The following is a 93,424-nucleotide window of genomic DNA, read 5'->3' on the forward strand; positions in this document are numbered from 1 at the left end:
GAGCCCATGCAGCGCAGTTTACCACTTGAAAGTAGCGGTTTGATTAGGTTCGATGCATCCATTACCCCGCCCGATGCTGCACCGGCGCCAATGATGGTATGAATTTCATCAATAAATAAAATTGAACCTGGTTTAGCCTGTAACTCTTTAAGTAGCGATTTGAAACGTTTTTCGAAGTCGCCACGGTATTTAGTACCCGCTAATAACGCGCCCATGTCGAGTGAGTAGACCACTGCATCGGCAATCACTTCAGGTACTTCTTTGTTTACAATACGATAAGCTAGGCCTTCAGCTATGGCTGTTTTACCCACCCCTGCTTCACCAACCAATAGCGGGTTATTTTTCTTACGACGACATAACACTTGTACTGTGCGTTCAACTTCGTTGTCGCGGCCCACTAATGGGTCAATATTGCCATCAATGGCCTGTTGATTCAGGTTGGTCGTGAAGTTTTCAAGCTTAGTTGGCTCTTCACCTTGCACTTCTTGCACTTCTTCATGAATGTCATCGTGATCTTCACCGCCAATGTCGTCATCTGTTTTAGAAATACCATGCGAAATAAAGTTAACAATATCCAAACGATTAACATCTGATTTTTTAAGTAAATAAACTGCTTGGCTCTCTTGTTCAGAAAAAATTGCCACTAGCACATTCACGCCAGTAACTTCGTTTTTGCCTGATGACTGCACGTGAAATACAGCGCGCTGTAATACACGCTGAAAACCTAACGTCGGTTGTGTTTCTCTGTCTTCCTCAAGATCAGGAATAACCGGTGTTGTTTCGTCAATAAAATCTGATAATTCGACTTTTAATGCGCCCATATCTACGCCGCAGGCGTTAAGCGCTTCCCCAGCAGAAGGGTTATCGAGCAGTGCAAGTAAAAGATGCTCGACGGTCATAAATTCATGACGACGTGTTCTCGCTTCGCGAAACGCCGCATTTAAGGTTAGTTCTAAGTCTTTGTTTAGCATTGGCAACCCCTTACTGAGATAATATTTATATACCGTTGTGACGGGCTAATTAGTTCACCCTACCTTGGTATTTATTCCTGCTCACAACTACATAGCAGTGGATGCTCGTTGTCTCGTGCGTAACGATTAACTTGTTCAGCTTTGGTATGAGCTACATCGGCGCTGTAAACACCGCATATCGCTTTACCATTATGATGAACTTGAAGCATCACATCTGTTGCTCTATCGCTATCCATATTAAAAAACGTCATTAGTACTTCTATCACAAAGTCCATAGGCGTGTAATCATCATTATTTAAAATGACCTTATATTTTCGCGGTGGTTGCAATTTTTGCTTTTCACTATCGCGAACCGTTTCAATAACACCAGAATCTTTCATGCCACTCATAATTAAATATAGTCTTGTCTTTAGAACTCAAGCAAACTTGAATAAAAAAATAAATAAATTGTTAAAAAATAGTCTAAAACACTTGACTGACTGGCTAAATAAACTACAGTCAAATATAGATTGATTAATCATTAGTCAGTCTAGCAAATTACACGGTTTAGAATAACTAAATTAGTCAACTTATAGAAGGATGTAGAAGTATGGCTTGTGGAAAAGTCAAATGGTTCAACAATGCCAAAGGTTTTGGCTTCATCGTAGAAGACGGCAGCGAGACTGATATCTTCGCTCATTACTCAACGATTGTAATGGACGGTTATAAAACACTTAAAGCTGGTCAAGATGTAACATTCGAATTGCAACAAGGTCCAAAAGGGTTGCACGCAACGAATATTGCGCCTAACGATGAAATCTCTTAGGTAAAACCTATTCGAGTATCAAGCGAGCGACCTTGTTAAGTTCCTCGCTTACTCTTCCACTAAAATTTATCCTTACACTTACCTTGAAATTCCATTTGTTTACCCCAATTGATTAATTGTTATTAGCCCTTTAGAGCCAAGCTTGTTACACTCTTGTTGCTTAAATTTAGCTTTTTCGTCATTTTGACGTAAGGCTTTTGGCTAATTTCATGATTTGCTTATTTGAGCTATAAGAATTTTACAGTCTGTCAGCTGTGGTTATTTTAATACTTTGTATTGAGTGGCAACAGCTAACAGACTGCTTGCTGTTGTTTTATCAAGGTACCTAAAGCTTGGTAATTCAAAGCTATCTATTGCATTGTTGAATATGGCTAATTAAGGGTTACTGTTAGCAGTCATTACCAAACATTACGCCAACTATCTAGGAATGATGATGACATCAAAAATTATCTATACTAAAACAGATGAAGCGCCAGCTCTTGCGACGTATTCATTGTTACCAATCATCCAAGCGTATACAAACGCTGCTGGTGTTGAAGTTGAAACTCGCGATATTTCATTAGCGGGTCGTGTAATTGCAAACTTCCCTGAGTACTTAACTGAAGATCAACGTATTGATGATGCACTTGCAGAATTAGGTGAAATGGCTAAAACACCTGAAGCTAACATTATCAAACTACCCAATATCAGTGCTTCTATCCCTCAGCTACGTGCAGTAATCAAAGAGTTACAAGAAAAAGGTTACGCACTACCTGACTACCCTTCAGAGCCAAAAACTGATGAAGAAAAGAAAGTTAAAGCAACTTACGACAAAATCAAAGGTTCTGCTGTAAACCCTGTACTTCGTGAAGGTAACTCTGACCGTCGTGCTCCTGGTTCAGTAAAAGAATATGCGCGTAACAATCCACACTCAATGGGCGCATGGAGCAAAGATTCAAAGTCTTACGTTGCTAGCATGGAAGACGGTGACTTCTTCGGTTCAGAGCAATCAGTCACTGTTGAACAAGCAACTGACGTACGTATCGAGCATGTTGCTGAAAATGGTGATATCACAGTTCTTAAAGCAAGCACACCATTACTAGCAGGTGAAGTAATTGACGCTTCGCGAATGAGTGCTGCTAAGCTTCAAGCTTTCCTTGCAAAAGAAATTCAAGCAGCAAAAGACAAAGGCGTGTTGTTCTCATTACATATGAAAGCAACGATGATGAAAGTGTCTGACCCAATCATCTTCGGTCACGCTGTAAAAGTTTTCTTCAAAGACGTTTTCACAAAACACGCTGATCTTTTCAAAGAGCTAGATGTTGACGTAAACAACGGCTTTGGTGATGTATTCTCAAAAATCGAAAGCCTAGATGCAGCTAAAAAAGCTGAAATCGAAGCGGATATCCAAGCGGTATACGACAACAACCCTGCTATTGCAATGGTTGATTCTGACCGTGGTATCACGAACCTTCACGTACCAAGTGATGTGATCATCGATGCATCAATGCCTGCTGCAATCCGTTCTAGCGGCCAAATGTGGAATAGCGAAGGTAAATTACAAGACACTAGCTTTGTCATTCCAGATCGTTGTTACTCAGGTGTTTACCAAGCAACTATCGATTTCTGTAAAGAAAACGGTGCATTCGATCCAACTACTATGGGTAGCGTACCTAACGTTGGTCTTATGGCTCAAAAAGCTGAAGAGTACGGTTCACATGACAAAACGTTCGAAGTAGCAGCAGCTGGTACAATCCGTGTTGTAGACACAGCTGGTACAACTTTACTTGAGCATGCTGTTGAGCAAGGCGATATCTGGCGTATGTGTCAGGTTAAAGATGCACCAATTCAAGATTGGGTTAAACTTGCTGTTAACCGTGCTCGCGCAACGAGCACGCCAGCAGTTTTCTGGTTAGACGAAAACCGTGCTCACGATGCTGAGTTAATCAAAAAAGTAAACGCGTATCTGCCAAACCACGATACTGATGGTCTTGAAATCCACATTTTAGCACCTGTTGAAGCAACTAAATTCTCTTTAGAGCGCATCAAAGAAGGTAAAGACACTATTTCAGTAACTGGTAACGTACTACGTGACTACCTAACTGACTTATTCCCAATCCTTGAGCTTGGTACAAGTGCTAAAATGCTTTCAATCGTACCACTTATGAATGGTGGTGGTTTATTCGAAACAGGTGCCGGTGGTTCTGCGCCTAAGCACGTTCAACAATTCGAAAAAGAAAACCACTTACGTTGGGATTCATTAGGTGAATTCTTAGCACTAGCAGCTTCTTTAGAGCACTTAGCAGTTAATGCTGGTAATAAGAAAGCACAAGTTCTTGCTGATACGCTTGATAAAGCGACAGGTACTTTCCTAGCGGAAAACAAATCACCTTCACGTAAAGTCAAAGAGATTGATAACCGTGGTTCGCACTTCTTCCTTTCATTATTCTGGGCACAAGAACTTGCTGCACAAAATGATGACGCGGAATTAAAAGCACAGTTCACGCAAATTGCTGCTGATCTTGAGTCTCAAAAAGATCAAATCGTTGCTGAATTAAACGATGCACAAGGTCCTGCTATGAGTGTTGGTGGTTACTTCCAACCAAATGATGAGTTAGCATTCAAAGCGATGCGCCCAAGCTCTACATTTAATGATATATTAGCAAAGTTAGTTTAATCTCAAACTAAGCTTACGAAAAAGGGTTATCAATTTGATAACCCTTTTTATTGGACTCTGATCGCGAGCCATTTAGTGAGGTTAATTAGAAAAAACATTACATAAATAAGTGCTCTTTTGCTGAAATAATAGCTTGTTCTATGGCTGTATTTTTAACAGGTTTAGAAACAAACAAGTCCATACCAGCTCGCTTACATGCAGCCTTATCATCGGCTGAAGTATTAGCTGTCAAAGCAACTATGTAAGTTTTATGTACCGGGCAAATTAGTTCTTCTCTTAAAATACTAGTTGCTTCAATACCATCCATTTCAGGCATTACACAATCCATAAATATTAGATTGTAGTTATTTTGTTTGCACTTATTTATCGCATCAATACCATCGCATGCATAATCGGCAGTTAAACCTAACTTTTCTAAATGGGCTTTTAGAACAAAACGATTAATTTGATTATCATCAACAACAAGTATCGACAATGGCAAGGTTGAAAAGTCAATATTTGCGGCAGTAATAAGGTCAGACGTCTGAGCTACTCCCCTTTTCAAAGTTAATTGAATATCAAAACAACTTCCTTTGCCGTATTCGCTAGTAACTTTAATAGAGCCGCCCATGTAGTCAATAAGTTCCTTAACTATTGCAAGGCCAAGCCCTGTACCACCTTTTTTACGCTCTTTGTTTACTTCTTGTGTAAAGGGAGAGAATAGTGACTTCATAAAAGATTCTGACATGCCGACACCACTATCACTTACCCGCAGATTTAGAAGCACATCATCACCTTGTTGCTGTGCGACAGCGCGCAATTTAATATCACCTTGCTCAGTAAATTTTAATGCGTTGCTTAACAAGTTAGACACTATTTGGGTGATCCGCGTGTTATCACAGTAAGTCCAGCACTTATCACTGATATCAATATCAACTTCAAAATTTAAGTTCTTTTCTTGGTATAGCGGTAAATATAACGAAGCAAGGTCAACAAAAATTGTCTTTAACAAGAAATGACATGGCTCTAGTTTCAGCTCTCCATGGTTAATTTTCGAAAAATCGAGAACTTCATTAATAATATTAAGCAATATATCGGCGCTACGAAGCGCAACTTTCAACTTCTCTTCACGCTTTTGCTCAGATTTCTCATAAAGCAAAGTCGTCAACATGCCAGTTATACCATTCAACGGAGTACGTAATTCATGACTTATTTTTGCAAGTAAAATACTACGATCTTCTAAGGTGCGTTCTGCGTCAGCCTTTTGCTTTTTAAGTTCTTCTCGCAATAATACCGATTTAGTAATATCTTGAAATGTACCTATTAATCTTACGCACTTTCCGTTTTTGAATTCAGGTTCACCAAAAGTGGATACCCATATAGGTTTACCTTTCGCTGTGATCAATTCAATTTCGATATTCCACTGTTTTCCATCTTCAATAGCTTCTTTCACAGCAAGCTCAATGGCATCCCTACTTGGCCCTTTTTTGTAATATTCTATGGCATTATCAAGTAAGGGAGTAAAATCTTCTGGTACCTCATGGATCGCTTTTGTTTGTTTACTCCAATAAAGGCGATTTGATGCAAGATCTAACTCCCATGAACCAATCTTCGCAACTTTCTCAACTTGAGCAAGCATAGAGTTCTTTTTTATTAATTTTTTTGATGCTGAATTTCGTGCAAACTCATTTCCAAGCCATTGCGCAAAAAGCTCAACATAATCATGGGCATCATCATTAAAAGGCAGTGAAGGTTGCGGTGCAGAAAAGTTAAGAGTACCAAAGACTTTATTACCTACAAAAATAGGTGCGCCAATATAAGATTCAAGTTTGAAATTCAGATAACAAGGATGCTCTGCAATAGTACTTTTAGAGGCTTGATGAAAAGATATCGCTTTATTCGCTGTGAGCGTATGGGTGCAATACGTACCCGATAGTTCAAACTGAGTACCAACAGCAATTGCATCATCTGGAGCAATTACGTGTATGACCGTGTAAACATTATTTTCTACACGACTGATTATCGCAAAATCAAGATTAAATACATCTAGACCAAATTTTAGTAACTCAGTTATTTTCTCTGAGAAGTCAGTATTTTGATCAGAAACGATGTTGTGAAATTGGCGCAGAAAGTTCAACCTAGCTCCCTAGTTACACGAATTTTATTTTGCTTTAATAAGCATACCAAGAATTTCAAATAACAACAGTAGTAATCATAATTTATGACTGTATTTAAATTATTTATAATGACTTGCTCCTATTAAAAAAGCCCCTTTAAAAGGGGCTTTTTTCGCTATTTTAATCTCTGTATAGTCGCCTTCTATAAACAAAAGGTAACAAAGCAATGAGAAATACAAAAACGCCACCGCTACTAGATTCAGCTTTATCACTATTGCTAGTAGTAGGTACATTTTTAACTGTAACATCTATCGATTGTTCTGTAGTTCCTTCCCCATCCGAAACTGCTACTTTGAATTTGAGCAATGAATCCTCTGAAACAGCTGGAGATTTGAATTTTAACGTTGCCGAATTCGATTGAAGAATATCAGCTTGAAGACCTTGCGTTTGTGTCCAATTGTAAGTTAACGACTGTGATTCCTTATCTATCGCAGAAACGGTAATTACACCGTCTGCATTCTCATTAACTGTATAACTACTAGCAAGTTCAATAGTTGGCAATTGGTTTACATGCACGAATAGAACAGATTGTTCATGAACAAATTCCTCATAACCATCGTTAATGGTTAAAGAAATTGTCCCTTGCTTTGACTCTATTAGCTCTGACACTTTTAAGATTGCTATACTTTCATTTTGGTTTTCGATAGTAACTTCTGGTATTGAAATAGACCAGTGATACGTTAGCTCATCTGCGTCGCTATCTGACGTGCCTGAAGCATCTAAAACGAAAGTATGCAGCTCTTCTATCGTTTCAGGAATAATAAGAGACAATGTCGGTGCGTTATTAAGACTTTCTTGGGCAAGTTTTGCGACAACTTCAACAAAACCATTTTTCTCGCCGTCTAAGTCAAATTCACTACCATCTTCAATCCTAATCACTGAACAATTACTGCACTCAGCACTAAACTCGCTGCTTGCAATTATCTCTACCGATTTCCAACCACTCAACGTTAGTACGCGTGCTTGTAGCTCATCGCTCAATAAAGCGTTTTCAAGCATTGGTAAAGCAAGGTCTACTGATTCTGTGCGCTGAGCGAGCTCAACATTGATGTTTATCATGTCACTCTTCAATTGGAAATGAGGATCTTCAACCCTCATCTCGGTGAAGGCATCAAGCAACATCTCTTCAGAGACATTCATATTTTCTATGAAGTGCTCACTGTGAGTGCGAATAACGTCACCTGCTCTGATGATATGGAAAACATTGTTCGTATATACATAAGAGTCAGATGCGAGTACCCCTTTCGAGGTGTTTGCTGAATTATCTAAGAAATCAACAATCCCATCGCCATCACTGTCGCCTATCCACTCTACAATATCAGGGATATTATCACCATCGGTGTCGACGCTTTCATCATCAAAGTTAACATTATTAATTAATGGCACGGTCTCAGTTTTAGTCAGAACCGACTCTCCATTTTGTAAAATGTCATACTGTAAGGTAATGTCTCCTTGCCAAGTATCTTCAATACCAAAATAGCCACTCCAAATTGATGTGTCATACATATACACGTCAACTTCATTGATGACTTGTTCACCAGATAATAATGTTACTTTTAGCTCTAAACTTTCATAATTTGAAAAGCCATATACTTGAATAGAAAGGTCGGCGCTATTCCCTTTGACCAAACTTGCCATTTTCTTACCATTTTGTTTATAAGTGGCACTGATAGTACGTGGAGCATCTTCATCTAAATGAATTATTTCAGATTTACTAAACTCACCTGTATAACCGCCGTCGTATACTTCAAGCTCAATTGAATCAACTGACGAGTCAAGCGTATTTCCTAATACTACATTCTTGATCCCTTCGATACTGTAGTCACTAAAATAGTGGCTATAATTGCCAGCAGTTAAATTCAAGCCCAAGTAGCCATTTAACGGCTTACCTCTTACATTAAGCGCAACTACAGGCAGAACATTTCGATAAGCATAGGTATAAGGCTGAATATCAATACGAGGATTTATATGTAGGTTTATTGTGCCTGAGGCTGTATTACCTGCATTATCGCTTGCCGTAATATCTAAAGAGTAACGCCCTGATTCAAATTCTATATCTAGCCCTGATCCGACAGTTATTTCTTTGATGCCTGATACCCTATCAAAAACAATAAATTGCTCTAGCAAGGTTTCAAACAATTGTTCTTCAGTAAATTCGCCGTTCATAGCGACGACATCGTTTCGGATGGTTGGAGCCGTCGTATCAGTAACAAAGAATGTTTGCACAGCTCTTGCGCTATTCCCTGCAATATCTTCAGCGACCCAAGTTACTTGATTCTCGCCATATACTAGCGTTCTAGATAAAGGGTATACCTCAACTGCTGCTCTATTGTTATCAGTAACCTCAGGATAAAGACTTCTAGGAATAGATGTGTTTTCATAGACACCTTCAATTGTCACAGCTGTCAAATCAGAGAAAACAGGTGGTAAATTTTCTCCTAAATTTGGATCATCTGGATGACTATCCTCACTATCAACCACACCATCTGAATCAGTATCTTCAGCTGTTGGGTTTGACCCTATTTCAAATTCAGTTAAGTTAGTCAAACCATCTCTGTCTAAATCTTGACTTGCATCGAATGAGTCAAGGACATTTAAGCCAAATTGATACTCCCAGAAATCTGGAATGCCGTCATTGTCGCTATCTAAACGAGTGTCAACCTCTGAAACCCACATAACTCTATCAATAAAGAATGGGTCATAGCGGTAAAAATCAGCATCAACTAGATTAAATTTAATGACGTTGAAGCCATCAGTGACAGGTATTAGTAAACGAGACTCATTGTATTGAACGTGAATGTTTTCGTTGTTTAGTTGAACATTAAAGCGGTCATATTTGTTAACTCTATAGTCAATTGTGATAAAACCCTGCTCAAACAAGCCAGCAATAGCAAAACCTGCATTTACTTCTGTATAATTTTCGCCATCAAACTTAGGATTGAAAGAAAGGCTATTCACTCCGTTAGAAGACCAAGTATCACTTGAAATCCAGTCAACATTATTTGCTGCTAACACCGTAAAGCGGTTAGGTAATCCTGCACTTTCAAAGCTTTCGAAAAGGTTATTAATTGCTGAAGGCGTTGAAGCGTATTCTGAAGGCGAGCTTTGTGCATAATACTCTTGTACGTCTGTATAACCATCTTCATCCAAATCAGCACCAGTAACATTTGCATTAATCGGTGAGGTCATAAGTACATTTACTTCGTAACCGTCAGGAAGTTCATCTCCATCACTATCCGAATGCCTAGGATCTGTTCCAATACCATACTCTTGCAGAGCTGTTAATGCGTCATTATCGTAGTCAGAAGATGCATCATTAGAATCAGTTAAATTAAGCCCATTTTCAACTTCCCAAAAATCTGGCAACCCATCACTATCTGTATCAGCATCGCTCGTTTTAGCAATAAACTTAAAATTATCTAGCCAAACAGCATCCTCTCCAGTAGATATTGATCCATCTTTTGAATATGAAAACTCAATAACGTTAACACCTTCGGGGATTTTAACAATTACCGACCCTTCTTTAGTCCCAGCGATCCACTCAATATCACTGTTTGAGCCATTTATTTTCATTATAAAAGAGTCGCAACATTCTTCAGACTCTATTTTATAGTCAAATACAAGGTATGCTTCAGCGAAGACGCCTGTAGCACTGAATGAGCTCATTTGACCATCTGAGATTTTACCGGAGCGGATGCTTTGCGAACCATCGGTAGCAAAACTATTATCAATGTACCAATCTGCATTGTTCTCTGATGAATGGTTAAACCATTGAGGTAGTCTAGAATCTTCAAATGAACTAGTTAGATTCAATTGCTCTGGAAATGACTCTGCATCCTGCGGATCAGTTTGTAACTGAAACTCGGTAAAGTTGCTAAATCCATCATTATCACTATCAAGCATGGCATCAGTAGAGTCTGTTAAATTTAGACCATGTTCATATTCCCAGCCGTCTGGAATTTGGTCTCCATCTGTATCAAGGTTATTGGGGTCTCCCTGATGTAAAAACTCATTTAGATTACTCAAACCGTCATTATCATTATCTAGTAATGCATCATCTGAATTTGAAGGATCTAAGCCGTGCACAACTTCCCAAGAGTCAGGTATTGAATCACCATCATTATCAGCAAACTCATTACTGATATAAATGTTATCAATGAAGACAGTATCTAAACCTGATGATACAGAACCATCTTTAATATATGCGAATTTAAGTGTATTTAAGCCTGCAGGAATGACCTGCTCGAAAGAGCGCCAATCGGTAATACCAGAATCAATAACAATTAATTGCTCGTTTAGGTATACATACAAATGGTCAAAACCTGCTTCTGTAGAAAGTTTATAAATGAAACTTAAATACTTAGTCTGGTCTGTTACAAAGCTGTATTCAAAACTAGTTGCTTTACTATCGTCAATATCATTATTAGCCAAAGAGAAGCTATAGCTTTCATCTATTTGTGACGTTACCCATGGCGTAGAAGGGTCTGTAAAATTAAAACTTTCAGGAACAAGATTATCGTTAAAGTTGAAAGAGATTGTTGCAGGAATTGAAGGCGTAGAATCAGCATCCGTTGGGTCTGAACCTAATAAAAATTCAATTAGGTTAGTGAAGCTATCTTGATCTAAGTCACTTTGTGCATCTGCACTGTCTAGTGGATCTAACGAAAAATTGACTTCCCAACCATCTGTCATTTTGTCGTTATCAGAATCTGGATTAGTTAAGCTCGTTTGATATTCATGATGTTCTTGATAGTCTGTTAGGCCATCGTCATCTGTATCAGAATTATTTGGCAACGAATTTAATCTGTATTCTTCTAGGTTGCTCAATCCATCTTCATCAAGATCACCTGAGGCATCTGTAGGGTCTGATGAGTCGAGTGAATATAACAGCTCCCAGTTGTCATCCATTTCATCGTTATCATTATCAATGAATTGGATGTTATTACATACAACGCCTACCGTATTGAATGCATCAACAACATCATTTGCTGCATAACCTAAATCTATGGCGCTGTTTATTGCACCACATGCTCCATCGATAAAGTCCGTTGAATTAACCCAATAATTTTGGTTTGCGTAAAGCATAATTTGAAAAGCTTTTCGCGGATCCCACTCAGGCTTATTTGCAAGTAAATAAAATGCTCTGTTAAATACACCACTACTGTAATGGACATCAATGCCAGAATAAAACTCTGATGCATGGTCTATTGAAATACCATCATTTGACGGTGTTTCAAAATAACGCAATGCAGTTCTATTTTTTGTGATGTCGGCACCCGACAACCAATCTGTAGTGCCTCTGACAAAGTATTCAGCAGTTTCACCAGCCATGTCTGAAAAAGATTCATTTATCCCGCCTGATTGGTCAAAATAAAATAAATTAGAATTTTGTTCTGTTACACCATGACTTACCTCGTGAGATACAATATCCAAAGATACTAGTGGGTAAAAGCTATCAGCACCATCACCAAAACTCATCGCAGAGCCATTCCAGGTGGCGTTTTCCCATCCATCTCCTTGGTGAACACGCAGTAATAATTTAAAGGTCAGGGGCGCCGTGTTGTACCATTGCTCATACATATCAAACACTGAGGTACCAAATGCATGCGCATCGTTTAAAGGCGAATAGGCACCATTGACCTCTTTGTGAGTATTTCGATCACACGGGAATGAAAACGCAGATGATGGCTCACTGCCTGACTCCATCGAAACAGTTTTCACTTTATCATTCTCTAAAAAGCATGTTTCTCCTACTTGAGAAACTGCAAAGGCAGGATAATCTTCGCCATATTCATAACGGCCAACTTTCTCATTCCCCCCAGGACCCATCGCCTGTGTGTGCTTAATATTATTCCACGCTTTATACACTTCATAAGTATTTTCATTGATGATAGCTGAAGGCTTTGACTCATGTTCGGCATTTAAAATTTCAAGTTCAATTAAATATGCGTAATGAGCTTTATCATCCTTAACATAAATATAACGTTCTGATTTTATAAGCTTATATGGCAAGTCTAATGACAATTTAGCAGCTTCAAGTACTGCGTTAACTGCAGTATCTAAATCAAATTGATTGTTCGCTCTTAATTGTAATTGCGCATCATTGATGCCGGTCGCAAAAAAGCCACTCATGTGCTGTGACTTCTCTTGAACACGAATTTGCTGACCCCAAATAGGAATACCAGAGTAATACTGCTGCAGAATTTTATTTGATGAGCTTTTTCTTAACACACTATTAGAGTGTTGGTGAGTAGAAGTAATTTCTTCAAAATAAGAGCCTTTTATTTGGCTTCTTTGAAGAGTCTGATTCATTAACAACAGGTTTTGAAGTTGAGGCTTGTTAGATGGACTTACCCTTTCGACTGTTGCAGCTTGAAGAGAGTATGCAGTGAACATACTAAAAACTGCAGCACCTGCAATTAATCCCTTATGCATAATAGTTCCTTAAATACATTTTTTACTTATTATCGGGACCAAAATACCAAAAATAAACACAATTTGCACCAACTTGTTAAGCTCACATTAATGAATTAGCTAAAATTTCGAATCCATATATCAAAACTTAAACTGGTAAAATACTCAACCTCAGTCAATACTTTATCATTACAGGTTAGTAATTTTAGGCTGTCGCTATATCAATGTCACTGAGAATTAAAATCATCTTTTTGCTGTCTACCATTTTTTTAGTGGTGGTAGCCAATACCTTCATTATCTATGTATTAGATAAACAAGGTCAGGCTAAGCTTGAGGCAGTGATCCATACTCATGATGTGCTCGATGAATCAGAAAAGCTCTACAATCAAATAACGAACGCAGAAACCGGGCAACGTGGTTATTTATTAACGCAAGATCTGAACTATTTAGAACCCTACTACGCGGCACTTGAACAAGTTAAACAACATTTTTTAGCCATCAATAGACTAACGCTAAGTAACCCCGAACAACAAAATACACTTGCAGTAATAGATGAGCTAGTCGACAAAAAGTTAGCGGAGTTAGCGTTAACTGTCACACTTGTAATGCAAAACACGCCATATGCAATCGAAGAAGCAAAAGCGATTGTTTTGACGAATGAGGGGAAACAGTATATGGACCAAATCCGCAAGCATATTTTACTGTTTCAAAATATTGAACGTGCCAAGCTAGAACAGCAAAATGCTGACTACCAAAGAAACAGACTATTTATAACTCGGTTTGTTACTTTGCAAATACCACTAATAGTGACCTTGTTAGTTTTTTGTGCTTTTTACATTAATTCAAGGCTTTTTAAACCTCTTAAGTTGTTAATTCAAAACACTGAACAACTAGAAAAAGGCGAAAGACCTAAAATGTTGACGATTAATTACAACGATGAAATTGGCTTTGTGTTAAAACGTTTTGCACGCATGAGTGACATTGTTTATAAACGAACGAGCAAGTTAAATTTTCAAGCTAGTCATGATCACCTTACAGGTGTTTTGAATAGAACAGAACTAAAGCCTGCATTAAAGCAAGCCATTTCTACTTGCTCTAAAGACAGTAAGCTGGCCGTTATATTTATAGATATCAATAAATTCAAAAAACTGAATGATGAGTATGGTCATTTAATTGGTGACCAAATTCTCATTGAAACCGCAAAACGAATTACGTCATCTGTTAGAGCTGATGATGATGTATATCGTTATGGAGGAGATGAGTTTGTCATAATTACACATAATATTGCCAAATACAGATACGTTAATGCGATGATCACTCATTTATTAGCACGTTTTGACAATCCTTTTGTACTCGAACAGCTGACATTAAATATTTCATTAAGTATTGGAGTAGCCCTTGCTCCTGATCACAGCCTAAATCATCAACATCTACTTAAACTCGCTGACCAAGCAATGTATCACGCTAAGCATGAGTCAAAGAATAGTTATCACATACACAACAATCGCGGCTAGAAGACTAATCTAAATTACTGCTTTATACGTATAAATTTGCAAAAAGCCCCATCACTATGTATAAAAAATACACACAGATTTTAATTAAGGTAGCACTATGCATATTTTATTAACAGGTGGAACAGGCCTCATTGGTAGACATTTGTGCCCTTTCTTACTTAATCACCACAAGGTTACTGTGCTAACACGCAATCCGATACAAGCTGCTGTGATACTAACTCATCAGGTACACACAGTTAAGTCGTTAGATGAAGTCAATTTTGAAGAGATTGATGCTGTCATTAATCTTGCAGGAGAGCCAATCGTCAATAAACGTTGGAGTGAATCGCAAAAGCGCACTTTACTTAATAGCCGGATTAATCTTACCCAACAAATCTCAAAAGCGATTAGCCGCAGTGAGTCCCCTCCTCACACATTCATTTCTGGCAGTGCCATTGGTTTTTATGGCCGTCAAGAAAACCAGCCAATCGATGAAAGCTTTAATGATATATACCCTGAATTTAGCCATGTCCTTTGTCGTGATTGGGAGCATGCCGCTACGAAAGCGCACGGTGATCAAACTCGCGTTTGCTTGCTGCGTACAGGCATCGTTTTAGCAAAACAAGGGGGAGCTTTAGGTAAAATGTTGCCAGCTTTCAAGTTTGGTTTTGGTGGCCCTTTAGGTCATGGTCGTCAAGGGATGTCGTGGATCCATATTGACGACATGATCCAACTCATTCTTTTTGTGCTTTCACATCAAGAAATTCAAGGACCAATTAATGCCACCGCGCCAAACCCCGTTGATAATAATGAATTTAGTCAAACACTTGCGAATGTAATTTCGCGTCCTGCCATGTTGCGTATGCCTAGTTGGGTTCTCAAATTGATGATGGGAGAGATGTCAGATCTTCTACTTCATGGTCAATTTGTGCTTCCCAATAAATTACTTAATCACAATTTCCGCTTCCATTACCCAACATTGAAGCCCGCATTAGAAAGTCTGAAATTATAGTTACAATGTACTAGTTGATAAGATTCAACTAATACATAATAATTAACCTGATTTTAGTCGAGTGATTATCCAGGGAAAATCATGATGCATTTACCCACCATAATCAGCATTTCAATTTTATTGAATGTGATTATTGGGGCGTTTCTACTGTCTTTATATTTCTTGAGACAACAAGCAAGCTATTTATATTGGGGTAGTTCGTGTTTACTTTTCGTATTTGCGCAGATCACCGCATCTCTGCGTGTTTTTATCGACTTCCCCTTAATTACCCATTACTTGGCTGATTTACTCATTATTTCAGCGCCTTTAGCTGCAATTTTAGGGATCCATGCGTTCAGTCAGTCAGATAAAAAATATCATAAAGCCTGTGCATTTGTAGTGATTCTATCCATGCTGATATTGCTGCCAGTGCATGACTCCCCGTTAAACCAAATAATCACCACGGCCATTATCGCCATATGCTTTAGCTACGCTGCTTTTGCCCTCAGAAAACTACAGGTTGAGCGCATCATGCATCTTGCTTTACTAAAACTATGCTTTGTAATTCATGCTTTGATTATGCTTTTACAGTTTTCGCTTTTAGTTTCGGATTATCAAGACATTATTGATACTGATTTAACTCACATTCTCGCGGTCATTCTGATAAGCCATATTATAATTACCACTCTAACCGCCATGATCTGGCCATTAATGATGTTTTTAGAATCAGAGCAAGTACTAAACGATCTAGCAAATCGAGATCCACTCACTGGATTATTAAACCGTAGATCATTTATAACAATTAGTAACAGCTACTTAGAACAAGCTAATCATAACCTGACTGAGCTCTGCGCTTTGATGATTGATATCGACTTCTTTAAAAAAGTAAATGACCAATATGGTCACGAAACAGGAGATGAAGCACTCAAATGGGTTGCAAAAAAGATTAAAAGCCAACTACGTGAACACGATTTAGTGGCCAGAATCGGTGGTGAAGAATTTGCAGTCATATTACCTAGCACCACTCAAACTCAAGGCGAAAGCCTATCTGAACGAATTCGTTTAGCGATACACAACGATCGTTTCTTTTATCAAAACCAAGCTCTAAAGCTTACGATCAGTGTCGGTATTATTACACATAAATCGGGCACCAATAATGTCAATGAATTGCTCGCAGAAGCCGATAAAGGTTTGTACAAAGCCAAGTCAAATGGCCGAAATCAAGTTGTAACTATGGCATTTTAAATGCGGTAGTTAGAATCTTTAATTTAAGCTTTCATTGAGTAGGTTTAGCTCATTAGTGACCCACTGTTTATTTAAGCATTGTTCTAAATTCAATTGAGCAAATTTTAAAAAGCTACGCGCCGCATGAGATAAATGGCGATCGGTCCGTACCACAAAATACCAATGACTAGCTAAATTGACATCTTTTACATCTAACATACAAAAACTTGTATCATGGGGTGGCAATACATGGCGAGAAACAACACCTAGCCCCATTCCTGAACCAACCGCAACCCGAATAGCTTCGTTACTTGCCATTTGTACTGTGTTGCTTAATACAAAGCCTCTGCTTTGCAGTTCACTTTCAAACAGCATTCGTGTGGCAGAACCAGGCTCTCGAAGCAAAAAACGTTCAGATACTAAGTCTTGTAATGTGACCTGAGTCTGACTCGCGAGCGCATGGTTGGTTGGTGCAATAAACACTAATGGGTTTTGTAAAAACCGTCCTGCTTTTGCATGTTCTAATGAAGGTGGATGACTAAAGACATAAATATCGTCTTCGCCTCTTTCAAAACGGGCTAGCACTTCAGCCCGGTTACCTATTTCAAGTGGCAACTCAACATGCGGATGTAAATTACTATACGGGCCGAGTAACTTAGGCAAAATATATTGTGCGGTGTTAACCATGGCTATTTTACAGCGCCCGCGCTCTCCACCTCTAAGCTCAGCTAAGTAATCTTGATAATCATCAAAATGACCAAACACCTGCTGACATGTTTGAAACAATGCAAAACCCGCTTCAGTAACATGAATTCGCTGCTGATTAACCATCACTAATGGCTCATTGACTGTTTCTTGCAGGCGCTTAATTTGCTGCGATACCGTTGGTTGCGTTAAATATAATTGCCTTGCTGTTTCACTAATTGAGCGTGTTTTTACAACGCACATGAATACCTCGAGTAAACGAAAAGAAATATGCCTTAAATCCATAAAATCAAACCCATAGATAAAAACCTATAGGATATTATCATTTATTTTATTATTTACTATGTGATTTTTTATCTAGAATAGCGGCGCTTTTTAATCAAGAGGAGAACAAAGTGCCTGATATTGTTGTAATGTTTTTTGTTTTAGGACTCACTGCCGGATTACTTCGCTCTGACCTAAAAATTCCGCAAGCGACCTATGAAACTCTTAGCCTATTGTTAATGCTCACCATTGGCTTAAAAGGAGGTATGGTGCTGCATGGCAATTTGCATTGGCAACTTCTACCAGAAATGGGCGCTGTATTACTACTTGGTGGCTTAATACCACTGATGCTGTTTCCTATTTTAAACAAACTGCTAAACCTCTCTGTTGCTAATAGCGCAAGTATTGCTGCCCATTACGGTTCAGTAAGCGCAGGTACATTTGCAGTTGCTTTAGCTTATGCCGAATCAAACTCACTTAATGTAGGTGCTGAAGTCACACTTTATTTAGTAATGCTTGAGTTACCTGCGATTATTGTTGGATTGTTACTGTATCGCCGCCTTGGTAATGGTTCTGGACAAAACCTTTCTCTAAAAGCACTTTGGCATGAAACACTCACTAACAAAAGTGTCATTCTGCTAGTTGGTGGTGTAATTATTGGCATGATGTACGGCACACAACAAGGGAGCCAAGTAACGAGTCTATTAACGAACAGCTTTAAAGTTGTGCTGGCACTATTCCTTCTTGAAATGGGTTTAATGGCTGCACAAACTCTGCGCCCTATTCCATGGCACCAATGGCGATTAGCATTATTTGCTCTTATAACACCAAATTTATTAGGTGCAATCGGAGTCTGCGTTGGTACTGCATTACAACTAGAGTTAGGCTCTGTGGTAATACTAGCAAGCCTAGTTGCAAGTGCCTCTTACATAGCAGCCCCTGCCGCGATTAAAGCAGCCATACCCGATGCAGACATTGGTTTAGCCATGTTATGTTCTTTGGGCATTACCTTTCCTTTCAATGTATTAGTAGGAATTGGCTTATATCATCAAATAGCATTATTTATGGGCTAAAAAACGGTCACACCTTAACTTTATTAATGAGATCTTCTGAAAAGTCGTTTAATATAAACAAAAAAGCAGCGCAAGGACATGCTATGTTTAATCAAACGCTCAGCGCCGAGCAACAGCATGTGAGTGATATTTTTAAGCGCATATGTACGCTTTGTAAGGTGCAAAACTATGCTGAATTAGAAAGGCACTTATCGTTAACATCAGGTTTTTGCGAGCAAAGTATTGAAGTTGCTGCAGTGCCTTATGAACTAATTGATAACGTGGCTAAAGCTTCTGAAGTTAGCTTTGATTCACTACTTAATGGTAGCGAACAAACCACAGTGACACTTGATGGGGCGTTACTACAAGCAGTAAGTAACGGTATTATTAAGAGTATAAAAAAGCTTTCTATGGCAGGGCTAATTAAAGGTGATAACCACACTCATGAAGCCCTTAGTCAGCTTGCAGATATTCAGCTAAAACAAATAAAAAATGAGCTCAAAATACAAAGCCAGGTTAAATAACCTGGCTTTTTACTAATTCTTACCTTTGTACATTTTATCGTAGATATCGGATATATTATTTTGTTTATCGTAGTAGCGCTGCAGCTCCCCAAGCGATAACTCTTTTATTTCATTACTATCAAGCCCAACAGGCTCTGCTAACTTAAAGTCTGCAGCTTGCGGTGAATTACCCATTAAGGTGGCAATTTCACTCTTTAACTGTTCAGCTTTATTAAATAGTTTAATTGCTTTGCTGATATCTGTTTCATGCTCAGCTTGTAACGTGCACCAAACTACCTCAACTGATTTAGATCTGATTTGATCTTCAAAGATATTTTTACGCGCAATCAACCATGTACTTGCAACAAGCAAGATGGCTAAAACGACAATGGCTATGTAAATTAGTTCAAGCATTACGATCCCTCGGTAAACTAAATGTTACTATACACCCAAACTTGGTTCGCAATACATCAGGAAAAAGCATTATAAATGAAGTTATAGGACTGAAAAACATCATAAATTAATGTTAACTTTTTGTTCCAAAAGGCCAGCTTGGACTAAGTAATAGTTTTAATTTGGTTTTCAAAAGACCTGGAAACAACATTACAACAGCAAGGACAATACTAATGTAGAGCACAATAAAACTATACATGTAGTGTATGTAGGCGTGTTCAGCTTGTATGTCTAACACAACAAACTTAAACCAAAGAATAAAGTGAGCTATAGAAAGGACAACTGTTAGCTTGATAACACAAAAGAATAGCAAGCCAAATTTATAGCTAAATTTTGTATGTATTAGATAAAGAATGTAAATACTAATTAAATTAATTAGGCAAGCTACAAAATAAATATTCTGCGTATTGCCAATACTTTGATTTTCGGCAATGAAAATCAATACATACTCCATCAATAAAGATGTTACTGCATATTTTACTACAACTGTCGCAATTGATAGAAAATCACTAAATAGTTCTTTATTCCCGATAGCTCGAAACAAAGATGTAGCAAAAGCTAAAACATACATAGCTGCAATAATTGCTTGCATTGAAATCACTTGATGATTTTCTGTAGCAACCATTAACTCTCTATATAAATTTTGAATAGATTCAAACATTTCTTACCCTTACACGAAGCTATAAGGGTAAGATGTAATTAAGAAAAAGACCAGCCAAATTGACCTTTGATTTTTAATTTTCTTTCTTTTTCTCTCTTACAATTACAATTCCACCTGTTCCATTAAGTTGTTGTTCTTCTTTTTTCTTTTCGCGAATAATAACAATCCCACCAGTACCTTGAAGTTTTGTTGTATCAAAGCTAGGAGCTGGTGCTGCGTCGAATGCTAAAGTAGATAGTAATAAAGCTGATAAAGTCATTTTTTTGTTCCTTCATTGTTAAAGATAGCTTTCGTTAGCAAATACCGAGCCACTACAATAAAAATTTAGGTAAAAACTAACGACTAGACCCTATATAAGCATAAAACCTAGCCGTTAGGCTATTTTTTATACCGCACAGGTATATAAAACGACCACTAAACAGCATCAACACCTTTAACTCTATAAACTAACAAGTCTCTATGCCATAATTCTGTCAATTCAAAAATAAGTCAAAGCGGCCCTACGCTTAGCAAGGTTTAATGCATGGCATATCCAGAACAACAGCAACCAACAATTTATTGGCACGACTACGAAACATTTGGCGCAAGCCCGCAAAAGGACCGCCCAAGTCAATTTGCAGGTATTCGTACCGATCTCGATTTGAATATTATTGGTGAGCCGTTAATTGAATATTGCAAGCCTGCAGCCGATTACTTGCCGCACCCTGAGGCGTGTTTAATAACGGGTATTACCCCGCAAGTTGCAATGCAAAAAGGCTTAGTTGAAGCTGAGTTTATGGCAAAGATCCATGCTGAATTTAGCCAACCTAACACCTGTGTTGCGGGCTATAACAGTATCCGTTTTGATGATGAAGTCACACGTTACAGCTTATACCGTAATTTTTATGACCCTTACGAGCGAGAATATAAAAACAATAATAGCCGCTGGGATATTATTGATTTAGTGCGTGCCTGTTATGCACTGCGCCCAGAAGGTATTGAATGGCCGCTCAAAGAAGACGGTACACCGAGCTTTAAGCTCGAGCACTTAACCGTTGCCAATGGCATTGAACACGCTGCTGCTCACGATGCTTTAAGTGATGTAACGGCAACCATAGCGTTGGCAAAATTAATAAAAGAAAAACAACCTAAGCTGTATCAGTTTTTCTTTAGCTTACGCGCTAAAAAAGCACTGGCTGATTTAGTTGATGTATTTAATATGACACCACTTGTGCACACCTCGTCACGAATTCCGGCAAGCCAAGGCTGCACCAGCTGGATTGCACCAATGAGCTTTCACCCAGTCAATAAAAACGCCATTATTTGCTTTAATTTAACTGAAGATCCGCAAGTGCTATTAGATTTATCTGTTGAAGAGCTACGCACGCGTCTTTACACAAAACACAGCGACCTTGGCGAAGACGAAGCACCGGTAGGCTTAAAACTCGTGCATTTAAATAAGTGCCCTATTCTCGCACCAGCAAAAACCTTGTTACCTGAGAACGCAGCCCGTTTGGGTATTGACCGCGAAAAATGCTTACAAAATCTCGCTATTTTAAAAGCCAACACTGAGCTTCGCGACAAAGTAACCGAAGTGTTTAACGAGCAGCGTGATTACGGCGAAACCACCAACCCTGACTATCAACTTTATAATGGTTTTACCAGCCATGCAGATAAAGCTAAATTTGCCATTATTCGAGATGCAAGCCCTGAGCAATTAGCCACAATGCAGCTAGATTTTGATGATAAAAAGTTTGCTGCCTTGTTATTTAGATATCGCGCTCGAAACTGGCCACATACACTAAGCCAAGATGAATTAGCAAAATGGCGCCAGTATTGCCAAAACAAGCTAATGCACGGTGAAGATAGCCCGTCGATCAGTGGCCAAGATTTCATGATCACTCTTGAAAATCTGGCTCATGAAAATGATGATAACGAGAAAAATCTGCATATATTAAAAGCGTTGTACAATTACGCACAAAGCATGTAATAAAAAACGCGACAATCATTGTCGCGTTTTTTATGGATATTACTTTTTATGTAACGCTTCGATACGCGCTAATAAACTAGATGTGTCATAGCGGCCGCCGCCTAACGCTTGTACATCGGCATAATATTGATCAACTGTTGCCGTCATCGGCAAAGTTGCGCCGTTTGCCTTTGCCTCATCCAAAGCGATGCCTAAATCTTTACGCATCCAATCAACAGCAAAACCAAATTCGTATTCGCCAGCCCACATTGTTTTGTAGCGGTTTTCCATCTGCCATGAACCTGCAGCGCCTTTAGAGATGGTTTCAATTACTTTTTCACCATCAAGGCCAGCTTGTTTTGCAAAGTGTAACCCCTCAGCCAAGCCTTGTACCACACCCGCAATACAAATTTGATTTACCATTTTACACAGTTGACCAGAGCCTACTTCACCTAATAATTGGCTAAAACGGCTAAAAGCAGCCATAACAGGTTGAACAACATTAAAATCAGCTTCGTCGCCACCAACCATCACGGTTAATACACCATTTTCTGCCCCAGCTTGACCGCCAGAAACCGGCGCATCTAAAAATGCGATGCCTTGTAGTTTCGCTTGAGCAGCCACTTCACGTGCCACTTCAGCTGACGTTGTAGTGTGGTCAACTAAATAGCTGCCCTCATGCATGCTTGCCAGCACACCCTGTTCGCCATAAACAACTGAACGTAAATCATCATCATTACCTACGCACATGAAAACGATATCAGCCCCTTTTGCTGCTTCACTTGGTGTTTCAGCGTATTCACCTTGATACTCAGAAACCCACTTTTGCGCTTTAGCCGTTGTGCGGTTGTAAACTGTCACGTTGTGACCTGCGTTGGCAAGGTGACCCGCCATTGGATAACCCATTACACCTAATCCGATGAAGGCGACTTTCATTGACATAAAACTGACCTATTTGAGTGATAAATTAGTAACAATTTCATTATCTCAACCGAATAACTAAAAAGCGAATGAAAAAAAGTTCATTTAAACCGTTTAAAAACACACAGGTAAAACATGGATAGTATATATCGTTTCAATGCCCAGCTTGCATCTGGTGAAAACTTCAGCCTTGAATCGCTACAAGGTAAAACAGCGCTTATCGTCAATATTGCCAGCAAATGTAATTTTTCAGTGCAAATGGCAAGCCTTGAAAAACTCTATCAAGAATATAAACAGCAAGGATTTACCGTACTCGGTTTTGCCTGTAATCAATTTGGCCACAATGAACCTCTAGATGGCAATGAACTTAAAGCCTTTTATCAGCAACACTTTGATGTCAGCTTTCCTATTTTTAACAAGGTGTTAGTCAACGGCCCAGACGCCCACCCGTTATTTAATTATTTAAAGTGTCATACCCGTGGAATTGCACAAAACCGTGCAATTAAATGGAATTTCACCAAATTTCTTATAAACTCAGAGGGTCAACTCGTTGCGCGATATGCCCCGCGCACCAAGCCCGAAACCCTCAAAATGGTGATAGAGAGTAATTTAAATGATGAAACTGGCCTTATTCAGTGCGCAAAAGTATGAGCAACCGTTTTTTGAAAGGAATCTAACTGAATACGCTGAGTCTGTTTCGCTCAGTTATTTTGAGCAATCCTTAAACAGAAATACCACCCCCCTCTGCCAAGGTTTCGATGCAGTGTGCGTGTTTGTTAACGATACGGTCGACAAACACGTCATTGCAGATATGGCGGCTGTTGGCATTAAAGCAATCTTATTACGCTGTGCAGGCTTCAATAATGTAGACCTTGATGCTGCCAAAGAGCATAACATCAAGGTTTGCCGCGTCCCTGCATATAGCCCAGAAGCAGTAGCAGAGCATTGTATTGCCCTTATGCTAACGCTCAACCGAAAAACCCACAAAGCCTTTAACCGTGTACGTGAAGGTAACTTTGATTTAAACGGTTTACTTGGTTTTAATCTGTTTAAAAAAACGATTGGGATCATTGGCTGTGGCAAAATCGGTTTAGCACTGGTTAATATTTTAAATGGCTTTGGAGCTAAGGTACTCGTTTGCGATCCAATGGCTGGTGAAGGCCCTTATACCCTGTGCGATTTAGACACATTGCTCACCCAAAGTGATGTCATCTCATTGCACTGCCCGCTCAACGAGCACACCCATCATTTAATTGATGCTAGCGCATTTGAGAAAATGAAAGACGGTGTCATGCTGATTAACACCTCTCGTGGTGCACTTCTTGATAGCCAAGCATGTATTCAGGCGCTTAAGTCTAAAAAGCTCGGACACCTAGGGCTTGATGTGTATGAGCAAGAGTCAGAGTTATTCTTTAAAGATCACCGTGAAGAAATCATGCAAGACGATATTTTTTCACGCCTTATTAGTTTTCCAAATGTGTTAGTGACAGGCCACCAAGGCTTCTTCACCCAGGAAGCACTGAGCGAAATAGCCTGCACCACATTACAAAGTGCCAATGAAATAAGCCAAGGCTTAGCATTAACTAACGAAGTTATTTAAGAAATGGCCTTGATACTTCTCATCAGGCGTTAAGCTCATCAATGCTCGTTTAACCTTTCATTGTTATCGAGCATTTTTACTGGTAATTGGTGATCAACCAAAAAGTCGTAAAATCGTAAATCTTCAATTAGATCGGAAGATGCTAGCTCGAAATCTTGGTAAGTTAGGTTTTTATAACTAAACCTCACTGTATGTTCGAACCTTTTAGTTTGTGAGTAAAGAATTTCAGTTACTTCGGAAATATCTATTTTAACACCTAATAATAGTAACTTTTCACCGTCTATTGACACCTCAACTGAATTTTTTGGCTCTATCATCCAATAATCTACAATGATAGAAATGATGCAACATACAACTATAAAGCCGAGCTGCATAAAAAATGGTTTTTCTGCAAATTCAGTTAAATAATAAGCAAACATACCACCAAATAACAATCTGTATAAAAAGCTGTTGAGCAATTTAAAGCTAACCTTCTTCCTTTTTCTTCTAAACACTTGCAAAGCTAACCACCCTTTATTAACTTATTGATTTTATGATATTTTAATATAATTATGTTTCATTACTTTTGAGATAACTCTTTGAGTGCATCTATGAAGTGTGTATGGTTGTATGAATAACTGCCATCTTCCTCTTCAACAAGCGAAGGGCTATTTAGTAATTCAGTGAGGAGTACTAAGAAATCATCAAGTGACTTTGCAAAAACACACTTATCATCTTCGTCTCGGCCAAAATTGATAATTTGACCTTTCGTTCCTGTCGGGCCTGGATCAAAGTCCACCCCTATAAAATTACCTCCTCCATCTCCAAGTAGAGGTAACCATTTAGTATTCGCATATTCAATTTTTATAGCGCTAGGTGTTAGGGATGAACAACTCTCATTTAACCCTTCTAATCCTTGGTCAATAATCTCTCGCCAAACATTTAACTCATGGATAATTTTTTCTGTACTTAATAATGAAAGGCCAAAAACGAAACCAGCCTTAGTGCGGAATTGACCATCACAATTTGCATATATTGATACAAAAGATTGAGGTAAAGTATTACCAACCAAATCTGCAATTTTATTTAATGACTCAACGTCCGACTCATTATTAATAACATCTATCAGAGCTGGAAACTTTGATTCTATTTTTTCTCTTAAAACAATCCATTCGGTCATAATATATCCTTATTTTAAATGACTTTACTTAAGATGATCTAATTAAGTAAATGTGAGTATTAGTTTTTTATTTCAACAACGCCACGTTCACGAATACCGCCGTCATTAATAACGGGCAGATAAAGCGAATGTACTGGGCAAACCAATAATGAGGGCCGCTCGATACTTGATGCAATTTATTACCACGCTGCCATAACCAACCAACAGTAATGAAATAGAACAGCCCCATTAAAGGTAATTGGTACTGTGTAAGCACCATAATAACTAAGCCAAATAACCAGTCAAAGTTTAAGATAATCAGTGATGAGGCAATAAACACGATTAGGGTTACAAATAAGGTCGCTTTTTTGCGCTCAATACTGTGATTCTCAACTAAAAATGCCACTGGAATTTCGGTCGATGAGATGGTTGATGTCACTGAGGCAATCGACATTAAAACAAAGAATAATAAGCCAACGAGTAAACCCACTTGGCCCATTGTGCTAAACAGTTCAGGTAAAATCGCAAAAATTAACTGCCCTTCACCAACCAATTTACCGCCGCTAAATACCTCTACACCGTTATGTTGGGCAACAAAAATAGCCGGAATAATCAATAAACCCGCTAAGAAGGCCACACCGGTATCAAGCAGTGCCACAGTGCCGGTTAGTTTAGGCAGGTTGGCATCTGGCTTTAAATAAGAGCCGTAAACCATCATACAGCCAACACCTAACGACAGCGAAAAAAACGCTTGCCCCATTGCCGCAATAATTAAGTTTGCATCAAGAATTTGACTAAAATCTGGCACTAAATAGGCTGCAAAACCATCCATTGCACCATCTAGGGTCGCGATATAAGCAATTAAGGCCACTAATAACACTAGCAATAATGGCATTAAGCGGCGTGACCAAGTTTCGATACCTGATTTAACACCTTTTAAAATAATACTCGCAGCAAGAATAAGCATCAGTGGCGTAAACACAAAATTACGTGCCATGGAGTCACTGTGCAAAAAGTTACTTAACTCAGTAAAACCAAAGAAGCTTGCGACTGGCTCGAGCGCATAAGCGAGCATCCACCCAGCAACTATCGAATAAAAGCTAAGCATTACAACCGCACCAAAGAGGCCAATATAGCCTGCTGCAGCGCCCACTTTAGGTGCTGTGTCTTGCCATGCGTTAGATAATGCTTTTACTGGATTCGCTTGTGCTTGGTGGCCTAAATACAGCTCAGTATAAAGAGCCGGAAGCGCTAATAAGAAGATAACAATGAAGTAAACAAGTAAAAATGCACCGCCGCCATGGTTTGCCGCTTGTGTTGGAAAGCCCCAAATGTTACCTAAACCTACCGCTGCACCAGAAGCTGCTAAAACGAAACCTAATCGACTTTGAAAGCCGTCACGAACTTGTGCCATACATCTACAAATCTGTTATTATTTTTCCTCATTAAACCATAATTACAGTCAACTGCGTAAACTATTTGCGTTTGTTCATGCCTATAAAAGTGCATTTGCTGTAAAAATAAACAAAACTAAATTCAAGCCCCGTGTAAGCGTTAAACCATGAGCAGTCACTACTTTTCGAATACTCTTATCATCGAGCAGCAAAGCCAAACAACGGCCAAAAAAATTATGCTAATGCATGCAGCACGTATTGATGTTGCAAGTTTACCCCTTGATAAATTACTTAGTGAGTTTGAGTTAAGTGTGCTTGAAAAACGCAAAGTGCCTAGTGCAAAGCAAGAGTACTTAGCGACTCGCCTAACGTTAAAGTATTTGTATCAACATGCTTACCCTCATGATGATTTAGCGCTCAGTGAAATATCGAGCCAGTTTGATGACAAAGACAGCAAGCTAAAATTACATACCCCGGTTAGAGAACCTGTGTGGGCTTGTTTATCACATTCAAATGGCTTGATTGGCGCAGCCCTTAACCCCGAACAGCAGCTATTTGGTTTTGATATTGAACAAAGCAGTAAGCCTCGCCCTTTTATCAAACTCGCAAAGCATTTTTATCATCAAGATGAAGTTGACTTAATTAGCCGTTTTGACGCTCCCGATGAACAGGCACAGTGCTTTTTTAGAATTTGGACATTAAAAGAAGCGCTTGCAAAAGCAAGTGCTCAGCCGATTGCGAAACTACTTGCTCCTAATGTATTTGAAGAATTGAGCAAACATAATTTCAGCGCGAGTAGTAACTCTGTTGAAGGCTTTGATATAAGTGTTGTGGCACAAAAAAGCACTGACTGGCAGTGCTCTTTTATTAATTTTAACGACTTACGCTGCGACTTGGGTTTCTAATAGTCGGCTGTGAATAGCCTGCACGACTTCATCTGACTCACTTTGCTCAACTAAGAAGCACAGGTTATGTTTACTTGCACCGTGGCAAATTAAACGAATATTAAAATCGCTTAATACCTGCATTAAGTTCATTTCTTGCTGACGTAATTGAATTTCAGAACCAATTAAAGCCACCAGCGTTAAGTTATTCTCAACCGACACATGACAAAACTCAGAAAGCTTATCTAAACAAGCTTGATCAAGCTCAGGGCGTGATGCATTTGGTGCGTTATCTAAAGTGATTGCAACACTTATCTCGGAGGTAGTAACCAAATCAACCGAAATATTAAACTCACTTAAAATGGTGAAAACACGCGCTAAGAAACCACTCGCTAGGAGCATTTCTGGGCTTTTAACCGTTAACAGAATTTGGTTTTTACGCTGCGTTACCGCACGAATACCTGGTTGCTGAGATTTTTCTTTTTCAATCCATGTACCACCTAACTGTGGTTCACGGCTTGAACCAACAAACACACTAATATGGCTACGGCTTGCAGGTAAAATGGTTGCAGGGTGCAGTACTTTTGCACCAAACGTTGCCATTTCTGCCGCTTCATCAAAGCTTAAGCGTGCAATTGGGCTTGCTTTAGCGCATAAACGCGGATCAGTACTGAAAATACCCACAACATCGGTCCAAATATGCACGCTTTTTGCGTTAATTGCTTCAGCGAGTAATGCAGCACTGTAATCTGAACCACCACGGCCTAAAGTGGTCGTTTGATTGTGCTCATTGCTACCAATAAAACCTTGAGTTACCACAACATGGTCATCAAGTAGCGGCACTAAATGCTCTTTAGCAGCCGCAGCGGTTGCTGCAACATTTGGGGTAGCTTTAGCAAATTGGCTATCTGTTTTTAGCACTTTACGTACATCAAAACGCACCGCATCAAGACCTTGACCGCGTAATACTTGAGTGAATAAATACGATGATAAACGCTCACCAAAGCTCAGTAGTTCATCCTGATCTGCTACTGACTGAGCCCCGTCTGATGCTAGCTTTTGAAAAGCCTTAAGCGTTTCATTAAAGCCATGTGCTAAATCAGCATCAAGCGACAGCTCTGCCAAGATTGCTTCTTGAATGGCGACAACGCCAGTAATGTGCTCATCACGTTCAGCCGCACTCAAATCAGCTTTACATAATGCAACTAAATGATTGGTCACGCCTGCACTGGCACTCACAGCAACTATACGTACTTGATTATCAGCACAAATGATTTCAGCGCAGCGGCTCATAGCATCAAAGTTAGCTACACTGGTACCACCAAATTTTGCAACAACGTAATCTGATTTTGTGTTGGCGGCTAATTGGGTATTCATGTCGTCTCCTTTTGTGGAAAACTATCCACAGTAATTCAAGAAGAACTCGGCAAGGGGGTGCTTTGAAAATAAAGAGTAGTCCATGCCAGAAGCTCTCCACCTAGTTTGGTGACAGTTTTGAGGATTCAGCCCCATAAACCGAAAAATAACCGTGACGTCCGGTTAATTTTCTCGGCGAGTACTTCCCTCATTAATGGTCATCGGCGTTCGTCACCTCACATTAATTACCTAAGTATCGCACCTCTTCTGAATGTTAAGTTAACACCTGGTTAAAATAACAAAGCCTGCTGTTAAAAGCAGGCTTCGAAAGTTAACGTTTAGACGTCTAGCTGTCAAGTTGTTTTATGAAATTAAACTGCCCGCTAAGTACGAACCGTAATAACCAACGGTATAAGCAATTAATAAATAAACCGACATTTTAAGATAGCTCATAAAGGTCAGTGCTTTTACCTTACTCATGGCAATAATACCTGCCGCAGAGCCGATAATAAGCATTGAGCCACCGACCCCAGTTGCGTAAGTAAACGACAGCCATTGCTGAGGGCTCATCACTATATCAGCTTTTAAAAGTGCTGCAGTGAGAGGTACGTTATCTACCGCCGCTGATAATAGTCCCATTAAATAGTTGGCATATTCCGGTGCCATCAACTCATATAAGTGAGTAAATTTAGCAAGCACGCCCACTTCTTTTAATGCACCAACCAGCAATAACACACCAACGAAGAACAATAAGGTGTCGTATTCAATTTCACGAATATAATCGATGATTTTTTTGTTTACGTCTTTTTTGCGCATTAAAAATTGCGCAACCAAAAACATAAGTGATAAACCAAATAAAAAGGTTAACAGCGGCGGCACACTATAAAGCACACTCAAAGTTAACGTGGCAATAATCGTCGAGAAGAAGATAACCGCAATGGTAATATCTGTCTTTTCGATACGACGGGCTGCTTGTTTTTCATACACAACATTACCCGACATACCCACCGACAACATCGCCGCGAGCAGTGCAACACTTGTCAGTGCAGGGGCAATTAATAATAGTAGATTAGCAATGGTGACTTTTTCGTCTAAGAAAATCATCAAGGTTGTCACATCACCTGTGATCAACGACACCCCACCCGAGTTAACACTAAATACAATTAAGGTCGCATATTTTATTAATTTTTTAGGATCTAACTTAAGTGACATCACCACCGCAAGCGAGATTAAAGTTGCCGTTATGTTGTCTGAAATAGATGAAAATAAAAACGCAAAACCACCAATCAGAAACATCAGCTTTCGTTCACTGATTTGATTTGGCATAATTTTATGAACAATATTCTGGATAAAGCCTTTAGAGTTTAAATACGCTACAAAGGTCATCGCAGCCATTAAGAATAGCCACAAAGTCGCGATTTCTAATATGTTGTGATCCAGTTGATGTTGTATGGTTTCTGGGCTTTGCCCATGAATTGGAGAGATAAATAAGATAATCCAGCATAAAGTGCCAAAAAAAAGCGTCGTTTTGGCCTTGTTTACATGGATAATATCCTCTATAACGATAAGCAAAAATGCCACCGCTATCAGGGTTAGGATAAGTGGGGTTACCATGGTGTTTGAACAACCTTTATAATAATGTAAAAATTGTAAGTCGAGTGTTTCGGCGCGGATTCTAGCAGCATAGAAAGCATAAAACTATTCTCAATTACATAATTTACTACTAATCGCCAACACCAAAGTCTGAATTTACTGGAGCTTTATGATCCCAGCTAAAAAGTTATTAAATACCCTTACTGAACATTGGGGGGTGTTAGAACTGCTATTTAAACGTTTTAAGATGGCTGATTTCAGCTTAAAAGACGTACAAAATGCGATAAAACAAAAACAACCTTCATGGTCAAATGAACGCATTTATAAAGAAACAAATCGTTTATTGAATCAAGATATTATCATTCCACTGGCAAAATCATCACAGTTAGAAATAAACCGCGCGATCGCCGATTTTGCGACTTTCTTGCTACAAGAAGAACACTTAGGTCTTGCCCAAGAAATTAGTGTGCTTGTTGATGATTTAGCTCGCCTTGGTAATCGCCTTGCTAAAGCCGGTGAAATTGAAGATTACGACGAGCTTCGCCGCTTCAGCCGTATCATGGATGATCGGGTACGCAAAATAATGAAATTGTTTGCCCACAACGAAAACGCGATTTTAAATATTGTTGAGCAAGCGAAAGCTGACAACGCGGTACAATCACTGCAAAAACGCTATCAGGCTGTAATTGAAGCATTCGATGAATACATTGAGCCTATGCTTGAAATGGTGGATATTCGTGGTGACTTCCACGCTTGCTTTAATACCATCGAAGCGCAAATTAGCACGCAAATAGAGCAAATTGATCGCCTAGGTAAGTCATATCAAGACAAGCGCATGCTTGAACAATTACGTACCCGTATTTTAGAAATGCATTTAGTTGGTCGTGAAAGTTTACGTAAAAGCGCCGATATGCTGATGCCGCTACGTGAAGAGTTACGCCGTAACAACCTAATTACTCGCCAAGCCGCTAAAGTGCTTGGTTTAGTGCGTAAAAATGGCGTCGATAACATGTTAAGTGCAGTACAGCCTAACTTTGTTTCAGACGCGCAACGTTTTTCACTTGGTCAGCAACGTCATATCGTGGCCTATATGGCAGGCTTAGTTGACTTTGAGCACGATGAATATCAGCTTCCTGAACATGATGATGTGCCCGCCTATCAAAGCCCGTATATTCCTGATTACAACGATGTTAAAACACAATTTAGAAAACGCTTTAAAAAAGCCAGCAAAAAAGCTCAACCGCTGCTTAGTTTCTTAGATGAAAGCTACCCAGATCTTGAGGCTGACGAAATGCTGTTCTTATATCAAAAACTGATTAGCGATGGTGACCTTGAAATCAGCCAAAGCCAAGAGAAAGTAAAAATAAAAATTGCCCAGCAACACTTCTCTCTTTACCCATTTAACTCATCGATTGCTGACGATAAAAAAGCAACAGAGCAATAACCATGACAGATATTAATTTAGATGATTTAACGCATCTGCAAGCTATTAATAAAAAGCTCACATCAGGCTACCACATTAGCGAACAAGACACGCTGATGTGGCAAGAGCTTGATCAACACATTGATGCTTATCGCGCGTTATTTAACGCCCTAGGCCATGACCTACAACATGATAGCCGTGGCTTTTACTATTTTGGCAGCGACGAAAGCACCCCAAATATGGGTAAAATTTCGCGTGCCATCGCACTGACTATCTACATCTTGATTGAGCACTATGCCAATACTGGTAAAGATCCAATGCGTGCCTTGTTTGACGAAGTAAACGACCTTGAACTAATGCAAACCTTAGTGCAAATCAACAAGCACCTGTTTGATCAATTAGAAATCTTCTCAGGCTCAGATTTACGCAAAGACGTTTACCTACGTATGGTGCGTTTAGGTCTAGCTCGCGAAGTAGAAAACGGCTTTATGCTGCAAGCACCTATTTATCGTTATATCGATGCATTAATGGAAGTAAACGAAGAAACCTACCTAGGAGATGACGAATAATGCAAAGCCAAAGCCTATACGGACTCAGCAAACTTGCGCTTTTAAATACTGCTGGCTATGCAAAATGCGTGATCCCGCTGGATAAAAGTAGTTCAATCTGTGCACCTAATAATACCGGTAAAAGCTCGGTAATTAATGCCTTACAATTTCCACTGATCAATGATTTACGTTTAACAGAATGGGATGGCCACGATTTAGACGAAACCCGAAAATTCTACTTTTCGTCAGACCAATCCTATATTTTACTCGAAGCTGACCTACCTAATGGCCCTGTGGTGATTGGTGTTGCCGGCCTTGGTAAAATTGCTGGTTACGCGCATCAGTTTTTTTGCTACCAAGGTAAGTTGAACCTTGATCACTACACTCAAGGCAAAACCATTGTAAAATTCACCAAGCTTTTTAATCACTTAAAAGAGCAAGGTTTCAATCCAATTGAATTAAAAGCGCAAGAGCTAAACGCCCTACTCACTGGCGGCGCAACCCCATTTGATGGCGATATCAACTTAAAGATGATCCCCCTCAATAACGTGCAAGACTCCGCGATTTATAAAGAAATTTTCCGCCGTATCCTTAACTTGCATAAGTTAGGTGCCAGCGATGTTAAACGCTTTATGCTACGCGTATTTGAGCGCCATATGTCAAACTCACGGGTTGATTTTTATGAAGTATGGCGACGTTCATTTGACAAAGTGAATCGCGCTAAACGTGAATTAAAAGCCCTTGAGTCAATGCAAGAGCCAATCGCAGCTCTTGAATCTATGCTTGAAAACCAAACGGTTTTAAAAGGTAAGCTTGCTGCCTATGCGCCAAAAATTGACCAAGCACTGATTGACTTTGAAACCTATCAACAAGAGCAACTCTCTGAGCTAAATATTGCCCTTGAAGATATCGAACACGAAAAGCACGAGTTCGAACAAAAGCAGCAGCTGTATATTCAGCAATCCCGTGATATTGAGCGTAAACAAACTCAAATTGAACAATGGTTTTTAGATTATCGAGCGCTTAAATCTGAGTTTGAATTAGTTAATAAAGCCACCTTAAAAGTAAGCCTTACACAGCTTAAACAAGATTATGAATCGCTATCGCATTCATTAAGCAGTGCTCAAGGGCAAAGCTTACACACGCTTGATTACCGTATTAGCGAAACACAAAAGCAAATTAAGAGCTTAAAATTACAGCTGAAGAACCTTGAGTTCAATTTATTCACCCGTATGCGTGAAGATTTATCTTTAAAAGAAGTTGAAGAGATTTCGCGTATTCTAAACCCAGATATCTTATCGTTTGCCACCACCAGCAATGGTGATGTTGAGATCACAGACGAAGATGCCTTTGGTGAGTTCTTAGAGCAGTTATCGGCAAATGTGAAAGGCGGTGTACTTACTCTTCCTGGCGCGACGATTAAACTTAAAAAGCTAAGCCCAGTGCAAATGCAAACGGGCGAAAATAAAGAGCAATTAACCGCGCAACTCGCTGCCCTAGAAAACTCACTAAAAGAGTTTAAGCAACAACGCGAAGTCGCTGCTAATGTCGCCGAAAAGCAAAAAGAAAAAGATGCCTTATATGATGAGCTAATGGCCTCAGAAGAAGCATTAAAACGCTTTGAACAATTTGAAGTGATGCAGCAATCTGTCGATGCACAAACCATGCTAAAAGAGCAATTAAATGCAGAGCGCGAACAAGTTGACGACTACCTGCAAGACATTCAGAAGAACAGCGGCTCAATCAGCGACCGTCGCTCAATTATCAAGTCGAAAAAAGATTTGCTCGCGCGCCAAGCTGACCGTTTACGCCAAGTTAAATCTGAACGTATCGATCACACCCTTGATGTTTACTCAGGCAAAGTCACTCCGTACATGATTGAAATCAGTATTGATTTTGATAACTTAAGTGACCTCATTCACCACTTCAATAAAGACTGCCAAGAGTTACGTAACTTTGATATCAACGTACGTAACACCTACCTGCATATTTACAATGCAGGTATTACTAAATTTGATAACGAAAACGATGAGTTTACTAAATACGAAAAGCTTATTAGCGCGTTTCATAACATTGATAACGAGCGCGATGCGGTTGAACGTCAAGGCAGAGTTGCGTTAACTGAAGTAGCCGCCACCATTAAAGGCTTGCGCGAAGACTTAGACCGCCTACGCCGCGAAATGAACAGCTTTAATAAAGGCATTAGTCAGCACCGTATCTCTAACCTTCAAGCATTTAAAATTAATGTTATTCCTCGCAAGATGTTGGTTGATAGCATTGATACCATTATTAGTACCTCAAATCAGTTTGAGCAAGGCGATACCCTAGACCTATTAAGCCAAGAGCCTTATAGCGAATCTGCAGTAAACGAAGCGAAAGATCATTTGATTAAGCTTGCCTCTGAAAAAGCTGGTTTAACACTGACCGACTTATTCGATATTCGTTTTGAAGTCGTAAACCGTGCTGGTGAAACTGAGCACTTCGAAAAAATCGATTCAGCTGGTTCTAACGGTACGCGTATTACCATTAAGTTACTTTGCGGTATGCTGTTTATTCGTTACTTATTAAGTGATCAAGAACAAAACTTGTATCGTATTCCGATTTATATCGATGAAGCAGCCGATATCGACCCACAAAACCAAAAAGCAATTATCGAAACCGCGCTTAGCTTTGGCTTTGTGCCGATTTTTGCCTCAGTTAAACCACAAGTTAGCTGTGATTACATCGTACCTATTCGCACTGTTAAAGATGGCGCACAAAACTGGGTCGATGAAAAAGACTGGATAGAAGTGGAACACAGTGCTTAATTACAAACTATTACAGTACTTTTTTGTAAATGTGCCATAGTTTTTAAATAATCATTCAGTTGAGTATTTTTTGTGTTATGTTATCAATCAAGTAGTGGAAATTTTGCCAAGGAGCAAACAATATGAAGAACTTATTAATCGCGACGGCTGTACTATTTTTAGCAGCCTGTGCTAAAACGCCTGATTGGGATTACGACAAATCAGCCGATTTTAGTAATTATAAAACCTTCTCTTGGGTACCGAATGCCAGCTTGACTAAAAATGTATCGAACTACCAAATTAGTCCTTTAATGGAAAAACGGGTTCGTGAAGCCGTTAATGCTGAACTTGAAAAAAGCGGTATGAAGCTAGTTGATTTAGCACAAGCAGATGTGCTGATTAACTACCATGCCTCTGTTGATACTAAAATTGATGTAGATACCTTCAACGTAGGTTACGGTGCACGCTGGAATTACTGGGGTATGGGTTATAATACGCAAACAACTGCTCGCGAATACGAAGTGGGTACGTTAATTCTAGACGTGGTAGACCGTGCTTCTAACCAATTAGTTTGGCGTGGTGCGAAAGAAGGTCGTTTGCAAAAGAACCAATCACCTGAAAAGCGCACTGAAGTTATCAAAGAGACTGTTGCTAACATTCTAAGTAACTTCCCACCAAAACCTCAGCAATAAGCCTTTTACATAATTTTGAAAAGCTCACAAATTGTGAGCTTTTTTGTTTGTGAAGATCAAAGTTTGCTATGATGCTTTAACTTAAATAACTCTAAATGGAATTAGGGGTCTTAGAGAAAAGATCCAAAAAGGAATAAAATGAAATTAACTTGCCCAAACTGTAAAACCATAATTGCGACTAAAGATATAAAAAAGGTTAATACAAACAGCCTCTTCATTGAAAATCAATGCCCTTCTTGTCAAGCATGGTTTTGCTTAAATAAAACACAGACGATTTTAAAAATTTCCGGTATTTCTCTATTGTTAATAACTAGTTTGCTTAATATTTTTAATATTAAAGCTGAATATAGCCTAGCTTTTTCGGTCATTGGATTTATGGGTATTTTTGTTGCTCTCATCATTACTTTCTTTGGTAAATATGATGCGGTTAAAAATAAAAAATCAAACTGAAACACACATCTTTTTTAAATAATAAATAGACACAGCTCTTATTGCACAACCGCGCCTTAGCGCGGTTTTTTTGTTACCAGCTGAAATCTGGTTGGAGTGGTATAACTCAGTGATTCAGATACAATACCTGCAATTTCCAGTGTGCTCTTAACGGCCACTGCAACGAGTTAATCAAAATAATAGAGAGTTTTAGATGGTACGCGCAGTACAGCTTACACTTCCCGCATTATTCGTCACTTGCTCAGTGCTAGCAGAAGACACCAACAATATTGAACAAATCACCGTTGAAGTTTCTGCAACCGCAAATAAAGAGCCTGTTGGTACCTTTGATGCGCCGGTATCAAACTTAGAATATGACCCACGTGTCGATTTACAATCGCGCAATATGGCTGAAGCACAAGCTGATGTCACCATTCGCGGTGGTATCTTTGAAAATACTGGCTTTCGTGTTGGTAGCAGTACATTATTCGACCCGCAATCTGGTCACTACTTTGCTGAAATTCCCATTGCGCCACAAATGCTAACAGGCCCTTCAGTGCTTACAGGGGCTGATAATGCCCTTTATGGTATGAATAGTTCGGTTGGCACAGTTTCATTTGGCTGGCGCCCTATCACAAGCACTGGCAGCGTTTCACTTGGCACAGGTACGAATGGCTTTAATTTACAAAGCATTCATGCTGCCCATAGCCAAAAGCTGGATAGTAAACCAGATTGGCGATTAGGCATTGAAGGGGAATACTCGCACTCAAAAAGTGATGGCTCAATTGATAATGGCGACCACGACTTTGAACGTGCTTCAGCGCGTATTCAACTTGCAAGCTCTACCTCACAAACTGATTTAATGTTCGGACGCCAAGAGAAGTTTTTTGGTTGGCCAAACCTTTACACGCCATTTAATTTTAACGAAACCGAAGATCTGGAAACCAAGCTTTTCATGCTTAACCACAAGCAAGTGTATGGTGAGAGCAATACCTTTGAAGTGACTGGCTATTATCGTAAACATAACGACCATTACGTTTTGTCTCGTGAAAACCCAGCCATTTTTGAAGCGTTTCACGAAACCACGGTTAAGTCATTAGCACTCTCTGGGCGTCACCGCTTAAATAACCAGTATGCAATTAATTATGCTGGGCAATTTATTGCTGATGAAATTGAATCAACGTCTCTTGAAAACAACTTTACGTCACGCAATTACACTAAGCTAAGTATCTTGCCTGAGTACAAGACAGCCCTTACAGCGAACAAAGAGCTTACTGTACGTATTGGTGCAGCATTTGATAATACTAACCATGATAGCTCAGCTACCTCATTGATTGCCGATGCCAGCCTTAAAGTAGCTAATCAAAATGGCAGTGAACATACTTGGTATGCGTCATACGCCGAAGCATCACAAGTTCCCGGTTATACCGCAATTGGCGGCAGTGAAACGGGCGGATTATTCAGAAGTAACTACAGCCTTGAGCGCGAAACCACCGATAACCTTGAGCTAGGTTTACTGATTGAACAGTCTTCGTGGCGTTTAGATTCAGCTATTTTCTACCGTAAAGATAAAAACCTGACAGATTGGACATATCGCTTTGATGCAACCTCAGCTCGTTTTGCCAACCCGGTTGATATAGACACCTTAGGCGTTGAGTTTTTAGCGAATAAATCGTTTGAAAGCACTGAGTTGATTGCCAGCTACACCTACTTAAAAAAGTCAGAAGACTATGGCGCGGCAGATATTGATGCGAGCTTTTATGCGCTTAACTACCCTGATCACCGTGTAACACTGGGTGCAGTATGGCAACCAATGGATGTGCTTGAGCTACGTATCGATAACGAATGGCGTAAGCAACATAGTAACCGCTTACGTAACTCTGATGATGAAGCCTTCTTCACGCAGTTGACACTAAAATTCACCCCTGCCCAGCTTGATAATGTATTTGTAACCTTTGCAGCTGACAACATTTGGGATGAATCATTCGAAGAAGTCCCGGGTACCCCTGGTCGCGGCGAGCAATATACTCTTAGCGCTACTTATACGTGGTAAACAAAAACAACAATGCCAGCCAATTGACTGGCATTATTACTATTCATGAATAACATTATCTAGCTAAAATTTTTCACAAGCTTCGGTATTAAGCTCAAATAAGAAAGCCTATTTTCTTTGTGACTAAGTTCATTCACACTTTCATGATCAAAAAATTGTAAGCCCGAAAGCTCATTCTCAACTCGGCCTTCGAATGATTGTATCAATTGGCTTTTATCTACATTAAGCTTGATATTAAATAATATTACGACACTCATCGTGTTAGTTAGAATAAATGAATTAAGGTTTACCCAATCAATCATTGAACTGGTTATATTCGCCTCTTCAAATGCTTCTTTTAGTATATTCTTTTTAATATCTATAGCCTGCTGCACTACCAACTCATCTTTTTGAAGTCCACCACCAATAAGGTCAATAAATTGAGCACCTGACTGTGTTGATTTTTGACCAAATACAAAAAAGTCATCACTTGTCGATATTAACGCCCCTGTATTTATATGGTATGGAAAGTAGCAACTCGCTAGGTTCTGTTGTAGGCCTAATTTTATCAAAGAGCGAATTGTAGAATATGGGATAGTACTCAGATTTAATTGCAATGAACCTCGTTGTATTTCATCAATATTTTCTAATCGATAATACTGCCCATCCCAAATTTCTGTGCCTGCGCTTTGCGCATCTGCTATAACCTCATGCCAATAACCTTTTATAACTTGTTCGTATGGCGCTATATTTAGGCTCGATTCCGATGCGATAACATCATAACTTTCAATCTCCGAAACATTTCTTATTAGTATTTTAGAATTAGGCATCACAATTAATAGTCCAAAAATTGTTACTCTATAAAGAATGCATAAAAGCTGATAACAAGCTCACTTATTTTGAGAGTTTGGCGGCCATTGGTGTAAAATTAAGGCTTGCTGCTATCCATGCACTTAAAAATATAGCCATACTCATGATTATTCATTCGACAAGCATCTATAAAATGACTTCTTCGATTTCTATTAAGCAAATGATAATAGCTTGGTTCATATATAGAAGACTTTTTAATAACTATCTCTACCTTCAGGTTACTTGAAGCCTTCACATTTTTATCGCTCGCGGCCAAAAGGTTAAAATTAATGTTACTGCTTGACTGCTCAGCAGAGATTTCTCCTTTTAAAATATACTCTGTATTTTCATAAAACTTCTTGGCTAAAAAAGACAAATTAGCGTGGGGTAATTTTATACTAAAATAACCTGACTCATCAGTAATGACCTTTTTTACTAACTTTTTATTATTTAATAAATAAGAAAACTCGATTTCAACATTAGCAACAGATACATTGCTATTAGAGTGTGGTGGGTTCAGCTTTCCATTTAATAAAAATGTGTCCAAATAGAAATTAATTTCACCATAATAATCTACGTCTACGTCCACCTCTTTACCTCTAGCAGAAACCATTAAAGTGAGTTCGCCAAATTTAGCCCTTGAACTAAAAAATGATTTAAACTCCTCGAAAGACTTAGGTGTAAGTATGCCATCCACAACATGGAAATAATGTGATATATCAACTGATGGTTGTTTTTCTAGATTTATTTCTCTACCGTCAACTCTGGCTAACTCAATGATAAAAGAGGGGTTTTCATCTATATCTATCGGTAATTCATTATGTGAGAACGAAATATCAAAACTCGAAAAGTTTTTATCTATCGTATTTTCTGTAATACTGGAGACAGACATATTTGCCCACTCAGCATAGCCATGATTTTCATTAAGGGGAATATACACTGAATTAGTTTGGTAGTTTTCTTCAGTTAAAGTCACCTCACCAAATGAAGATACTTTACCAATTAACGAAATTGTATTTTTTATAGTTGGGTCAACATTGAGTGTGATATTAACCGTATCAACCATTTCACCGACAAAATCACCATTAATGAAAACAAGCATATCATCAAAAAGGCTTTCTGAATCATCTATCGAGTCCCCATAATAGCCATTGTTATAGCCCATAGTTACATCAACTGATACTGTCTCTGTAGATGAAGAATTACATGTAATAGGCAAAAGAAAACAGATAAAGCAAAGAAAAGCTGAAATTGAATTGACCATTATTTAATCCTTTAAACTAATGTCATCCATTAACGTTAAACTCATAGGAATGAAAGAGCAATTAAAAAAGTATGCCTAGTACTTCAACTTAATAAATGAAGCAGCAAATAAAATTACATACCTAAAAGTTTCCTTAAGACATTAAGTCATTTGCTCAAGTTCAGTAATTAAATACAGTGCTTGTTCGTTAGTGGTGCCACATACATCGATGGTAGCAGAAAAGTCACTACACACCTTAGGCCTTGATTCATCACCAAATAATTTACATAGGTTATTATCGTCAAGTTGAATACAGCGCTCTCCCGCTGCTTTCCCATTGGGCATTCCTGGGATCGGTGAGCTAATACTGGGTGCAATACAACAGGCGCCACAGCCTAATCTACATGTCATTTTATCTGTCATTGAGTACCTCTTATAGAACCTTTGTAGCGCCTTTGTAATATGTGTAATGGTTTGTTACATCTTCAAACGCCTTGTAAACACTTTATTGCGTATGCTTAGCCTATCAAATTTATTTTTAATTACCGTCAACCGTGAGGGACTATCCCGTGGCTAGTAAAAAACAAATCATTCTCCCTATCGCCGTATTAGTCGGCGGACTTGGAATGGCATTCGCATTTGCCTCAATGAAGCAACCGCCAGAAGAAAAACCAGAACAAGATCTGCGCCCGCTTGTATCAATCAAACCGTTAAGCTTTGACGCCATTACCCTTGATGTAAAATCATACGGTATCGTTAAACCTAAAAACCAAACTGAGCTTGTTGCGCAAGTAAGTGGTCAGGTTGTGTCGTTATCAGATCAATTTGTACAAGGTGGATTTGTTAAGCAAGGCGACATTCTAGCACGTATTGACCCAAATGATTACGAAGCAGCACTCATTGAAGCAGAAGCAGGACTAGCCCAAGCAAGCTCTGCACTTGAGATAGAACGTGCACAGGTGTCAGTTGCGCAAGCTGAGTGGGACCGCATCAAAGGTGACTCAAACCAAGTTATTCCTTCTGAACTTTATTTACGTAAACCACAACTTGCTGAGAAACTTGCAAGTTACCGCGCTGCACAAGCAAGTGTAAAACGCGCAAAACGTAATCTTGAGCGTACTTATATTAAAGCACCATACGATGCGATTATTGACGAGCGTTTAATTAGTTTAGGCAGTGTGGTAAATCCAGGTAACAGCTTTGGTAGTCTGAGCTCAACGTCACTGGCCGAAATTCGTTTACCTGTTGCTGATAAAGATCTGCAATACCTAAATAACCAAGGAATTGGCGCCAGCGTATCAATTAATGCTGAATTTGCAGGTAAACAAACAACGTGGCAAGCAACTATCGTACGTAGCGAAGGAGTTGTAGACCAACGTAGCCGCATGAATTACTTAGTAGCACAAGTAGCAACGCCTTATGAGCAAAAGCAGCCATTACGTTTTGGCTCATACATTAACGCCACTATCGAGGGCCGAGCGTTAGACAACGCGATTGTTGTTCCGCACCATTTAGTTAAAGATAAAAAAGTCGCTGTTTTACAAGATGGCGAAACGCTTACCTTTAAAACACTTAACATCGTTCGCGAGCAAAATGGCATGGTGATCGCCGATAATGGCCTTGCTAATGGTGAGCAACTGATTACCTCGGCACTCGAATACCCAACTGAAGGCATGGCGGTCAAGTTAGATGACGCAACACTGAGTGTGCCAACAACGCAGTTAGCGTTAAAAGAGGAATAAGCCATGACCACGCACAGAGAAAAAGGGCTTATTGCCTGGTTTGCTCGCAACCCAGTTGCTGCAAACTTACTTATGATTTTCATTTTAGTGGGTGGCTTATTGACGGCAATGTCAGTGCGTAAGCAAATGTTCCCACAATTTGAGAGTAACTGGATCAGTATTCAAGCTGTCTACCCAGGGGCTGCGCCGCAAGAGGTAGAAGAAGGCATCACCATTAAGGTCGAAGAGTCTTTAGAAGGCCTCGAAGGCATTAAACGTTTAATTACCTATTCGAACCGTGGTTTTTCACAAGCTTGGATCGAAATCGAAGAAAAGTACGACCCGCAAGAAGTACTCGATGAAATTAAGATGCAGGTTGATTCAATCAATACCTTCCCTGCAGAGATGGAACGCCCAATTGTTCGCCGCGAAAAGTTTGAGCAAGAAGTGATGATACTCGCGCTGTATGGCGATATGAGTAACTACCAGCTCAAAGAACTTGGTAACGACATAAAAGATGAGCTACAAGCTTTACCACAAATTAACTTGGTCAACTTTTACAGTGGCTTAAACTACGAAATTGGCATCGAAATTAGCCCAGATAAACTACGTGAGTATGGTTTAACTTTCCGTGATATTGCCACAGCCGTTCGCAGTTTCTCTGCCAATATGTCAGCAGGTCAAATTCGCTCTGAAAATGGCTACATTTCGATGCGTGTTGAAAATCAAGCGTATCGTGGTAAAGAGTTCGAAAATCTGCCTTTATTACACTTACCAGATGGTGCACAAGTTTTCTTAGGTGATGTAACAACAATTAACGACGGCTTTGAAGAAGGCTTACAATACTCTAAGTACAACGGTAAAAACTCACTGACTTTTGAAGTAAATGCTTCGAAAGATCAAGACATCACTAAAGTTGCTGCGGTATTAAAAAAATACCTAGCAGATAAAGCACCACAGTTACCAGCAGGTGTAAAACTATCACCGATTGTTGATTTAACTTACTACCTTGAAGGTCGTCTAAACATGATGATCGACAACATGATTTGGGGTGGTATTTTAGTGATGGTGGTACTGGCGCTATTTTTACCACTACGCTTAGCGTTTTGGGTAATGATGGGCTTACCTGTGTCATTCCTAGGTGCATTTTTAATGATGCCACTTGGCTTTATTGATATCACTGTTAACTTAGCTTCTTTATTCGCATTTATACTGGTGCTCGGGATAGTCGTTGATGATGCTATTGTCGTCGGTGAGTCTGCAAGTGCTGAAATTGAAAAGCACGGTCATAGCCTAGATAACGTAGTCCGCGGCGTAAAACGCGTTGCTATTCCTGCAACCTTTGGGGTGTTAACTACAATTGCCGCATTTTTACCACAAACACTGGCATCAGGCCCTGGCTCTGCGTTTTCTAAAGCCATTGGTGGTGTAATTATCCTATGTTTAATTTTCTCACTAATTGAGTCAAAACTGATTCTACCGGCTCACTTAGCGGCAATGAAAAATAAACCTGCGAACCCTAAAAATCCATTACATCGCTTACGTTTAGGTATGGATAAAGGCCTCAAGAACTTTGTTGATAATTACTACACACCATTTATTGGTCGCTGTATTCATTACCGTTACACCGTGATTGTTGGCTTTATCTGTGTACTTATTGTTAGTGGCGGTATGTTCGCTGGTGGCTTAGTGAAATTTGTTGCGAACCCTAAAATTCCACATGATTTCCCACGTATCTCGGTTGAAATGAACTTATCTTCTTCTGAGCAAGCAACCCTTGAGACAGCGCAAACAATTGAAAAGCTGATTTTAGATGTCGATAAACAACTTGAAGAGCAATATGGTCAAGCAATGATCCGCGATTTATCGGTTAGTTTACGCGGTCGAACAAGTGCACGCATTATGGCGATTTTGGTTGAACCAGACTTACGCCCTATTGATACCTTCCAATTAAGTGCAATGTGGCGCGAACAAATGCCACCACTGCCAGGTGTGAAAACGCTGAATATTGAAGACAGTATCATGAACGGTGGTCGTGATGACGGTGATGTGAGCTTTCGCTTAGAAGGCAAAGATATCAATAAGCTCAAAGAAGTGGCTGCTAAGTTAAAAGAAAAGCTAAATAGCATGCAAGGCGTAGGCGATGTAAATGACTCACTACAATCTGCAACTGACGAGGTTCAACTTGAACTTAAACCACTTGCTTACAGCTTAGGGTTAACCCTTTCAGATGTGGCATCACAAGTTAGTTTTAGCTATTACGGCCTAGAAGCACAACGTATTTTACGTGACGGTGAAGAGATCAAAGTAATGATCCGCTACCCTCGTGAATCGCGTAACGCAGTAAGTGACATCACAGATGCGCGTATCATCACGCCAACGGGTGTTGAAGTACCGCTTGCTGAAGTTGCTAAAGTTAACATTGTAGATGGTGTAAACCGTATTCGCCGTGAGAACGCTAAACGTACTGTAAACGTTTGGGCTGCGGTTAATACTGACCAAGCTGAACCATTTGCCATTGCAAAAGAAATTCGTGACGAATACTTACCTAGCCTACTGAAAAGCTACCCTGGTGTAGAAAGTAATGTGGCAGGTCGTATTCAAGAAGAAATGGACAGTGTGGCAGAACAAGTACGTGACTTTGCTTTATCAATGATGATTATCTTTGCGTTACTTGCTATTCCACTACGCTCGTACTCACAGCCATTTATCATCATGTCGGTTATTCCATTCGGTGTCATTGGTGCAATGTTTGGCCACATGATCTTAGGTATGACAATGAGTAGCCTATCGGTATTCGGTATCATCGCTGTTGCTGGTGTTGTCGTAAACGACTCGCTAGTGATGGTCGACTTTGTCAATAAAGCCCGCGCCGAAGGTGTTGCAATCAAAGAAGCTGTAATGCAAGCCGGTGCGCGTCGTTTTAGAGCAATATTACTGACCTCGATTACAACCTTTATTGGTGTATTACCAATCATTATGGAAACAAGCTTACAAGCAAAAATCGTTATCCCAATGGCTGTATCTCTAGCATTCGGGGTGTTATTTGCAACGGTCATTACGCTTATTTTAATCCCTTGTCAGTACGTCGCGTTAGAAGACTTCAAACGCTTAATTGGCAAGCTAAGAGGTAAAAAAGCAGAGCCAGAAGCAAAATTACAAACAACCAGTCATTAATCCCCTCTCAAAATCCCAACCGAGCGCTTGGCAAGCTTACTTGCCAAGCGTTTTTTATTTAAAAATATGTTCCTATAAATCCTGTTGTTTTGCTAAGCTTGAATGAGCAAAAAAGATACAATTCAAAAAATAACTAAATACGTTATAAGGACATAGCTATGAAAATTCTGCACTACACAGCTTTGCTCAGTTGTTTATCAATTTGTATGCCAGTGCTTGCTGAGAACCAATACTTGCAACAACAGCTTGAACCTATTCTGATTGGTGAATCTCACAATATAGAAGGACAACAAATCCACTCCCCAGAAATGACTGTTGCCACCTATAAAGCAAATAGTTTTGAACGAGTATGGGATGACAGCAAATATGCCAAACAAGCGCTCAATTTAATTGCGCAAGCAGAACTTGAAGGGCTATCTCCTAACGACTATCACTTTGATACATTAATGGCGCTGGCCAACGAAATAGAGAAACGCGGAGCAGATGCCGTCGAAGCCCAGTTTGATGTACTGATGACAGATGCCGTGATGACCTATGCAAAACACTTAATACGCGGAAAGGTAAACCCAAAACAATTGGCAGCCACATGGAACTATGAACAGTTTGATGTTAGCCCAGATGCCGCAGCAACCTCATTACTTAAACATGTAAAATCAAAAAGCCTTGATAAAGGGCTTGAAAACCTAAAACCTGTTTTGCCTCATTATAAGCGTTTAAAAGACGCCCTTGTGTTTTATCGAGAGCTTGATGCCACTGGCGAGTTACCTGACTTCGCACTGCAAAATAAGGTATTAAAACCCGGACAATCAGACCCAGCAGTACCGCTTTTAAGACAAAAGTTAAAACGACTAAAGTATTTTGACGGCAGTAACAGTGATGCCACTGATTATAACGATGAGCTAGTCACAGCAGTTAAACGCTTTCAAAATGCCCATCAAGTTGCTGATGATGGTGTGATTGGCAATGCGACGTTAAAACTACTCAACAAAGATTACAGTGAGTACGTTAATGATATTTTAGTAAACCTAGAGCGCATTCGTTGGGTTGATAACACGCTCACAGAGCGCTTCTTAGTGGTAAATATCGCAGGCTACTTGCTGTATTTGTTTGAAGACAACAAATTGAAATGGCAAACCAACGTAGTTGTAGGCAGAAACTACACCAAAACCCCAATTTTTAAAGGGCAAATGAGTTATATCGTGATGAATCCAACGTGGACAGTACCGCGGAGTATTTCAGGTGGCATCATCAAAAAAATGAAAGAAAACCCAAATTACTTAAACGAGAAAGACTTTGTTGTGGTTGATAGTCGCCGTAACCCAGTTGATAGCAAGAGTATTGATTGGCCGAATGCTAGCCGCAAAAACTTCCCGTATTGGTTTGTACAACAGCCTTCAGAGAATAATTCATTAGGGCAAATCAAGTTTATGTTCCCAAATAAATACTCAATCTATTTGCACGATACCCCTGCAAAAAGTTTATTCCAGCAAGACCAACGTGCATTTAGCCACGGCTGTGTAAGAGTTGATGACCCATTCACCTTAGCTGAGAAAATATTAGAAACCTCAGATAATTGGAGCCGTAGTGAAATTGATGACGCCATTGCAGCGAAAGAAACTAAAAAAGTCAGCTTATCAAAACCGCTGGATGTACTTTTAATGTATTGGACCGTTGCGGGTAACGACGAGGGCCTACAATTTTATACCGACGTTTATAATCGTGATGACGCGTTATTAAAAGCTCTCACCACGCCATTAGCAAACAATACAATTTAGAGGTCACTATGTATTTCAGCCGTATTATTTTTAGTGTGTGCTTAGCGTTAACTACATGTTCTGTTGCTGCCATTGAATTAACTGACTCGCTGCACAGCCTTGTACTTGATGCAAAACAAGTGCTAACACTTGATAACACGGCTGACTTTACAGCGACTGCGGTTTCAGATGTTGAGACTGAGCGATTAGGGCCAAATAGCATTGCCGTTTATGCCCCAGAAAATGCAGGGTTTTATAGCCTAGTACTGAGTAACAACAAAACGAGCAAACGCTTACTCGTTATAGTGAAAAAACCATTCAATGCTAACAATAAGCAATTGAATAATTACCAAATCGGCCTCTACCCTGCGCCTTATAAAGGCTATACACAATACAGTGCGCCAAACGGGTTTATAGAAGTTTTTGAGAAAGACTTATCACGCCAGCTGACTCCTCATGTGCAAGTTAAAAATGTAATTTGTAAGCAAGTGAGTGGCTTTCCAAAATACCTTTATGTCAACAACGATGGCTTGATGATGCTCGAAGATCTGCTCTCGTTTATACAAAATGAAGGGATTAAAGTCAGCAAATTTGCCTTTATCAGCGGCTATAGAACACCCCACTACAATCGCTCAATTGGTAATGGCAAACACAGCCGACACCAATACGGCGATGCCTTCGACCTATATGTAGATGAAGATGGTGATGGCCGAATGGACGATTTAAACGGTGATGGCAAACTAACGATTGCTGATGTAGATGTGCTTTATAAAGTGTTTGAAAAGTTCCAAAAACACAGTCGCTATAATGGCGGTATTGGCCGCTATAAACCCGCCTCCCATCACGGTGGTTTTGTTCACATAGATAACCGAGGATTTACCGCTAGGTGGTAATACAATCCTCTTACAACCCTTGTTCAAATATTATCCGATTGAATTATTGCCGCTTGATTGGTAAGTTGTTGTGATTAATGGAAATACTACAATAACAACAAAGGGAATTATGCGCTTTATCCTCTGCATTTTTTATATTTCAGTCCTCAGTGGTTGTCAGAGTTTTATTGCTTATCAAATCACTCAACCTGTAGAAGAGATATCTTACGGTGGCCCTGACGACCCAATGTTGAATACCGTTTACGAAGGTATACCTCACAAAACATGTAACACTATGCATAACTGTATAGCAGTTAGAATATTTTCCCATAATGATTTAATCGAATATTTTGAGCAAGGTGAACAATTTGGCATAACTTTTCAACTTAAATCTAAAGAGGAAATGGAAACATTTGAAACAACTTTGACCTCTATAAATGGTGCCAAACAGAAAAACGATTCAGCAATTATACTATTCCCAGGATATGGTGTGAGTAGTTTGATTTATAGCTTTCAAGCCCGCTGGCTTAGCCATTTTACAGGCAAAGATGTTATCCTAATGCCTGCGAGCAATCAGTATAGTAAATTCAAATTTGGCCTAAACAGTCTTGATGGATTAAAGCATTATTTAAATACCAATCAATACCAACAAATTGATATTTTAAGTTATTCAATGGGCAGTATTGCTGCTATGCAACTTGCAAAGCAAATGCCTAATGTAAAGCAACAGATAATGGTTGCACCAATGGTGCATTTTGATACCGCATTAATGTCCGTAGCTAAAAGTTATCACCCCACCTTAAGTTACTTTATAAAAGATAATGATTTTAAAAACGCAGCAAAAAATGTAATTCAAAACAGTGCTATTGATGAAACACAGCTTGATTTAATCGCCCTACTGAACGGCAAACAATCAGCTAATAGAACCACACTCTATGTCAGTAACGCTGACCCAATAAGCCCCGCTAGTTATTGGCAAGCACTTCAAAATAAGAGTGTATCCATAGTGCATTACAGTAATTTAGACCACACCAGAATGGTAAGCCTTATCAATCAAGCCATGCGCAATGAAGTTTTACATCGATTAATGTAACCAACAAATAACAAGGAAAGCAATGAACATATTCTTTAAGCAATTAAGACTACTTGTAGTTTTTTATTTAGTCGCAATTTCAAGCCTCGCACACAGCCAAAACATGCAAGCAGAAATGGCTGACTTTATTAATGGCTTTCATAACTTTAAGCAGTTTAATGGCAATGTGTTAGTTGCAAAGGATGGAAAAGTACTGTTTGAACAAAGCGTTGGCTATGCCAACTTTGAATGGGATATAAAACATAGTAATAAAAGTAAATTTAGAATTGGTTCAATTACCAAACAGTTTACCGCCATGTTAATTCTGCAATTGGCACAAGATGGTAAACTCAAACTCGATGATCACCTTGCAACATACCTCCCTAATTACAGACAAGATATAGCCACTAAAATTACCATTCGGCAAATACTTAATCACACCTCTGGTCTTGGTAATTATACTCAAGCAAAATCGTTTCGTGATGAGTACAGCCGAAACCCTTACAGTGTTGATGAATTTATTCGCTTATTATGTAGTGATGATCTAGTGTTCGAGCCTGGCACTGAGTTTCGTTATAGCAATTCTGGCTATTTTATTTTGGGTGCGGTAATCGAAAAGGTAACAGGTCAAAAATATCAAGACGTATTGCAGAAGAATATTTTAGATCCACTCGATATGAAGAATACAGGCTATGATTCTCACAATAAAATCATTAAATTTCGCGTATCAGGTTACGACAATGGCCTAGCAGGCTATAGCAATACTGATTATTTAGATATGTCTATCCCGTATGCTGCTGGGTCAATGTATTCAACAGCACGAGATTTACTAAAATGGGATCACGCTCTCTACACAGATAAGTTATTGAACAACAAATATAAAAAACAGATGTATCAAGTTTCTGAGCAAAGAAATTATGCGCTTGGTTGGGAAGTTACAAACCTTGATAAAAGCACCTACGGAAAGCCCCTAACACGTATCCAACATGGCGGTGGTATTAATGGTTTTAATGCATTTATAAGTAGAATAATCGAAGACAAATTACTGGTTATTATTTTAAATAACACCGGTGGTGCGCCACTCACACCCATGACTAATGGCTTACTTGAAATCTACTATGGCAAACCCTACGAAAAAGCGACAGAGCATGCAGATAGTAAACTTTATAACGCATTTAAACATGAAGGTATTGCAGGGTTAAAGAATACCTATCAGCAAATGGTGAGTGAGGGGAATACGCCTAGAGAAAGGTCGCTAAACTACTTTGGCTATGAATTAATGCAGATGGATGAGCTAGACGCCGCAATCACGGTGTTTGAACTCAACAATCAATCTTATCCAGATTCAGCAAATACGTTTGACAGTTTAGGTGAAGCATATTTAGCAGCTGGTGATAAACAAAAAGCATTAGCAAGTTACAAAAGTGCGCTAAAACTTAATCCTGACAGTGAAAGTGCTAAACACGCTATTGAGAAATTACAATAAATAAAGGCCACAAGAGTGGCCTTATTTTTTACTTACGGCTTAACGCTTTTAGCAAGCCTGTTTTTGCGTTGCTTGGATATAGGCAACTAAATCTTCAATCGATACAACAGGCATGTTGTGCTCACAGGCAAACTTGCTTACTTCAGGCAAGCGAGCCATTGAACCATCTGGATTCGTTAATTCACAAATAACACCAAACGGTGTTAAACTCGCTAACTGCATTAAATCAACGGATGCCTCGGTATGGCCACGGCGGACTAATACACCACCCGTTTGTGCTCGCAGCCCAAACACATGCCCTGGACGAGACAAATCTTCAGGCTTTGCATTGTCAGCTGTTGCCGCTTTAATGGTGGTTACACGATCAGCTGCTGAAACGCCGGTTGTCACGCCCGTTTTAGCTTCAATGGTCACTGTATAAGCTGTTTTGTTCTGGCTGGTGTTATGCTCAACCATTTGCGGTAAATCAAGCTGTTTAACACGCTCATCGCCCATGCAAAGACACACAATACCGCTGCCTTCACGGATCATCATGGCCATTTGCTCTGTGGTCAGGTGCTGTGCTGAATACACAAAATCACCTTCGTTTTCACGGTTTTCGTCATCTACTACAAGTACGCCTTCACCTTGCTGCAAGGCAGCAATAGCACGTTCAACGCGTTCAAGTGGTTCGCCAAATTGGCTAAGTAAAGAAGACTGAATCATCATTTTTAATACCTATTAAATTAAATATGAAAAGATTCAGGACATTGAAAGGCACAGCAAAAAAGACCACCCGCAGGCAGCCAATTACTGTTTTATAGATAAACTATATTCTCTTTCATCCGGACTATCACCGTCGGCTCTGGCCTCTCACCAGATCTGCTGACCTCTAACCAAAGTTAAAGCGCTCGCGGGCTCACTTAAATTTAAAGTATACCGCCGGTGGGGAATTTCACCCCGCCCTGAGAATGTTGCTTAATCAATAAGATGAATAAGCCAAGCTATTCTATACCTAAAGTAATTAGTTATCGAGTACCCGCTTATCTAATATGCCTTTTTCAATCAGTTGATTGAGTATCGCCTTGGTTTTTTCTCGGCATATATCACGCACTAGACGAACCGCGGGTGTAATGGACTGTCGACTTGGGCATATTAGCCAAAGCTCTGCACATAAGTGAGGATAATTTTGCATCACGGGCACTACCCGCCCACTTAGTAAATCATCACTGATATCAATACATGATTTAACCGCTAGGCCTTTACCAGCCACGCACCAACGCCTTACCAAATCACCATCATTAGATGCTCGGCGGCCTTGCATTTTCACCTTAAAACGCTCGGTTCCATCGGTAAATTCCCAAACATTATTGATGATATCTTGTAGTTGATAAAACAGGCCTTGATGCTGATTTAATTCATCGGGATGTGTCGGCGCGCCATGTTCGGCAATGTACTCCGAGGTTGCACATAACAGCCGCGGAACATTACAAATTTTAAAGCCATACAAATTTGAGTCGGATGGCGAGCCATACCTAAGGGCAAAATCAACGGAGTCTCGGTAAAAGTCGACATTACTATCGCTAATATGCGGGCGCATACTCAGCTTTGGATACTCATCAAGTAGCTCATCTAACCATGGGATAATGATGTTGCGGCCTAAATCTGAAGATAATGCGACTCTTAGTTCTCCTTCAATTTCATCATGCTCACCTTTTAACGCGAGTGTGGCTTGCTCAAGCATGAGCACCGCTTGCTGACATTGAGGTAAAAAGCGCTCCCCTGCCGCAGATAAACGCAAATGACGAGTAGTTCTAACAAATAACTCAGCCCCCAGCGCTGCTTCAACACGTTTAATTGCCGCACTGGCGGTAGCGGCTCGCATGTCTAACTTGGCTGCCGCTGTTGTAATACTGCGAAACTCAGCCACCTTGAGGATTAATTTGAGATCTTCAACCAACATATTAACTAAAAATTTTTGATAATGTTTATTCGATTATGCGCTTTATCGTAAAGTATGCAAGGCGTAAACTGCACCTAATTGTTATACATGCGGGAGCAAATCATGACACACCCAATCATTTCTGACTTACAACGCCGTTATACTAGTAAACGTTACGACGCTTCAAAACAAATTAGCCAAGCAGACTTAGCTGTAATTTTAGAAGCATTACGTTTATCGCCATCGTCTATTAATTCTCAACCATGGAAGTTTGTGGTCATTGAATCAGAGCAAGGTAAACAGCGTCTGCATGATAGTTTTGCAAATAAGTTTCAGTTTAACCAAGTTCATGCAAAAGCGGCATCACACACCATTTTATTTGCTTATAACCCAAGCTATAAACGTGCTGATTATGAAAAAGTAATTGATGCCGATATTGCTAATGGCCGTACAAAAGCAGAAAACAAAGAGCAAGCATTTGGCGCCTTCGCCTTTGTTGATTTAAATACTGATGAGCAAGGTGTTAACGCTGCTTGGACTAAAGCGCAAACCTACATTGCCTTAGGTAATACCATGCATACAGTGGCTCGTTTAGGTTTAGACTCAACACCGATGGAAGGTGTCGATAAAGACTTACTCGGTGAGCTTTTTGCTGATGAATTAGGCGACTATGTTTGTGAGGTGGCACTCGCTATTGGTTATCACGAGCCAGAGCAAGATTATAATGCTGCATTACCAAAATCGCGTTTAGATAAAGATGCGGTAATTACCGTAGTTTAAAGCCTAAAGATTATGCAGGCTTGGCCTGCATAATTGTTATTTTAAGTCAGTCTTCACAACCACATTACTCGCCATACCTTCACACAAATCTGCAGTTATTGTGGCAACAGCACCATTAATTAATGCTAAATTAGGGGCTACGTGGCCAATGTCGGCATCAACAATAACTGGGAACAAATTGCCTTTAAATGCGAGCTCTATTGCTTGGTATTCATCAAAGTAGCAGTCGTTATTAATTGCAGGGCTGCGGCCGAATACCACCGCATTTACATCAGTAAAAACATCATTCAACTTTAACGATAACAAACAACGTGCAAGGGCCATTGGACTGAGCTCTGCATTTTCTAGGTATAAAATTAACCCCTCTGGTGCATACTGTTTTTTAAACTCATGCAATGCATAGTAATTAGAGGGTAACAACAGACCTAAGGTATCTAAACAGCCGCCAATTAAGCGACCAGACACTTCAATTTGGCGTTTATCTTTATAGTTAATACAGCGCCATTGGCTAGGAGCAGTATAGTCAAATTGAGCCTCAGGCTTAGCTTTATAATCAATTTGCTTTTGCTGATAAAAAGGCGAAGCAACTTGATGCAATTGCTGTTTTTCTTCAAGTGACATGGCACTGAATATATTTGCTAAATAAACATCGGGATCGTCAGGGTGAATTTGCATTAAATTCGCAGCGTGCAAGGTTGCCCAGCCACAACGAGTGGTTAATGCACATGCAAACGTGCTGATATCTGAAAAGCCAACCAACCATTTAGGTTTTGCTTTACTTATCGCATTAAAATCGAGAAGCGGTAAAATTTCCATGGTGAGATCGCCCCCCCATGGCGGCATGATGGCTGCGATTGAATCATCAGTTAAATACTGCATGAGCTCATCAGCACGTTGCTTTGCACTATTGTGTGACTGACGTAAGCAGGCACCTTCAATAACAATAAAACCTTTGGCTGTTAAGCCATTAAGTACTATGTCTAAGCGCTCATGAAAGGCTTTATCAACACCTGATGAAAAAGCACATATGGCTATTTTATCACCTTGAACAAGTGGTTTAGGATACTGAATTTTCGCCATTATTACTCCTTCATTGCAACAGTTTGTAGCCAACGTACCGAATAAATCCACGCCTGTAAACAGGCATAAAAAAACCGCAGTGTGAACTGCGGTTTTTCTCAATGCTTGGTTAAGCTACTAAATATACTCAACTTCAATGATTTCGTACTCTACTTCACCGTTTGGCGTTTTAATGATAACGGCATCATCTACCTCTTTACCAATTAAACCACGCGCGATTGGTGAGTTAACAGAGATCAGGTTGTTTTTGATATCTGCTTCGTCATCGCCTACGATTTGGTATTTTACTTCAGCATCGGTTTCAACATTAACGATAGTGACCGTTGTGCCAAAAATAACTTTACCTGTGTTAGGCATTTTAGTTACATCAATGATTTGCACATTTGAAAGCTTCGCTTCAATTTCTTGAATACGGCCTTCGCAGAAACCTTGTTGCTCACGAGCAGCGTGGTATTCAGCGTTTTCTTTCAAATCACCGTGCTCACGTGCTTCAGCGATATCAGCAACGATTTTTGGACGGGTAACTGTTTTTAATTCGTTAAGTTCTTCGCGCAGTAATGCTGCACCACGAACTGTCATCGGAATTGATTGCATATTATTCTCACTTAATCCCAAGGGCGATTGCCTCGCCCTTGGCACATTTCCTTAGTTCATTCGCTGGTGTAGTTCCTGAACTGACGTCACCTTGCTACGGTCATCTGCTTGGTTTGCAGTACAGTTAGCAAATGCCGCGTTCAGAGTCGTTGTGTAGTTAGTCTTATGCTGTAACGCACCACGACGTAACACCTTCGAATCTTCAATCGCTTGGCGGCCTTCAGTAGTGTTTACAATGTAGCTGTATTCACCATTTTTAATTCTATCAAGAATATGAGGACGACCTTCGTATACTTTGTTCACGCGACGAACTGCAATACCAGCTTCTTCAAGTGCTTTTGCAGTGCCACCTGTTGCATCTAGCTCAAAACCAAGATCAGTCATGGTTTTAGCTAGTTCAACGATACGTGGTTTGTCACTGTTGCGTACCGATAGTAACGCGCGACCACCGCGTGGTAAAGTGTTGCTTGCACCTAATTGTGCTTTTGCGAATGCTTCGGCGAAAGTTTCACCAACACCCATAACTTCACCCGTTGAGCGCATTTCTGGGCCACGAATTGGGTCAACACCTTGGAACTTAGCAAATGGCAGTACCACTTCTTTTACGCTGTAGTAAGGAGGGATTACTTCTTTTGTAATACCTTGGCTTGCTAGCGACTGACCCGCCATACAACGTGCCGCTACTTTAGCAAGTGCGATACCTGTCGCTTTTGAAACGAACGGTACTGTACGCGCAGCACGTGGGTTTACTTCGATTAAGTAAACTTTACCGTCTTTCACAGCAAACTGTGTATTCATCAGACCTACTACGCCAAGCTCTAGTGCCATATCTGTCACTTGCTTACGCATTACGTCTTGTACTTCAGCAGTTAGTGAGTGAGCTGGTAATGAACACGCTGAGTCACCTGAGTGAACACCTGCTTGCTCAATGTGCTCCATGATACCACCGATGATTACTTGCTCACCGTCACAGATAGCGTCAACGTCAACTTCGATTGCGTTATCTAAGAAGTGGTCAAGTAGTACTGGCGCTTCATTTGACGCTGATACTGCTTCAGTCATGTAACGACGTAAATCGTCTTCATCATAAACCACTTCCATCGCGCGACCACCTAGTACGTACGAAGGACGTACAACCAGTGGGAAGCCAATTTCAGCAGACTTAACAATCGCTTCTTCTAAAGAAGTAACCGTTGCATTCTCTGGTTGAAGAAGGTTTAGACGCTCAACAAGCTGTTGGAAACGCTCACGGTCTTCTGCACGGTCGATTGCATCTGGTGAAGTACCAATAACTGGCACGCCATTCGCTTCAAGCTCACGAGCAAGTTTCAGTGGTGTTTGACCACCGTACTGAACGATAACACCTTTTGGCTTTTCAACACGTACGATTTCTAATACATCTTCAAGCGTGATTGGCTCGAAGAATAAGCGATCAGATGTATCGTAGTCAGTTGAAACAGTTTCAGGGTTACAGTTAACCATGATTGTTTCATAGCCGTCTTCACGTAAAGCTAATGCTGCGTGAACACAACAGTAATCGAATTCGATACCTTGACCGATACGGTTAGGACCACCACCGATTACCATGATTTTATCTTTGTCAGATGGATTCGCTTCACATTCTTCATCATAAGATGAGTACATGTAAGCTGTATCTGAACTAAACTCTGCAGCACAGGTATCAACACGCTTATATACAGGCACGATAGCTAACTGGTGACGTTTCTTACGAATTTCGGCTTCAGAAACACCGGCAATTTCAGCGATACGCGCATCAGCAAAACCTTTACGCTTAAGCTTGCGTAAAAACTCAGCATTTAAACCAGCCATACCTACTTCGCTGATTGTTGCTTCGTCTTTTAAGATGTCTTCGATTTGTACTAGGTACCAAGGGTCAATCTTAGTTAATTCGAATACGTCTTCTACACTCATACCGTGACGCATTGCATCAGCAACGTACCAAATACGCTCAGCACCTGGCTCACGTAATTCACGGATGATTTTTTCTTTTGCTTTCGGATCATCAAGGGCAACAATTGGGTTAAAGCCCGTTGCGCCAACTTCAAGACCACGTAATGCTTTATGCAGTGATTCTTGTTGGTTACGGCCAATCGCCATCACTTCACCCACAGACTTCATCTGTGTTGTAAGACGGTCGTTTGAACCTGCGAATTTTTCGAAGTTAAAACGTGGGATCTTAGTAACAACGTAGTCGATTGACGGCTCGAAAGACGCTGGTGTTTTACCGCCAGTGATGTCGTTTTGAAGCTCATCAAGGGTGTAACCTACTGCTAGTTTTGCAGCGATTTTCGCAATTGGGAAACCGGTTGCTTTTGATGCTAGTGCTGAAGAACGCGATACACGTGGGTTCATCTCGATGATAACCATACGGCCATCAACTGGATTCACACCAAACTGTACGTTTGAACCACCTGTTTCAACACCGATTTCACGAAGTACCGCCATCGATGCATTACGCATGATTTGGTATTCTTTATCAGTTAGTGTTTGCGCAGGAGCAACCGTGATTGAGTCACCAGTGTGAACACCCATAGGGTCAAAGTTTTCGATAGAACATACGATGATACAGTTGTCGTTTTTGTCACGAACAACTTCCATTTCGTACTCTTTCCAACCGATTAACGATTCGTCGATTAGAAGTTCATTTGTTGGTGATAAATCTAAACCACGCTCACAAATTTCATCAAATTCTTCTTGGTTGTATGCAACACCACCACCGGTACCACCCATCGTGAATGATGGACGAATGATACATGGGAAACCGATGCGGCTAAGTACATCGTGTGCTTCTTCCATTGAGTGAGCGATTTCTGCACGCGGACACTCAAGGCCAATGTTCTTCATTGCTACGTCAAAACGCTCACGGTTTTCAGCTTTATCGATTGCATCAGCAGTTGCACCGATTAGCTCAACACCGTGTTTTGCCAGTACGCCGTGCTTATCTAAATCAAGCGCACAGTTTAATGCTGTTTGACCACCCATAGTAGGTAGTACCGCATCTGGCTTTTCTTTTTCAATGATTTTCTCTACCACTTCCCAGTGAATTGGCTCGATGTACGTCGCATCCGCCATTTCAGGGTCAGTCATGATAGTTGCAGGGTTCGAGTTTACAAGAATTACTCGAAAGCCTTCTTCTCGTAGTGCTTTACACGCTTGTGCACCAGAGTAGTCAAATTCACAAGCTTGACCGATTACGATCGGGCCCGCGCCTAAGATAAGAATGCTTTTTATGTCGGTACGTTTTGGCATTGTTACTCCGGTTAAATTAGTTAGAACGTGCTTGCATCAGGTCGATGAAGTGGTCAAATAATGGCGCCGCATCATGAGGACCTGGGCTTGCTTCAGGGTGACCTTGGAAGCTAAATGCAGGCTTGTCTGTGCGGTGAATACCTTGTAGCGTGCCATCGAATAAAGAAACGTGAGTTGCACGTAAATTCGCTGGTAAAGTTGCTTCGTCAGCTGCGAAACCGTGGTTTTGCGCTGTGATCATTACAACATTGCGCTCAAGGTCTTTAACTGGGTGGTTACCACCGTGGTGACCAAACTTCATTTTCACCGTTTGTGCACCTGAAGCAAGTGCAAGTAATTGGTGACCTAAACAGATACCAAAAATTGGCGTGTCTGTTTCTAGGAAAGTTTTAATTGCTTCAATCGCGTAAGTACACGGCTCAGGGTCGCCTGGGCCATTTGATAAGAAGATACCGTCTGGGTTTAATGCCAGTACGTCTTCTGCAGATGTTTGTGCAGGAACAACGGTTAATTTACAACCGCGGTCAACTAACATACGTAAGATATTACGTTTAACACCGAAGTCATAAGCAACAACGTGGAACTTCTCGTCTGCTGCTTCTAGCGTTTTAAAGCCTGAACCTAACGTCCAGCTTGATTCGCGCCACTCAAAATTTTCCTTGGTTGAGACAACTTTTGCTAAATCCATGCCTTTTAAGCCTGGGAAGGCTTGCGCAGCTTCAAGCGCTTTATTCTCATCTAACTCGTCGCCTGCAATGATACAACCATTTTGAGCGCCTTTATCACGTAAGATACGTGTTAATTTACGAGTGTCGATGTCGGCAATACCTAAGATATTGCGTTCTTTTAAGTAATCACTTAACGATTGCTCGTTACGGAAATTACTTGCTAGCAGTGGCAAATCACGGATCACTAGGCCTTTAGCCCAGATTTGACCCGCTTCTTCGTCTTCGCTGTTAGTACCCGTATTACCGATATGTGGGTACGTCAAAGTTACGATTTGTTCCGCGTATGAAGGGTCAGTCAAAATTTCTTGATAACCAGTCATAGACGTATTGAATACTACTTCACCGACTGACATGCCGTCAGCGCCGATTGCAGTACCGCGAAACACTGTGCCGTCTTCTAGGACTAACAGAGCGGATTTAGTCAAGTTAACCTCCTAACAGTAAAAAACGGGAGTAAAGTCATTTGCTCTACTGCCCGTTTATAGCGATTGGAAACACGCATTTATGAATTTTTGGCAAATTGGCGCTATTCTACAGTAAATTAGCATTCAGATCTAATCTTAATTAATAAAATAGTAAAAATAAGCGTTATTAACTAAAAATTCACTGAAACTGCCAAAAAAGAAACTAAACTACTTCAAGTCAAGCACATCTTGCATGTCATAAAGTCCAGCTGGTTTATTTTTCAACCAGCCCGCAGCTCTTACAGCACCTAATGCGAAGGTCATTCTTGAACTTGCTTTATGAGTTAATTCTAGCCTTTCGCCAGAAGTTGCGAAATATGCGGTGTGTTCACCTACTATATCTCCGCCTCTCATGACTGAATAACCGATTTCATTTTGCGATTTTGCATGTTCGTCATTGCTTCTATCAAAACGCGCGACTTCATCATGCTGCCAGCCTTTTGCCTCGGCAATCGCTTCACCAATTGCCAATGCAGTTCCTGATGGCGCATCGATTTTGTGACGATGGTGGGCCTCAAATATTTCGATATCCATATCATCGCCAAACTTCACAGCCGCAGTCTGCACTAAGTTAAGCAGTAAATTCACGCCTACGCTATAGTTGCGGGCAAAAACAATCGGAATGTGTTTCGCGGCTTCATTAAGGGCATCAAGATCATCTTGGTTAAGGCCCGTAGTACCAATTACCATGGCGATATTTTTTTCGACCGCTGTTTTTAAGTGGTTGCGCATGCCTTGAGGTAAGGTGAAATCTATCAATACATCTGCATCTTTTACGTCTGTTTCTTTACTAAATGAAACATCTGCTGATGCAGCGCTGTTTAATTGATTAACCGCACTATCTAAAAGTGGTGAGTTTTCGCGTACGTACGCGCCCGTTAATGTTGCGTCATCTTTTTTTGAGACAGCTTCTAAAAGTGCAAGTCCCATGCGGCCGTTTGCGCCAAATACACCTATGCGGTTCATATAGTTACCTTATCTATTCTTCTTAGCTGGCTGGATTTTATCGAAAACTCATGTAATAGTCAGGTTAGCTTATAAAAAATACAGAGCTAATTTTAGATTTATTAATAGAACAACAATAATAACAGATAGTCTTTGCATTTAGCCATCTATACATTTAAACTTCTTCCTTTGCGCCGATTTGGTCTTTGGCTTGCGGGCGCTGTTGTTGTCTTTTAGACACAACTAAATACAGCTAAAAGAAGTGTTTGGCTGTGTTATTGGTTATCTAACGAGGAATATGATGCAGCCATCATTTAATAAAACAAAAGCAAAACTTTCTTTGCTGCCGCTTTTGGTGTTTGTCGGCTTATTTTTAGGCGCTGGCTTATACTTACAGTCTCAAGGTGTCGATTACGCCTTCTATCAATTACCAGCTCCTGTGGCAATTTTACCTGCCATCATGCTGGCGTTTATCTTAAATAAAAATACCATCAACCACAGTGTTGAAACCTTTATTAAAGGTGCTGGCCATAGCAACATCATCACTATGTGTTTGATTTATTTGCTTGCTGGTGCGTTTTCTGCGGTTGCTGGTGCAACCGGTGGTGTTGATGCCGTTGTTAATGCGGGCTTATCACTTATTCCACCGGCTCTGTTACTACCAGGATTATTTTTAATTGCTGCGGTTGTGTCGACTGCGATGGGCACTTCTATGGGTACTATCGGTGCGATTGGCCCGATTGCTTATGCCGTCGCCCAAAAAACAGGCATTGATCCATCTCTGATGGCAGGCACGATTGTATCGGGTGCCATGTTTGGTGATAACTTATCAATCATCTCGGACACAACTATTGCTGCAACCCGCACGCAAGGCTGTGAAATGAAAGATAAATTCCGTGAGAACTTAAAAATCGCCTTACCTGCTGCGGCATTAACTATCGGCTTATTATTCTTCTTAACCCCTGCAGCAGAAGCTGTAGAGACACAAGACTTCGATATTTTATTAGTGTTACCTTATGCCTTTATCTTAGTGCTCGCGGTAATGGGCTTTAACGTATTCGTGGTGCTGTTTAGTGGTATTATCTTTGCCGCACTCATGGGCTTTACTGGCAGCTATGAAGGTGCAAGCTTTGTTAAAGATATTTATAAAGGCTTTACTGATATGCAGGAAATCTTCTTGCTATCGATGTTTATTGGTGGCCTTTCAGAGTTTATCCGTATTAATGGTGGTCTTGATTATATTGCTAACAAAATTCAAGCAATTACAAAAATCGTTGCAAAATGGCACCGTAAAGTTGCAGATCAATTAGGGATTGCAGCACTGGTTATGACCAGTAACTTATGCATCGCTAATAATACCGTGTCTATTATAGTTGCAGGCCCGATTGCTAAAAAATTAGCGGATGATGGTGAAATTACAGGAAAGCGTTCAGCAAGCTTACTTGATATTTTTGCTTGTGTTACGCAAGGCTCATTGCCGTATGGCGCACAAGCACTTCTACTGGGCGCAACGTTCAAAATTAGCCCATGGGAAGTCTCTACCTCTTCTTATTACTGCTTTATTCTTGCCTTTACTGCCGTTGCAGTAATTTGCTTACGCCGAAATAAAGCATAAGTTAAATAATTTTTTCTCTCGATACGCCCAAATATGGGCGTATCTGCTATAATCCTCACTTTATATCCCCCATTACACCATCAATATTGAGATATGAACTTGAAAAAGATCCTTTCTGTTGCTGCGCTTTGTGCAGTAAGTACTTCGAGCTATGCCGCTAATTGGAGCTCTACGCAATTACACGTTAATAACGGTGAACACAAAAACCCGTTTTCATTGACTAAGTCAAACACCACGGTTGTATCACTACAGCATGCGTCTGGTTATGACTATGGCGACAACTTCTTTTTTATTGATTACAGCAATGACGACCGTCAAGATGGTTATCAAGATAAAGACTTTTACGGCGAATGGTATTCAACATTCAGCTTATCAAAAATCTCTGGCAGTGATTTCTCATACGGCGCAATTACTGATGTAGGTTTAACGGCAGGTTTTAATGCCGCAGGCGATTCGAAAGTTCTTAAGTATTTACCGGGTGTAAAACTAAGCTGGCAAGCACCGGGCTTTAGCTTTTTATCTACTTTATTTACCGCTTACATCGATGACAGTGAAGGCGTAGCACGCGGTGGCGCTCCAACTGAAACAAACAGCTGGATGATTGATGTTGCTTGGGGCTACCCATTCACTATTGGCTCACAAAAATTCAACGTAACAGGCCATGTAGAATATATTGCAGAGCGTGAAAATGAATTTGGCGAAGATGTTAAAGCGTGGATTTTAGCGCAGCCAATCATTACGTGGGATTTAGGTCACGCAATGAGCATGAAAGAAAACACCTTACTGCTAGGCCTTGAGTGGCAATACTGGCACAACAAGCTAGGTACAGACACAACTGAGTCAGTACCACAACTTCACGTTGAGTGGACGTTCTAATAAGCTGTAAGCTGAAAAAAATAAAAGCCTGTAGCCAGTTAAACTACAGGCTTTGTTATATCTAAATAACAAAATTTGACATACATTCGCTCATAGTTCTAAAGTTAGAATTTAGGGGAATGTCATGAATAAATCATTTATCATTAGTAGCTTATTAATTTTAACCACTTCTTTCTTAGCCAATACAGCTGAGCTTAAACCTGCGATAAAGTGCGGTTTGCCTAAACCATATACAATGCCAAAACTTAACCAAGCTACTTACGACGGAAAGGCTTGTTTTTGCCAAGCAAATAATTGTAATTGGAAAGATATAGATATCACTCCATTAGTTGAAAGTATATCTATGGTCAGTCTGGCGCAAAAATGTGGTATTCCTGAGCAGCTACCAGCTCCTACATTGGATCAGTTAACTTACCCAGGAAAGGTGTGTATTTTTGAAAATAATAGATATCATTGGCAGAATGTCGATTTTCAACCTTTGATCAATTGATCATAACTTACACTGCGGGGTTTTACCCTTTGCTCGCGCCGCTTGTTGGGCTTTTAATGCTTCCGACATATGCTTTTGAAGCTCTTTGATGCGGTTACCCGGTGCTGGGTGAGTCGACATAAACTCAGGTGTACCGCTACTGCCAGCTGCACTCATATTTTGCCAAAGCGACACTGATTGCTCTGGGTTAAACCCTGCTTTTGCCATTAAATCTAAGCCAACAATATCCGCTTCTGATTCATGTGAGCGGCTGAATGGTAAAACAACACCATACTGTGCGCCTAAGCCTAAGGCTTGCATAATTTCGCCACGATATTGAACATTACCCATATCAAGTGCTGCACCACCAACTTGTAGTCCTGTTTGTAACAGTGCGTTTTGTGATACACGCTCATTAGAATGCTCAGCAATAACATGTGCAACTTCGTGACCTAGTACTGTAGCCAATTGGTCTTGGTTTACAGCGACTTTTAATAAACCTGTATGAACACCAATATACCCCCCCGGTAATGCAAATGCATTTGCTGAATCTTCTTCAAATACAACAACTTCCCAAGACTGCTTGGCATACTCGTTAGGTAAAACCGCAATAACATCATCGGCAATACACTTTACATAAGCATTGACACCTGGATCAGTATTAACAGGTTGTGTTTTTTTCATTTCAGCAAAGCTTGCTTGACCCATTTGGCTCATTTGTTGATCTGAATAAAGTGCGATTTGGGTACGTCCCGTAGGAGAGGTTTTACAGCCAGCTAAAACAGCGGTGGCTAACACTGCCATGATTAACTTTTTCATACTAGTCCTTCAAATACTTTGTGTAATTGAGGCTAATATAGCAAAGCATTGCTTAATTTTATATGAAAATGAACAATCACCCACTCAGTTGTTACCATTTAGTTAATTCTTTTACTTAGCAGGCAAACTAAGTTCACCACAGTGACTCACACTGCTACAATAGTGACCTACTATTTGATTATTGAGTAAACAATGCCTTCCCCTGAGACTTTAAATAAACGCATTTTATTACCTTTACTGGCAAGTATTGTCGCAATTACGCCTTTGGCAATTGATCTATATTTACCAGCGATGTTGGTGATTGCCAACGACTTGCAAACAACCATGCCAAATGTGCAGATATCACTCAGCATTTATTTAGCAGGATATGCTCTTGGCATGCTTTTTTTTGGCCCGATTGCCGATGAGCTTGGTAGGCGATTACTCGCTAAGGTGGGTTTAGCGCTATTTGGTATCAGCTCATTAGCACTAGCATTTTGTACTAACATCGAATTATTTTGGTCTTTAAGAGCTGTACAAGCATTCACTGGCGCTGCTGCAACCGTTGTAGTGCCGGGTATTATTCGCCATATTTATCGAGAGAACACTGCTAAAGGCATGTCTTATGTATCTATGATTATGATGGTTGCCCCGTTAATTGCTCCTACTCTAGGCTCATTAATCATGGGAATTTCGACATGGCAGGTTATTTTTATTGCATTGGCGGCCTACAGTTTTGCTATTTTAGCCTTGGTGCAAATTCATTTAATCGATATTCCAATCTTTAAGAGTCAGCAACGTGGCTTGGCATTGTTCTTTAATAGCTATAAAACGGTATTTTCCCGTCGTAGTGCCCTTGCCGATATTGCCAGTTCCATGTTTGCCTCATTCGCATTCTTTTGCTTTTTAACATCGGTACCTTATGTATACCTCGATTTCTTCAAAGTAGATGAGCAATTGTTCGGTGTGTTATTCGCCTTTAACGTGTTGGCTTTAATGTTCGGTAACTTTATGAATACACGTTTAGTGCCGCGCTTGGGTTCTCGTAAACTGTTGTTTATTGGCCTTAGCATTGGCTTTGTGTCTGGTGGGGCATTGTTATTATTCAGTGTGCTGCATTTATCACTGTATTTTATCGTAGCAAGCATCGCACCACTGATGATGAGCTTAGGTATAATAGCGAGTAATGCGGACTCATTGATACTGATGCAATTTGAGGAAAAATCAGGCACTGCAACAGCTGTTATTGGTACCCTAAGATTCGGCAGTGGCGCTTTAGTTGGGCCTATCCTTGCTTTTGTTCACCCACAAAGTGCCATTCCATTTTCTGCTATGATGTTCAGCGCACTGATACTTATCTTACTCGTGCAGCTTTGGCATCGAAAATTGGACAAAAAAAATGCCTGTGATTAACAGGCATTATTTTATTTTTCTTTAAAGCTTATTCAGCTTCTTTTGATACCATAACCATTGCAGGGCGTAATAAACGGCCATTTAATGTATAACCTTTTTGCATTACTGCAAGAACAGTATTAGGTGCTACATCATTGCTTGGTTGAATTGACATTGCTTGATGGAATTCAGGGTTAAATTGCTCACCCTGTGGGTTAACAATTTCAACACCGAATTTAGATACCGCATCATTAAAGCTCTTAACAGTCATTTCGATACCTTCAAGCACAGGTTTAAGCTGCTCATTTTCTTTATCAGAAAACTCAATTGCGCGCTCTAGGTTATCGATAACTGGTAATAATTCGTTAGCAAACTTTTCAAGTGCAAACTTATGCGCTTTTTCTACATCTTGAGCGGCACGACGACGCATGTTCTCAACATCTGCAGCAGCACGAACAACACTGTCTTTTTGATCGTTAATAGTTTGTTTAGCCGCTTCTAATTCGCTGTGTAGTAAAGCGATTTCAGCTTCAGGGCTCATTTCTTCGCCGTCAACTTGTTCAGCTGCTTTTTCTGCAGCTTCTACTTCAGCTTGCATTTGTTCAAATTCTTCGTTTAGTTCAACTTCTTGCTCTGGTGATTTTGTCTGCTCAGACATAGCTTACATGCTCCAATTCTTTACAACTGCGGTAATTATGGGGATTGAATTAAAAGATTCAAGAGGCTGATGAGCCGATTAACTTAAATTCTTGGATGATTGCTTCTATTTGCGCTGATTTTGGACAAATTACGCAAAATCGGCTCTGGTATTCATGGTTATTAAAATAAGGAACGCTGATCACCATCAACTCATTACAATCTGTAAATGGCAATTGTTCTGTGTTTAATACCGATACACCATTTTTAAATGCAAGTTTATCTTCAACAAAATTTAAAAACGATACACCTATATTTAAACTGGTTTGACAATCAACTTGGCGGTAAAGGTAGTTTTCACCGACCACAATACTGTTGTCTGAACCAAGCTTTTGGCTTAATTGCCGAGTCCATTGTGTTAGTGAGTCATGGCAATTATTTGGTGCCGTGCCTGCCATTGCCTGCATACGATATAAGCCTTCCATTAAGGTTTGCTGACTAAACACGGTATTAAGCCAGGTAGCAAACTGGTAACGAACGGCATCAGATGAATCTTCAGGTTTGGTAATGCAAATGTTATGGCTTTGCCCAGCTCTATCTATTAGTAGAATTAGCCAATTGCTACCATCAAAATCAAGTACCTCTACTCGAAAGACCAACTGTGAGCTGACTTGAGGTAAGCCCACACAACAACACACTTTATAACGCTGACTCAAACCATGGGCAAGCTCGACTAATTGTGCTTGCTCAGGCTGCCAATATGGTGCGATTTCAGGTAGAGCAAAAAACTCATCAAGCCAATAATCAAAACCGGCATTGGTTGGTACGCGGCCAGCAGAAGTATGTGGCGAATAGAGCAAGCCCACTTTTTCTAGCCGTGCCATAGCATTACGCACTGTAGCTGAACATACCGCCATGCCTTTTTGTTTGGCAATACGAGTTGAGGCTACAGGCTGACCTTCCCCATTACAGTAAAGGCTCATCACAGCTGAAAAAATTTGTTGGTCGCGCGGATTTAATTTCATAATTCATACATCTTGCTTCTTGCCAGTGGATATTTGGGCGCAGCAAGTTTATTTCAAGTTATTTTCAAAGCATTAATTTTTAATGTAATCTATCGATATGAAAGTTTAAGTGCAAATAACATGGATTCACCGTTTAAAACCATAGGTTTAATTGGCAAACCTAATCACAGCGGGGCAGCTGCCACACTTGCTCGCCTGCACACATTTTTGCGAGCCTTGGGTTTCGAAGTGCTAGTAGAACAGCGCACTGGACGTCAACTTGAAGACCTTCCTCAAGAAAACCTAGTTAAATTGGTAGATTTAGGTGAACGAGCAGACTTAGCCATAGTCGTCGGTGGTGATGGCAATATGCTTGGCGCAGCTCGAGTATTAGCGCGTTTTGATGTCGCTGTGATTGGCGTAAACCGTGGCAACTTAGGCTTTTTAACTGACTTAAACCCAGAAGGTTTTGAAGCGAGCCTAGAACAAGTGTTAAGTGGCCAGTTCCTTGAGGAAAAACGCTTCTTGCTTGAAGTTGAAGTATATCGCCATGCCGAACTCAAAAGTGCAAACTTGGCAGTGAATGAAGCGGTACTTCATGCTGATAAAGTTGCGCATATGATCGAGTTTGAGGCCTTTATTAATAACGACTTTGTATTCTCTCAACGCTCTGATGGATTAATCGTTTCAACACCAACTGGCTCAACAGCCTATTCATTATCTGGCGGCGGGCCTATTTTAACCCCTGAGCTGAATGCGATTTCATTAGTTCCTATGTTCCCGCACACATTATCAAGCCGTCCTCTTGTGGTTGACGCTGACAATGAAGTACGTTTAAAGCTTAGCCTCGAAAATACCGACAGCCTACAAGTCAGCTGTGATAGTCACGTAGTTTTAGCTGTATTACCTGGTGACGAAGTAGTGATTAAAAAAGCAGACAAGCGTCTACGTTTGATTCATCCAAAGGAATACTCTTACTACAATGTATTAAGAAAAAAATTAAATTGGGGAAGCCGCTTATTTTAAGTGGCTTTTTTATCTCAAGCTAATTGCCAAGGCGTATTGATTAGCGCAAAATAATAAGACTAAAAGCTGTATTTTTTAAAGGATTCTAAGGCGAAATGAGTTATATCGTTTTTCTTGCTCTATTATTACTTATCACCTTACTAGGTTGTTACTGGGTGGTTGAGAGCAATCGTCGTAAAGCTATTGAAGCTGAAAAAAAACGTTTTAATCAACGAGTCAAAGAAATCAATAATGACTTTAAAAATAAATTAATTGATTTTAGCGAAGGCAAAATTATCCGCCCTAAGAATATTTCGCGCCTAAATATGATCACCAGCAATTACTTTGTAGTGCAAGCGCACAATGAAGAAAATCTCACTTACCTCGAATTCATTAGCGATTTGCTTATCAACACAATCATAATGGAAGCCAGTAAAGCGCAAAGCCCTGAGGAAATCGATCAGCTCGCTGACAGGTTACAGTATTTTATGGCTGAATTGCCTTACAACGGCATCGAGTACAATAAAGCGTTTTATCAAGAAGCCTTACCATCGCTGATTGAAGTAATTAAATATCAGCCCCCCACCGATTTACAAGACGATCAGCCGCTAGCCCAGAGTACGCAAGCTGCAAATGAATCAGTCCAAGAAAATCAACTGCCAGAATTAAGCAAAGCTTAAAAATTTAATTTGCAAAACCCGAAAACACTGTATAAATTAACAGTTAATTGACTGGATGGATAAACAGTATGTTAATCGGGTTAGAAATTAAAAACTTTGCCATTGTAAGTAATTTAAGTACTGAGTGGCACAATGGTATGACAGCTATTACAGGTGAAACGGGTGCGGGTAAATCAATTGCAATTGATGCCCTGTCATTATGTTTAGGCGAGCGTGCAGATGCAGGTGCTGTTCGCCCAGGTACGGATCGTGCAGAAATTTGTGCACAATTTGATATTAGCCAACTCCCTCTTGCCCAGCACTTTTTAGAGCAACATTTACTCTCAAACAGTGAAGGCGAATGTTTACTACGCCGTGTTATTTGCAAAAATGGCCGCAGCAAGAGCTACATTAATGGCAGCTCAGTTACCGCTGCACAATTAAAAGAGATAGGTCAGTACTTAATTTCTATTCACGGGCAACATGCCCATCAGCATTTATTAAAAGCTGAACATCAGTTGCACCTGCTTGATGCCTATGCCGGCCACAACCAGCTATTAGCTGATGTTAAAGAGCGCTTTAAAGCCTACCAAGCATTAATTAAAGAATTTAATCAACTTGAACAACAACAGCAGCAACAAGCAGCTCAAAAGCAATTACTAGAGTATCAAGTAGCTGAACTTGATGAATTTGCCCTGCAACCGGGTGAGTTCGAAGAGATTGAAGCTGAGCATCATAAACTAAGCCATAGCCAGACTATTTTAGAGTCATGCCAACGTGAGCTACAACACTTATACGAAAGTGATGAGCAAAGTGCGTGTTCATTACTGCAACATAGCGCCCAACAATTTACAGAGCTGGCAAGCTACGATGAAAGCTTATCTAGCATAGCATCATTACTGAGTGAAGCTGCCGTTCAAGTTGAAGAAGCTAGCCGCGAGATACGCAGCTATGTTGATGTAACTGATTTAGACCCTGCCCGGTTAGACGAAGTTGAAACGCGTTTAACAGGTGCTATGGACCTTGCCCGTAAACATCATATAAAACCAGAAGAGCTGGTAGAATTTCATCAGTCAATCGCAGAAGAGTTAGCATCAATTAGTTATAACAGCGACCGCCTTGTTGCACTCGAAAGCGAAATTAACAATGCCCTTGAGCAATATAAACAAGCAGCAAAACTGTTAAGTGAAAGCCGCCATAAATACGCAGATACGCTTAATCAATTAATTAGTGATAGCATGGCTAACTTATCAATGGAAAACGGCAGGTTTGCGATTGATATTCAACAAACTAGCGATAAAGCGCCAAGTGCAATGGGTTTTGATACTGTGTCGTTTTTAGTATCTACCAACCCAGGTCAACCGTTACAAGCACTGTCTAAAGTGGCTTCTGGTGGTGAGTTATCGCGAATTAGTTTAGCTATTCAGGTCATTATTGCTCAGCGTGTTACAACGCCGACTCTTATTTTCGATGAAGTAGATGTGGGTATTTCTGGACCAACCGCTTCTGCAGTTGGCAAGCTTTTACGCCAATTAGGTAAATCAACTCAAGTTATTTGTGTAACTCACTTGCCGCAGGTTGCAAGCTCTGGACATCAGCAATTTTTTGTAGCTAAAGAAATTGCAAACGGCGAAACCTACACTCAAATGAATAAGCTATCTAAAGAAGGCCGTATTGATGAAATTGCCCGACTACTTGCCGGTGACAATATCAGTAAAATGGCTAGAGCAAATGCCAAAGAGCTTATAAGCGCACACGCATAACCCATTTTTAGCTATGAAACTTAGATTGTTGATGAATTTGATGGTATAGAGTTTATAAATGAAAAATAAAAATATACTTACAGCTTTGGGTCTTGCCTTAATAACGCTTAACTCAGGGCATTCGTTTGGCGCAGTGGTTGAACCACCCTATAACGATACGCAGTTATTCGTTGCTTTATTTAAATGTATTTTGTTTGTCTTGCCCTCAACTACATTGTTGCTGGTTCTATGGAGTCGCTGGAAGCACTTAAGATTTAAGCAATTATTACAAACAGTATTAAATTATTCATTGGTCATCATGTTAGCTAGCCTGATAATGGTTAATCATCTAACAGCTGAGCTTTCATCATGGTTAGTTGTGTTTGCAGGTATTCATTCATTGCTTGTTGGCATTAATTATTTATTGGTTAAACAACACACTAACAGGATAAAAAATTCACTTACTAGTTGCTGGTAATGAAATTACTTTGGCTGCAAAAAAAATCGCGAAACAGCACGTTTCGCGATTTTAGTTCTTATTTGCTGATTAGCGTTATTCGATTTCGCTAGCTAAATATATCAAATTCATAAATAAACGGTCTGTCATACTACTAACTCCGGTACCATTGGTATAATTACCAACTTTATTTTGAGAGTTAATAATTGCATTATCTGCGAGTAATATATCACCCGATTTCAAGTCAAAAACCACTGTCGGTAAGCCATCTGGATTGACAGCTAACACTTGGCTTTCTTCTGACATTACTGAGAAGTACCCCTTTGAACCACCGGCCTGATAAAAGCGTGTAACCTCTCCAAAAGGACCTGCAAATATAGCTTGTTGTATTTGAGAGTTTAAACCTTCTGGGTTTTGGGTATTTGGTCCATCTATGTAGCCTTCTCTGGTTACTGTATAACCCCACTTTGAATACACCTTCTCGTCAGTCATATCGGAATCTGATGCTATGATGACAACATTTCCTTTCTTCTCTGACCAATTATATAGCTCTGCAATTTCTGTTTCAGTAAAATCACTGTTGTAAAAACTACCCATAAAGAAGATATCAGTGTTATAGCTTTCAATCGCTTCCTGAGTAATTGAGCCTGATGCCGCAAAATCATGATTAACCGATACTGATTTAGCTACAACCCCACTTTCACCAAAATTTTCTGGACTTGCAAGTTTAGCCATCGGTAAATCAAACAAGTAAGCGTTTAATGTGTAGTTTTGCCATCGTGCCTTTCTTTGCTTATCAATACTCGTAATTACAAGCGACTCTACTCCTGTACTACAAGTAGGCTGCGCATAACATGCAACAGGCTTTAGAGTATTTAGTGCTAAATCGTTTATTCGCACTGGGTATGTCCCCAATGTGCATGTTTTACCCGTTTCAATTGATGCTTTATATAATTTAGTAATATTAAAATTACCTTGATCATTAATGACTTCACGGGAAATTACCAATTCGTCATTTTGATTTAGAGCAGCACCTGTTACCGTCGTTAAACCATGTTCAGATTTTTTTGTTAACTCCAGTGTTTCCGGATCCAATAAAAAAATGCTTGTGGCAGAAATGAGGTAAACCTCACCATTTTTAACAACCATGTCGCCACGCAGAATATCTGAACTACTATCGTAGCCCTTCATATTGCCTAAGAACTGAGTTTCACCTGAATCAATAGCAACCTGGTAAAGCTTACTCCCTTTAGAGCCATAAATAACGTCTTTGTTAGGGTCATAAGCAAGACGGGTCATAGGGTTAGTACGTGCCACTACAGTGTGTTTGCCTGTAGACATATCAACATAGGCGAGTTGTGTAAATCGATACTTGTCGGCTTTTATAGGCAGATCATTTAACTCTTCATCTGATAAGTTGAGAACACTCGTATCCAGTTTATAAGTTAAAGGTCTTGGGGCTGAAACATAATAGAGTCTATTTCGATAGCTATCAAAAGCCATTGCTGCGGATGAGAACTTTGCAGCAGAATGAATGTTAGCCGTTTGCGCTTGCTCATCTAAAGAAAAAACGAAGCCCGAGCTCCCTCTCCCTGAGTTGATTCCATATAACTCACCCGTACATTCAGACGCACTAAGGCCAGCAGGTATTAAGCCTAAAAGGCTAACTGTAGATAATAAAAACTTTTTCATTTTAAATTCCTTTCAATGTAAAAATAACTCACTTCCTGTTCAACTTTATTACTATCCTCCTTAGAATTTTGAACGAAATTGGTATAAAACTCACAAACAAAATCGCGAGGCCATAAGCCTCGCGATTTCAATTAGCGTCTAAAATTACAATTAATCGATTTCACTCGCATAATTGATTAAGTTCATAAATAAACGGTCTGACATGCTCGATACCTCGGTACCATCAGTAAAGTTGTCTTCTTTATTTTGTGTTGTCAGCATACCGCTATCAGCAAGTATTATGTCGCCTGTTGCAGCATCTAAAACAATTGTAGGCAAGCCATCCTGATTTACAGCTAAGACTTGAGTCCCTGAAGGCATTTCAGAGAAGTAACCTTTTGCGCCACCAGCTTGGAAAAAGCGAGATACTTCACCAAATGGTCCTGCAAAGATTGCCTCTTGAGCTGCACTACCCACTCCTTCTGGGTTTTGTGTATTTGGACCATCAACATAACCATTGCGAGTTACTGTATAGCCCCATTTAGCATATACTTTTTCATCTGGCATATCAGAATCTGCTGCGATGATTACAACATTTCCCTGCTTTTTAGACCAGTTGTAAGCTTCATTTAATTCGCTGTCTGTGAAGTCGCTTTTGTGGAAACTACCAATAAAGAAAACATCGGTGCCATAAGCATCTATCGCAGCTTCAGTAATCGAATTTGCCGCTGCAAAATCATGATTTACAGATACTGTTTTATAAACAGTTCCCTGTTCACCAAAGTTTTCTGTACTTAAAAGCTTCGCAAGTGGTTTATCCATCAAGTGACCATTTAGTGTATAATTTTGCCACGTTGCTTTTCTTTGCATATCAATACTTGTAACAACAAAAGAGTCTGGCTCTACACTACATGTAGCTTGAGCATAGCAAGCAACTGGTTTTGCTGTATTTAGCGCCAAATCATTTATGCGCATCGGGTAGGTTCCCATTGCACACGTTTTGCCAGTCTCAATCGATGCTTTATATAACTTGGTAGTATTATAGTGACCTTGATCGTTTATAATTTCTCTAGAAATTAATAGCTCACCATTTTGATCAAGCGCAGCACCTGTAACAGCAATTAAGCCATGCTCTGATTTTTTCGTTAACTCCAATGTGTTCAAATTAACGGAAAAAATACTCGTAGCACTGATCAAAAATAGTTGGCCATCTTTAAAAACCATATCACCGCGTAAAATATCTGAGCTGTCGCCATAGCCAGTTAAGTTACCAAGTAATGTAGTTTTTCCTGATACAGGATCAACAGTATATAACTTGCTTCCTTTAGAGCCATACATCATGTCAGTATTAGCGTCATAAGCCAGTCGAGTCATTGGATTAGATCGAGAAACTACTGTGTGTTCACCAGTTGCCATATCAACATAAGCAAGCTGAGTATATTTGTATTTAGCCCCCTTAATTGGCAGATCTTTTAACTCATCTTCAGATAAGTTCAAATCACTAGGATCAAGTTTGTAAGTTAGCGGTCGAGGAGCTGAAACATAATATAAGCGATCCCTTTCACTATCATAGGCCATAGCAGCAGAAGAAAACTTTGCTTTTGAGTGAATAGCGGCTGTTTGCTCTTGCTCATTTAAAGAAAAAACAATGCCTAGATGGCCGCGACCAGAATTAATTCCATACAACTCACCCGTACATTCATTAGCGACTACATTTGTAGATAAAGCACTTGTGACTGCAAGAACTGAAAGTAGCGATTTTTTCATATTATTACACCTAAAAATTAGGCCGACTAACTAAAATAATTAATAAAAATAATTAAATTACTGCTTTAGCATCAGGCCATTACGTTTAAATTTTGTACGCAATAATTTTATTTCGCTACAGTTCAAACACAATCAGAAATTACTGATTTGTCTCGATTTATTATAAAAACAGACATAACAATTAGCACCAATTATGTAAAACACACTTTAGTATTGACAATGGCTAATAACTTCTGATTTTCTATATTCTCAATGTTTTAATATTCTTACTGCTCCATATTTTCCACACATTTTCTCAGTAGCATAACGGCAAACTTGGTCACCGAAATATTTAATGAAGCTAACTGTAACTTTAATTCTTGCTCTTCTTTCTCTTCCTTGTATGGCTAATACAGATCACATACCGCAGATAGAAGAAATATTTGCCTTAGAGCAGAAAGGAAACCTAAAAAAAGCACTATTGTTAATTGAACAACTACAAAGCAAGAACACGCCTGTCGCAAAATCAACGATTGATTTGATAAAAGCCCCCATATTAAGAAAACAAGGGCAATACGAGGCTGCAATAGAGTTACTTTTACCTTTACAGCATATTGCTGAGTTATCCAAAGAAGAGCATTATCAAATCCAAAAAGAGCTTGGTATCAATTACAGACGTCAAGTTAAAACGACCCAAGCTCAGCAGCATTATATGGCAGCACTCAAACTAGCTTACGAGTTAAAGGATAAAAACAAACAGGCACAAAGCCATAGTAATCTGGGTACCTTATATGACACGTTGAATGATCTAGACCAGTCTATGTTTCAGCAATTAAAAGCACAAAAGCTTTTAATTGGCAGTAAAGATAATGAGTTAATCGCCACCAATTTTTATAATTTAGCAAACCTTTCTCATCGCCTAGATGATCTTGCTCAGTCTGAATACTTCTACAAAAAAGCACTTGAGTTTGATATTAAAACAAAAAATCAAATAAACATTGCAGATACCAGCTTACAGTTGGCAAAGTTAGTTTATAAACGTGGTGACTATGAGCAAGCTTTGCCCTTATTAAAAAATGCCTACTCACGCTTAGCTGATTTAAATGCTTATGAAGGTATGGCAACAGCAAAGCATACGCTAATGCAACTATATTTAAAGCTCGAAAATAAACATATGGCTTTAAGTAGTGCAGATTCAGGCCTCAGAGCAGCACTTAAATCTGGCTCAGCATTGAGTCAAATATATTCATATTTCAATTTAATTGAACTCCACCTGCCACTTAAGAACTCGCAATTGATTGACCTCTATTTAAGTCGTTCAAAAGAACTTATCGAAGGAATTGATAATCGGTTACTAAATAAAAAGCTGCATGGCTACACCGCAGTTTATGCCGAACTTATCGGTGACTACAAACTCGCAACTGAGCAATTGAAGCTTGAAAATAAACTGGCCGAATCTTTGTTTGAAGAACATTTAAATCAAGCCGTTGAAAAAAACAAAAAGCAATTAACAGCAATCGAGCAACAGCAACGTATTGATGATGAAGTGCAAAAAAATAAGCTCACTACTGCACAAATGAATAACCAACGACTAGAAAAACAGATTTGGTTATTGTCTGCGGGTATTGTTTTGTTGTTCACGACTCTTGCGCTCGTGCTTTATTACTTCAAGCATCGAAAAGCGCTATTTAAAGCAAAACTTTATCAATATAACCTGCTTGAAAAAGACAAAATGCTTGCTGATATATCCCATGAATTACGCACCCCTTTAAGCGTATTAAAACTGCATATAGAAGCACTTGAGCTCGATATTCAAGAAAACCGCGATCTAGCCTATAGCAAGATTAATGGCAAAATAGCGCAACTTAACAACCTAATTTCAGATGTGTATCAGTTATCTCAAGCAGAAAACAAGACTCTCGCGCTAAATCTCCAACGCTTAAATGCTGCAAATATCTTTGCTGAGTACGAGCAAGACATGCGTCATTATGTTCGCAGCCACCACCTGACATTTTTTTCAGACATTATTATTGCTAATGATGTTGAGATCACGGTAGATAAACAAAAGCTCGATCAGATCCTTAATAATATTTTTACTAATGCCTGCCTATATACCGACAGCCCAGGTCATGTTCGGCTCAAAGTGAGAACTAACAAGCAAGAGCTGTTTATTCAAGTAGATGATACTTCTCCGGGTGTAGGTAAAGCCCATATAGGCAAACTCTTTGACAGTTTATATCGTGTTGAAGAATCTCGAAGCCGCGCATCAGGAGGCTCAGGTTTGGGGCTATCAATTTGCCAGAGTTTTGTCGAATTAATGTCTGGCAGTATCAGTGCATTACCGGGTAAGTCGGGTGGATTATGTATCCGAATTTTACTGCCTTTAAGCAATAAATAAGCTTCTCCATTTTTCCACCATATTTTATTGCTTAAATAGCATAATAAACTACTGTGGAATGGAACCATGTCAGAGTCATTAAAGCATGCTCAATGGGCAAAATCTGTTGAGCGTAAACACCGCCAAAGCAAAGTAAAAAAAACCAAAAAATCACCTCTTCCTATCTGCGCCGCGCTTGCTTGTGTGCTATTGAGTGCTGGGTTTTACTATGCGAGTTATGAAAAACCGAAAGAGTATCCACCGTTATCTGCAGCGGCGAAACAGCGTATCTCGCAATTTTTTGCCAAACAGTTTTTACTGGGGCAATGGCGCTTAAATAAAATTAACTACTCATCTGATGCAATTCAGGTGTATGTGCAAACGCCAAGCAAAATTGCTCTAGAAGGTGAAGCTTTGAGTCAATATTTACATTACGCTTTATGCCCTGTGGCTAGCAAACGCATTTGGCAAGATATCAAAACGAGGGAATTATCAGTGTATGTGTTTAGCCATTCGATTCGAAAAGGTGATCGAACAGTATGTAATTTAGAAAGCGATGAACGCCAAATCAATTGATTTGACGTTCATCATAGCGATAGCCAGCACCATAAACGGAAGCGACTATCTTAGGAGAGAAATCTAAACTCTTAAGCTTTTTGCGAATATTTTTAATATGGCTGTCGATTACCCGATCGGTAATATCAAAGTTGTTTGGTTGGATATGGTCAAGTATCTGCTGCCTAGAAAAAACACGCTTTGGGGCTTTGTACAAAAGTTTAAATACGTCAAATTCCACTTTTGTTAAACCTAAAGAGACACCTTTAATTTCAACTTCAAGCGCATCTTCTATTAAGCAAATTGCATCAGTCGCTTGCACTACTACATCGGTACTAGGTGCTGACGCACAACGCCTTAAAATAGCTTTAACACGCATCACCAGCTCTGCACCGCTAAAAGGTTTACAAACATAGTCATCGGCACCGTGTTCCAACCCTTTTAACCTGTCAGCCTCTTCGACTTTCGCGGTTACCATAATAATCGGCACCATAGAAAAAGCGCGGATCTGCTTCATGCACTCCACGCCATCTAAATTGGGTAACATTACATCTAAAATTATCGCATCCGGATTATTTTCTTTAACCCACGACATCACAGCACTGCCATCAGTGATGTGGTAAGTGGTAAAGCCAGATGCATTGAAGAACAACAGCACTTGTTCTGCAATATCTAAGTCGTCTTCAACGACTAATATCTGCGGCATTTCTATTTCCGTTTATATTTTTTTTATTGTTCTAAGTTGTTGCTTCACCATCGCTTTAAGCGTATCTGATAAGGTTTCATCTAATAAAACCATAGTCAGAATATCGTGCAGATCTTCACTATTCATAACCTCATTGAGTAAATCATTTTCAGATTTCGAATTTGGCTGAAAAAAGCTTAACTGCTCGTCATTTGTGTGTTCGCAAAACATTTTCTTTTTATCCATGTTGTTAGCATCAAATATTAAGATGGGCTTCTGCCTCTACTAAAGATTAAAACGCAACAATATGGAGTAAATATGGAGTTAGTACGAAATAATGAATTTTTTCTGTTCAACAGTTAGATTCATTCCTAGATTTTAGGTAATAAGCGCTATTTTTTCATTATTTTTCTAAAACTAGGTTAAATTTTCGTATCAATAAAATGATAGGCAATAAAAAAGCAAGCTCGGTAGCTTGCTTTTAAAAGTGTTGAATGGCGCCTTAGAATTAAACGCCTAAATAATCCATAATCCCTTCCGCGGCATTTCGGCCTTCGAAAATAGCCGTTACCACTAAATCTGAGCCGCGGACAATATCGCCACCGGCAAAAATCTTAGGGTTGGTTGTTTGGTGAGTAAATTCACCTTTTTCTGGTGCATTGATACCACCCCAATGATTGATTTCAACACCGTACGGTTCTAACCAATCCATTTTATGAGGTTTAAAACCAAACGCCATGAGCACTTTAGTTGCTTCAATAACATGCTCAGAACCCGCAACTTCTTCAGCACGACGACGACCATTTTCGTCCGGTTCACCAAGTTGGGTTTTCACCATCTTAACACCAGCAACTTTACCATGCTCGTCAACCACAATGCCTTTTGGCTGAACGTTAAAGGTAAACTCAACGCCCTCTTCACGAGCATTTTTAACTTCGCGCTTTGAGCCTGGCATGTTTTCTTCGTCACGACGATACGCACAAGTAACCTGTGTAGCGCCTTGTCGGATAGAGGTTCTCACACAGTCCATTGCTGTATCACCACCGCCTAACACGACAACTTTTTCGTTCGCCATATCGATATAAGCTTGCTTGTCTTCTGCATAGCCCATAACACGGTTTGTGTTACCAATTAAGAACGGCAGTGCATCAAACACACCATCAGCATCTTCGTTTTCAAGGCCTGCACGCATACTTTGATAGGTACCAACACCTAAGAACACGGCATCATATTCTGCCAATATTTCATCAAGAGTAATATCAACGCCAACTTCAGTGTTTAGCTGAAACTCGACACCCATTTCAGTGAAAATTTCACGACGCTTTTGCATTACTTCTTTTTCAAGTTTGAATGAAGGAATACCAAACGTAAGAAGACCACCGATTTCTGGGTGACGGTCAAACACCACAGGCTTAACACCGTTACGCACTAAAATATCCGCACAACCTAAGCCAGCTGGGCCAGCACCTATGATAGCCACTTTTTTGTCAGACCATACCACATACGACATATCTGGTTTCCAGCCCATTTTAAAGGCCGTATCAGTGATGTACTTTTCGATATTACCGATAGTGACAGCACCAAACTCTTCTTCAAGTGTGCAAGAGCCTTCACACAAGCGGTCTTGTGGACAAACTCGTCCACACACCTCTGGTAAGCTGTTTGTACGGTGAGACAGCTCTGCCGCTTCTAAAATACGGCCAGTACGAATGAGTTTTAACCATTGTGGAATATAGTTATGCACTGGGCATTTCCATTCACAGTATGGATTACCACAATCTAAACAGCGATCCGCCTGTGAGTTAACTTGTGTCTCAGAAAACGGCTCGTAGATTTCTACGAAAGATTGTTTACGTGCTGAAATTGGCTTTTTACGCGGATCAACACGTTGTACATCGATAAACTGGTATACATTTTCGCTCATACTACCCCCTTACTGAGCCTGAACACGAAGCTCTGCGCTGCTGCGCGCTCGGTGTCCGAGTAAACTTTTTACATCACTAGATTTTGGCTTAACTAATTTAAACATTGGCATGTATAAATCGAAGTTAGCTAAAATCTGCTCAGCACGGTTTGAGCCGGTAAGCTCTAAATGCTCAGCAATGAGGCCGCGTAAATGTTCTTGGTGTGACGCCAACCCTTCAAGGGTAACAATTTCAACAAGCTCAGGGTTAATGCGTTTTTCAAAGTCATTGCCTTCATCAAGAATATACGCAAATCCTCCTGTCATACCTGCACCAAAGTTAATACCTACTTTGCCAAGTACGCAAACCACACCACCTGTCATGTATTCACAGCCATTGTCACCAACACCTTCTACAACCGCTTGAACGCCTGAGTTACGCACTGCAAAACGCTCACCGGCACAGCCTGCAGCAAATAACTTACCGCCTGTTGCACCATATAAACAGGTATTACCGGCAATGGTCGCTTTGTGGCTTTCAAAAGATGAACCCAGCGGCGGGCGAATTACTAGCTTACCGCCAGCCATGCCTTTACCAACATAGTCATTGGCATCACCAACCAGTGTCATTTCAAGGCCACCTGCATTCCATACACCAAATGATTGACCCGCTGTACCATGAAGCTCAACAGAGACAGGATCAGCAGCCATACCTTGGTTACCGTGTTTAGAAGCGATATAGCCAGACAACATAGCGCCCACTGAACGGTCTGTGTTGCAAATACGGTTAACCAGTGAGATACCCGATTTTTCGTCAATTGCTTGCTTGGCTTTTTCAAGCAAGGTTTCATTTAGCTGACCTAAGTAGTGTGAGCTATTTGGCGCACTACAATACAGTGTTTCACCCGTTGGGTTGTTAGGCACAGCAATCACAGACGACAAATCGACTTTCTTTTGTTTCTCTGTGTTGCCTTCGATTGCTTCAAGTAAGTCCAAACGACCAATTAAATCTGTTAAACGAGTTACACCTAGGCTTGCCATAATTTGGCGAGCTTCTTCGGCTATAAACTTAAAATAGTTCATCGCCATCTCTGGTAGGCCATGATAATGCTTTTGGCGCAGCGTATCGTCTTGCGTTGCAACACCAGTCGCACAGTTGTTTAAGTGACAAATGCGTAAATATTTACAACCAAGTGCCACCATAGGGCCAGTACCAAAGCCAAAGCTTTCAGCACCTAAAATAGCCGCCTTAATGATATCTAGACCCGTTTTAAGACCACCATCTGTTTGCAAACGAATACGGTGACGTAAACCATTTTCTACCAGCGCTTGCTGGGTTTCAGCAAGACCAAGCTCCCAAGGGCTACCTGCATACTTAACAGAGGTAAGCGGGCTTGCACCTGTGCCACCGTCATAACCAGCAATGGTAATTAAATCTGCATAGGCTTTAGCTACGCCAGTTGCGATAGTACCTACACCCGGCTCAGAAACGAGTTTCACCGAGATCAGTGCATCTGGGTTTACTTGTTTTAAATCGAAAATAAGCTGGGCTAAATCTTCAATCGAGTAAATATCGTGATGCGGCGGAGGCGAAATCAAGGTCACACCTGGCACTGAGTAACGTAATTTTGCAATATACGGCGTTACTTTTTCACCCGGTAATTGACCACCCTCACCTGGTTTTGCACCTTGCGCCACTTTAATCTGAATGACATCAGCGCTACGTAAGTAATGTGGTGTAACACCAAAACGGCCCGAAGCAACTTGCTTAATACGTGAGTTTTTCTCTGTACCGTAGCGAAGCTTGTCTTCACCACCTTCACCAGAGTTTGAACAACCCCCTAAGCGGTTCATTGCAATCGCGAGTGCTTCATGTGCTTCTGGCGATAATGCACCAATACTCATTGCAGCAGAGTCAAAACGTTTGTAAAGCTCAGTTGCTGGCTCTACGTCATCAACACTCACACCGCTATCAGGAATTTTCACCGCCAACATGTCACGTAAATTGGTGATCGGGCGGTTATTTACTAAATCAGCATAAGCCAAGTAGTCTTTATAATCCCCAGAGCGCACTGCCTTTTGCAGTGTTTGAATAACATCTGGGTTATAAGCATGGTACTCACCACCGTGAACATATTTTAGTAAGCCACCATGACTTAATAACTTACGTTTACTAAATGCCAGCTTATGAAGTTTACGTTGGTCATCATCAAAATCAGTAAAACACGCCCCTTTGATACGACTAGCTACACCGTTAAAACAGGTTTCTACAACCGCATCTGATAAACCAACTGCCTCAAATAACATCGAGCAGCGGTACGAAGCGACAGTACTAATCCCCATTTTCGACATGATTTTATACAGACCCTTGTTGATCGCATTACGATAAGCAAGCGTTACTTCGCAATAGCTCTTGTTTAAAATCTTTTTGTCACTCATTGCAACTAATGATTCATATGCAAGGTACGGATAAATTGCCGTTGCACCAAAACCAAGTAATACCGCAAACTGATGCGCATCACGGACACTACCCGATTCGATGATGATATTAGATTCACAACGTAAGTTATTATCGACTAAACGCCTTTGAATTGAACCAACCGCCATCGCAGCCGGGATCGGCAAATGCGTTTCGCTAAAGTTACGATCACTTAAAATAAGCATGACACAGCCTGACGCTGCTTTTTCTTGTGCTTCATCACAAATACGTGTGATTGCTTTTTCTAAGCCTTCTTCTTGTGTGTAAGTGATATCAATTTTACAGTAGCTGTAATGCTCATCGTCAGCATTGATCAGCTGTTGCATATCAGCGTACATCAAAATCGGCGTATCAAACTGTAAACGCTTAGCGTGGCCGGTTGTTTCGTTAAATACGTTTTGCTCACTACCAATACAGGTTGCCAGTGACATAACGTGATTTTCACGAAGTGGGTCAATTGGTGGATTGGTTACTTGCGCAAATTTTTGTCGGAAATAATCAAACAGTGAGCGATGGCCTTCTGACAGTACCGCAAATGGCGTGTCATCACCCATTGAACCTGTTGCTTCTTGACCATTTTCACCCATTACACGAATTACACTATCAAGCTCTTCGTTGGTGTAGCCAAACATTTTTTGATACTTAAGCAGTGTTTCGTCATCAAAAGAACGGTTACCCGCATCTTTTTCAGATAACTGTTCAAATGGCGTTAAACGCTTAACGTTTGCTTCAAGCCATGCTTTATATGGATGGCGTGACTTAAGATCTTGGTCAATCTCATCTGAATGCCAAATTTTACCTTGATGAGTATCAATAACTAATAACTCACCTGGGCCAACACGGCCTTTTTCAACCACTTCGTCTGGCGCGTAGTCCCAAATACCGACTTCTGATGCAAGGGTAATAAAACCATCTTGGGTAATTACATAACGCGCTGGGCGTAAACCGTTACGGTCAAGGTTACAAGCAGCAAAACGACCGTCAGACATGACAATACCAGCTGGGCCATCCCATGGTTCCATATGCATTGAGTTAAAGTCGTAGAATGCACGTAGATCATCATCCATAGCGCGGTTTTTTTGCCATGCTGGCGGCACAAGCATACGCATTGCACGGAATAAATCCATGCCACCGGCTAAGAACAACTCAAGCATATTATCTAAGCTAGAAGAGTCTGAGCCGCTTTCGTTCACGAAAGGCGCTGCTGATTGCAAATCAGGAATAAGTGGTGAGGCAAACTTATACGCACGGGCACGAGCCCATTGGCGGTTACCTTGAATCGTATTAATTTCACCATTATGTGCTAGATAGCGGAATGGTTGAGCCAGTGGCCAACGAGGTTGTGTATTAGTAGAGAAACGTTGGTGGAATACACAAATCGCACTGGTCATGCGGATGTCAGCTAGGTCTAAATAAAAGTTAGGTAAGTCTACAGGCATCATTAAGCCTTTATAAACAGTAACTAAACCAGATAAGCTGGCAATATAAAAATGTTCATCGTTTTCGAGGCGTTTTTCAGCACGACGACGCGCTACATATAAGCGACGCTCTAAATCTTTTGGACGCCAGCCTTCTGGTGCGCTTACAAAAATTTGTTCAAAGCCTGGTAGTTGTTTTTTTGCAATTGGCCCTAAACATGACGCATCGGTAGGTACTACGCGCCAGCCTTGAATGCTCAAGGTTTCTTTTTCGAGTTCTTCACTCAACACATCTTTAGCTGTTTGCGCAAGTACAGGATCGGCATTTAAAAATACCATGCCAACGGCGTAGTTCTTTCCTAAATGCCAATCATGTTCGCTGGCAATAGCACGAAAGAAGCTATCAGGTTTTTGCATTAATAAACCACAGCCATCACCTGTTTTACCATCTGCAGAAATACCCCCACGGTGCTCCATGCGATCTAAGCCAGTGATTGCTGTTCGAATCAAGCGGTGACTCGCCTGACCATTGACCTGGGCTATTAAGCCAAAGCCACAATTATCTTTTTCTAATTTTGAGTCGTATAACATAGACCCCTCCCCTTGCTACAACGACTAGCGGTTCAGTCTTTTGTGACAGTGCTAGCAGACGAACAAAACTATCGCCAAATACCTCATGAGTCAATAGAGTTTTGAATACATATTCATATTCATGAATATTTCTCACTTAAGGTACTTTTTAAATTCTATGCTATTTTTTTACATTTAGTCGTATTTTACCCGTTATTTTTTTATGACACTGGTGTCAAATTTAACAACTTGTAAAAAAACAATCTAAAAACCCGCCACTTTACGTTAACGTAAACTGCGCTTTATTTTGAATAATTATTCAAATTATGAATATCAATGCAGTTTTTTACGGGGTCTCGACTAGCCTAACTGCATCATTATTTACTCTTGGCTTTAGCATAGTTACAAACTACGTATCTGAGCAGACTACCTTAGTCGCAATGACTGAGTTCTTTACCCTTGCGTCAACAATCAGCAATTTAAAAGTGTCCGCAGCGGACACTTTTTCTGTCCGCGGACAGACATTAACTCACTGTTAAAACATAAAATAATTAAAAATCAATAAATTAAAAACTGGCACGCTACTGGTATAGATAAGACATCAGCGAAATTGAGGATTTCAAAATGTTCACTATCAGTTTGTTTATGGCTTCTCCACTTACCATGCTTGCCGTTGGCTTCATGATTGTGTGTTTTGAGAATCGTAAGGAGTTATGATGATTAAGGATACCAGTGCCCAAGATATTACCGTGGCCAAGAAAAACACCATTAAAAAGCCACTTATACTAGCTGCAAGTGTAATACTTGTTGGTGCACTCGGCTTTCAAGCATTGTTTGCCAGTAACGATGGCAGCATTTCGGTTGATGCAGCAAGCCTACAAATTAGTGAAGTAAGCCAAAAGACACTCACCAGAGATGTAGCTGCGAGCGGTAAAATCGTTGCAGCTAATGCGCCAAAGGTTTATAGCCCAGAACGCGGCTTTGTCGATTTAAAAGTAAAAGCCGGTGACAGCGTTGAAATAAATGAAGTGATCGCAACCGTAACCAGCCCTGAGCTAACCAACGAGCTAAAACAACAACAATCAGTATTAGCGCGATTAGAAGGCGAATTACAGCGCAAGCAACTTGAAGCGCGCAGACAAAAACTAAGCCTTACTAAAGCACTAGATTTAGCGCAAGTTGAACTCAATGCTGCAGATAGAGAAAACCGCCGAGCTAAAATCTCAATCGAAAAACATTTAATTAGCCAAATAGATTTAGAAAAAGCCGTTGATGACTTAGCTCGTGCCAAGCTGTCTTATAAGCACGCCGAGCAAGAAGTCAGCTTAGCTAAAGATACCCTCGCATTTGAGCTAAAAGCTGCAGAGCGTGATCTGGCACGCCAACAACTGATTGTTGATGACCTACTCAGACAAGTAAATGAACTCACTATTACCGCGAGTGTAAGCGGCATTGTGGGTAACTTATTAGTGCAACAAAAAGAAGCGGTCACACAAAGCCAACCATTAATGACATTGGTAGATTTAAGTAACTTTGAAGCAGAACTGCAAGTACCAGAAAGCTACGCCAATGAGCTAGGTCTTGGTATGCAAGTTGAGCTTACTTTAGGTGCTCGTCATGTCACAGGCACGCTCTCGGCTATATCACCTGAAGTAAATAACCGCGAGGTGACAACCCGCGTACGCTTTGACAATGAGATTTCTGGCATCCGCCAAAACCAACGCTTAACTGCACGTATTTTACTAGAGAATCGCGACGATGTATTACAAATAAAACGCGGCGCATTCTTACAACAAGGTGGCACCCATGCTTATAAAGTTGACGGTGATATGGCTTATTTAATCGATATAAAAACCGGTGCAAGCAGTATCAATGCTGTGGAGATAATTGAAGGCGTAGAGCCTGGCGATAAGTTAATTATCTCAAACTACGATCGCTTTAAAAAAGCACCCACACTGGTTTTACGCTAACAAATAAAAGGAATAATCAACATGCTTACAATGAACAACATCAGCAAAGTGTATCAAACAGATATGGTACAAACACATGCCCTTCGTGACTTTAATCTTCAAGTAGAAGAAGGTGAATTTATTGCCGTAACGGGCCCAAGTGGCTCAGGAAAAACCACATTTTTAAACATCGCCGGTATGTTAGAACCCTTTAACGAAGGCCAATACATGCTAGACGGTATTGATGTGGGTAAGCTCAACGACAACCAGCGTGCTGACTTACGTAATCAAAAAATTGGTTTTATTTTCCAAGGTTTTAACCTTATTCCAGATTTGAACCTCTATGAAAATATTGAAGTACCACTGCGTTATCGCGGTATCAAAGCCGCCGAGCGTAAGCGCCGAATCGAGCAATGCCTAGAGCAAGTTGGTTTAGCTTCACGCGCTAAACACTTACCGCAACAACTTTCTGGTGGTCAACAACAACGTGTGGCTATTGCCAGAGCCCTTGCAGGTGAACCGCGCTTTTTACTTGCCGATGAGCCAACCGGTAATTTAGATAGTTTAATGGCGCGTCAAGTGATGGAGCTACTTGAGCAAATCAACCGTGATGGCGCAACTATCATCATGGTTACCCATGATCCTGAACTTGCTCGCAGAGCACCACGTAATATCCAAGTTGTTGACGGCCAACTCGCTGACTTCACCTTGTATCAAGGCACTCAAAACCTTAAAGCGGCTGGAGTGTAACCATGTTCCTTCATTATTTAGATTTAAGCTGGCGCAGCTTTAAGCGCACGCCACTTGTGAGCTTTTTAATGGTATTGGCCATAGCCATTGGTATTGGCGTAACCATGACCAGTTTATCTGTGTATCACATGATGTCGGCAGACCCTATTCCTGAAAAAAGTAGTGACCTTTATACAGTACAGCTACAAACCATGGATGAAGGCCGTACGTGGTGGACAGTCGATAACATGCCACTGCAATTAACTTATCAGGATGCCGTTAACCTTAATCAAGCGAATGCGGGTGGCAAACGTGTCACTATGGTTAGAACGGGTTTTTCGGTTTATTTAGACTCAGATAAAGTTAAACCATTTATTGGACAAGCACGCCTAACCACGCCTGATTTTTTCGATATGTTTAACCTATCGTTTATTTACGGTGGGGTTTGGAGCGCGCAACAAGAAGCCGATGCAGCCCCTGTTGTGGTGATCAATAAAGAATTAAACGACAAGTTATTCGCAGGTGAAAACCCTGTCGGTAAAATGGTGTACCTCGATGATGCCAGCTACGAAGTTATTGGCGTGATTGATGATTGGGATATCACCACCAAATATTATGATCTGAACAACGGTGCATTTAATAAGACCGAGCAACTATTTTTACCATTTAGCCTAATGAAAGCACGCCAGCTTGAAAACTGGGGTAATACCAATGGTTGGAAGCACGAAAAAACCAATACCTTTAACGACAAACTCAATTCTGAAATGGTGTGGTTACAATTTTGGGTTGAACTAAAAACACCTGCAGAAAAACAAGCTTACCAAGACTTTTTAATGGCCTATATGCAAGAGCAACAAAAGCTAGGTCGTTTTAACCGCGAAAAATTAACCGCTACCTTACGCGATGTAAATGAGTGGATGCAGTACAACAATGTTGTTAGCGAAGACAACGAAATTCTGGTTGGCCTTAGCTTTATGTTTTTAGCGGTATGCCTTGCCAACATTTTAGGCTTATTACTAGCGAAGTTCTTGCGCCGCGCTCCTGAGGTCGGTGTACGCCGTGCATTAGGTGCCAGCAAACGCCAAATATTCTTTCAACATATTGTTGAGGTCGCGATGTTAGGTTTCTTAGGTGGCATCTTCGGAATTATTTTGGCGCAAGTGGGCTTATTAGGCGTACGTCAAAGCTATAGCTACTACCAAAGCTTAGCCACTATGGATTTAACCATGCTACTCAGCGCACCGGTGATTGCAATTAGCACCTGTGTGATAGCGGGTCTGTACCCTGCTTGGCTGGTATGTAAAACCAACCCTGCTATTTATCTTAAGAGCCAATAAGGAAGACACCCATGTTAGAAATTAAACCTATCTTTCACGCCTTATGCCGCTCAAAAGTTGGCGCCATTTTATTACTGATCCAAATTGCCATCACCACTGCAATTGTTAGTAACGCAGCGTTTATTATTCAAGACAGAATTAGCTATTTAAGCCAAGAGACTGGCTATCCTGAACAAGACATTTTTGTTTTTAATGTCATGATGTTTGGCAAAGATGTGTCGCCGTCACAGCAGTATGAGCTTGATGAAGCCATGCTTCGTCAAATACCTGGTGTAGTTGATGCTGCTTATTCAAGTAATACACCGCTTTCGGGCAGTGGCTCTTCGTCAGATTTTAGTTTAAAGCCAGCACCTGAAGAGAGTAAATCAGCGCGTAGCTCTTACATGTTTATCGATGAGCATGGCATTAATACTTATGGTGTAAAACTCATTGCTGGGCGTAACTACACCGAAGACGAAGTGATCGTCACCGATAACTATGATGAGCTTTCAAAAGTAACCGTTGTTACTAAAACCCTACTCGATGAGCTGTTCCCTGACGGCAATGGTTTAGGTCAAACTGTCTATTTTGGTGACATTCCAATGAAAGTAATTGGTGTTGTTGAACTTATGAAAGGCCCATGGCTTAAAGACAGCCGTCCAGATAACGTAGCACTGCTGCCTTTTATTAAGCCTGGTACAAATGCACGCTTTGTGGTTAGAACAGAGCCTGGTCAACGTCAATCAGTCATGAACCGTGTTGAAGAAGCCATGCTGAAAAACTACAACAAACGCGTGATTTCTCGCATTCGTGGCTTAGATGACGATAAAGAGTCATACATGGCTGAGGATACATTAATGATGCGCATGCTGATTGTACTTATTACTATTTTAGTGTTGGTGACGGCCCTGGGTATTTTCGGCCTAACGCTGTTCAATATTAGCAAGCGTACTAAACAAATAGGTACTCGCCGCGCTTTAGGTGCCAGAAAATCGGCCATCATCAGCTACTTTTTAGTTGAAAACGCCATGATATGTATAGTTGGTTTAGTGATTGGTGTGATTGCTGCCGTGTATTTAGGCCAGTTGCTCATGCAGCACTTTTCAATTGCTCAGCTTGATATTAGCTACGTGCTTGCTACGGCGCTGTCAGTGTTCGTTATGAGTTTATTAGCAGTACTTGCTCCAGCAAAACGGGCGGCGAATATCTCACCGAGCATTGCAACTCGAACAATTTAGTTCTTCCAACCTATGCTACACTGGATTAACAGTGTAGCATTCATCTTGCACCCTTATTAGGAAAATAACTAAAACAATAATATGGAAAAAATACTTATCGTCGACGATAACCCAGCCATTTTGGATGCATTGTCGTTATTACTCGAAATTCACGGTTTTGATGTTGTTACAGCAAGTAACCCGTTTGAGGCAATTCAAGCCGTACAATACCAACGTATTGCGCTTGTTATTCAAGACATGAACTTTACCGCCGACACCACTTCCGGCGAAGAAGGCAAAGAACTTTTTTATGCCTTACGAGACATAAATCCTCACCTACCGATTATTTTGATCACCGCATGGACAGAGCTTTCTACTGCCGTTGAACTTGTCAAAGCAGGGGCTGCTGATTATTTACCAAAACCATGGGACGATGCCAAGCTACTTACTTGTGTAAATAACCTAATCGAGCTAGGTAAAGCAAAACAGCAAAACGAAACCTTTACACGCCACCAGCAAGAGCGTGACGCATCTGTGCAACAAGCAAATTTGGTGGGCTTGGTTTATAAAAGTACCGCTATGGAGCACATTGTTAATCTTGCGGTTCAAGTGGCTAAATCGGATATTTCAGTGCTGATCACAGGCCCCAACGGCAGTGGTAAAGAGCGAATTGCGCAAATAATACAGGCTAATTCATTATTAGCTGATAAACCCTTTATCACTGTTAATGCGGGTGCTTTGCCAAGCGAGCTTATTGAGGCTGAATTATTTGGTGCCGAAGCGGGCGCCTACACCGGTATTACTAAACAACGCATTGGCCGTTTTGAAGCGGCCGATGGTGGCACCCTATTTTTAGACGAAATTGGTAACTTACCACTTTCTGGGCAAATGAAATTATTACGCATTTTACAAATCGGTGAATTTGAACGTTTAGGTTCAACACAAACTCGTAAAGTGAATGTGCGGGTGATTTCAGCTACCAATGAAGATTTAAGCCATGCAATTAAAACAGGTCAATTTCGTGAAGACCTTTACTACCGCTTAAATGTGATTGAGTTAAATTTACCAAGCCTTGCCCATCGCCCAGATGATATTTTAGCTTTAGTCGCACACTTTTTACCTGAGCGCACACTGTCGCTAAGTACAGAAAAAGCCCTGCTCGCCCATAGTTGGCCGGGTAATGTTCGTGAGCTTGAAAATGCCTGTAAACGCGCTGGCGTTTTAAAACCCACAGGGGTGATTGAGCTTGCTGATTTTGGCTTACAAGTTGAAACAAACAGCCCAACACAAACAAGAGCAGAGCCTAACAAACAAGAGATTGAGCTTGCCATGCGCGAATACAAAGGTGTGATTGCTAAAGTGGCTCGCCATTTTGGCTTAAGCCGCCAAGCACTTTATCGCAGGCTTGATAAATTTAAGATTGAATACTAATGCGTTTATCGTTTCGATATAAAATCATAACTTTGTGTATTGCAGCGTCTGCATTGCCGCTTATATTGGTTTGTTATTTTGCGGGCATAAGCTTGCTTTACAGCCTATTAGCCCTGAGTGCTTGCGCCTTGATCAGCGGATTTTTTGCCGCGCATTTATCAGCTCCGCTCATTGATAGCATGAACTCGCTCGAAACCGGGCTGCTTAATTTTAAAGATGGTGAGCTGGCTACATTATTAGCCTATGATGGCAGTGATGAGCTAGGTGATTTATGCCGGCTTTATAACCAAACTGCAAAACAGCTTCGCCAAGAAAAACAATGGATTTATCAGCGCGAGTTGATGCTCGACAAAGTATTACAAAGCTCCCCACAAGCTGTGCTTTTGACTAACGACCAAGGCTTTATTGTGTATAGCAACCACAGTGCCCGCAGCTTACTCGATGCTAAGTCAGCCCTTGAAGGTGCCAAGCTTGAAAACTTATTAGATTCAAGCTGCGAGCAATTAACGCGTGCGATACAAAAAGGTGTTGATGGTTTATTTACCCTCGACAAAGCAGATCAAGAATCACAAACTTGGCATATGGCAACAGGCCGATTATTGCTTAATAATCAGTTTCATCAACTTTATGTTTTTAAACAACTGACCCGTGAACTAAGCCGCCAAGAAGTAGAGGTATGGAAAAAAGTTATTCGTATTATTAGCCATGAGCTTAACAACTCCCTTGGGCCAATGTCGTCTATGCTTCATAGCGCGCAACTTTTAACAAAAGAAGTCGATGAACCACGCTTAAAACGGGTATTTACCACCATTGAAGACCGCATAAAACACCTCAATGAGTTTGTACAAGGCTATGGTAAATTTGCCAAGTTACCCACCCCTCAACTATCAACGATTAACTGGCCAACGCTGATTGAGCAATTAAAAAGTCAGTGGCAAGTCGAGGTTTCACTTGATGAGCGAGTGACAACTGATGCTGATCACACTCAGCTCGAACAGTTACTTATTAACCTATTAAAAAATGCCTATGAGTCAGGGTCAAACCCCGAAGATGTCAGCTTAACAGTGCAACAAGAAGCAAGTGGCACACACATCACGGTGAGTGATAAAGGTAAAGGTATGAGTGAAGCTGTAATGGCTAACGCACTTATACCCTTTTACTCCACTAAAGCAACAGGCAGTGGCTTAGGGCTAGCACTGTGCAGAGAAATAGTTGAAGCACACCACGGGCAAATTAGCTTGCATAACCGCGAGCAAGGTGGATTAAGCGTGCATGTTTTGCTGCCCTAATAGCCTTTAACACATTCGATATGGATCATGATTAACAAAGAAACCCGTAACATAATATGAGCTTTTGCAATGCTAAGCAGTAGCATACTGATTAAATTACCACTTATTTAAACCTCTATGCTAATAAAACCTTTTCGTTGAAACCTTGCTCATGTAACTTGGAAACGAGTTGTTCAAGCACCTCATCTTTTTGAGGGGCTACAGGCTGCGTTAATAGTAAAGAAGTCACATTGCCAAAACCTGGGTGATCAAAATCAGGGTTTTCAAGTCCATGTTGTGCTCTTAGCGTTAGCAGCATAAGTGCAGCATAAGGTGTAAATTGCCAGTTCATATTATCGAACTCAAAAAACATCTTACTCGGTGGTGATGCAACCTGAGCGACTTGATC

General features: G+C 40.3%; 73 protein-coding genes, 1 pseudogene and 2 riboswitches (1 of these 76 cut by a window edge). Of the genes and pseudogenes, 40 read left to right on the plus strand and 34 right to left on the minus strand.

Annotated elements, in window-relative coordinates; all coding sequences use genetic code 11:
• Together clpA and clpS are read right to left on the minus strand one after the other, a co-directional pair.
• Positions 1-971, minus strand: the 5' portion of a protein-coding gene (gene clpA, locus JIG37_RS14970; protein WP_054561665.1) for an ATP-dependent Clp protease ATP-binding subunit ClpA. The gene continues 1,294 nt to the left of window position 1, outside the view; only the first 971 of its 2,265 coding nucleotides appear in the window; its start codon is at positions 969-971; its stop codon lies off the left edge, out of view.
• 71 nt (positions 972-1,042) lie between these two features.
• On the minus strand, positions 1,043-1,351 hold the full coding sequence (clpS, locus tag JIG37_RS14975; RefSeq protein WP_161804337.1) for an ATP-dependent Clp protease adapter ClpS: 309 nt from the start codon (positions 1,349-1,351) through the stop codon (positions 1,043-1,045).
• A 209-nt stretch (positions 1,352-1,560) separates the two neighbouring features.
• Between clpS and cspD the strand changes: the two genes are divergently transcribed.
• Both cspD and JIG37_RS14985 read left to right on the plus strand, forming a co-directional pair.
• Positions 1,561-1,776, plus strand: coding sequence for a cold shock domain-containing protein CspD (cspD, locus tag JIG37_RS14980; protein ID WP_036968098.1), 216 nt, complete (start codon positions 1,561-1,563; stop codon positions 1,774-1,776).
• A 433-nt stretch (positions 1,777-2,209) separates the two neighbouring features.
• Positions 2,210-4,432: an NADP-dependent isocitrate dehydrogenase gene (locus JIG37_RS14985; protein ID WP_054551471.1), complete on the plus strand. Its 2,223-nt coding sequence runs from the start codon at positions 2,210-2,212 to the stop codon at positions 4,430-4,432.
• A 97-nt stretch (positions 4,433-4,529) separates the two neighbouring features.
• Here JIG37_RS14985 and JIG37_RS14990 read toward each other — a convergent pair whose 3' ends face one another.
• Together JIG37_RS14990 and JIG37_RS14995 are read right to left on the minus strand one after the other, a co-directional pair.
• Positions 4,530-6,548 (minus strand): ATP-binding protein, encoded by a 2,019-nt coding sequence (locus JIG37_RS14990; RefSeq protein ID WP_194441559.1) that lies wholly within the window; start codon positions 6,546-6,548, stop codon positions 4,530-4,532.
• 160 nt (positions 6,549-6,708) lie between these two features.
• On the minus strand, positions 6,709-13,023 hold the full coding sequence (locus tag JIG37_RS14995; protein ID WP_199529723.1) for a M4 family metallopeptidase: 6,315 nt from the start codon (positions 13,021-13,023) through the stop codon (positions 6,709-6,711).
• A 203-nt stretch (positions 13,024-13,226) separates the two neighbouring features.
• Here JIG37_RS14995 and JIG37_RS15000 point away from each other — a divergent pair, with 203 nt between their 5' ends.
• The 3 genes from JIG37_RS15000 to JIG37_RS15010 all read left to right on the plus strand — a co-directional run bounded on the left by JIG37_RS15000 (position 13,227) and on the right by JIG37_RS15010 (position 16,731).
• Positions 13,227-14,516 (plus strand): diguanylate cyclase, encoded by a 1,290-nt coding sequence (locus JIG37_RS15000; protein ID WP_138615921.1) that lies wholly within the window; start codon positions 13,227-13,229, stop codon positions 14,514-14,516.
• Positions 14,517-14,613: 97 nt separating this feature from the next.
• Positions 14,614-15,507: a TIGR01777 family oxidoreductase gene (locus JIG37_RS15005; RefSeq protein WP_138600525.1), complete on the plus strand. Its 894-nt coding sequence runs from the start codon at positions 14,614-14,616 to the stop codon at positions 15,505-15,507.
• 81 nt (positions 15,508-15,588) lie between these two features.
• A complete protein-coding gene (locus JIG37_RS15010) occupies positions 15,589-16,731 on the plus strand; it encodes a GGDEF domain-containing protein (protein ID WP_199529724.1) in 1,143 nt (380 codons plus the stop codon).
• A gap of 18 nt (positions 16,732-16,749) precedes the next feature.
• Here the strand turns inward: JIG37_RS15010 and JIG37_RS15015 are convergent, their stop codons facing one another.
• Positions 16,750-17,700, minus strand: a complete 951-nt coding sequence (locus JIG37_RS15015; RefSeq protein ID WP_199529725.1) for a LysR family transcriptional regulator — start codon at positions 17,698-17,700, stop codon at positions 16,750-16,752.
• Positions 17,701-17,810: 110 nt separating this feature from the next.
• Here JIG37_RS15015 and JIG37_RS15020 point away from each other — a divergent pair, with 110 nt between their 5' ends.
• On the plus strand, positions 17,811-18,752 hold the full coding sequence (locus tag JIG37_RS15020) for a sodium-dependent bicarbonate transport family permease (RefSeq protein ID WP_054551478.1): 942 nt from the start codon (positions 17,811-17,813) through the stop codon (positions 18,750-18,752).
• Positions 18,753-18,835: 83 nt separating this feature from the next.
• Positions 18,836-19,255, plus strand: coding sequence for a hypothetical protein (locus tag JIG37_RS15025; RefSeq protein WP_199529726.1), 420 nt, complete (start codon positions 18,836-18,838; stop codon positions 19,253-19,255).
• Between the two features lie 12 nt (positions 19,256-19,267).
• Here the strand turns inward: JIG37_RS15025 and JIG37_RS15030 are convergent, their stop codons facing one another.
• The 3 genes from JIG37_RS15030 to JIG37_RS15040 all read right to left on the minus strand — a co-directional run bounded on the left by JIG37_RS15030 (position 19,268) and on the right by JIG37_RS15040 (position 20,607).
• Positions 19,268-19,648, minus strand: coding sequence for a hypothetical protein (locus tag JIG37_RS15030; protein WP_138600519.1), 381 nt, complete (start codon positions 19,646-19,648; stop codon positions 19,268-19,270).
• A 112-nt stretch (positions 19,649-19,760) separates the two neighbouring features.
• Positions 19,761-20,348 (minus strand): hypothetical protein, encoded by a 588-nt coding sequence (locus JIG37_RS15035; protein WP_199529727.1) that lies wholly within the window; start codon positions 20,346-20,348, stop codon positions 19,761-19,763.
• 73 nt (positions 20,349-20,421) lie between these two features.
• Positions 20,422-20,607 carry a hypothetical protein gene (locus JIG37_RS15040; RefSeq protein WP_199529728.1) on the minus strand — a complete coding sequence of 62 codons (186 nt, stop codon included), beginning with the start codon at positions 20,605-20,607 and terminating at the stop codon, positions 20,422-20,424.
• A gap of 264 nt (positions 20,608-20,871) precedes the next feature.
• Between JIG37_RS15040 and sbcB the strand changes: the two genes are divergently transcribed.
• Positions 20,872-22,317 carry an exodeoxyribonuclease I gene (sbcB, locus tag JIG37_RS15045; protein WP_199529729.1) on the plus strand — a complete coding sequence of 482 codons (1,446 nt, stop codon included), beginning with the start codon at positions 20,872-20,874 and terminating at the stop codon, positions 22,315-22,317.
• Between the two features lie 39 nt (positions 22,318-22,356).
• Here the strand turns inward: sbcB and JIG37_RS15050 are convergent, their stop codons facing one another.
• On the minus strand, positions 22,357-23,238 hold the full coding sequence (locus tag JIG37_RS15050) for an NAD(P)-dependent oxidoreductase (protein ID WP_054551484.1): 882 nt from the start codon (positions 23,236-23,238) through the stop codon (positions 22,357-22,359).
• Positions 23,239-23,352: 114 nt separating this feature from the next.
• Here JIG37_RS15050 and JIG37_RS15055 point away from each other — a divergent pair, with 114 nt between their 5' ends.
• Together JIG37_RS15055 and JIG37_RS15060 are read left to right on the plus strand one after the other, a co-directional pair.
• Entirely contained in the window at positions 23,353-23,868 is a 516-nt protein-coding gene (locus JIG37_RS15055; RefSeq protein WP_054551485.1) for a redoxin domain-containing protein, read from the plus strand.
• Positions 23,834-24,817, plus strand: coding sequence for a 2-hydroxyacid dehydrogenase (locus JIG37_RS15060; protein ID WP_199529767.1), 984 nt, complete (start codon positions 23,834-23,836; stop codon positions 24,815-24,817). The genes JIG37_RS15055 and JIG37_RS15060 overlap by 35 nt, the downstream gene beginning before the upstream one ends.
• Before the next feature lie 38 nt (positions 24,818-24,855).
• Here the strand turns inward: JIG37_RS15060 and JIG37_RS15065 are convergent, their stop codons facing one another.
• From JIG37_RS15065 to JIG37_RS15075, 3 genes are all read right to left on the minus strand, one after another.
• Complete coding sequence (locus JIG37_RS15065) at positions 24,856-25,317, minus strand: hypothetical protein (RefSeq protein WP_054551487.1); 462 nt, start codon at positions 25,315-25,317, stop codon at positions 24,856-24,858.
• 59 nt (positions 25,318-25,376) lie between these two features.
• Positions 25,377-25,976 (minus strand): SMI1/KNR4 family protein, encoded by a 600-nt coding sequence (locus tag JIG37_RS15070; protein WP_199529730.1) that lies wholly within the window; start codon positions 25,974-25,976, stop codon positions 25,377-25,379.
• A gap of 67 nt (positions 25,977-26,043) precedes the next feature.
• Entirely contained in the window at positions 26,044-27,369 is a 1,326-nt protein-coding gene (locus tag JIG37_RS15075) for a sodium-dependent transporter (RefSeq protein ID WP_199529731.1), read from the minus strand.
• Positions 27,370-27,516: 147 nt separating this feature from the next.
• On the opposite strand from JIG37_RS15075, the gene JIG37_RS15080 reads away from it, so the two are divergent.
• Positions 27,517-28,254, plus strand: a complete 738-nt coding sequence (locus JIG37_RS15080; RefSeq protein WP_199529732.1) for a 4'-phosphopantetheinyl transferase superfamily protein — start codon at positions 27,517-27,519, stop codon at positions 28,252-28,254.
• Here the strand turns inward: JIG37_RS15080 and lysC are convergent.
• Together lysC and nhaD are read right to left on the minus strand one after the other, a co-directional pair.
• Positions 28,231-29,610 (minus strand): lysine-sensitive aspartokinase 3, encoded by a 1,380-nt coding sequence (gene lysC / locus JIG37_RS15085; protein ID WP_199529733.1) that lies wholly within the window; start codon positions 29,608-29,610, stop codon positions 28,231-28,233. The two genes, JIG37_RS15080 and lysC, sit on opposite strands and share 24 nt — an antisense overlap.
• 81 nt (positions 29,611-29,691) lie before the next feature.
• A riboswitch (Lysine riboswitch) is annotated at positions 29,692-29,864 on the minus strand.
• An 88-nt stretch (positions 29,865-29,952) separates the two neighbouring features.
• Entirely contained in the window at positions 29,953-31,203 is a 1,251-nt protein-coding gene (nhaD, locus tag JIG37_RS15090; RefSeq protein WP_199529734.1) for a sodium:proton antiporter NhaD, read from the minus strand.
• Positions 31,204-31,351: 148 nt separating this feature from the next.
• Here nhaD and JIG37_RS15095 point away from each other — a divergent pair, with 148 nt between their 5' ends.
• From JIG37_RS15095 to JIG37_RS15120, 6 genes are all read left to right on the plus strand, one after another.
• Entirely contained in the window at positions 31,352-32,626 is a 1,275-nt protein-coding gene (locus JIG37_RS15095; RefSeq protein WP_199529735.1) for a hypothetical protein, read from the plus strand.
• Positions 32,627-32,628: 2 nt separating this feature from the next.
• A complete protein-coding gene (locus JIG37_RS15100) occupies positions 32,629-33,174 on the plus strand; it encodes a hypothetical protein (RefSeq protein WP_063705788.1) in 546 nt (181 codons plus the stop codon).
• Positions 33,174-35,960, plus strand: coding sequence for an ATPase (locus JIG37_RS15105; protein ID WP_199529736.1), 2,787 nt, complete (start codon positions 33,174-33,176; stop codon positions 35,958-35,960). The genes JIG37_RS15100 and JIG37_RS15105 overlap by 1 nt, the downstream gene beginning before the upstream one ends.
• Before the next feature lie 122 nt (positions 35,961-36,082).
• On the plus strand, positions 36,083-36,631 hold the full coding sequence (locus tag JIG37_RS15110) for a DUF4136 domain-containing protein (protein ID WP_054551495.1): 549 nt from the start codon (positions 36,083-36,085) through the stop codon (positions 36,629-36,631).
• A 138-nt stretch (positions 36,632-36,769) separates the two neighbouring features.
• Positions 36,770-37,081 (plus strand): hypothetical protein, encoded by a 312-nt coding sequence (locus tag JIG37_RS15115; RefSeq protein ID WP_138615947.1) that lies wholly within the window; start codon positions 36,770-36,772, stop codon positions 37,079-37,081.
• Positions 37,082-37,274: 193 nt separating this feature from the next.
• A complete protein-coding gene (locus tag JIG37_RS15120) occupies positions 37,275-39,113 on the plus strand; it encodes a TonB-dependent receptor (protein ID WP_199529737.1) in 1,839 nt (612 codons plus the stop codon).
• A gap of 59 nt (positions 39,114-39,172) precedes the next feature.
• Here the strand turns inward: JIG37_RS15120 and JIG37_RS15125 are convergent, their stop codons facing one another.
• From JIG37_RS15125 to JIG37_RS15135, 3 genes are all read right to left on the minus strand, one after another.
• Positions 39,173-39,925 (minus strand): hypothetical protein, encoded by a 753-nt coding sequence (locus JIG37_RS15125; RefSeq protein ID WP_199529738.1) that lies wholly within the window; start codon positions 39,923-39,925, stop codon positions 39,173-39,175.
• Positions 39,926-40,020: 95 nt separating this feature from the next.
• On the minus strand, positions 40,021-41,205 hold the full coding sequence (locus JIG37_RS15130; protein WP_199529739.1) for a hypothetical protein: 1,185 nt from the start codon (positions 41,203-41,205) through the stop codon (positions 40,021-40,023).
• 141 nt (positions 41,206-41,346) lie between these two features.
• Positions 41,347-41,595: a YkgJ family cysteine cluster protein gene (locus JIG37_RS15135; protein ID WP_199529768.1), complete on the minus strand. Its 249-nt coding sequence runs from the start codon at positions 41,593-41,595 to the stop codon at positions 41,347-41,349.
• A gap of 158 nt (positions 41,596-41,753) precedes the next feature.
• Here JIG37_RS15135 and JIG37_RS15140 point away from each other — a divergent pair, with 158 nt between their 5' ends.
• The 6 genes from JIG37_RS15140 to JIG37_RS15165 all read left to right on the plus strand — a co-directional run bounded on the left by JIG37_RS15140 (position 41,754) and on the right by JIG37_RS15165 (position 51,266).
• Positions 41,754-42,926, plus strand: a complete 1,173-nt coding sequence (locus tag JIG37_RS15140) for an efflux RND transporter periplasmic adaptor subunit (RefSeq protein ID WP_199529740.1) — start codon at positions 41,754-41,756, stop codon at positions 42,924-42,926.
• A 3-nt stretch (positions 42,927-42,929) separates the two neighbouring features.
• On the plus strand, positions 42,930-46,082 hold the full coding sequence (locus tag JIG37_RS15145) for an efflux RND transporter permease subunit (RefSeq protein WP_199529741.1): 3,153 nt from the start codon (positions 42,930-42,932) through the stop codon (positions 46,080-46,082).
• Between the two features lie 158 nt (positions 46,083-46,240).
• Positions 46,241-47,857, plus strand: coding sequence for a L,D-transpeptidase family protein (locus JIG37_RS15150; protein ID WP_199529742.1), 1,617 nt, complete (start codon positions 46,241-46,243; stop codon positions 47,855-47,857).
• An 8-nt stretch (positions 47,858-47,865) separates the two neighbouring features.
• Entirely contained in the window at positions 47,866-48,729 is an 864-nt protein-coding gene (locus JIG37_RS15155) for a D-Ala-D-Ala carboxypeptidase family metallohydrolase (RefSeq protein WP_199529743.1), read from the plus strand.
• Positions 48,730-48,799: 70 nt separating this feature from the next.
• On the plus strand, positions 48,800-49,801 hold the full coding sequence (locus tag JIG37_RS15160; RefSeq protein ID WP_199529744.1) for an alpha/beta hydrolase: 1,002 nt from the start codon (positions 48,800-48,802) through the stop codon (positions 49,799-49,801).
• Between the two features lie 22 nt (positions 49,802-49,823).
• On the plus strand, positions 49,824-51,266 hold the full coding sequence (locus JIG37_RS15165) for a serine hydrolase domain-containing protein (protein WP_199529745.1): 1,443 nt from the start codon (positions 49,824-49,826) through the stop codon (positions 51,264-51,266).
• A gap of 48 nt (positions 51,267-51,314) precedes the next feature.
• Here JIG37_RS15165 and ribB read toward each other — a convergent pair whose 3' ends face one another.
• The gene (gene ribB, locus JIG37_RS15170) at positions 51,315-51,968 is read right to left on the minus strand and encodes a 3,4-dihydroxy-2-butanone-4-phosphate synthase (protein WP_199529769.1); all 654 of its coding nucleotides are present in this window, start codon (positions 51,966-51,968) and stop codon (positions 51,315-51,317) included.
• A gap of 106 nt (positions 51,969-52,074) precedes the next feature.
• A riboswitch (FMN riboswitch) is annotated at positions 52,075-52,222 on the minus strand.
• Positions 52,223-52,269: 47 nt separating this feature from the next.
• Entirely contained in the window at positions 52,270-53,208 is a 939-nt protein-coding gene (locus JIG37_RS15175) for a LysR family transcriptional regulator (RefSeq protein WP_199529746.1), read from the minus strand.
• Between the two features lie 102 nt (positions 53,209-53,310).
• Between JIG37_RS15175 and JIG37_RS15180 the strand changes: the two genes are divergently transcribed.
• Positions 53,311-53,967 carry a nitroreductase family protein gene (locus JIG37_RS15180; RefSeq protein ID WP_199529747.1) on the plus strand — a complete coding sequence of 219 codons (657 nt, stop codon included), beginning with the start codon at positions 53,311-53,313 and terminating at the stop codon, positions 53,965-53,967.
• A 36-nt stretch (positions 53,968-54,003) separates the two neighbouring features.
• On the opposite strand, the gene JIG37_RS15185 is transcribed toward JIG37_RS15180, so the two are convergent.
• The 5 genes from JIG37_RS15185 to dapB form a co-directional block, all read right to left on the minus strand.
• Positions 54,004-55,047, minus strand: coding sequence for a S66 peptidase family protein (locus JIG37_RS15185; RefSeq protein ID WP_199529748.1), 1,044 nt, complete (start codon positions 55,045-55,047; stop codon positions 54,004-54,006).
• 117 nt (positions 55,048-55,164) lie between these two features.
• Positions 55,165-55,641, minus strand: coding sequence for a transcription elongation factor GreA (gene greA, locus JIG37_RS15190; RefSeq protein WP_054551507.1), 477 nt, complete (start codon positions 55,639-55,641; stop codon positions 55,165-55,167).
• A 51-nt stretch (positions 55,642-55,692) separates the two neighbouring features.
• Positions 55,693-58,911 carry a carbamoyl-phosphate synthase large subunit gene (gene carB / locus JIG37_RS15195; RefSeq protein ID WP_054551508.1) on the minus strand — a complete coding sequence of 1,073 codons (3,219 nt, stop codon included), beginning with the start codon at positions 58,909-58,911 and terminating at the stop codon, positions 55,693-55,695.
• A gap of 16 nt (positions 58,912-58,927) precedes the next feature.
• Complete coding sequence (gene carA, locus JIG37_RS15200; protein ID WP_199529749.1) at positions 58,928-60,064, minus strand: glutamine-hydrolyzing carbamoyl-phosphate synthase small subunit; 1,137 nt, start codon at positions 60,062-60,064, stop codon at positions 58,928-58,930.
• Positions 60,065-60,271: 207 nt separating this feature from the next.
• Entirely contained in the window at positions 60,272-61,069 is a 798-nt protein-coding gene (dapB, locus tag JIG37_RS15205; protein ID WP_138615973.1) for a 4-hydroxy-tetrahydrodipicolinate reductase, read from the minus strand.
• A gap of 280 nt (positions 61,070-61,349) precedes the next feature.
• Here dapB and JIG37_RS15210 point away from each other — a divergent pair, with 280 nt between their 5' ends.
• The 3 genes from JIG37_RS15210 (at position 61,350) to JIG37_RS15220 (ending at position 64,029) form a co-directional block, all read left to right on the plus strand.
• Positions 61,350-62,663 carry a Na+/H+ antiporter NhaC family protein gene (locus JIG37_RS15210; RefSeq protein ID WP_054551511.1) on the plus strand — a complete coding sequence of 438 codons (1,314 nt, stop codon included), beginning with the start codon at positions 61,350-61,352 and terminating at the stop codon, positions 62,661-62,663.
• Positions 62,664-62,756: 93 nt separating this feature from the next.
• On the plus strand, positions 62,757-63,539 hold the full coding sequence (locus JIG37_RS15215) for an outer membrane protein OmpK (RefSeq protein WP_054551512.1): 783 nt from the start codon (positions 62,757-62,759) through the stop codon (positions 63,537-63,539).
• A 124-nt stretch (positions 63,540-63,663) separates the two neighbouring features.
• A complete protein-coding gene (locus tag JIG37_RS15220) occupies positions 63,664-64,029 on the plus strand; it encodes a hypothetical protein (protein ID WP_199529750.1) in 366 nt (121 codons plus the stop codon).
• Here JIG37_RS15220 and JIG37_RS15225 read toward each other — a convergent pair whose 3' ends face one another.
• Complete coding sequence (locus JIG37_RS15225; protein WP_054551513.1) at positions 64,030-64,827, minus strand: M48 family metallopeptidase; 798 nt, start codon at positions 64,825-64,827, stop codon at positions 64,030-64,032.
• 192 nt (positions 64,828-65,019) lie between these two features.
• Here JIG37_RS15225 and JIG37_RS15230 point away from each other — a divergent pair, with 192 nt between their 5' ends.
• Entirely contained in the window at positions 65,020-66,219 is a 1,200-nt protein-coding gene (locus JIG37_RS15230) for a Bcr/CflA family efflux MFS transporter (RefSeq protein ID WP_199529751.1), read from the plus strand.
• A gap of 28 nt (positions 66,220-66,247) precedes the next feature.
• Here the strand turns inward: JIG37_RS15230 and grpE are convergent, their stop codons facing one another.
• Both grpE and JIG37_RS15240 read right to left on the minus strand, forming a co-directional pair.
• Positions 66,248-66,856 (minus strand): nucleotide exchange factor GrpE, encoded by a 609-nt coding sequence (gene grpE, locus JIG37_RS15235; protein ID WP_054551515.1) that lies wholly within the window; start codon positions 66,854-66,856, stop codon positions 66,248-66,250.
• 58 nt (positions 66,857-66,914) lie between these two features.
• Positions 66,915-67,859, minus strand: a complete 945-nt coding sequence (locus JIG37_RS15240) for an HrcA family transcriptional regulator (RefSeq protein ID WP_054551516.1) — start codon at positions 67,857-67,859, stop codon at positions 66,915-66,917.
• A 120-nt stretch (positions 67,860-67,979) separates the two neighbouring features.
• Here JIG37_RS15240 and nadK point away from each other — a divergent pair, with 120 nt between their 5' ends.
• The 4 genes from nadK (at position 67,980) to JIG37_RS15260 (ending at position 71,722) form a co-directional block, all read left to right on the plus strand.
• Positions 67,980-68,864, plus strand: coding sequence for an NAD(+) kinase (gene nadK, locus JIG37_RS15245; protein ID WP_166340406.1), 885 nt, complete (start codon positions 67,980-67,982; stop codon positions 68,862-68,864).
• A gap of 95 nt (positions 68,865-68,959) precedes the next feature.
• On the plus strand, positions 68,960-69,523 hold the full coding sequence (locus tag JIG37_RS15250) for a hypothetical protein (RefSeq protein WP_054551517.1): 564 nt from the start codon (positions 68,960-68,962) through the stop codon (positions 69,521-69,523).
• Between the two features lie 68 nt (positions 69,524-69,591).
• On the plus strand, positions 69,592-71,265 hold the full coding sequence (gene recN, locus JIG37_RS15255) for a DNA repair protein RecN (protein WP_054551518.1): 1,674 nt from the start codon (positions 69,592-69,594) through the stop codon (positions 71,263-71,265).
• Between the two features lie 58 nt (positions 71,266-71,323).
• A complete protein-coding gene (locus JIG37_RS15260) occupies positions 71,324-71,722 on the plus strand; it encodes a hypothetical protein (RefSeq protein WP_187489311.1) in 399 nt (132 codons plus the stop codon).
• 75 nt (positions 71,723-71,797) lie between these two features.
• Here JIG37_RS15260 and JIG37_RS15265 read toward each other — a convergent pair whose 3' ends face one another.
• Both JIG37_RS15265 and JIG37_RS15270 read right to left on the minus strand, forming a co-directional pair.
• A complete protein-coding gene (locus tag JIG37_RS15265) occupies positions 71,798-73,393 on the minus strand; it encodes a hypothetical protein (protein ID WP_199529752.1) in 1,596 nt (531 codons plus the stop codon).
• Positions 73,394-73,543: 150 nt separating this feature from the next.
• A complete protein-coding gene (locus tag JIG37_RS15270; RefSeq protein WP_199529753.1) occupies positions 73,544-75,139 on the minus strand; it encodes a hypothetical protein in 1,596 nt (531 codons plus the stop codon).
• A 334-nt stretch (positions 75,140-75,473) separates the two neighbouring features.
• Here JIG37_RS15270 and JIG37_RS15275 point away from each other — a divergent pair, with 334 nt between their 5' ends.
• Both JIG37_RS15275 and JIG37_RS15280 read left to right on the plus strand, forming a co-directional pair.
• Positions 75,474-77,516, plus strand: a complete 2,043-nt coding sequence (locus JIG37_RS15275; protein WP_199529754.1) for an ATP-binding protein — start codon at positions 75,474-75,476, stop codon at positions 77,514-77,516.
• 66 nt (positions 77,517-77,582) lie between these two features.
• Positions 77,583-78,071, plus strand: coding sequence for a hypothetical protein (locus tag JIG37_RS15280; protein ID WP_138600461.1), 489 nt, complete (start codon positions 77,583-77,585; stop codon positions 78,069-78,071).
• Here the strand turns inward: JIG37_RS15280 and JIG37_RS15285 are convergent.
• From JIG37_RS15285 to gltB, 4 genes are all read right to left on the minus strand, one after another.
• A complete protein-coding gene (locus JIG37_RS15285; protein WP_199529755.1) occupies positions 78,064-78,756 on the minus strand; it encodes a response regulator in 693 nt (230 codons plus the stop codon). The genes JIG37_RS15280 and JIG37_RS15285 overlap by 8 nt on opposite strands.
• Before the next feature lie 12 nt (positions 78,757-78,768).
• Positions 78,769-78,981, minus strand: coding sequence for a hypothetical protein (locus tag JIG37_RS15290; RefSeq protein WP_228290467.1), 213 nt, complete (start codon positions 78,979-78,981; stop codon positions 78,769-78,771).
• 262 nt (positions 78,982-79,243) lie between these two features.
• Positions 79,244-80,659 carry an FAD-dependent oxidoreductase gene (locus JIG37_RS15295; protein ID WP_187489314.1) on the minus strand — a complete coding sequence of 472 codons (1,416 nt, stop codon included), beginning with the start codon at positions 80,657-80,659 and terminating at the stop codon, positions 79,244-79,246.
• A gap of 9 nt (positions 80,660-80,668) precedes the next feature.
• Positions 80,669-85,126, minus strand: coding sequence for a glutamate synthase large subunit (gltB, locus tag JIG37_RS15300; RefSeq protein WP_138600455.1), 4,458 nt, complete (start codon positions 85,124-85,126; stop codon positions 80,669-80,671).
• Positions 85,127-85,821: 695 nt separating this feature from the next.
• Between gltB and JIG37_RS15305 the strand changes: the two genes are divergently transcribed.
• From JIG37_RS15305 to JIG37_RS15330, 6 genes are all read left to right on the plus strand, one after another.
• Positions 85,822-87,075, plus strand: a complete 1,254-nt coding sequence (locus tag JIG37_RS15305; protein ID WP_199529770.1) for an efflux RND transporter periplasmic adaptor subunit — start codon at positions 85,822-85,824, stop codon at positions 87,073-87,075.
• A gap of 21 nt (positions 87,076-87,096) precedes the next feature.
• Positions 87,097-87,804 (plus strand): ABC transporter ATP-binding protein, encoded by a 708-nt coding sequence (locus JIG37_RS15310; protein ID WP_187489316.1) that lies wholly within the window; start codon positions 87,097-87,099, stop codon positions 87,802-87,804.
• Positions 87,805-87,806: 2 nt separating this feature from the next.
• The gene (locus JIG37_RS15315) at positions 87,807-89,120 is read left to right on the plus strand and encodes an ABC transporter permease (RefSeq protein ID WP_105173978.1); all 1,314 of its coding nucleotides are present in this window, start codon (positions 87,807-87,809) and stop codon (positions 89,118-89,120) included.
• Positions 89,121-89,131: 11 nt separating this feature from the next.
• Positions 89,132-90,337, plus strand: coding sequence for an FtsX-like permease family protein (locus tag JIG37_RS15320; RefSeq protein ID WP_199529756.1), 1,206 nt, complete (start codon positions 89,132-89,134; stop codon positions 90,335-90,337).
• Positions 90,338-90,418: 81 nt separating this feature from the next.
• On the plus strand, positions 90,419-91,747 hold the full coding sequence (locus tag JIG37_RS15325; RefSeq protein WP_199529757.1) for a sigma-54 dependent transcriptional regulator: 1,329 nt from the start codon (positions 90,419-90,421) through the stop codon (positions 91,745-91,747).
• A complete protein-coding gene (locus tag JIG37_RS15330; protein ID WP_199529758.1) occupies positions 91,747-93,036 on the plus strand; it encodes an ATP-binding protein in 1,290 nt (429 codons plus the stop codon). Before JIG37_RS15325 ends, JIG37_RS15330 begins: the two co-directional genes overlap by 1 nt.
• 115 nt (positions 93,037-93,151) lie before the next feature.
• Here JIG37_RS15330 and JIG37_RS15335 read toward each other — a convergent pair.
• A pseudogene (locus JIG37_RS15335) lies at positions 93,152-93,424 on the minus strand (hypothetical protein); the annotation flags it as partial.

Origin of the sequence: Pseudoalteromonas sp. bablab_jr010, assembly GCF_016464105.1 — a bacterium.
Classification (GTDB): domain Bacteria; phylum Pseudomonadota; class Gammaproteobacteria; order Enterobacterales; family Alteromonadaceae; genus Pseudoalteromonas; species Pseudoalteromonas simplex.

What these genes read in the sequence shown, in the direction of transcription:
- JIG37_RS15040 (WP_199529728.1), bottom strand. Translation starts at nt 20,607, where the DNA reads ATGACTTTATCAGCTTTATTACTATCTACTTTAGCATTCGACGCAGCA.
- JIG37_RS15035 (WP_199529727.1), bottom strand. Translation starts at nt 20,348, where the DNA reads ATGTTTGAATCTATTCAAAATTTATATAGAGAGTTAATGGTTGCTACA.
- clpS (WP_161804337.1), bottom strand. Translation starts at nt 1,351, where the DNA reads ATGAAAGATTCTGGTGTTATTGAAACGGTTCGCGATAGTGAAAAGCAA.
- JIG37_RS15320 (WP_199529756.1), top strand. Translation starts at nt 89,132, where the DNA reads ATGTTAGAAATTAAACCTATCTTTCACGCCTTATGCCGCTCAAAAGTT.
- sbcB (WP_199529729.1), top strand. Translation starts at nt 20,872, where the DNA reads ATGGCATATCCAGAACAACAGCAACCAACAATTTATTGGCACGACTAC.
- JIG37_RS15260 (WP_187489311.1), top strand. Translation starts at nt 71,324, where the DNA reads ATGAAAAATAAAAATATACTTACAGCTTTGGGTCTTGCCTTAATAACG.
- JIG37_RS15285 (WP_199529755.1), bottom strand. Translation starts at nt 78,756, where the DNA reads ATGCCGCAGATATTAGTCGTTGAAGACGACTTAGATATTGCAGAACAA.
- JIG37_RS15275 (WP_199529754.1), top strand. Translation starts at nt 75,474, where the DNA reads ATGAAGCTAACTGTAACTTTAATTCTTGCTCTTCTTTCTCTTCCTTGT.
- JIG37_RS15105 (WP_199529736.1), top strand. Translation starts at nt 33,174, where the DNA reads ATGCAAAGCCAAAGCCTATACGGACTCAGCAAACTTGCGCTTTTAAAT.
- dapB (WP_138615973.1), bottom strand. Translation starts at nt 61,069, where the DNA reads ATGAACCGCATAGGTGTATTTGGCGCAAACGGCCGCATGGGACTTGCA.
- JIG37_RS15030 (WP_138600519.1), bottom strand. Translation starts at nt 19,648, where the DNA reads ATGCTTGAACTAATTTACATAGCCATTGTCGTTTTAGCCATCTTGCTT.
- JIG37_RS15180 (WP_199529747.1), top strand. Translation starts at nt 53,311, where the DNA reads ATGACACACCCAATCATTTCTGACTTACAACGCCGTTATACTAGTAAA.
- JIG37_RS15155 (WP_199529743.1), top strand. Translation starts at nt 47,866, where the DNA reads ATGTATTTCAGCCGTATTATTTTTAGTGTGTGCTTAGCGTTAACTACA.
- JIG37_RS15070 (WP_199529730.1), bottom strand. Translation starts at nt 25,976, where the DNA reads ATGACCGAATGGATTGTTTTAAGAGAAAAAATAGAATCAAAGTTTCCA.
- JIG37_RS15025 (WP_199529726.1), top strand. Translation starts at nt 18,836, where the DNA reads ATGTTTAATCAAACGCTCAGCGCCGAGCAACAGCATGTGAGTGATATT.
- JIG37_RS14995 (WP_199529723.1), bottom strand. Translation starts at nt 13,023, where the DNA reads ATGCATAAGGGATTAATTGCAGGTGCTGCAGTTTTTAGTATGTTCACT.
- JIG37_RS15075 (WP_199529731.1), bottom strand. Translation starts at nt 27,369, where the DNA reads ATGGCACAAGTTCGTGACGGCTTTCAAAGTCGATTAGGTTTCGTTTTA.
- JIG37_RS15050 (WP_054551484.1), bottom strand. Translation starts at nt 23,238, where the DNA reads ATGTCAATGAAAGTCGCCTTCATCGGATTAGGTGTAATGGGTTATCCA.
- JIG37_RS15165 (WP_199529745.1), top strand. Translation starts at nt 49,824, where the DNA reads ATGAACATATTCTTTAAGCAATTAAGACTACTTGTAGTTTTTTATTTA.
- JIG37_RS15240 (WP_054551516.1), bottom strand. Translation starts at nt 67,859, where the DNA reads ATGAAATTAAATCCGCGCGACCAACAAATTTTTTCAGCTGTGATGAGC.
- JIG37_RS15310 (WP_187489316.1), top strand. Translation starts at nt 87,097, where the DNA reads ATGCTTACAATGAACAACATCAGCAAAGTGTATCAAACAGATATGGTA.
- grpE (WP_054551515.1), bottom strand. Translation starts at nt 66,856, where the DNA reads ATGTCTGAGCAGACAAAATCACCAGAGCAAGAAGTTGAACTAAACGAA.
- JIG37_RS15145 (WP_199529741.1), top strand. Translation starts at nt 42,930, where the DNA reads ATGACCACGCACAGAGAAAAAGGGCTTATTGCCTGGTTTGCTCGCAAC.
- greA (WP_054551507.1), bottom strand. Translation starts at nt 55,641, where the DNA reads ATGCAATCAATTCCGATGACAGTTCGTGGTGCAGCATTACTGCGCGAA.
- lysC (WP_199529733.1), bottom strand. Translation starts at nt 29,610, where the DNA reads ATGAATACCCAATTAGCCGCCAACACAAAATCAGATTACGTTGTTGCA.
- JIG37_RS15295 (WP_187489314.1), bottom strand. Translation starts at nt 80,659, where the DNA reads ATGAGCGAAAATGTATACCAGTTTATCGATGTACAACGTGTTGATCCG.
- JIG37_RS15135 (WP_199529768.1), bottom strand. Translation starts at nt 41,595, where the DNA reads ATGACATGTAGATTAGGCTGTGGCGCCTGTTGTATTGCACCCAGTATT.
- JIG37_RS15130 (WP_199529739.1), bottom strand. Translation starts at nt 41,205, where the DNA reads ATGGTCAATTCAATTTCAGCTTTTCTTTGCTTTATCTGTTTTCTTTTG.
- JIG37_RS15270 (WP_199529753.1), bottom strand. Translation starts at nt 75,139, where the DNA reads ATGAAAAAATCGCTACTTTCAGTTCTTGCAGTCACAAGTGCTTTATCT.
- JIG37_RS15080 (WP_199529732.1), top strand. Translation starts at nt 27,517, where the DNA reads ATGAGCAGTCACTACTTTTCGAATACTCTTATCATCGAGCAGCAAAGC.
- JIG37_RS15110 (WP_054551495.1), top strand. Translation starts at nt 36,083, where the DNA reads ATGAAGAACTTATTAATCGCGACGGCTGTACTATTTTTAGCAGCCTGT.
- JIG37_RS15265 (WP_199529752.1), bottom strand. Translation starts at nt 73,393, where the DNA reads ATGAAAAAGTTTTTATTATCTACAGTTAGCCTTTTAGGCTTAATACCT.
- JIG37_RS15220 (WP_199529750.1), top strand. Translation starts at nt 63,664, where the DNA reads ATGAATAAATCATTTATCATTAGTAGCTTATTAATTTTAACCACTTCT.
- JIG37_RS15210 (WP_054551511.1), top strand. Translation starts at nt 61,350, where the DNA reads ATGCAGCCATCATTTAATAAAACAAAAGCAAAACTTTCTTTGCTGCCG.
- JIG37_RS15005 (WP_138600525.1), top strand. Translation starts at nt 14,614, where the DNA reads ATGCATATTTTATTAACAGGTGGAACAGGCCTCATTGGTAGACATTTG.
- JIG37_RS15100 (WP_063705788.1), top strand. Translation starts at nt 32,629, where the DNA reads ATGACAGATATTAATTTAGATGATTTAACGCATCTGCAAGCTATTAAT.
- JIG37_RS15280 (WP_138600461.1), top strand. Translation starts at nt 77,583, where the DNA reads ATGTCAGAGTCATTAAAGCATGCTCAATGGGCAAAATCTGTTGAGCGT.
- cspD (WP_036968098.1), top strand. Translation starts at nt 1,561, where the DNA reads ATGGCTTGTGGAAAAGTCAAATGGTTCAACAATGCCAAAGGTTTTGGC.
- JIG37_RS15015 (WP_199529725.1), bottom strand. Translation starts at nt 17,700, where the DNA reads ATGGATTTAAGGCATATTTCTTTTCGTTTACTCGAGGTATTCATGTGC.
- JIG37_RS15225 (WP_054551513.1), bottom strand. Translation starts at nt 64,827, where the DNA reads ATGAAAAAGTTAATCATGGCAGTGTTAGCCACCGCTGTTTTAGCTGGC.
- JIG37_RS15315 (WP_105173978.1), top strand. Translation starts at nt 87,807, where the DNA reads ATGTTCCTTCATTATTTAGATTTAAGCTGGCGCAGCTTTAAGCGCACG.
- carB (WP_054551508.1), bottom strand. Translation starts at nt 58,911, where the DNA reads ATGCCAAAACGTACCGACATAAAAAGCATTCTTATCTTAGGCGCGGGC.
- JIG37_RS15095 (WP_199529735.1), top strand. Translation starts at nt 31,352, where the DNA reads ATGATCCCAGCTAAAAAGTTATTAAATACCCTTACTGAACATTGGGGG.
- nhaD (WP_199529734.1), bottom strand. Translation starts at nt 31,203, where the DNA reads ATGGTAACCCCACTTATCCTAACCCTGATAGCGGTGGCATTTTTGCTT.
- JIG37_RS15215 (WP_054551512.1), top strand. Translation starts at nt 62,757, where the DNA reads ATGAACTTGAAAAAGATCCTTTCTGTTGCTGCGCTTTGTGCAGTAAGT.
- JIG37_RS15060 (WP_199529767.1), top strand. Translation starts at nt 23,834, where the DNA reads ATGAAACTGGCCTTATTCAGTGCGCAAAAGTATGAGCAACCGTTTTTT.
- JIG37_RS15250 (WP_054551517.1), top strand. Translation starts at nt 68,960, where the DNA reads ATGAGTTATATCGTTTTTCTTGCTCTATTATTACTTATCACCTTACTA.
- JIG37_RS15120 (WP_199529737.1), top strand. Translation starts at nt 37,275, where the DNA reads ATGGTACGCGCAGTACAGCTTACACTTCCCGCATTATTCGTCACTTGC.
- recN (WP_054551518.1), top strand. Translation starts at nt 69,592, where the DNA reads ATGTTAATCGGGTTAGAAATTAAAAACTTTGCCATTGTAAGTAATTTA.
- JIG37_RS15325 (WP_199529757.1), top strand. Translation starts at nt 90,419, where the DNA reads ATGGAAAAAATACTTATCGTCGACGATAACCCAGCCATTTTGGATGCA.
- JIG37_RS15150 (WP_199529742.1), top strand. Translation starts at nt 46,241, where the DNA reads ATGAAAATTCTGCACTACACAGCTTTGCTCAGTTGTTTATCAATTTGT.
- JIG37_RS15290 (WP_228290467.1), bottom strand. Translation starts at nt 78,981, where the DNA reads ATGGATAAAAAGAAAATGTTTTGCGAACACACAAATGACGAGCAGTTA.
- JIG37_RS15010 (WP_199529724.1), top strand. Translation starts at nt 15,589, where the DNA reads ATGATGCATTTACCCACCATAATCAGCATTTCAATTTTATTGAATGTG.
- JIG37_RS15000 (WP_138615921.1), top strand. Translation starts at nt 13,227, where the DNA reads ATGTCACTGAGAATTAAAATCATCTTTTTGCTGTCTACCATTTTTTTA.
- JIG37_RS15055 (WP_054551485.1), top strand. Translation starts at nt 23,353, where the DNA reads ATGGATAGTATATATCGTTTCAATGCCCAGCTTGCATCTGGTGAAAAC.
- JIG37_RS14985 (WP_054551471.1), top strand. Translation starts at nt 2,210, where the DNA reads ATGACATCAAAAATTATCTATACTAAAACAGATGAAGCGCCAGCTCTT.
- JIG37_RS15330 (WP_199529758.1), top strand. Translation starts at nt 91,747, where the DNA reads ATGCGTTTATCGTTTCGATATAAAATCATAACTTTGTGTATTGCAGCG.
- JIG37_RS15185 (WP_199529748.1), bottom strand. Translation starts at nt 55,047, where the DNA reads ATGGCGAAAATTCAGTATCCTAAACCACTTGTTCAAGGTGATAAAATA.
- gltB (WP_138600455.1), bottom strand. Translation starts at nt 85,126, where the DNA reads ATGTTATACGACTCAAAATTAGAAAAAGATAATTGTGGCTTTGGCTTA.
- JIG37_RS15175 (WP_199529746.1), bottom strand. Translation starts at nt 53,208, where the DNA reads ATGTTGGTTGAAGATCTCAAATTAATCCTCAAGGTGGCTGAGTTTCGC.
- nadK (WP_166340406.1), top strand. Translation starts at nt 67,980, where the DNA reads ATGGATTCACCGTTTAAAACCATAGGTTTAATTGGCAAACCTAATCAC.
- JIG37_RS15305 (WP_199529770.1), top strand. Translation starts at nt 85,822, where the DNA reads ATGATTAAGGATACCAGTGCCCAAGATATTACCGTGGCCAAGAAAAAC.
- JIG37_RS15230 (WP_199529751.1), top strand. Translation starts at nt 65,020, where the DNA reads ATGCCTTCCCCTGAGACTTTAAATAAACGCATTTTATTACCTTTACTG.
- JIG37_RS15115 (WP_138615947.1), top strand. Translation starts at nt 36,770, where the DNA reads ATGAAATTAACTTGCCCAAACTGTAAAACCATAATTGCGACTAAAGAT.